We start from the raw sequence: 115343 nt of genomic DNA, 5'->3' as shown, positions 1-115343 counted from the left end.
CTGGAGCAAGGCAGCCCGGCCCTGGCTGAACGACCGACTCCACCAGGTCTGCCGAAATCGACTGGGGATGACCGAGAATGCCGCCATGGATACTTCACGCCACTCACGCTGTCTTGCTGCATACGCGGCCGTCTTGGGAGCTCTGCTGCTCAGTGCCTGCGCTGGCAACCCAGCCATGGCGCCTAAGGTGGCCGACATCACTCCCCAGCCCCAGGCTGACTCCGCCTCGGCTTCCGGAGGCCAAACCGTAAATTGGCCTGCCTGGATCAATGCAGACTGCACACCCCCCGCCCAGCTCGATCGGCAACCGCAGCCACGCCGCCACACCACGCCTTTCATCAGCGCCCACTGGTTTCCGAACGGGCTGGAGACCACGGTGGTCTTCCGCCTGGAAGTCACGGCTCAGGGCGAACTCGGCCGTGTGGCCTACCAGCCTGCCGATGCCGATCCCCGCATCGTGAAGTCCATACTGCGCTCGCTCGAACGCTGGAAGTTCAAGCCCGGCATGCGCCAGGGCCAGCCCGTGACGTCCTGCTTCGAGCAGCCCTACCAACTGGTGTTTCCGCGCCAGGAGATCGATGTTCCTCGAACACCCGCCATGAACACAGAACCGCAGTGAGACCACAAGCTCAATTCCAGCGATCTGTGCTCGAAAACCCCAAAATCCGTCCGATTCGGTGGTGCAAGCCCCTTGCCCACCGCTAGAATCGCCAACGTCAGGAGAGAGTGCCTGCAGCTTGAAGCTGCCTCGCACCGCCGAAGGCGCAGACCCCAACCCGGTGTCAAAACGCTCAGGCAAAAGGACTGACAAGCGCTGCAAGGTGTGCAAACCTGCAGCGTCCCTAGCTGGAGAGAGATGCAGGCCGTCATTTCGTATGTGCGCCAGCATCCACCGAAGGAGCAAACTGCCCGATGCAATGCGTGCAGTGAATCTCTCAGGTAAAGCGGACAGCAGGGCAAGCCCGCCACGCATGGCCCTGTCATGCATGGCCACTCATTTTGGTTTGACCACCGGAGCGCTTGCCTGTGACTGCTGCTGACACCTCTTCCGATCTGCGTTCCACACCGCTGTTTGCACTGCACCAGAAACTGGGTGCCCGCATGGTGCCGTTTGCCGGCTACGCCATGCCCGTGCAATACCCTCAAGGCCTAATGGCCGAGCATCTGCACACGCGCAAGGCCGCCGGCCTGTTCGATGTCTCGCACATGGGCCAGTTGCTGTTGCGCGGCCCCGATGCCGCCGCCGCGCTCGAATCGCTGATGCCCGTCGATGTCATGGCCCTGGGCCTGCACAAGCAGCGCTACGGTCTGCTGCTCGATGAACAAGGCGGAATTCTCGACGACCTGATGTTCGTCAACCGCGGCGATGATCTGTTCCTCATCGTCAACGGTGCCTGCAAAGAGGCCGATATCGCTCATATCCAGAACCGCATCGGTAGCCGCTGCGAGGTCGTCCCACTGCCCGATCGCGCCCTGCTGGCCCTGCAAGGCCCGCAAGCCGTCACTGCCCTCTCGCGTCTGATTCCCGGTGTGACGCAACTGGTCTTCATGACCGGCAACCACTTCGACTGGCAAGGCCATGCGCTCCACATCACGCGCAGCGGCTATACGGGCGAGGACGGCTTTGAAATCTCCCTGCCCGGCGAAGCTGCCGAAGCCTTTGCCGAAGCTCTGCTGGCACAGCCCGAGGTAGCCCCCATCGGTCTGGGCGCGCGCAACTCGCTGCGCCTAGAAGCCGGACTTTGCCTGTACGGCAACGACATAGACACCAGCACCACCCCGGTGGAAGCTGCGCTGAACTGGGCCATGCAGAAGGTGCGCCGCACCGGCGGCGAGCGCGAAGGCGGCTTTCCCGGTGCGGCCATCGTGCTGGAGCAATTGCAGAACCCTCAGTCGCTGCGCCGCAAGCGCGTGGGCTTGATCGCGCTGGAACGCATTCCCGTGCGCGAGCCCGCCGTGCTGGAAAACATGGACGGACAGCATATCGGCCACATCACCAGCGGCCTGCTCAGCCCCACGCTCAACCAGCCTGTGGCGCTGGCCTATGTCGAGCCCGACTACGCCGCCATCGATACGGAAATCTTCGCCATGGTGCGCGGCAAGCCCGTGCCCATGAAGGTGGTCGCCACGCCCTTCGTCCCCACCCGCTACTACCGCGGCTAGGTCTGCCGCCGCGCATGAGACGGGCCAGTTTGCCAAACAGCTGCCAGAACACCGCTAAAGTGCGAGCTGGACCTTTCTCAAACAACACCCGATTCCCCTGAATCCCCCATCTGGAGCTTTCCATGAGCATCAAGTATTCCAAAGAACACGAATGGATCAACGCCGCTGACACCAATGCCGCCATCGTCGGCATCACCGTACACGCACAGGATGCGCTGGGCGATGTGGTGTTTGTGGACCTGCCTGCCGTGGGCTCCAGCTTCAAGGCCGGCGATGTGGCTGGCGTGGTCGAGTCCGTCAAGGCCGCTGCCGATGTCTACATGCCCGTGACCGGCGAGATCGTCGAAGTCAACGAAGCCCTGCGCGATGACCCGTCGCTCGCCAACAGCGACCCGCTGGCCGCTGGCTGGTTCTTCAAGGTCAAGATGAGCAATGTGGGCGAGCTCGAAGGCCTGATGGAAGAGACCGCCTACAACGACTTCGCCAAGGACAACTAAGCGTATCAACGGCCCTCGCATTGCGAAGGCCGTTTTTGCATGCAGCCATGAGCACCATTCTGTATTTTGACGATCCGCACGTCGGTCTCGCCCGCGAGACCAGCCACCCGACCTTTGCGCGCATCGCGGCCCAGGACTTCTATTACGACTGCGGTGACGACTTCAGCCCCTTCGGCAACGATGACGGCAGCGACACACTGGCCGCTCTTCAAGAGTGGTACCAGGAGCAGACGGGCGGCAAGTCTGCCAAGACTCTGCGCTTTCTGCACCAACAACTGAGCGACTGGGATCTGCCCGTGCCCAAGGACATGCTGGCTCATAACGATGCGGCCAAGGCCCAGTGGCTGGCCAGCGATGACATGAACCAGATCTATCTGCGCTCGGTCTGTCGCGCCCACGTGGCCACCGCCTTTGGTCAGCTCAAGATCACAGGCAGCATCGATGCCGATCTGCAACAGCAAGCCCTGCTTGCCCTGGCCTGCCAGCAATGGCTGAACACCGTGGCACGCAGCAAATATCCCGATTGGGAATATGCAGACCAGGAAAGCGAACGCCTGGCTCTGATGAACACCGCGCTGGAACAAGCCAGCGCTGCTTGAAGCACCGGCCGCATGCCTTCAGGCATACGGCATTCACGCATGCCTGGCATGCAAACCGTCAGTCACAGTATTTGAGAATAGGTCCCTCCCATGCTGATGTCGCCTCCCGCCCCCGTCGCTTCCCTGGAAGCGCTGGAAAACAGTCACGAATTCATCCCCCGTCATATAGGCCCGGACGCCGATGAGCAGCAAAAAATGCTGGCTGCCATCGGCAAGCCCTCGCTGGATGCCTTGATTCGCGATGTGATGCCCGACTCCATCGCACGCGCCAGGCCCATGGATCTTCCGGCGCCGATTACCGAAGCCGCTGCGCTGGCCGAACTCAAGGCCATCGCCAGCAAGAATCAGGTTCTGAAGAGCTTTATCGGCCAGGGCTACTACGGCACGCACACGCCGGGCGTCATCTTGCGCAACATCCTCGAGAATCCAGCCTGGTATACGGCCTATACCCCCTACCAGGCCGAAATCTCGCAAGGCCGCATGGAGGCGCTGGTCAACTTCCAGACCATGGTGACCGACCTGACCGGCATGCCGATTGCCAATGCTTCCATGCTGGACGAGGCCACGGCAGCCGCCGAGGCCATGACGCTGGCCAGGCGCTCTGTCAAATCCAAAAGCCATCGCATCGTGCTGGCCGGCGATCTGCACCCGCAGACGATTGAAGTCATCGAGACCCGCGCCCGGCCGATCGGCATCGAAGTGGTGATCGCCAACAGCCAGCAAGAGTGGGAGGCCGCGCTGGCAGGCGATCTGTTTGCTGCCGTCATCCAGTACCCCGCGTCCAGCGGCTGGATCGTGGACTGGAAGGCCGATGTGCAAGCCATTCACGCCAAGCAGGCCGCCGCCATCGTGGCCACCGACCTGCTGGCTCTGACCCTGCTGACACCGCCCGGCGAATGGGATGCCGATATTGTCGTGGGCAACAGCCAGCGCTTCGGCATGCCCATGGGCGCGGGCGGTCCGCACGCGGCCTTCATGGCCTGTCGCGACGAATACAAGCGCAGCCTGCCCGGCCGTCTGGTGGGTGTCAGCGTCGATGCGCATGGCAAGCCCGCCTACCGCCTCGCTCTGCAGACACGCGAACAGCATATCCGCCGCGAGAAAGCGACATCCAATATCTGTACGGCCCAGGTCCTGCCGGCCGTGATTGCCAGCATGTATGCCGTCTACCACGGCCCCCAGGGGTTGAGGCGCATCGCCCAGCGTGTGGCACGCTTCACAGCGATTCTGAGCCGTGGCCTGGCCCAGTTGGGCTTTGGCGCCCACCACCACGACACAGCCTTCGACACCGTGAGCCTGCACACCCGGGAGGCCACCGACGCCCTGGCGGCTCGCGCCGTATCCAAGGGCGTCAATCTGCGCAAGGCCTGGGATGAATATCTCTGCATCAGCCTGGACGAAACCACGACCCGGACCGATGTCGAGCTGATCTGGAGCATCTTTGCCCAGGAGGGCCAGGCCCTGCCCACCATCGAGGCCATGGACGAAGGCCCGACCTCGCTGATCCCCGAATCCCTGCAGCGCAGCACGGCCTATCTGACCCACCCGGTCTTCAACACCCACCACTCCGAAACCGCCATGCTGCGCTATATACGCAGCCTCAGCGACAAGGACCTGGCGCTGGACCGCAGCATGATCCCGCTGGGCAGTTGCACCATGAAGCTCAATGCCACCAGCGAGATGATTCCCATCACCTGGCCAGAGTTCGCCGACATCCACCCGTTTGCGCCCGCCAACCAGCTGCAAGGCTATGCCGAGCTGGATCAGCAGCTGCGCGACTGGCTGTGCCAGGCCACGGGCTACGCGGGCATCAGCCTGCAGCCCAATGCAGGCAGCCAGGGCGAATACGCCGGTCTGCTGGCCATCAAGGCCTTCCATGAATCACGCGGCGAGGCGCACCGCAATATCTGCCTGATTCCCAGCAGCGCCCACGGAACCAACCCGGCCAGCGCGCAAATGGTGGGCCTGCAGGTCGTGGTCACCAAGTGCGATGACAACGGCAACGTGGACATGGCGGATCTGAAGCTGGCCTGCGAGAAGCACAGCGCCAATCTGGCCTGCATCATGATCACCTACCCCAGCACGCACGGCGTGTTCGAGACCGAGGTCAAGGAGCTGTGCCAACTGGTGCACAGCCATGGCGGCCGCGTCTATGTGGACGGCGCCAATATGAACGCCCTGGTAGGTCTTGCCGCACCCGGCGAGTTCGGCGGCGATGTCAGCCATCTGAACTTGCACAAGACCTTCTGCATTCCTCACGGCGGCGGCGGCCCCGGCGTCGGCCCCGTGTGCGTGGTCGAGGATCTGTTGCCCTTTCTGCCGGGGCATGCCACCGCAGGCGACGTCCGCCGGGTGGGTGCTGTCAGCGCAGCGCCTTTGGGCAATGCAGCCGTTCTTCCGATCAGCTGGATGTATATCCGCATGATGGGAGAGCCGGGCCTGAAGCTGGCGACCGAGACCGCCATCCTCAACGCCAACTACATCAGCGCACGCCTCAAGGAACACTTCCCCACGCTGTACGCGGGCGAGTATGGTCACGTGGCCCATGAGTGCATCGTGGATCTGCGCCACTTCAAGGACAGCTGCGGCGTGATGGCCGAGGACGTGGCCAAGCGCCTGATCGACTACGGCTTCCATGCACCGACGCTGTCCTTTCCCGTGCCCAACACGCTGATGGTGGAGCCGACCGAGAGTGAAAGCCTGTCTGAGCTGGACCGCTTCATCGAAGCCATGATCGCCATCCGCGCCGAGATTGCCGAAGTGGAGGCCGGCAGACTGCCCCGGGACGACAACCCGCTCAAGAACGCGCCCCATACGGCAGAAGCCTTGCTGGCCGCAGACTGGCAGCATGGCTACAGCCGCGAAACCGCCGCCTATCCCGTGCCTGCCCTGCGCCGCGCCAAGTATTGGAGCCCCGTGGGCCGCGTGGACAACGTCTATGGTGACCGCAATCTGTTTTGCAGCTGCGTACCCATGGACGCTTACGAAGACTGATAGCCAGGGTCTCCCCCAAGCCAGTGCGCTCTGCCGCACTGGCTTTTTTATGCTCAATCAATGTCGAACACCAGCCAGCCCATTGCTGTTCGCCGGCAGTGAATGTATTCACGACATCAACGCAATCGGCGTTGCTGCCGCCAAACCGAGCATCGAGTTGCCTGAATACCGGTTGACTGCCCGCCTTTTTAAAGAGCAGGTGCAGGGACCGGCTTACACTGCCGAGGTCTTCTGCCTGTCTCATGAGCTCCTCTGAACCCACTCCCCCTCCCTTGCTGCCAGTCATTGATGGCGGCCTGCCTCTGCATGCCCTGCTGGCCCCCGGTGCTGCGCCGCTGGGCCTGAGCGCCAACACCCAGCCATTGGTGCCGGAGGATGAAGACCCGCTGCAGGCCCTGGTGGCGGAGTTGCGCAACTACCAGCACGAACTGGAGCTGCAAAACGAGGTACTCAATTACAGCCAGGCCGTGGCCGAGAGCGCATCGGAGCGGTTTGAAACGCTGTTTGCAAGCATTCCGCTGCCGCTGCTGGTGGTTGATGAATACGATATGGTGGTCCAGGCCAATGCCATGGCTCACCGCGCATTTCAGCCCACCGAAAAAGACCGGCTGCTGATCAACTTCAAGCCCTTTGTGCATGTCAACGACGCAGAGCGCGTGACTACGGCCTTCGAGCAGGCCAAGGCGATGGGACGCGCCGAGGTACACGAGGTTCTGTTCCAGATCACCGAAGAATTCGAGCTCTGCGGCGACCTGCATGTGGCCGGCGTGGTCGTGCCCCAGCAAAACGGTCCGGCCACCTGGCAGTATTTGTGCGCCGTTGTCAACCAGGGCCCGCTGCTTGCCGAGCGCAAGGCGCTGCAAGAGCGCAACCAGCAGCTTTATGCCAGCGAGAGGCGACTGGAGTCGGTCATCAACTCCGCGCTGGACGCCATCATCTGCGTCGATCAGCATCAGCGCATCACTGTCTTCAACCCCACGGCGGCAGCCCTGTTTCTGTGCTCGCCTCAGGATGCCCTGGGCAGCCCGCTGGAGCGCTTTTTACCCGATGCCGCTCGGGCACTGGCTTTTTCCTCGCTGACCACACAGGCCGTGCTAGGCGAGATGACGGGGCTGACCCTGTCGGGGCGTGAGATTCCCATGGAAATCAGCGTCTCCTTCGAACACCACAGCAGCGGCGACACCACCACCATCTTTGCGCGCGACCTGACCAGCCGCAATCGCGCCGAAGCCCAGCGCAATGCGCTGGAAACCCAGCTGCGCGAATCCCACAAGATGCAGGCCGTAGGTACCATGGCCGGCGGGATTGCCCACGACTTCAACAACATCGTGGGCGCAATCCTGGGCAATGTGGAGCTGGCCAAGGCCGATAGCTGCGGCAACCCGGCTGCCATGGAAAGCCTGCGCGAGATCGAAAAGGCCGGTCGCCGCGCCCGCGATCTGGTGCGCCAGATTCTGACCTTCAGCCGCAATGACCTGCCCGAACGCCGTCCGGTTCAGGTGCAGGAAGTCATGTCCGACACGGCTCGCCTGCTGCGCGTGACTCTGCCTCCCTCCATAGAGCTGCAGGTGCAGGAGTCCAACGATCTGCCGCCGCTGCTGGCCGACCCCACTCAGGTGGAACAGGCGCTGTTCAATCTCTGCAACAACGCCATGCAGGCCATTGGCAGTCAGCGCGGCATCATCCAGATGCGGGCCATGTGCATTGCTCCCGACAGCTACCAATGCGAACGCCTGGGTCTGGCCGTGGCCGAATACCTGGTCTTCATGGTGCAGGACTCCGGCCCAGGCATGGACGTCGCGACTCAGCGACGCATCTTCGAGCCTTTTTTCACCACCAAACCGGTCGGCCAGGGCACAGGCCTGGGCCTCTCGGTCGTACATGGCGTGATGCGCACCCATGGCGGCGCTGTCGATGTGCACAGCGAACTGGGCCAGGGCAGTTGCTTCACGCTGTACTTTCCTCTCAGCGACCCGACTTCCAGCCACTCTGCGCTGCCGCCCATGCGCATGGACAAGCCCGAAGCCCCGCTGCCCGAACCTGTCCTGGCCACGCGCGCCAGCCATGTAATGTATGTGGACGACGATCAGGCTCTGGTCTTCCTGTTTCAGCGCCTGCTGCGCCGTCGCGGCTATGAAGTCTCGGGCTTTACCGATCCCCATGAGGCCATGGCCGCCCTGCATGAGGAGCCACAGCGTTTTGACCTCATAGTCACCGACTACAACATGCCCGGCTTCAGCGGACTGGACCTGCTCAGACAGGCTCTGCAGATCAGCCCTCAACTGCCGGTTGCACTGGCCTCCGGCTATGTGACGGCCGAAATCGAGCAGGCTGCGATTGCAGCCGGAGCCAGAGCCTTGATCCACAAGCCCAACGATGTGCAGGAGTTCTGTGCCACTGTGCATGAACTGCTCAACCCCTGAAGCAATCGATAGCTGTTTGAATGAGTGCGTTGAACTGTGTGTATGAAGACGAGCACCTGCTGGTGCTCGACAAGCCCTCGGGCCTGCTGTGCGTGCCCGGTCGCGGCCCCGACAAGCAAGACTGCCTGAGCCTGCGTGCCCTCCGGCATTTCGGCGATGCACTGGTCGTGCACCGGCTCGATCAGGCCACATCGGGTCTGGTCGTCATGGCTCGCAATCCGGCCGTCCAACGCCAGCTCAGCCAGGCCTTTGCCGAACGCAAGGTCGACAAGCGCTATATCGCCGTAGTGGCCGGCGAGTTGCAGGCACACAGCGAAGCAGCGAATGACAGGGGCTGGCAACTGATAGACCTGCCGATTGCGGCCGACTGGGAGCGTCGGCCGCTGCGTGTCATCAACCACGAAACCGGCAAAAGCAGCCAGACGCTGTGGCAGGTGATCGAGCACACCGTCCAACCAGGAATACCCCGCACCCGGGTTTTGCTGAGCCCGCTGACGGGCCGCACCCATCAATTGCGCCTGCATATGGCGGCCATAGGCCACCCCATGCTGGGCGATGCGCTATATGCCAGCGAAGCCGTGGCCTGCGCCAGCCCACGCCTGTTGCTGCATGCGGCAGCACTGGAGCTGGTGCATCCGGTCACCGGCGGACTGCTGCAGCTAAAAAGTGATCCACTTTTTTAATCCCCCTCAAATCGGCAGCAACCGTCAAACTCTCAAAGTTGCCACGCCGCAACAAAAAACCCTTCAGTACAGTGCTGAGGCAGGACAGGAATCTGCGCAAAAAGACCGCTGATGCAGACACTTGCCGCACAGTTCAGGCATGGACTGCGCATATACATCACAAATGCAGGCTGCGCCATAGCCCTTGCGTACTAGCTGCTATGCACGACATAGCAAAAACCGAAAGCCTGCACCAGCCCCTGCATACCCTGTTGCCTTCGTTGACCACTCGATTAACCTGAGCTTCTTTGCGCGAACTGCTATGGCAGCAATCGCGCTTTTCGAACATCTCTCGAGATTAAGGAAGTCCTCATGAGCATTCCGTTCCGCATGCAAACCGTTGTTGCCGCCCTGGGCCTGGCTGGTGCCGCCCTGGTCTCCACCGCGCATGCCCAAATCAAGATCGCCCTGGTCATCCCCACCACAGGTGCGCTGACCCAGTACGGCGACATGGTCAAGGAAGGCGCCACCACCGCCGTTGAAATGGCCAATGCCGCTGGCGGTGTCAATGGCAAGAAGATCGAGCTGGTACCCGTGGACGATGCCTGCGAACCCAAGCAAGGCCCCGTCGCTGCCAACCGCGTGGTCAACAACAAGATCGGCTATGTGGTCGGCCCCGTCTGCTCGGGTGCCTCGATTGCCGCAGCGCCCATCTACAACAACGAAGGCGTGGTGGTCGTCACTCCTTCTGCCACCTCGCCCGCTCTGACCGACGGCAAGAACTACCACTTCATCTTCCGCACCATTGGCCGTGACGACCAGCAGGGCCCGGCGGCCGCCAAGTTCATTGCCGAGAAGCTCAAGCCCAAAAAGGTTGCCGTGCTGCACGACAAGCAGTCTTACGGCCAGGGCATTGCCTCTTCCGTACGTGACGACCTGAAGAAGGCCAAGATCGACGTGGCACTGTTTGAGGGCATCAACGCAGGCGACAGCGACTACTCCGCCGTCATCACCAAGCTCAAGGGCGCAGGCGTGGACTTTGTCTATTACGGCGGCTACCACCCCGAAATGGGTCTGCTGCTGCGTCAGGCTGCCGAGCAAGGTCTGAAGGTCAAGATGATGGGCCCTGAAGGCGTGGGCAACCCCGAAGTCAACGCCATTGCAGGCCCTGCCGTCGAAGGCATGCTGGTGACTCTGCCCGCCGACTTTGCCGCCAACCCCAAGAACGCCGCCGTGGTCAAGGCCTTCCAGGACAAGAAGCGCAATGCTTCGGGTGCCTTCCAGCTGACTTCGTTTGCCGCAACTCAATCGCTGCTGGCCGCCATCAAGGCCGCTGGCGACAACCCCGCCAAGGTGGCGGACTGGATGCACAAATCCACCGGCGTGGACACCGTGCTGGGCCCCGTGTCCTGGAACAAGCAGGGTGACCTGAACTCCTTCGATTTCCAGGTCTTCCAGTGGCACAAGGACGGCAGCAAATCGCTCGCCAAGTAATTCCACCACTCTCTCCGGAGGCAATGGCAGGGGCCATGCCTCCGGATGTTTGTTATCTGGCCCTCGGGCCTTTTCCTGTTTCAAGGGTGGCGTTACATGTCAGACTTTCTCCCCCAGCTGATACAACAGCTATTCAACGGGCTCTCACTCGGAGCCATTTACGCCCTGATCGCCATTGGCTACACCATGGTCTACGGCATCATCGGCATGATCAATTTCGCACACGGTGACATCTACATGATCGGGGCCTATATAGGCCTCGTGACGCTTTCGGCGATTGGCACGCAAAGTGGTCTGCCCATATGGGCCATCATCGGCCTGATGCTGGTGGTGGCCGTATTCGTAACCGGCGTCTACGGCCTGGTCGTCGAACAGGTGGCCTACAAGCCCGTGCGCCAGAGCCCGCGTCTGGTCGCGCTGATCTCGGCCATCGGCATGTCCATATTCCTGCAGAACTGGGTGGCTCTGGGCCAGGGCGCGCGCGATATGGCCGTGCCTTCGCTGCTGCCGGGCGCCATCAATTTCCACATGGGCAATTTCGAAGTCTTCATCCCCTATACCCGCGTGCTCATCATCGCGGTGACCGTGGTGCTGATGATTGCACTGACCATGTACATCAAGCATTCGCGCATGGGCCGTGCCTCGCGCGCCTGCGCTCAGGATATGCACATGGCCAATCTGCTGGGCATAGATACCAACAAGGTCATCTCCTTCACCTTTGTGCTGGGTGCCGTGCTGGCCGCCGTGGGCGGCGTGCTGATTGCGCTGGCTGTGGGCAAGCTCAACCCCTTCATCGGCTTCCTCGCCGGCATCAAGGCCTTCACGGCCGCCGTGCTGGGCGGCATAGGCTCCATCCCCGGCGCCATGCTGGGCGGTGTGATCCTGGGCGTAGCCGAGACCTTTGCAGCCGCCTACATCTCGTCGGAATACAAGGACATCGTGGCTTTCGGCCTACTGGTGACCATATTGATGTTCCGCCCCTCGGGCCTGCTGGGCAAACCTGAAGTGGAGAAAGTCTGATGAAGTACAGCTTTTCCGCCGCTTTGCGCGATGCGCTGATCGCCACCGTGATGACGGCCATCGTCGTTACCCCCATCTTCAGCCTGCACCTGGAGCGCGCCGGCGTGCGCACCATCATCACCCCCGACTGGAGCATGACCGGCTGGGCTTGCCTTGCCATCTTCGTCGTGCAGATGCTCAAGCCCCTGCTCGCTGGCAAGCTGCCCAAGGTCAATCTGCCGGCAGTCCCGCAGATGAAGTCGGGCACACGCAACGTCGTCATCTTTGTGGTGCTGATGATGGCCGCCTCCTGGCCATTCTTCGCAGGCCGCAATGCCGTCGACATCGCGACTCTGGCCATGATTTACGTCATGCTGGGCCTGGGTCTGAACGTGGTGGTCGGCTTTGCCGGCCTGCTGGACCTGGGCTTTGTGGGCTTCTATGCCGTGGGCGCCTACACCTATGCGCTGCTGTTCCACTGGGCTGGCTGGACGTTCTGGGAAGCGCTGCCGCTGGCCGGCGCAGCCTCGGCTCTGTTCGGCTTCGTGCTGGGCTTTCCCGTGCTGCGCCTGCGCGGAGACTATCTGGCCATCGTGACGCTGGGTTTCGGTGAGATCATCCGCCTGCTGCTGACCAATCTGACCAGCTTCACGGGCGGTCCCGACGGCATCTCCAGCATTCCCAAGCCTACGGTGCTGGGCCTGCCCATGACCCGCTCGCCCCTAACCGAGGACGGCACGACCTTTCATCAGTTCTTCGGTCTGGAGTTCAACTCCATGCACATGGTGATCTTCGTCTATCTGATGGCCCTGCTGCTGGCCATGGTGACGCTGTTCATCAGCAACCGCCTGATCCGCATGCCCATAGGCCGCGCCTGGGAAGCGCTGCGCGAGGATGAAATCGCCTGCCGTTCGTTGGGCCTCAACCCCATGAAGATCAAGCTCTCGGCCTTCACGCTGGGCGCCATGTTCGCGGGTTTCGGCGGCGCCTTCTTCGCCGCTCGCCAGGGCATCGTCAATCCCGAGTCCTTCACCTTCATCGAGTCGGCCCTGATTCTGGCCATTGTGGTGCTGGGTGGCATGGGCTCTCAGCTGGGCGTGATCGTGGCCGCCATCATCCTCACCGTACTGCCCGAGCTGGCACGCGAGTTCTCTGAATACCGCATGCTGATCTTCGGTCTGGTCATGATTTTGATGATGGTCTGGCGTCCCCAGGGCCTGCTGCCCATGAAGCGACACCAAGTGGAGGTGAAGTCATGAAGCTGCACCTGAACGCTATTATTTCAATAACTACAACCACAGGCAGGGCAAACGCATGAGCGAGTATTTGCTGGAAGTCAAAGACCTGTGCATGCGCTTCGGCGGCCTGCTGGCCGTGGACAACGTGGGCTTTAACGTACGCCCTCAGGAAGTGTTTGCCATCATCGGCCCCAACGGCGCGGGCAAGACCACGGTATTCAACTGCATCAGCGGTTTCTACCAGCCCTCGGGCGGCTCGGTCGTTCTGGACGGCCAGAGCATTGCAGGCCACAGCAGCCACCAGGTCGCCAACCACGGTGTGGTGCGCACATTCCAGAACGTGCGCCTGTTCAAGAGCATGACGGCGCTGGAAAACCTGCTGGTCGCACAGCACCGCCAGTCGCGCGCCACGCTGCTCGGCGGCCTGTTCAACACGCCAGGCTATCGCCGTGCCGAACAGGAAAAGATCGACAACGCACTCCAATGGCTGGACGTGATGGGCCTGCGGCAGTTTGCCAACCGCGAGGCCGGCAATCTGGCCTACGGTCACCAGCGCCGGCTGGAGATTGCGCGCTGCATGATCACCAAGCCTCGCGTGCTGATGCTGGACGAGCCCGCCGCCGGCCTGAACCCGCAGGAGAAGAAAGACCTGCAGCATCTGATCGACGATCTGCGCAAACAGTACGGCGTGGCCGTGCTGCTGATCGAGCACGATATGGGCCTGGTCATGGGAGTGTCCGAGCGCATTCTGGTCATGGAATACGGCAAGCCCATCGCCATGGGCCTGCCCGAGGCGATTCGCAATGATGAACGGGTCATCAAGGCCTATCTGGGAGAGGCCTGATGAGCCAGCATATGTTGCAACTGGAGCAGGTCTCCACCCATTACGGCGCGATCTGCGCGGTCAATCATGTCAGCCTGCATGTCGATCAGGGCGAGATCGTCACCCTCATCGGCAGCAATGGTGCTGGCAAGACATCGCTTCTGATGACGGTCTGCGGCAACCCTCGTGCCAGCGGCGGGCGCATTCTGTTCGAGGGCGAGGACATCACCCAGATGTCCACCCATCACATCATGCGCCGCGGCATTGCCGTCTCGCCCGAAGGCCGTCGTGTCTTCAAGGACCTGACGGTGACCGAGAACCTGCAGATGGGCGGCTTTTTCCTGAGCAAGGCCGAGATCGCCGACGGCGTCGAGCATGTGTTCAAGCTCTTTCCTCGTTTGAAGGAGCGCGCAGCGCAACGCTCGGGCACCATGTCGGGCGGCGAGCAGCAGATGCTGGCCATAGGCCGCGCACTGATGAGCAAGCCGCGCCTGCTGTTGCTGGACGAACCCACACTGGGCCTGGCGCCGCTCATCATTGCGCAGATCTTCGAGATCATTCAGACCATCCGCGCAGCGGGTGTGACGGTGTTCCTGGTCGAGCAGAATGCCAACCGCGCCCTGCAGATTGCCGACCGAGGCTATGTGCTGGAAACCGGCAAGGTGGTGCTGGAGGACAGCGGTGTCAACCTGCTGAGCAATGACGAGGTGCGCAAGGCCTATCTGGGTCATTGACAGCTCACTGACCTCATCTGAGGTCATTGCCAGGCCCCGCCGGACGCAAGTCTTGCGGGGCTTGCTCTTTTCAGTCTTCAATCAACCGTAAGATGCTTCGCATGACAAAGCACTTAACGATTCTGACCGGTGGCTCTCGCGGCATGGGCCTGTCCATGGGACAGCAACTGCTGCAGCAAGGCCATCAGTTGCTGAGCATTGCCCGCAAGACCAGCGCCGCCCTAGCCTCCAGCGCCAGCAAGCCTGCACAGCTATTGCAATGGGAGCAAGACCTGGCACAAAGCGCTGCTGCTGCGCAGCGCCTGGCGACCTGGCTAGGCACGATAGATCCGCGTGAATGGGCCAGCATCACCCTGATCAACAATGCGGGCGTCATCCCGCAGATTGCGCCACTGTCCCAGGTGCCTTCAGCCGACATGATCAATGCCCTGCGCGTGGGTCTTGAGGCTCCCATGGCCCTGACCGGAGCCTTTCTCGGAGCAACCGAAAGCTGGCGGATTCCCCGCAAGGTGCTCAATATCTCCTCGGGCCTGGGCCGCCGCGCCATGGCCTCGCAAGCCAGCTATTGCACGGCCAAGGCCGGCATGGACCAGTTCAGCAGCTGCGTGGCGCTGGAAGAGGCGGCCAAGCCCAACGGCGCACGCATTGTGTCTCTGGCGCCAGGCGTCATCGACACCGATATGCAGGTACAACTGCGCAGCGCAGCTTCAACCGACTTCCCTGACGTGGGCCGTTTTGCTGGTCTGCACAGCAACGGGCAGCTGACCTCGGCCGATGACGCCGCAGCCCGCGTGCTGGCCTGGCTGGCACGACCGGACTTCGGCGACCAGGTGGTTGCCGACGTACGCCAGGCTTGAGATAGCACTCAGAGCGGCCGGACTCCAAAACATGGCTGCAACCGCCTTATCCAAACCAATGGCCAAAGGCACCTGCAGCTCTTGTTGCCGTGAACTACCGGACCAAGCAAAAAATCTGGGAACAGACGCGGCCTATTCTCGAACCAAGCCCTGGCAAGTCTTTCATGCGTGGCAGAATGTTTCCACTGGTCTGCAGCAGCCGCCGTGGCTGTGCGCAGATCCACAATCCGCACCCGTGGGCCACATAGACAGCGACACCCGATCGGTACGCTGCCTCCGTGCTAGCAACGGCAGCAACCCTGTCGTGCAGCGCGTGCGGATGGCGATCATGTCCGTACGGCATGGCTCGCGCTCCCCGGTAAAGACAAATACCCATTGATGGCGGAACCACCGTCCCCGATCATCGAAAAGCCCACCTTCCGTGACTCTGGCTGCCGAGCTCAAGGCTCAGGCACCAGCCGCGACTGCGCCGCCCTTGTTTGCGGGCCAGCGCTCCCCCGTTCGTCTCTGGAGCTTCTTTTTCATGATTCGCCAAATTCTCATCAGCACAGCCGTGATCGCAAGCGCGGGCCTGAGCTTTTCAGCCGCTGCACAAGACCCCGCAGCCGACTACCCCAACAAGCCCGTGCGCATGATCGTGCCGTTCCCACCTGGCGGCGGCACCGACATCCTCTCGCGCGTGATTGCCAACAAGCTCACCGAAGTCAGCAAATGGACCGTGGTGCCCGACAACCGTGCGGGTGCAGGCGGCACCATCGGTATCACCGAAGCGGTCAAGGCGGCGCCCACGGGCTATGACATGGTGATGGGCCAGAAGGACAATGTGGTCCTTGGCCCCTACCTCTACAAGAACCTGCCCTGGAACCCCAGCAAGGATCTGACCCCCGTGGCTCATGTGGCCTACACCCCCATCGTGATCGCCACGGCCGCCAACTCGCCGTACAAGACGCTGGCCGACGTGGTGGCTGCAGCCAAGAAGAACCCGTCCAAGATCACCTACGGCTCGCCCGGCAACGGCACCAGCATCCACCTGGCCGGCGTGATGCTGGAAAAGGCCTCGGACATTCATCTGACTCACGTGCCCTATAAAGGCTCCAACCCCGCGATGATGGATGCACTGGCCGGCAATGTGGATCTGCTGGTGTCCTCCGTCCCCTCGGCCATAGCCCAGATCAAGGCCGGCAAGCTGCGCGCCATCGCCGTGACCTCGGCAAAGCGCTCGTCCTCGCTGCCAGACACCCCAACACTGGCCGAGTCCGGTCTCAAGGGCTTTGATGTGAGTACCTGGTACGGCCTGTTCATGCCCAAGGGCACACCCGCAGCCATCGTGACCAAGGTCAATCTCGAAGTGAACAAGCTGCTGGCCATGCCCGAGGTGCGCGAGGCCATTCTGACCCAAGGCGCCGAGCCCCAGTCCATGAGCGCAGCCAGCTTCGACAAGATGTTCCAGGCCGACTTCAAGCAGTCCAAACAGGTCGTCGAATCCTCGGGCGCCAAGATCGAGTGACATCCCGACGCGGCGCGCAGGATTCGCGCCGCCCTGCCTGGCGCGGACAGGCCTGATCTGCATCAATGCGGCATATGACAGGCTCGTGAATACTTCTCCGGAAACCCTTGAATTTCTGGAGAACATCATGGCATTGCTGGTCTGGGTCCCCGAACTGGACACCGGGATTGCGGAGATCGACCGGCAGCACCGCCGCATCGTCGATTACATCAACCGGCTTTACGAGTTGCGCAGCTCGCCAGATCGCGAAGGGCTGGGCGATGTCATCGGCGAGATGATCGACTACACCGTCTCGCACTTCGTCTTCGAGGAAAGCCTGATCGAGAGCGCCGGCTATATGTTCGCAGGGCCGCACAAAAAAGTGCACGAGCTGTTCACGCGCCGCGTGATCGAGATGCAGACCCGCTTCGATGCGGGTGAGGATGTGGCCGCCGAACTGCATGGCATGCTCTCGCGCTGGCTGTTCAACCACATCCGCAACGAAGACCATGGCTATGTGGACTCGGCCAAGGTCTATCTGCGCATGATGTCCAAAGAGAGCGGACACACGGCAGAAAAAGAACGACTCAAGGCGGAAGTGCTACAGGAGCTGGAATTGCAGCGCAAGAAAAAAGGCTGGCTGGCCCGGCTGCTCAGTCGCTGAGCACCCTTGCTCACAAGAAAAACGGCTCCCTGAGGAGCCGTTGCTTCGTGGGCAGCCGCCTCGCGCTCACTCGCGCACGACCAGCACCGGCACACGCACGGCGCCAAGCACGCGCTGCGTGACGCTGCCCAGCATCAGCTTCTCAAGGCCGCGTCGCCCCTGCGAGCCCATGACGACGAGATCGGCACCCACGCTTTCCATGGTGCGCACAATGCCTTCATGCACCGCATGGCCCTCGCCCACCAGCGTCTTCACGGGCACGCCTGCCTCATCCATGATGGCCTTGACCGCATCCAGGGCGGTGTTGGCTTCGGCGGTGGCCGCGCTCAGATACTGTGACTGGCCGTAGGCAAAGTCGGCGCCCACGCCGGTGAAAGGATAGGGATCGACCACATACACCGCCGTCACGGCGCTGCCGAAGACCTTGGAAAGCTCTGCGGCCTTGTGTGCCGCCAGCATGGAGGGCTTGGAGCCGTCGACCGGAACCAGAATGTGATTGAACATGGACATATGTTTCTCCTTTCAGGTTGCAGGCGACAAGGACCTCAAGCCAGAGGCCCGGGGCAGATGCCGCTCTTGAAATAGCGTTGAGTCTGCCTTCATCATGCCTCAGCGTGTTGACATGAATCAACCCTGAAGTTCACGCTGACTGAGGTCTGATTCAGATACAGACATGGGCCGTCTGGTATTCGTAGCATTTGTCCAAAAGAGTGTCGGACTTGTCGGTGATCGTGATGCGAGTGCCGTCTGGGCGCAGCAGGGATACATTCTTGAAGGCTGGCTCATGGGGCTTGCTGGGCGCATCGCGGCGCACGGTCCATTCCTCCCGGACGATGCCGCCCGGCATGTCCAACATCACGACGATCCGCTCGGTATCGTCCGAGAGTCGAATGCACTTGGCATCATTGAGCTCGACCACGGCCCCGGCCGGCGCGGCCAGACCATAAGGGCATTCCTCCACGCCGTGAATCGGTACCGAGGCATCGCCGAGGGTAATCTCAAGGCCATTGCGAAAGTAGATCGTGGGCTCCTTGGTGTAGGCCGCCTGCGCCGGACGATCTTGCGAAGGCTTGCAGGCCGCTACTGTGACAAGAGCGGTCAGCACTGAAATACTAAGGGCGTAAAAACGATTCATATAAAAAACCACGCTCTGCAAGGCGTGGTGTTGGCCAGCTGATCTGGCTTGTTGGATGCAGGGAAGACTCGAAGAGGCGAAAGCTTCGCCGCGACAAGCCTGCATCATGCAGTGTTGATGACGTCACTTTGACGTATTGAGCACGTTACAGTTTTGCTCAAATTTTCCGAACAAAGGCGTCCGGATCAATCAGGCAGCCTGACCCTTCTGCTCCTGAAGCTCGGCACCCTGGAAGTTGCCGCGGCGATAGGTCAGCACCAGGGTGTCGCGCACGCCGCCGTGCTCGACGGGTTGAATCGGCGTGGTCTCATGAATCATGCGCGCATCGTCGAGCAGCATCACCGACCAGGGTTCGGTCAGCGTGAAGCGCTGGCCGTTGGGACCGCTCGCCTCGAAGACGCGGGTCTCGCCCCCTTTGACGCCCTTGCGCCCCACCAGCAGTACGGCAACCAGGTCGACTCCGTCGCGGTGCGCACCTTCGGGCGTGGGCCGGCCGATACCGTCCGTGGTGTCGATGCGGAACTGGTGCGCCTCGACAAACCAGCGTTCATGCAGCTCGTCGGTGCAGAACACCTGATCGGCCAGTTGGCCCAGGGCATTGATCATCGCCAGCCAGGCCGCGCTGGTGGTGGTGCTGTCCTGCATGGGCTCGAACATGCGCTGCATGCCGCCATGCAGAGCGTTGTATTCCACGGGCTGCCAGTGGGCGCGATGAGGCACCTGCTGCACCTGATCGCCTTCGCTGACAAAGCAGGAATGGCGGCGGCGGCGATAGCGGCCTCCATCCTTGAGGAAGGCATCGGGCGGCAGACCCTGCCAGTCCGCATCCATGGCGTGCAGATCGCCCACACTCAGGCCCATCCACTGGGCGAAGTCCTCGGGCTGCAGCACGGCATAGCCGCGCGTGCGCAAGGACTGGGCTGCCTCGGCAGCGGCAATATAGGGAGGGGAAAACATGATGTGCGCCATAAGGTCGGCAAGCTTACTCCTCGCAAGCCCCGCTGGCTTGTGCCTTAGCATCAAAATTTACGCAAGGCAGCATCAACCAAATTGCATGGATGAAAAAATGCCTGCATCGCACACAGCAATGCAGGCAGAACGCGAGGCGCCGTGATCGGGCACCGGGCCTTCATCACCACGGTGACGAAGGCCAGGCAGTCTCGGGCTTAAACCAGGGGCAGACCCACATAGTTCTCGGCCAGCGAGGTCGAGCCGGCTTCGGAGTGGACGATGTAGTCCAGCTCGGCTTCCTGTACCTTGGTGTTGAACTCGCCCTCGCCGGGGAAGTTGTGCAGCATGGAAGTCATCCACCAGGAGAAGCGCTCGGCCTTCCAGACACGGCGCAGGCACTGCTCGGAGTAGCGGTCGATGCCGGCCTCGGACTGCTCCTTGTAGTACTCGACAAAGGCTTGCGACAGATAACCCACGTCGGAAGCTGCCAGGTTCAGGCCCTTGGCGCCGGTGGGGGGCACGATGTGCGCGGCATCGCCGGCCAGGAACATGCGGCCGAAGCGCATGGGCTCGGTCACAAAGCTACGCAGCGGTGCAATGCTTTTTTCCAGCGATGGGCCGGTCACCAGATTGGCGCGGGCTTCGGGGTCCAGGCGCTTCTTGAGCTCTTCCCAGAACGCTTCGTCGCTCCAGTCCTCGACCTTGTCGGTCAGCGGCACCTGCAGATAGTAGCGGCTGCGCGTGGCGCTGCGCTGGCTGCACAGGGCAAAGCCGCGCTCGGTGTTGGCATAGATCAGCTCGTGCGACACGGGCGGCGTATCCGAGAGCAGGCCCAGCCAGCCGAAGGGATAGACCTTCTCGAAGGTCTTGATCTTGTCCTGAGGAGCGCTGGCGCGGCAGATGCCGTGAAAGCCGTCGCAGCCGGCGATGAAGTCGCACTCGATCTCGTGCACCTGGCCGTCTTTTTCGTAACGCACCCTGGGCTTGTCGCTCTCGAAGTCCACGGGCTGCACATGGCTGGCCTCGTAGACCGTGGTCAGGCCCTCCTGGGCGCGCACTTCCATCAGATCGCGGGTGACTTCGGTCTGGCCATAGACCATCACGCGCTTGCCGCCGGTCAGGTCATGCAGATTGATGCGGTGGCGCTTGCCCTTGAACAGCAGCTCGATGCCGTCATGAGGCAGACCTTCCTCATTCATGCGCTTGTCGGCACCCGCCTGCTTGAGCAGATCCACCGTCACCTGCTCCAGCACGCCGGCGCGGATGCGGCCCAGCACATAGTCGGCGCTGCGCTGCTCGATGATGATGTTGTCGATGCCCGCCTTGTAGAGCAACTGCCCCAGCAGCAGACCCGAGGGACCGGCACCGATGATGGCGACTTGTGTACGCATGAATATGACTCCTTGTTATGGCTCAAAAACCTGTCAACCGACGAGCGTGACGACGCCGGTTGCGCTGTGCAGCAAGACTAAGTTTTGTGCTGCATCAAGACAAAGGAGAGAATCGATGTTTGCGCGATAATCGCACAATGAGAACGATGATCGCGCAAAACAAGAAATGCGGAACCCTCCATGAATGACCATGGCTCACCCTCCATCGCCCCGGCAGACTTCATTGCCGGCCTGGCCAAGGGCCTGGCCGTACTGGAAAGCTTCGACACCGAGCGCCAGCGCCTGAACGCCACCATGGCCGCCGAGCGCGCCGGCATCACGCGCGCCGCAGCCAGGCGCCATCTGCTCACGCTGGCCTATCTCGGCTACCTGGAGTCCGATGGCAGCTATTTCTGGCTGGCTCCCAAGGTGCTGCGCCTGTCGGGCAGCTATCTGGCCTCGGCCCGGCTGCCGCGCATCGTGCAACCCGTGCTGCACAGACTGGCAGCGCAGACCGGACTGTCCTACTCCTGCGTGGTGCGCGAGGGCCGCGAAGTCGTCATCGTCGCTCGCAGCGCCGTTCATGAGAAGGGCGAACGCCTGATGGCCCACGGACTGCACCTGGGCACACGCCTGCCGGCGCATGCCACGTCCACCGGCCGGGTGCTGCTGGCCTCGCTCTCAAGCTCGGAGCTTGACGACTGGCTGGCCGCCTATGACCTGCCCAAGCTGACGGCGCACACGGTCTCCGACGGTGCTGCGCTGAAGACCTTGCTCGACGAGGTGCGCCGCCTCGACTACTGCATGGCGCTTGAGGAGCATGAACTGGCCATTCAGGCCGTGGCCGTGCCGCTGCGCAATATGCGCGGACGCACCGTGGCAGCTCTGAATGTGGTGACATCGGCCAAACGCATGAGCCCGCAAACCATGCAGCAGGAAATACTGCCGCTGCTGCAGGAGGCCGCGAGAACCTTGCGCCCCCAGCTTTGACGCTATTAATATCAAAGCTTATTACGCTTACCCTTCATCGATTTCAGATAAAAATAAGGTTGAAACCCATATTCAACAAGCGCAACCAGCTCCCCTAACAGGAGCATGAACCAGCAGCGGCCATACCCCGGAGCAGGCCAGTCGTTCAGATATGACCGCTCTCCACCGAGCACACCTGCATGCTGAGGCGGCGCAGCAACTCGGCCGTGCGGCGCATCAGCGGCGTGGACTTCTTTTTGGCGGGCTGCACCAGGCACAAGGTGCTGACGATATGCGGCGACTTGATAGGCACTTCCACCAGCGCAGAATCCGTGGCATGACTGTGCATGGCGCTATCGGTCAGCGCCGCATAGCCATAGCCGCCGCGCACCAGATCCAGAATGGCGGGCACGCTGGAAACCTCCCAGACCACATTGAGCTTGACCTGGGACAACGTGGCCTGGGCCTCCATCAGCTTGCGGAAAATCTGCCCGTGCTGAGGCATGATCAACGGGAACTCGGCCAGATGCTCGAACGGAATGCTGGTGCGCCCTGCCAGCGTGCTGGCCGGGCCGATCAGGCACAGGCGCTCTTCGAGCACGGGCGAGACCTCGATCTGCGGGTGCGGCTCCGGCGTGTAGACAAGGCCCAGATCCATGCGCCCCGAAGTCAGCCACTCCGAGATATTCATCGAAAAACCTTCGACCACTGCCAGCCTGGCCTTGGGCATTTCGCGGCTGAAGCCGTCGATCAGGGGCAGGGTCAGGCGCCGCGCCAGGCTCGGCGGCAAGCCGACCGTGATACGCCCCACGGGCTCGTCGCGCTGACTGCCCAGATCCTCCTTGGCCATGGCCACGCGCTGCATGATGGCATGGCCATGCTCGAGCAGCCGGCGCCCCGCATCGGTCAGCGTCACGCCGCGCCCGGTGCGGATCAGCAAGGTCTCGCGCAACTCGGTTTCTAGGGCCCGTACCTGACGGCTGAGCGCCGGCTGGGCGGTGTCCAGCAGTACCGCAGCCTTGCTGAAGCTCCCCACTTCGGCCACCCGAACAAAGGTCTCTATCTGCTGCAGATTCATGCTCACACCTTTCAAAACAAGCTATGCTATTTTGCTATAGCTGCTAGCCTCAGCTAGACCTAGGTGTTTATGACCCAAGTGACACAATGTAATCAACTGGGCCTGAATATCTAAAAATAACAGCCGACGATATCAACAATGCGTGGTCCACACGCAATTCATCATCGACATCCTTCCAGGGAGACAAAATGACCCATAAGCTCAATATGAGCCGTCGCCAAGCTGCATTCGCACTCGGCGCCATTGCCGCAGCCGTGGCAGCCCCCTCTTTCGCCCAGGGCGACAAGTGGCCCACCAAGTCCTCGCGCATCATCAACCCCTTCCCGGTAGGCGGTGGCCCCGATGGCCTGTCGCGCCTGGTGGCCGACAAGCTGGGCCGCGCCTGGGGTCAGCCCGTGGTGGTGGAAAATCGTCCCGGCGGCAACGGCTTCATCGCCATCAGCGAATTCAAGCGCGGCGCAACCGACGGCACGGACATGATCCAGCTGGACAACGTCCATATCGCCGCCTACCCCCACCTGTTCAAGAAGCTGCCCTACGACCTGAACAAGGACTTCGAAATCCTGATGCCCTTGTTCCGCAACTTCTTCTTTGTCTGCGTGCCCGTCAACAGCCCTTACAAGACCATCGGCGACCTGATTGCCGACGCCAAGGCGCACCCCGGCAAGCTGAACTACGGCTCCTGGTCCGTGGGCAACCCTGTTCACCTGGGCTCGGCCCTGCTGGAAAACCAGACCGGCACCAAGATGGAGCATGTGATCTACAAGGAAACCAGCCAGCTGTACCAGGGCGTTGCCAATGGCGAGCTGACTTTTGCCCTGGGCTCCCTGGGCACTGCAGGCCCTCTGGTGCGTGGCGGCAAGCTGCGCTTCCTGGCCGTGGCAGCTCCCAGCCGCATTGCCGGCTTCGAGAACGTGCCCACGGTGTCCGAATCGGGCGGCCCCAAGGACTTCACTGCCATCGGCTGGAATGCCCTGGCTGTGCGTCCCGGCACACCCCCCGCCGTGATCGAAAAGATCCGCACCGATGTGCGCCAGGCCCTGACAGGCCAGGACGTCAAGGACAAGTTCGCAGCCTTCGGCTACGAATCCTTCAATCCCACGCCTGCCGAGTTCAAGGCCTTCATGGCCTCCGAGAGCAAGCGTTTCGGTGATGTCATCAAGAAGGCCGGTCTGGCACTGGACTGATCCGTCTTTCAGTCGATAAAAAGCCGCCTCTTGCAGGCGGCTTTTTCATGTCCCCTGGCATCAAGAAAAACGCCCGATGCAAGCACCGGGCGTTTTGCAGGGAAGTTCACTGACTTCTTATTGGTCGCGCGCCTCGATGGCACGGTTGATGCCCAGGGCCGCCAGCGTGCACAAGGCGCCCGACAGCAGATAGATACCCAGAGCCACCAGACCGAACTTTGCCGAGACACCCAAGGCCACCAGAGGCGCAAACGCCGCACCGATGAGCCAGGCCATGTCCGTGGACAGGGCCGCACCGGTGTAACGGTAGCGCGACGAGAAGTTGGATGTCACCGTGCCCGATGCCTGGCCGTAGGACAGGCCCAGCAGCACAAAGCCCACCAGGATGAACACATTGTTGCCGGTGCTGCCGCTGCCCAGCAACCAGGGCGCGAGAAAGCTGAAGATGCCGATCAGGCAGGCCATGGTGCCCAGGGTGTTGCGACGCCCCACTCGGTCCGCCAGCCAGCCCGACAGCATGATGGCCGCGCCTGCCAGCAGTGCACCGATGATCTGCACCACCAGCACTTCGGTCATGGACTGGTCGGAGTACATGGAAATCCACGACAGCGGGAACACGGTCACCAGATGGAACAGCGCAAAGCTGGCCAGTGCGGCAAAAGCACCGATCATCACATTGCGGCCTTCGTTGGCCATGAGACTGGTCACGCTGATGGGCTCCAGCTCACGCTCCTGCAGAAGCTGGGTATAGGACTGACCCACGACCAGACGCAGGCGCGCAAACAGCGCCACCACGTTGATGGCGAAGGCCACGCAGAAGGGGTAGCGCCAGCCATAGCTCATGAACTCGTCGGCCGTCAGGCTGGAGTACAGATAGGCAAACAGCGCCGCCGCAATGATGAAACCCAGCGGCGCCCCGAGCTGACCGATCATCGAATACCAGCCGCGCTTGTTCGGCGGCGCGGACATGGCCAGCAGCGAAGGCAAGCCGTCCCAGGAGCCCCCGAGCGCCAGGCCCTGGCCGATGCGCAGGATCACCAGCGCCCAGACGGCCTTCATGCCGGCTGTCTCATAGCTCGGCAGGAAGGTCATGCCCACCGTGCACACGCCCAGCAGAAGCAGCGCCAGAGTCAGCTTGGTGGCACGCCCCCAGACCCGCTGCACGGCCATGGACAGCGCCGTGCCCACGGGGCGGGCCACAAAGGCCAACGAGAAGATGGCAAACGCGGCCAGCGTGCCATCGAGCTTGGATAGATAGGGAAACAGCAGCGAGGGAAACACCAGCACGCAGGCGATGCCGAACACGAAGAAGTCAAAGTACTCGGAAGAGCGCCCGATGATCACCCCCACGGCAATCTCGCCGGGAGTCACATCCTCGTCGGTATGCGCATAGGCCAGGGTTTCCGAGTTCTCATAGTCTTGCTGAGTAAGACCAACGGACGGGTTCATGCTTGTCATAAAGGTACAACTCCTTGTCTTACTTTTCAGTCCCGGGGACGCTTTCCGTTCTACGCCCAAGCATGTGCAGCTGCAATAGAGTTTTTGCCCTGAACACTGTCAGCCCAGCCCCGTGCAGGCCCCGTTTCTGAGGGCTGATTTGACAATTTCAAGCCCTGTCAGCTCAAAGTTTGTCCACGCGCCAAAGCCGCTAAACCCTTGTCGCATAGCGCATTTCCAATCCCGAGCTGTTGACCTTGGACAAAATGTCCAATGGACAAGCCACTGTTTGGTATTACATTTGCCGAGATCCAGTAATCCGCGTTTACACCTAAGCGCGACTTTGTCACGCCCAAAGCATGTTAAAAATCAAGGAAATCCGTGGGCCCGCGTGGCTCTCAGCGGCCGCTTTGACCGCAACCCTCGCAGGTTGCAGCAAGGCCGTCGTCCTCAACCCAGCTGGCGATGTCGCCAAGCAGCAAGGCGATCTGGTCATTACGGCCACTTTGCTGATGTTGCTCATCATCGTCCCCGTCATCTTTTTGACGCTGCTGTTTGCCTGGAAATACCGCCAGTCCAACACCGAAGCCAAGTACGACCCCGAATGGCACCACTCCACTGCGCTGGAACTGGTGATCTGGACGGTTCCCCTGCTCATCATCATCGCTTTGGGCGCCATTACCTGGATCAGCACCCACAAGCTCGACCCTTATCGTCCCCTGGACCGCATCTCCGCCACCAAGGCTCTGGACCCCAACGTCAAGCCTCTGGAGATCCAGGTCGTGTCTCTGGACTGGAAATGGCTGTTCTTCTACCCTGAGCAAGGCATTGCCACCGTCAACGAAGTGGCTGCCCCGGTGGATCGCCCCATTCACTTCAAGCTGACCTCCACCCACACCATGAACGCGTTCTACGTTCCTGATCTGGCCGGCATGATCTACACCATGCCCGGCATGCAGACCGAGCTGAACGCCGTGATCAACAAGCCAGGTGTCTATGGCGGCAAGTCCTCTCACTACAGCGGCGCTGGTTTTGCAGGCATGACCTTCAAGTTCCACGGCCTGGAAAACGAGCAGTTCGACCAGTGGGTTGCCAAGGCCAAGACTGAAGGCAAGGCCCTGACACGCGATGCCTATATCGATCTGGCCAAGCCCAGCGAGCGCAACCCCGTTGAACGCTTCGCCAGCGTGGACGAAGGCCTGTACCACAAGGTCCTCAACCGCTGCGTGGAAGACGGCAAGATGTGCATGAACGAGATGATGGCCATCGACGCCGCCGGCGGCAAGGCACCTGCACACCACAGCAAGACCTCCAGCGTGGCCCTGCCCCTGGATGTCTGCACTTCCAAAGACGCTGACCGCGTTGTCGCCCTGCTCGACGAAGTCGCCGCCTCCGGAGCTGTCGCACAGCAATAAGTAGTTCACGGTGCGGATGCGCTCACCGCCCAGCCGCTCCAATACGACAAAAGAGACTCAACATGTCTGAAACAACAACCCCGGCCTCCCACTGGCTGTTGGGCCGTATCACATGGGACCAGATTCCCATGACGCATGAGCCCATCGTGCTCTTGACCTTTATTGCCGTGGTGCTTGGCGGCCTCGTCGTGGTCGGCGGCATCACCAAGTTCCGCCTCTGGGCTCCGCTGTGGAACGACTGGATCACCTCCATTGACCACAAGAAGATCGGCATCATGTACATGATCCTCGGTCTGGTCATGTTCCTGCGCGGCTTTGCCGATGCCGTGATGATGCGTCTGCAGCAGTCCATGGCCTTCGGCGACAACATGGGCTACCTGCCTCCTCACCACTACGACCAGATCTTCACGGCCCACGGCGTGATCATGATCTTCTTCGTGGCGATGCCCTTCGTGACCGGCCTGATGAACTACCTGGTTCCTCTGCAGATCGGCGCACGTGACGTGTCCTTCCCGTTCCTGAACAACTTCAGCTTCTGGATGACCACCGGCGGCGCCGTGCTGGTGATGATCTCCCTGTTCCTGGGCGAGTTCTCCACCTCCGGCTGGCTGGCTCTGTCCAATCTGGGGCATCAGAGCGGCAGCACGGGTCTTGATTACTACATCTGGGGCCTGCAGGTCGCCGGTGTGGGCACGACCTTGTCAGGTATCAACCTGATCGTGACCATCATCAAGATGCGCGCTCCCGGCATGAACCTGATGAAGATGCCCGTCTTCACCTGGACTGCCCTGTGCACCAACGCCCTGATCGTGGCCTCCTTCCCCGTGCTGACCGCAGCCCTGGTGCTGATGTCGCTGGACCGCTACGTCGGCACCAACTTCTTCACGAACGAGCTGGGCGGCAACCCCATGCTGTACGTGAACCTGATCTGGATCTGGGGCCACCCCGAGGTCTACATCCTGATCCTGCCCTGCTTCGGCGTGTTCTCCGAAATCGTGGCAACGTTCAGCCGCAAGCGTCTGTTCGGCTACACCTCGATGGTTTACGCCACCGTGTGTATCACCATCCTGTCCTACCTGGTGTGGCTGCACCACTTCTTCACCATGGGCTCGGGTGCCAGCGTGAATACCTTCTTCGGTATCACCACGATGATCATCTCCATCCCCACGGGCGCGAAGATCTTCAACTGGCTGTTCACCATGTACCGCGGCCGCATCCGCTTCTCGGTGCCCATGCTGTGGACTGTGGGCTTCATGGTCACCTTCGCCATCGGCGGCATGACCGGTGTGCTGCTGGCCGTGCCTCCCGCAGACTTCGTGCTGCACAACTCGCTATTCCTGATTGCTCACTTCCACAACGTGATCATCGGCGGCGTGGTGTTTGCCGTGTTTGCCGGCATCAACTACTGGTTCCCCAAGGCTTTCGGCTTCCGACTCAATGAGTTCTGGGGCAAGGCTTCGTTCTGGTTCTGGCTGGTCGGCTTCTGGGTTGCCTTCACTCCCCTGTACATCCTGGGTCTGATGGGCGTGACTCGCCGTGCCAACCACTTCGACGATCCCTCGCTGCAGATCTGGTTCATCATCGCTGCCTGCGGTGCTGCCCTGATCGCTGCCGGTATCGGCTGCTTCTTCATCCAGCTGGCCGTGTCCATCTGGAAGCGCGACGAGCTGCGTGACGTGACCGGCGACCCATGGGAAGGCCGTACCCTGGAGTGGGCTACTTCCTCGCCCCCTCCCCAGTACAACTTCGCCTTCACCCCCGTGGTGCACGACATCGACGCCTGGACCGACATGAAGAAGCATGGCTATCAGCGTCCGCTGAGCGGCTTCGAGCCCATCCACATGCCCGCCAATACCGGCGCCGGCGTGGTGATTGCCGGCCTGTCCACCGTTCTGGGCTTTGCTCTGATCTGGCATATGTGGCCTCTGACGATCGCTTCGTTCGTCGCAACCATCCTGGCTTCGATCATTCATACCTTCAACTACAAGCGTGACTACTACATCCCTGCGGCCGAAGTGGCCACATCGGAAGAAGCACGTACCAAGCAGCTTGCAGCAGCCCATGTCTAATACACATATCAACGCTGGCGGCGCAACCGCCCTGGCTACTCGCGAGTACCACCTCGCGCACGAGCCTCATCCGGAAAACGGTACCTCGCTGGGCTTCTGGCTCTACCTGATGAGCGACTGCCTGATCTTTGCCGCACTGTTCGCCACCTATGGCGTGCTGGGCCGCAGCTATGCAGGCGGCCCCTCGGGCAAGGATCTGTTCGATCTGTCGCTGGTGGCCGTCAACACGGCCTTCCTGCTGATGTCGTCCATCACCTTCGGCTTTGCCATGCTGCAAAAGCAGAAGAAGAACGTGAACGGCACTCTGCTGTGGCTGGCCATCACCGGCCTGCTGGGCGCAGCCTTCCTGGCCGTGGAACTCTATGAGTTCCACCACCTGATCCATCAAGGTGCAACGCCTCAGAGCAGCGCCTTCCTGTCGTCCTTCTTCACACTGGTGGGCACGCACGGTATCCACGTGACCTTCGGTCTGGTCTGGCTGATCACCCTGATGATTCAGATCAAGAAGCACGGCCTGATCAACGAGAACGTGCGCCGTATCAACTGCCTGTCCATGTTCTGGCACTTCTTGGACGTGGTCTGGATCGGTGTGTTCACCTTTGTGTATCTGATGGGGGTGCTGTAAATGAGCGCACACGATATCCACGCCGGTCATGACGATCACCACGATCACGACGACCTGCACGTCACCATGGGTGACTATGTAAAGGGCTTCATCCTGGCCGTCATCCTGACCGCCATCCCCTTCTACCTGGTCATGAACAACGTCATCACCGACCGCACCACGGCCGTGGCCGTGCTGGGCCTGTTCGCAGTAATCCAGGTGGTCGTGCACATGGTGTACTTCCTGCACATGAACGGCAAGATCCAGGGCGGCTGGACCATGCTGTCCACCATCTTCACGGTGATCTTCCTGGCGATTGCGATCTCCGGCACGCTTTGGGTCATGTTCCACATGAACACCAACATGATGCCCGGCCATGAAATGCACCAGGCCGCAGGCCATGCAGATCACGCAGGTCACACGGCTCCCGCAGCTGTCACACCTTGACTGACCTCATGAAGAACCAGAGCGCTGCGCGGCAGCGCTCTCCCTTCGCCAAGGCGATGCTCGCGTTTGTGGGCATCGCCTTGTTTTTAGGCTTCATGGCTCTGGGCACCTGGCAGGTGCAGCGCCGCGCCTGGAAGCTCGATCTCATCGAGCGCGTGGAGCAGCGCGTGCACAGCGCCCCCGTGGCTTTGCCCGAGCCCGGCCAATGGCCGCAGATCAATGCCGCCAGCCACGAGTACCTGCCCGTCAAGGCGCAAGGCCGATGGCTGGACAAGCAAAGCGTGCTGGCCAAGGCCTTGACCGAGGCCGGCGCGGGCTTCTGGCTCATGACGCCGCTGCAGCTGGGCGATGGCACACAGGTTCTGGTCAACCGCGGCTTCACGCCCGAGAAGCTGCGCGGCCAGTGGCTCAGGCAGATTGCCGAAGCCGGGCCATCCGCCGAGACCGTCACCGTCATCGGCCTGATGCGCATGAGCGAGCCCGGCGGCGGCTTTCTGCGCAAGAACGACCCGGCCAACGGCCAGTGGTACTCGCGCGATGTCGCCACCATTGCCCAGGCCCAGGGCCTGGACAGGCCCGCCCCCTACTTCATAGACCAGGGCGTGCCCGCCAGCAACCCGGCCTATGCCCAGGCAGAGGCCGGCACCGAAGTCCTGCGCCCCGGCATGACGGTCATCCGCTTCCCGAACAGCCATCTGGTCTATGCGCTTACCTGGTATGGGCTGGCCATCATGGTGATCGGAGCGGCCTGGCTGGTACGCCGGCACGACAAGGCGGTTGCCAAAAGCTGATGCCTCCCCCCTGAAAAGCGCTCCCCGGAGCGCTTTTTTTCGGCCCTTTAAGGCGGTGCCTACATCAGGAACGCATAGCCCCAGAGGCGTCCGTGGCAGCCCCGCTCGGTGACAATTGCGCGGTGAGCCAAATTTCCGATTCCCTGTTTCGCGTACAGCGCCTGACCGAGCGGCAGAACATGCAGCTGCTGATTCAGCTGCGCTGGATTGCCGTGGTCGGCCAGGTCGTCACCATCTCGCTGGTGCACTACGGCTTTCAGATTGCACTGCCCTTGCTGCCCATGGCGCTGGTGCTGGTGGCCCTGGTGGCCACCAACCTGGCCTATATCTACTGGAGCCAGGGCCTGCACCGCCCCGTGACCTCGCGCAGCGTCTTCTATGCGCTGCTGGCCGATGTGCTGGCCCTGACCATTCAGCTGTACCTGAGCGGCGGCGCCAGCAACCCCTTTATCTATCTGTATCTGCTGCAGGGCATTCTGAGCGCCGTTCTGCTGCCCGCCCACTACACCTGGTGCGTGGTCGCGGCCTCTTTTGTCGGAGTCCTGGGCCTGACCCTGTTTCACCAGCCTCTGCATGTGCAGTTCGTGAGTCAGGAAGGCCTGCCCAGCCTCTATGTGGTGGGCGTGCTCATCAGCTTTGCGCTGACCAGCATCCTGACCATCGTCTTTCTGACGCGCATCGTCGAGAACACGCGCCGCCGCGACAAGCGCATCTCCAATATGCGCCAGCGCGCCAGCGAGGAAGAACATATCGTGCGCCTGGGCCTGCTGGCCACCGGCGCGGCCCACGAACTGGGCACACCCATGGCCACCATGTCCGTGATCCTGGGCGACTGGCAGCATATGCCGGCACTCATGCAGGACGAGGATCTGCGCGAGGACCTGCAGGAAATGCAGCGCCAGCTGCTGCGCTGCAAGTCCATCGTCTCGGGCGTGCTGCTGTCCGCCGGCGAGACCCGGGCCGAAGGCACGGAAAGCACCACCTTTGCGAGCTTTGTGCAAGGCGTGGTCAGCCACTGGCAGACCCATAACAGCCTGCAGCACTTTGCGCTGCACCAGCAGGGCGTGAAGGACTTCGCCATGCTCTCGGATACTGCATTGCAGCAAATGATTTGCAATTTGCTGGACAATGCCCTCGAAGCCTCGCCCGACTGGGTGGAGCTGACCCTGAGCAGCGATCACGACCAGATACGCATCCAGGTGCGTGACCATGGTCCGGGCTTCGATGCCGCCGTGCTGCAGCAGCTGGGCCAGTGCCATGTCTCCACCAAGCAAGAGCGCCCCGGTCGCGGCCTGGGCCTGTTTCTGGTGACCAACGTGGCCCGCGCCCTGGGCGGCCGCGTTCACGCCGGCAATCTGCCGGCTCAGCAAGGCGGAGGTGCTCTGGTGGAGGTCAGCCTGCCCCAGTCCGCTCTCGCGATTTAAGACATTGTGGTTTGCATGGAAGAAGACCGTTTACTGCTGCTGGTTGAAGATGACGCGGCATTTGCACGCACCCTCAAGCGCTCGTTCGAGCGCCGGGGCTACCGTGTGCTGCATGCCACCAGCGGCGAGGAAGTGCAGCTGCTGCTGACTCAGCAGCGGCCGCAATATGCGGTCATGGACCTGAAGCTGGCCGGCAATGCCTCGGGCCTGAACTGCGTGCAGATGCTGCATCTGCACAACCCCGATGCGCTGATTGTCGTGCTCACCGGCTATGCCAGCATTGCCACGGCGGTGGAAGCCGTCAAGCTCGGAGCCTGCCACTACCTGGCCAAGCCCTCGAATACCGACGATATCGAAGCCGCCTTCGGGCGGGTCGAAGGCCGCACCGACGTGGAGGTCAGCAGCCAGACCACCTCCATCAAGACGCTGGAATGGGAGCATATTCACGAGACCCTGGCCGAGTCCGGCTTCAATATCTCCGAGGCCGCACGCCGCCTGGGCATGCACCGGCGCACGCTGGCGCGCAAGCTGGAAAAGCGCCAGGTCAAGTGACTGGCGTCAGGCTTAAATAGCAATGTTGATAGCTGGCACCGCTTCTCCGCATTGCCTTTCAAATACAAAAGTATCTGAAATCGTCATGCAGCAAGCGATAACAGCTCCTTTTTTCATTGGTTTCGCGGCCTCGTTCCAGCGCACCGGCAGACGTCCATGAAGCAGCAGCAACAGCGGCAACCCCGACTCATAGGAACCACCGGCCTCGGCCTGCTGGTTCTGTCCTATGCGACGGCCCTGCCCTGGCTGCTACGGGGCGAAGCCGTGGACCTGGTGCCTTTTCTCTGCGCCCTGGTCTTTGGCTGTTGCCTCATCCGTCCTGTCACGCTCGCCTTCGAGCGCGCATCCAAGGGTGCCAAGGCCCTGGCCGTCACGCTGCTGGCCCTGCTTGCCGCAGCCATCGCGACCGCCGTGGCCGGCGGCCATGTTCAAAGCTGGCTCGCACATCTGCGCACCATGCCGCTGTGGCAGGCCAACCACCTCTTCTTTTTGTTCTTCGCCTTGCTGCCTCTGACCAAGGGCATCATCGTCGCTGCGCTCAACTTCATCAGCCAGGTCGCACGCGGCACAGCAGGCAGGCCCTAGGCATGCTCCAAAGCCGTTTTCTTGCGGCAGTCCGGCTCAGCAACCTCGGCCGGCCATCACGACAGGGCAGCGCACCGGGTCCGGTCCGAGTCGGCCGCGAAGCCCCGCATTCACGGCTGAGCCATCTATAGTTGCCGCGGAGATGCACGATATGAAAACCCTGGGCCGACTTGTTCTCTCCGCCTTTCTGGCACTGCTTGCCAGCCTGGTCGTGGCAGCGCTTTTTCTGCCGTTTCACAGCATCTTTCTGCCGCCCGACGGGGTCAGCTGCCTGAATGAGGGCATCTCGGGGTGCATGCGCGCCCTGGAGATAAGTCTGCTTGTTTACGGCCCCTTGTTCTGCATCATCGGCGTTCTGATCGGCACGCCGATCTTCATGCTGCTTCTGTACCTGCGCGATTGATCAGGCAGCTCTGCCCCGGCATTGTGGAGCGGCTCCATCGTATCCGCGACCTGATCGTCGTCCGCAGGACACAACATTCCGCCAAAGCCTGCGCCCATTCAGGCTGCAAACACCGAAACGACCGCAATGGCGGCTGCTGCATCCGCCAGGGCCAGTCCATAGGAACTGATGGGCGAATCATCATTCATAGCTGGCTTCGCCCGCTACCAGCAGTACTCAGGCATAAAAGCACCTGAATTACATGCCAAACAAGCGATAAAAGCTCTCATAAAAAGAGCAAACACAGGCCAGGCGGACAACAAAAAACCGGCAGTGTCGCCACTGCCGGTCTCTGGTTTCAGCACCCCATACGGGCGCTGACGAAGGCCTTATTCGGCCACGGCCTGCTCGGGCTCGGCCTTGGGTGCGTCCTTGGGCAGCTCGGTAATGGTGAGCTTGACATCACCCTTGCCTTCGTTGCCCGCTTCGTCCCAGTCCACTTCCAGGCGTCCGCCATTGGTCAAACGACCGAACAGCAGCTCATCGGCCAGCGAGCGGCGGATGGTGTCCTGGATCAGGCGCTGCATGGGGCGTGCACCCATGAGCGGATCGAAGCCCTTCTTGGCCAGATGCTTGCGCAGGTTGTCGCTGAAGGTGACCTCCACCTTCTTCTCGGCCAGTTGCTGCTCGAGCTGCAGCAGGAACTTGTCGACCACGCGCAAGATGATCTGCTCGTCCAGCGGCTTGAAGCTGACGATGGCATCCAGACGGTTGCGGAACTCGGGCGTGAACAGGCGCTTGATATCGCCCATTTCGTCACCGGCTTCACGCGGGTTCGTGAAACCGATGGTGGCCTTGTTCATGGTCTCGGCACCCGCATTCGTGGTCATGATGATGATCACGTTGCGGAAGTCGGCCTTGCGCCCGTTGTTGTCGGTCAGCGTGCCGTGATCCATGACCTGCAGCAGCACGTTGAAGATGTCCGGATGCGCTTTTTCGATTTCATCGAGCAGCAGCACCGAATGCGGCTTCTTGGTCACGGCCTCGGTCAGCAGACCTCCCTGATCAAAACCCACATAGCCGGGAGGAGCGCCGATCAGTCGGCTGACCGCATGACGCTCCATGTACTCGGACATGTCGAAGCGGATCAGGTCCACGCCCAGGATATAGGCCAGTTGCTTGGCGGCTTCCGTCTTGCCGACGCCCGTGGGGCCGGAGAACAGGAAGGAGCCGATCGGCTTGTCCGGCTTGCCCAGACCCGAACGCGCCATCTTCACGGCAGACGACAGCACTTCCAGTGCCTTGTCCTGACCGAAAACCACGCTCTTCAAGTCACGCTCCAGCGTCTGCAGCTTGCTGCGGTCGTCGTTGCTGACGTTGGCCGGCGGGATGCGGGCTATTTTTGCAACGATGGCTTCGATCTCGGCCTTGCCGATGGTCTGCTTGCGCTGGGCTTCGGGCGCGATACGCTGGGCAGCACCGGCCTCATCGATCACGTCGATGGCCTTGTCTGGCAGGTGACGGTCGTTGATGTACTTGGCCGACAGCTCGGCAGCAGCCTGCAGGGCTTCCTGCGCATAGGTGATGCTGTGGTGTTCCTCGAAGCGCGACTTCAGGCCCTTGAGGATGTCCACGGTCTCGGCCACTGTAGGCTCGACCACATCCACCTTCTGGAAACGGCGCGACAGGGCCGCGTCTTTTTCGAAGATGCCACGGTATTCCGTGAACGTGGTCGCACCGATGCAGCGCAGCTGGCCGCTGGACAGCGCAGGCTTGAGCAGATTGGACGCATCCAGCGTGCCGCCCGAGGCCGCACCGGCGCCGATCAGCGTGTGGATCTCGTCGATGAACAGGATGGCATGCGGCTTGTCCTTGAGCGACTTGAGCACGCCCTTGAGGCGCTGCTCGAAATCGCCGCGGTACTTGGTGCCGGCCAGCAGCGCGCCCATGTCCAGCGAGTAGACCACGCCTTCCTTGAGCACCTCGGGCACCGTGCCCTCGGTGATGCGCCAGGCCAGACCTTCGGCAATCGCGGTCTTGCCCACACCGGCCTCGCCCACCAGCAGCGGGTTGTTCTTGCGGCGGCGGCAGAGGATCTGGATGGTGCGCTCGACCTCGTACTCGCGCCCGATCAGCGGATCGATCTTGCCTTCCTTGGCGGCCTGGTTCAGGTTCAGCGTGAACTGCTCCAGCGGCGAGGCCTTTTCATTGCGCTCGCCAGCCGCGCCTTCTTCGCTCTCCGAGGGAGACTCGGCCTTGGCAGGCTCGGGCGGCTCGCCCTTTTTGATGCCATGAGCAATGTAGTTGACCACGTCCAGGCGTGTGACGCCCTGCTGGTGCAGGTAGTACACGGCATGCGAGTCCTTTTCGCCGAAGATGGCCACGAGCACATTGGCGCCCGTCACCTCCTTCTTGCCATTGCCTGTGGACTGCACATGCATGATGGCGCGCTGAATCACACGCTGGAATCCCAGCGTGGGCTGCGTATCCACCTCTTCGGTGCCGTCCACCTGCGGTGTGTTGTCCTTGATGAAGTTGGACAGCGATGAACGCAGGTCGTCGATATTGGCCGCGCATGCGCGCAGCACTTCAGCTGCACTGGGGTTGTCCAGCAGGGCGAGCAGCAGATGCTCCACGGTGATGAACTCGTGACGCTGCTGACGGGCCTCGACAAACGCCATGTGCAAGCTGACTTCCAGTTCTTGAGCGATCATGTGCGACTCCTTTCGGCTTGCTTGGTTGACTCTCTGCTAACTAATCTGAGGGCGGACTGCGCTTATTCAACAGGCTCGAATGTGGCCTGCAACGGATGGCCCGCTTTCTGGGCCGCCTGCAGTACCTGCTCGACCTTGGTCGCCGCCACATCCTGGCTGTAGACGCCGCAGACACCACGGCCGTCCAAATGAATCTTGAGCATGATCTGCGTGGCCGATTCGCGGTCCTTGCCGAACAGCTCCTGCAGCACGGCAATCACGAATTCCATAGGTGTGAAGTCGTCGTTGAGCATCACCACCTGATACATGCGTGGCGGCTGCAGCCGCTGGCGGCGCCGTTCAAGCACCAAGGAATCTCCATCGTCAGGCGTTCTGATCGCTGGCGAGACCGGGGGAATTGATGGGAGTTGGGTAGCCATGAAATCCATTCTAGCGAGCCGTTGCAATGTTTTTGCGCTGGCATATGCATAGCATTGTTAGGGATTTCAAGGCGGCTGAAAGCAAATTTGGCAAAACCAAGGGAAATCCATGGAGATCCCTTACCCAGCAAGCGCCCTGCGCTATCAAAAATTCAGGCGCTTATCCGACATTCGAGTGCAGGCAGCTCGCAAGGCCAGCCATGCTGCCTATTCATAAACCACTTTGACCTGACCCGCAGCTGCCGAGCCATACCAGGCGGCCAGTGCGGCATCCGAGGGATAGAAGCGGCTGCTCTCGCCCAGCGCCAGCTCGCAACTGGCCGAGCCGCGCTCGTCGCGGCATATCAGGTCCAGACGTACCTTGACGCCATGGTTGATATTACCGCTCTCGGTTTCCTCGACCTTGGCCGGGAACTGGCGCAGCAGCGCCGGCACATCGGGCATCTTCTCCCCGACGCTGACCTGCAGATAGCGCGCAAAACGGCAGCGCGCATCGGCCAGGCTCCACATCTGCTGCACCTTCATTCGCAGGCCGCCGCTGAAGCGGTCGGGCTGGAGACGGCCCGAAACCACGACAAACTCGTCCTCCTTGAGCACTTCGGCGCAAGCTGCCATGGTTTTTTCGTCAACCGAGGCCTCGATCACCGCCGATTTGTCGTCCAGCGTGAAGATGCTCAGCCTGCCGCGCTGGCCGTTGATGGTGCGCAGACCGCCGATGATGCCGGCCATGGTCTGCGGCTCGCGGCTGTCGCGCATCTCGCCGATCGGGGTGCGCACGAAGCGGCGCACTTCGGCCTCGACCTCGTCGAACAGATGGCCTGTCAGATAGAAGCCGATGGCCGTTTTTTCCAGCGTCAGCTTTTCCTTGACGCCCCAGGGCAGCACATCGGCCATGGGTGGCTCCGCCGTGCTCGAGCCCAGCGCATCATCGCCCATCATGTCGAACAGACCGCCCTGATCGGCATTGGCAATCGAGGTCGCCGCAAAGCCGAAGGCCGTGTCCAGCGTCGCCATCAGCGAGGCGCGGTTCATGTCTATCGTGTCAAAGGCGCCGCCTTTGATCAAGGCTTCCACGGTGCGCTTGTTGATGCGGCTGCGATCCACGCGCAGGCAGAAGTCGAACAGGCTCTTGAACGGGCCTTTCTCGTGGCCGTTGGGGCCTGTGCCCTCGCCGTTGCGCGCAGCCACAATGGCTTCGATGGCAGCCTGCCCCGTTCCCTTGATGGCTCCGAGGCCGTAGCGTATGACCTTGTCGGTCACCGGCTCGAAGCGGTGCACGCCGCGGTTCACATCGGGCATCTCGAAAGTGATGCCCATCTTGAGCGCGTCCTCGTACAACACCTTGAGCTTGTCGGTGTTGTCCATTTCCACGGTCATATTGCCGCAGTAGAACTCGGCCGTGTAGTGCACCTTGAGCCAGCCCGTGTGATAGGCCAGCAGGGAGTAGGCTGCCGCGTGCGACTTGTTGAAGCCGTAGCCCGCGAACTTCTCCATCAGATCGAAGACCTCGTCGGCCTTTTCCTCGGACAGTCCGTTCTTGGCCGCACCCTCGCGGAAGATGCCCCGGTGCTTGACCATCTCCTCGACTTTTTTCTTGCCCATGGCCCGGCGCAGCAAGTCGGCGCCGCCCAGCGAGTAGCCGCCCAGCACCTGGGCGGTCTGCATCACCTGCTCCTGGTAGACCATGATGCCGTAGGTTTCGGCCAGCACCGACTCGACCAGCGGATGCGGGTACTCCACGACTTCCTGCCCGTGCTTGCGGGCAATGAAGGTGGGGATCAGGTCCATGGGACCGGGGCGGTAAAGAGCGTTCAGCGCAATCAGGTCTTCCAGACGCGAGGGCTTGGCCTCCTTGAGCATCTGCTGCATGCCGCGCGATTCAAACTGGAAGACGGCTTCGGTCTTGCCATCCGAGAACAGCTTGTAGGTCGGATAGTCGTCCAGCGGAATGTTCTCGAACTGGAAGTTCTCCTGACCCTTGTGGCGCTTCATGATGAATTCGCGCGCAATCTCCAGGATCGTCAGCGTGGCCAGACCCAAAAAGTCGAACTTCACCAGGCCCACGGCTTCCACGTCGTCCTTGTCGTACATGGCCACGGCCGAGGTACTGCCGGGCTGCTGGTACAGCGGACAAAAATCGGCCAGCCTGCCCGGCGCAATCACCACGCCGCCGGCGTGCATGCCGATGTTTCGCGTCATGCCCTCCAGGCTCTGCGCCATCTCGATCAGGGTCTTGACGTCCTCCTCGCGCTCGATGCGCTCGGCCAGAATCGGCTCCTCCTTGATGGCATAGGTGTATTTGTCGCCTTCCTTGGGCGGATTGGGCGGATACTTGAGCGTGACATGCAGGCCGGGCTTGTTCGGGATCAGCTTGGAGATGCCGTCGCAGAAGGTGTAGCTCATGTCCAGCACGCGGCCCACGTCGCGGATGGCCGCACGTGCGGCCATGGTGCCGAAGGTGGCGATCTGGCTCACAGCATCGCGGCCGTAGCGATCCTTGACATAGTCGATCACGCGGTCGCGGTTCTGCTGGCAGAAGTCCACGTCAAAGTCGGGCATGGACACGCGCTCGGGGTTCAGGAAACGCTCGAACAGCAGGTTGTATTCCAGCGGATCCAGGTCGGTCACCTTGAGCACATAGGCCACCAGCGAGCCGGCACCCGAGCCACGGCCCGGCCCCACTGGGCAGCCATTGGCCTTGGCCCACTTGATAAAGTCCGACACGATAAGAAAGTAGCCCGGAAAGCCCATCTTCATGATGGTGCCCAGCTCGAACTCCAGCCGCTCCACATAGCGCGAACGCTGGGCGTCGCGCTTGGCCGCATCGGGATAGAGGTGGACCAGGCGCTCCTCCAGCCCCTGGTAGGACTCGTGGCGGAAGAACTCGTCCATGCTCATGCCGGACGGCACGGGGAAATTGGGCAACTGCGGGTTGCCCAACTCCAGCGTCAGGCTGCAGCGGCGGGCAATTTCGATTGTGTTCTCGATCGCGCTCGGAATGTCGGCAAACAGCTGCTCCATTTCGGCAGCGGTCTTGAAATACTGGTCGCGGGTGAACTTGCGCACCCGCTTGGCATTGCCCAGGATCTCGCCTTCGGCAATGCAAACGCGGGCCTCGTGGGCCTCGTAATCGTCGGGCTTGGCATACTGGATCGGGTGCGTCGCCACCACCGGCAGATTCAAGCGGCTGGCCAGCTTCACGGCCGCCAGCACATGTGACTCGTCATCGGCACGGCCCGCGCGCTGCAGCTCGATATAGAAGCGGTGCGGGAACATGGTGGCCAGGCGCTGGGCAATCTCGGCCGCCCCTTTTTCATCACCACGGGTGAGAGCAATGCCCACGGGGCCGGCTTGCGCACCGGACAGCACGATCAGTCCCTCGCCCAGTTCCTGCAGCCATTCCCACTTGTGCTGCGCCTGATCACGCACTACATTGCGCGTCCAGCCACGTGCCAGCAGCTCGGCAATATTGTGGTAGCCCTGCTTGCTCTGCACAAGAACGATGATCCGCGAAGGCGGCGCATCGCCCAGCCCTTCGAGCATGATCTCGGCGCCCAGCAGAGGCTTGACGCCCTTGCCACGGCCTTCGCGATAGAACTTGATGCCGCCAAACAGATTGTTGAAGTCGGTAATGGCCATCGCCACCTGCCCGTCTTCGGCAGCGGCCTTGATCATGGCATTGACGCGGGTGGTTCCGTCGACGACGGAGAATTCGGTGTGCAGGCGCAGATGGACAAACATGGCCGCTATTGTAGGAAGAGCGCTTCGTCCCTGCGGACTCAATGCCTCTAGATTCGCTGCGGCCGTAGCGTAAAGACGCCAGCAACTCGCGAGCGCGATCCGGCGGCCCATTACAATGCGTCGATCCTTTTTCAGGAAGGTCCGGTCCTGGTGGTGTATGGTGTAGGTTTTGCGCCTTGCCGCCAGATGCGACGGGCCTGCCTCCTATTACCGCTAATGATTGTCAGAAAACTGTCCACCATGCCGCGTATTTCACTGACTCTAGTCCCTGCCGTGTTAATCGCCGCCACGCTGGCGGGATGCTCCAGCACCAAGGACGACCCGACGGCCAAGTGGACACCCGAGCGCATCTATACCGAAGCGCGCGATGAATCTTCCTCCGGCGCCTATGACAAGGCCGTGCCGCTGTTTGAAAAGCTCGAAGGCCGTGCCGCCGGCACGCCACTGGCCCAGCAGGCTCAGCTGGAAAAAGCCTATGCCCAGTACAAGGCCGGCGAAAAAGTGCAGGCTCTGGCCACGCTGGACCGTTTCACCAAGCTGCATCCTGCCAGCCCTGCCATGGACTATGCCCTCTACCTCAAGGGCCTGGTCAACTTCAATGACAACCTGGGCATGTTCGGCTGGCTGACCCGCCAGGATCTGTCCGAGCGCGACCAGAAAGCCGCCAAGGACTCCTTCGAGTCCTTCCGCGAACTGGTGACCCGCTTTCCAGATTCCAAGTACTCCGATGATGCCCGCCAGCGCATGCAGTACATCGTGAACTCGCTGGCCCAGTACGAAGTCCATGTCGCCAAGTACTACTACAGCCGAGGCGCCTATGTGGCGGCCATTGCCCGTGCGCAGGCTGCCATCAAGGACTACCAGAACGTGCCCGCGGTGCGCGAAGCCATGGTGATCCTCGTTAAATCCTATGACGCCCTGGGCATGACTCAGCTGCGTGACGACGCCCAGCGCGTGCTGGAGAGCAGCTATGGCGCCAACACCGAGCAAAGCGTAGAGAAGAAAAAAGAATCCTGGTGGAAGCTCTGGTAAGCAGCGTTTGCCGCCCAAGGGACAAAAGGATGCGTCAAGCGCATCCTTTTTCATTTCTACGCCTCTGAATCCTGCGCCGGCGTCTGCTCGCCGTCGCGCCTGGCATGTTGCGCCGACAACTGCTCCAGCGCCGCCTCGAACTCCGGCTGACTGCCCAGCACGCGCATGGGAGGCAGCGCCGACATCAACTCCGCACCATAGCCCATAGTCATCAAGCGGCTGTCGCAGATGACCAGCACGCCACGATCGGCTTCACTGCGGATCAAACGTCCGGCCCCTTGCTTGAGGGCCAGTGCCGCCTCGGGCAGCATGTAATCATGAAACGCCCCTCGCCCCACGCTCTCCAGCAGTCGCGAACGGGCTTCGACCAGCGGGTCGTCAGGTGGCGGAAACGGAAGCTTGTCGATCACCACCAGCTGCAACATGTCGCCGGGCAGGTCCACCCCCTCCCAGAAAGTGGCGGAAGCCACCAGAACAGCTCCTCGTCCGTCGGCTGCCCCGGCGGCCATAAAGCGCTGAATCAAGGCCAGCTTGGGCGCCTCGCCCTGCACCAGCACATCGAGATCAGCAAACAGGCCCAGGCTGGTGCGCAGCGATGCGCTGATCGCATGCAAGGCCTTGAGGGTGGTAGTCAGCACCAGGGTGCGGCCGCCTATGCGCTGCGCCGCATCCAGCACCAACTGGGCAACCTGCTGGCTGTGCTGTGCGCTGCCGGCCGCAGCAAAGGGCTGGGGCACATAGACACCGGCTTGCCGATGGTAGTCGAACGGGCTTTCCACCTGCAGCACCTGTGCTCCGCGCAGGCCGCAGGACTCGACAAACCAGCTCAGCTGGGCGTCATTGCCCAACGTGGCCGAGGTGAAAATCCAGGCCTTCTTCCTTGAAGAATCGGGCTCCTCGCCCTGGTCCGTGCCGGCATCCTCCAGCGAGCGCTGAAGCAGCCTCTGCTGCATGACGCGGGCAATCGACAGCGGCGACTCCAGCATGCGCAGATACTGCGCTCCGACCTCCAGCCAGCGCACGCATTCATCATCTGCAGGAGCAGCAAAGCGTGCCAGTCGCGCGAGCAACTCTGCGCCGCGCTCATACAGACGCTGCAGCTCTGCCCCTGCCCCCTCCAGGCTGGAGAGTGGAATCAACAGGGCACGCAGGCTCTGCCCCAGCCGCACCAGTGCCGCACGCCATTTCACCGCATCCAGTCCCTGCGGGGTCACCGCTTGCCACGCAAGCCGCCCTCCGACCGGAGGCTTGCCGGCCTGCAGGCGCAGCTCACGCATGGCCTGCTCCAGCGTGGCACAGAGAACCAGCCAGTCGGCCATGCCGCGCGCATGTTCCTGCGTCAGCCTGAGGGCATCACGTGCATACCCCACCAACTGCTGACTGGACAGAGCCTCTCCGGCAAACTGCACGCCGATGTCGTTAAGCCGATGGGCTTCATCGATCACCACCACGCCGGTGTTGGGCAAAAGATGAGCCATGCCGCTGTCACGTACATCGAGATCGGCAAACAGCAGGTGATGGTTGACCACCACCACGTCGGCCTCCAACGCCTGCTGACGCGCCTGGTTGACATGACAGCCCTGCCAGTGCGGGCAGTCAGACCCCATGCAATTGTCCTTGGTGGAGCTCACCAAGGGCATCACAGGGGAGCGCTCATCCAGCGCCGTCAGCTCGGCAAGATCGCCGGTACGCGTGACCCTGGCCCAGCGCTCCACATCGGCCACGGCGCGCAGCACCTGGGGATCCTGGGGAGCCGTGCGACCCTGGCGCACACGCTCCAGCCGCTCCGTACATAGATAGGAAGAACGCCCCTTGAGCCTGGCCATGCGCAGAGGCAGGCCCAGACCATGAACCAGGCGCGGAAGATCACGGGCAAACAACTGGTCCTGCAGCGCCTTGGTGGCCGTGGACACCAGCACGCGCTGACCGCTGAGCAAGGCAGGCACCAGATAAGCGTAGGTCTTGCCAACACCCGTGCCCGCCTCCACCACCAGCACCCCGCCCGTCTCTATGGCCTGAGCCACCGCCAGGGCCATGCGGGTCTGGCCTGGGCGCGGCGTGAATGCGGGCTCAGCCAGCGAGAGCGCACCTTGCTGTGCAAACACCTGCGCGACCGCCTCCTGCAAATGAGTCAAAACCGTTTCACCTTCCAACAAGCCAAGTCAGCGCAAGCTCACATAAGATCGCAAATGTTCGCCGAGGCCCAGCCTCTGGCCGATAAAATGTAACGCAACGTTAAATCTCGCTCCGCGAGCGCACTCGCACACACTCATGTCATCCAGCTACCGCATTCAGGCGGCCACCGGCATTCATCGCGGTGACCGAGAATACCAGCAGGACCAGGTTCTGCTCATGGCGCATCCCTATGCCAAGGGCTGCATTCTCGGCGTGGTAGCCGATGGCATGGGCGGGCGCAGCGGTGGGAGAAAGGCATCCGATCAGGTCATGCTGACGGCCCGCCAGGTTTTCGAGCGCTTTGAGCCCGCCAAGGAAGACTGCACACGCATGCTGCGCACCATTGTGCAGGATGCCCACACCGTCATTCGCCTTACCGCCATAGCAGCGGAACAGGAGCCCCACAGCACCATCGCGGTCTTTGTGGTCCTGCCCGACAGTCGCTGCCACTTCATGCACTCAGGCGATTCACGGCTCTACCATTTTCGCGGCTCTTCCCTCATGCACCGTTCGCTTGATCACTCCTATGTACAGGCACTGGTCGACCGCGGCGAGCTCACCGAAACCGAGGCTCAGCACCACCCACAGTCCAATATCTTGCTGGGCTGCCTGGGTGCCGAGCCGCCGCCGCCCATGAGCCACCACATGATTGAGAAACTGCTGCCGGGCGACAGCTTGATGGCCTGCTCGGACGGCTTGTGGCATTACTTCACCGCACAGGAGCTGGGCACTGTGCTTGACGGACTCTCTCCACGCGAAGCCTCGCAATTTCTGATTGAAAAAGCCAGGCGGCGCGCGGCAGGGGGTGGTGACAACCTCTCGCTGGCAATACTCAAGCTGGATACCTCAGCCGCAGCAGCAAACGCTTGAAGAGCCATTCAGTCCGGACAATCCAGACAAGACTGCTTGAGCGCCTTTGGAAACGGGCGCTTGCAGCAATGCTTTCGGTAGCACCCTGCTAGTAGAGCACTGTCTATCCTCAAATGCATCAGGGAGCAGGTGCTGGCAGCGGCGCTGCCGTCTGACCGCGCTCCTTGGCCTGCTGCATAGCCCTGGCTTTGTGCTCGGCTGCAGCCTTCAGCTTGGCCTCATGATCTGCCCGGGCCTTGGCCTCACGCTCGGCTCGCCCCTGATCGGCCTGGACACGGTTTTGCTCGTGGCGGCGCACATAGTCGGCCTGCTTGCTGGCACGCTGCTGAGCCTCGGTCTGGCGCTGGGCCTGCGCCGCCTGCTCGTCAACCGCAGGTTTGGCACCCGGGCCGGTGGGCTGAGGCTGGCTCCTGCCGTTCTTCTCGCGTTGCTGCGACTTCATGGGAACGGCAGCGTTTTCGGCTTTTTTCTCTTCAATGGCCTTCAGCTTGGCCGCCGCCTTTTCCTTGCGCTCCGCGTCGTTGATTTCCAGTTCGCGCGCACGCAGGGGCGCATCTTTTTCACGTGCCGCCCTACGGGCATCGGCCAAACAGCCCTCCACGGCAAACTTCTGGTAGCAGAGCTTTTCATCAGCCACGCGCTGCTGCTCGATGACGGCGCGTTTGCTGAGAATCTCGTCGCGCTCGGCTGCACGCTGCTGGTGCAGTTGCTGACGCGCCTTGTCGGCAACCTCCTTCTGCGCCTGCTGGTCGGTCTGCTGCGCCGAATCCACCTTTACCTGGGCCATGGCCGGCACACAAGCCAGCCAGATGGCGGCCAGAGGCGCCAGTGCAAAGCCTGCAATGCGGCGGCGGATCAGCTGGGCAAGGATAGTGGGCATCGTCATCAACTCAGAACTCGAAGTACAGGCTGGCATCTTAAAGCCGCAGGCAGTTGCCCGCAGGCGATCAGGTCAAGCTGGTGTCCACCACGCGGCGCTCAAGCGCCAGATATTCCTTGGAGCGCATCTCATTCAGACGCGAGACGGTGCGCGGGAACTCGTGGGACAGAGGACCTTCGGTATAGATCTTCTCGGGCGGCACTGCAGCCGACAGGATGAGCTTGACATGGCGATCGTAGAGCACGTCCACCAGCAGCGTAAAGCGCCGCGCGGCCGAAGCCATGTTCACATGCAGCTCTGGCACATCGGACAGCAAGATGGTGTGAAACTGCGTGGCAATTTCCAGATAGTCATTTTGCGAGCGCGGGCCGCCGCAGAGTTCGCGGAAGTCAAACCACACGACGCCACCGGCACGGCGCTTGGCTGCAATCTTGCGGGTTTCGATCTGCATCACCGGCTCTTCGTCATGGGCTTCGGCCAGGCGATCGAAGGTCTCCTGCATTGCAGCATCGGCGTCCGGGCCCAACGGGCAATGATAGAGCTTGGCGTCTTCGAGAGTGCGGCGGCGATAGTCGGTGCCGTTGTCCACGTTCACCACTTCCATGCGCTCCTTGAGCAGGGCAATCGCAGGCAGGATCCGGTCGCGGTGCAAGCCACCGGGATAGAGACCGTCGGGCTCGAAGTTGGAGGTCGTCACAAAGCCCACGCCGTTGGCAAACAGCGACTCGAGCAGCTTGTAGAGAATCATGGCATCGGTGATGTCGGCGACATGAAACTCGTCAAAACAGATCAGCTTGTACTTCTTGGCGATCTTGGCGCCAAGGGCATCGAGCGGATTCTGCGTGCCTTGCATGAGATGCATCTCGCGGTGCACCTCGCGCATGAATTCGTGAAAGTGCAGTCGCACCTTGCGCTTGAGGGGCACGGCATTGAAGAAGCATTCCATCAGAAAGCTCTTGCCGCGCCCCACCCCACCGTACATATAGACGCCCTTGGGCAGATCGGGGTGATTGATCAGTTTCTTGAGAGCATTGGAGCGCTTTCCCTTGTACACGGCCCACTCGTCGGCACAGCGCTGCAACGCATCGACTGCACGCAACTGCGCGGGATCGCTTTTGAAACCCTTGGCGGCCAGTTCCGCCTCGTAGGCTTGTCTTACATTCACCGTCTTGTCTCCAGATGCTCAAAAAACAATAGCTGCCACCGCTTATGCACTAAGCGTTAGCAGCTATTTTGTTCTGAATTCTAAAAGAAACTCAGCCTGCGCGCGGGCACTTCACAGCCATGTCAAAACCTGCGCGCAAGACTGAAAAACTTAGAAGTTCAGGGTACGCTTGTCCACAGCCAGAGCCGCTTCCTTGGTGGATTCGGACAGCGAGGGGTGAGCGTGGCAGATACGGGCGATGTCTTCGCTCGATGCCTTGAACTCCATGGCCACCACGGCTTCGGAAATCAGCTCGGACACCATGGGACCCACCATGTGCACGCCCAGGATTTCGTCAGTCTCGGCATCGGCCAGGAACTTGACCATGCCGGTCGTGTCGCCCAGTGCACGCGCGCGGCCGTTGGCCAGGAAGGGGAAGGAGCCAGCCTTGTACTTGACGCCTTCGGCCTTGAGCTGCTGCTCGGTACGACCCACCCATGCCACTTCGGGGCTGGTGTAGATCACCGAAGGCAGAGTGGCGAAGTTCACATGGCCGTGCTGGCCGGCAATGCGCTCGGCCACGGCCACGGCCTCTTCCTCGGCCTTGTGCGCCAGCATGGGGCCGCGCACCACGTCGCCCACAGCCCACACGCCAGGCAGATTGGTCTTGCACAGATCGTCCACCACGATGGCGCCGCGCTCGTCCAGAGCCAGGCCCACGGCTTCTGCGTTCAGGCCGATGGTGTTGGCGGTACGGCCGATCGACACGATCAGCTTGTCCACTTCCAGGGTCTGGGCTTCGCCCTTGGCGCTGGTGTAGGCAACGGTCACGCCCTTCTTGCCGGACTTGACTTCACCGATCTTCACGCCCAACTCGATCTTCAGACCTTGCTTGTCGAAAGCCTTCTTGGCTTCCTTGGCGATCTGCTCATCCACCACGGGCAGGAAATTGTCCATGCCTTCGAGCACGGTCACTTCCGTGCCCAGACGGCGCCAGACCGAGCCCATTTCCAGGCCGATCACGCCAGCGCCGATCAGGCCCAGCTTCTTGGGAGCCTTGCCCAGGCTCAGAGCGCCGTCGTTGGACAGGATGTTTTCTTCGTCGAAAGCCACGCCGGGCAGGGCACGGGCGTTGGAGCCAGTGGCCACCACGATCTGCTTGCCGGTAATGACTTCCTCTTCCTTGCCGGCAACCTTGATCTCGTAGCCGCCTTCGACAGCCTTGACGAAGGAGCCGCGGCCGTGGAAGAAGGTGACCTTGTTCTTCTTGAACAGGTACAGGATGCCGTCGTTGTTCTGCTTCACGATCGCTTCCTTGCGGGCGATCATTTTGGCCACGTCCATCTCGACCTTGCCGGTGGAGATGCCGTGGTCCGCAAAGTGCAGCTTGGCATGCTCGAAATGCTCGGAAGACTGCAGCAGCGCCTTGGAGGGAATGCAGCCCACGTTGGTGCAGGTGCCGCCGGGGGCAGCGCCGCCAGCGGCGTTCTTCCACTCGTCGATACAGGCGACGTTGAAACCCAGTTGTGCAGCGCGAATGGCAGCGATGTAGCCGCCGGGGCCTGCGCCGATCACGACGACGTCAAATTGCTTGCTCATGATTTGAATCTTTTCTCTGTTTAACTCGAAAAAAGCCCACCGCTTTTGGTGGTGGGCTTTGTAGAAGCTCGATCTGCTGAATTACAGATCAAACAGGAGGCGAGAAGGATCTTCCAGCGCGTCCTTCATGGCCACCAGGCTCAGCACGGCTTCGCGGCCGTCGATGATGCGGTGGTCATAGGACATGGCCAGGTAGTTCATGGGACGGATCACGATCTGACCGTTCTCGACCACGGCGCGATCCTTGGTGGCATGCACGCCCAGAATGGCGGACTGAGGGGGGTTAATGATGGGGGTGGACATCATCGAACCGAAGGTACCGCCATTGGAGATGGAGAAGGTACCGCCGGTCATTTCTTCAATGCCCAGCTTGCCTTCCTTGGCCTTCTGACCGAATTCGACAATCTTCTTTTCGATGTCGGCGAAGCTCATCTGGTCTGCATTGCGCAGGATGGGCACCACCAGGCCGCGAGGCGAGCTCACAGCGATACCGATGTCGAAGTAGCCGTGGTAGACGATGTCGTTGCCGTCGATGGAGGCATTGACTGCGGGGAACTTCTTCAGGGCGTGCACTGCAGCCTTGACGAAGAAGGACATGAAGCCCAGCTTCACGCCATGTTCCTTGGTGAACTGGTCCTGGAACTTCTTGCGCAGTTCCATCACGGGAGCCATGTTCACTTCGTTGAACGTGGTCAGGATAGCGTTGGTAGCCTGGGATTGCAGCAGACGCTCGGCGATACGGGCGCGCAGACGTGTCATGGGCACGCGCTGCTCGGGACGGTCGCCCAGGTTTTCCTTGGTCACGGGAGCTGCAACCTGAGGCAGAGCCGCCTTGGGAGCGCCGGTGGGGATGGCTGCGCCAGCCTTGATGGCACCCAGGGCGTCACCCTTGGTCACGCGGCCGTCCTTGCCTGTGCCGGCCACGTTGGCAGCGGACAGGTTGTTGTCGGCCAGGATCTTGGCAGCAGCAGGCATGGCCACGCCGCTCTTGTCGGCGCCGGCAGGAGCGGCGGCCACGGGGGCAGCAGCAGGAGTCGCAGCAGCAGCGGGGGCGGCAGCAGGAGCAGCGGCACCGGCGACGGCTTCGGAGTCGATCTTGGCGATCACTTGCTCGGCAGCCACGGTTGCGCCGTCGCCTTGCAGGATTTCAGTGATCACGCCAGCCGAAGGAGCAGGCACTTCCAGCACGACCTTGTCGGTTTCGATTTCGATGAGGATTTCATCGACGGCCACGGCCTCGCCGACCTTTTTCTTCCAGGTCAGCATGGTGGCTTCAGTGATGGATTCGGACAGCTGGGGGACTTTAACTTCAACGATTGCCATTTTGAATTCTTTCCAAAGATGTTTCTTGTGCCCCCTGTCCTCGGACAGGGGGTGTCGCCTGTATTACTTGGTCAGGACAAAGCCCTTGAGCTTGGCGAATGCGCCTTCCACCAGTGCCTTTTGTTGCTCTTGGTGCAGATGTGCGTAGCCAACGGCGGGCGAAGCGGACGCAGCGCGACCGGAGTAGCCCAGCTTCTGGCCTTCACGCATGTTCTCGTGGATGTTGTGCTGGATGAAGAACCAGGCACCCTGGTTCTGAGGCTCATCCTGGCACCACACGATGTCAGTAGCGTTGGCGTACTTCTTCACTTCGGCGGCGAACGCCTTGTGGGGGAAGGGATACAACTGCTCGACGCGGATGATGGCGACGTCCTTGGATTCCTTCTCGGCACGCTTCTTGACCAGATCGTAGTACACCTTGCCCGAGCAGGCGATGATGCGCTTGACCTTGGCAGCGTTCTTGACGATGGTTTCGTCCTGCTCGGGGATCACGGTCTGGAAACCACCAGAGGTGAATTCGGACAGGGGCGACGTGGCGTCCTTGTTACGCAGCAGCGACTTGGGAGTCATGATGACCAGCGGCTTGCGCAGGCCACGAACCATCTGGCGACGCAGCACGTGGAAGATCTGGCTGGCCGTTGTCGGCTGCACGATCTGCATATTGGTGTCAGCAGCCAGCTGCATGAAGCGCTCCAGACGCGCCGAGCTGTGCTCGGGACCCTGGCCTTCATAGCCGTGAGGCAGCATCAGTGTCAGGCCGTTGACACGACCCCACTTCACTTCACCGGATGCGATGAACTGGTCGATCACCACCTGGGCGCCGTTGGCGAAGTCGCCGAACTGGGCTTCCCACACCACCAGGGTGTTGGGATCGTTCGATGCATAGCCGTATTCAAAGCCCAGCACCGCCTCTTCGGACAGGATGGAGTCGATCACGACGAACGGAGCCTGATTCTCGGCAGCGTTCTGCAAAGGAATATATGTGCCCTCGTCCCACTTTTCACGCTTCTGGTCATGAACCACGGCGTGACGGTGCGTGAAGGTGCCGCGACCCGAGTCTTCACCCGACAGACGCACGGGATAGCCCGAAGCGACCAGGGAGCCGAAGGCCATGGTTTCACCCATGCCCCAGTCCACGTTCACATCGCCGCGACCCATGGCTGCGCGATCGTCGTACACCTTCTTGACCAGGGCGTGAGGGTTCACGCTGGCAGGCAGAGTCGTGATCTTCTCGGCCAGGCGCTTCCACTCGGTCAAGGGAATAGCTGTGTCGCCAGCGTCGGTCCAGGTCTTGCCCACGAAGGGGCTCCAGTCCACAGCGTACTTGCTCTTGAAGTTGGTCAGTACCACGTCCTGGGTGTGACGGCCTTCGTCCATGGCGGCGCGATAGGCCTTGACCATGTCGTCGCCCAGCGTGTCGCCCAGGCCTTGAGTGGCCAGCTTGTCTGCGTACAGCTTGCGAGTGCCGGGGTGGGCAGCAATCTTCTTGTACATCAGAGGCTGTGTCAGTGCAGGAGTGTCCTGCTCGTTGTGACCCAGCTTGCGGAAGCAGATGATGTCGACCACCACGTCCTTGGAGAATTCCATACGGAATTCCAGGGCCAGCTGCATGGCCAGGCACACGGCTTCGGGATCATCGCCGTTCACGTGCAGCACGGGCGACTCGATCATCTTGACGATGTCGGTGCAATACAGCGTGGAGCGCAGGTCGCGAGGGTCAGAGGTCGTGAAACCGATCTGGTTGTTGATGATGATGTGAACCGTACCGCCGGTGGTATAGCCACGGGTTTCGGACAGCGCCAGGGTTTCCTGGTTCACGCCCTGGCCGGCGAAGGCTGCGTCACCGTGCACCAGCACGGGCAGCACTTGTTTGCCCATGGGGTCGTCGCGGCGGTCCATGCGCGAGCGCACCGAGCCTTCCACCACGGGGTTGACGATTTCCAGGTGCGAGGGGTTGAAGGCGAGCGACAGGTGAACGGGACCGCCCTTGGCAGACACGTCGGAGCTGAAGCCCTGGTGATACTTCACGTCACCGGCTGGCAGATCTTCGGGAGCAGTGTGGTCGAACTCGGCGAACAGATCCTTGGGCGCCTTGCCCAGGGTGTTGACCAGCACGTTCAGACGGCCACGGTGAGCCATGCCGATCACGACTTCCTGCACGCCCTTGGCGCTGGCAGAGTTGATCAGCTCGTCCATGGCGGCGATGAAGGACTCACCACCTTCCAGCGAGAAGCGCTTCTGACCCACATACTTGGTATGCAGATAGCGCTCCAGACCTTCGGCAGCGGTCAGGCGGTCCAGGATGCGCTTTTTCTCGTCGGCGTTGAAGACGGGCTTGGAACGGATGGATTCCAGGCGTTGCTGCCACCAGCGCTTCTGATTTTGATTGGTGGCATACATGTACTCGGCGCCCAGGGTGCCGCAGTAGGTTTCGCGCAGAGCATTCATCAGCTCGCGCAAAGTCATGCTTTCCTTGCCGAAGAAAGTGTTGCTGGTGTTGAACACCACTTCCTGGTCGGCGTCGGTGAAGCCGTAGAAGGAAGGCTCCAGCTCGGGAATTTCGGGGCGCTCGGTGCGCTTCAGAGGATCCAGGTCGGCCCAGCGCTGACCCACGTTGCGGTAGGCTGCAATCAGCTGCTGCACGGCCGTGCGTTTACGACCCAGCTCGGAGTCAGCGCCCGAGGCCACCACCACCTTGGTGCCGCCCTGCTTTGCGCGCTCTGCGAAAGCATTGATCACGGGCAGGTGGGGAACGTCCTTGTTGTCGGTGCCGTCGACTGCAGGCACATGCTGCAGGGCATCGAAGTATTCACGCCAGGAATCGGGAACGCTGCCGGGGTTGGCCAGGTAGTTCTCGTACATCTCTTCGACATAGGGCGCATTGCCGCCGAACAGATAGGTGTTGCCTTGATAGGCTTGATAGATCGTTGACTGATCGCTCATATCTCGCTGACCTCCGCTTTCCTTCGGAAAGCATTAGCTGGTTTGTAGAACCTCCCGCGACACGGCTGTACCGATTGGCGGATGCGACTGTGGCTGGGGAAGGGCCTTGAGTTGCGGCAGCCATTGTGCCACTGTTCAAAGTCTTGGTCTTATAAAAGACAAGATGTTTACACCCCTGGGAGTCGCTTACATTGCGGGAACTCCATAAACAAGGATTCGCATGCCGCTTTTGCCGCTTCACAAACGTGCATTCATTCTTCTTTTAATAGCAGTAACCGCAGGATTCGGCTTGGTTCTAGAGGAATATGCCGTAGCCATCTTCTGGGGTGTGGTGTTTGCCATCGTCTTCGCCCCCCTGCACCGCAAGCTGCTGATGCGCATGCCCAACAAGCCCACGCTGGCCGCGCTGGCAACCTTGCTAATTAGTCTGGTAATGGTCATTTTGCCGCTGTCTCTGATAGGCCTCTCGCTCATCAAGGAGACTGCCGCCATCTACGATCGAATCAGCAGCGGCAACCTGTCCGCCGGCAGCTACGTGGAGCAAGTCTTCAATGCCCTTCCCTCCTGGCTGACGCCGTGGATGGAAAAACTGCACCTGGGCACTCTGGAGGAAATCCAGACCAAGCTCTCCAACATCGCCCTGCAGGCCAGCAAGCTCGCCGCCACCAAAGCTGTGGGGCTGGGTCAGAACACCCTGGGCTTTGTGGTGGGCTTTGGCGTCATGCTCTACCTGATCTTTTTTCTGCTGCGTGACGGCAAGGAGTTGGTCGCACGCATCTGGGCAGCCACACCGCTCGCACCCGAACACAAGCGCGAACTGGCCATCAAGTTCATTACCGTCATCCGGGCCACAGTCAAGGGCAATCTGGCCGTTGCAGCCGCCCAGGGCGCGCTGGGGGGGCTGATTTTCTGGATTCTGGGCATTCAGGGTGCAGTACTCTGGGCCGTGGTCATGGCATTTCTGTCGCTGCTGCCAGCAGTGGGAGCAGGCCTGGTCTGGGGGCCGGTGGCCATCTACTTTCTGGCAACGGGCGCCGTCACCAAAGGCCTGATCCTTGCCGCTTATGGCGTACTGGTCATCGGCCTGGTGGACAACGTGTTGCGCCCCCTGCTGGTCGGCAAGGACACCAAAATGCCCGACTATGTGGTTCTGATCTCCACCCTGGGGGGCATGGCCTTGTTCGGTCTTTCGGGCTTTGTGCTCGGTCCGGCCATCGCCGCCCTGTTCATGGCGGCCTGGGAGTTGTTTGCCACCATGCAGGAGCAGGAGGAGAAGTTGCTGAACCAGGAAATCGCGCAAAAGCGCACATCAGCCGATCCGCAACAGCCTGTAGAAGGCCCTGCCCCCACCGTCGCGCCCCTTCCTGCCGAAACACGCAAAAGCGACACAGATTAGGGATTTCCTGTTCAACCCGGCCTGCTGACCGATGGCTTTTCGAGCTGAAAGTTGATAGGTTTAGAGGTGTAGGTTGAAAACTATCGCCATCATTAAGAAAAACAAAAACGAAACATAAAACTCAAAGTCGCTCAACGTTACTCAAGAATTAAGGGTTTGTAACTGCTATCAAAAATGGGGGGGGTCGTAAAATTTGCTTTCACATAAGCGTTCATACGAAAAGGTACCCCACAATGGACCAATTCTCCAGACGCCAGTTCATGAAAGTGACTGGTTCGACTCTGGCGGGTTCAAGCTTGGCGCTGATGGGCTTCTCACCCACAGCCGCCCTTGCTGAGGTGCGACAGTACAAACTGTCAGCCACCACCGTAACCCGTCAAACCTGCACCTACTGCTCCGTAGGCTGCGGCATCCTCATGTACTCCCTGGGCGACGGCGGGAAAAACTCCCGTCTGTCCGTGATGCACGTGGAAGGCGACCCGGATCATCCGGTCAATCGCGGCACGCTGTGCCCCAAGGGTGCATCGCTGCTGGACTTTGTCCACAGCCCCAGCCGCCTCAAGTACCCCGAATACCGCGCCCCCGGCTCGTCCGAGTGGAAGCGCATGTCCTGGGACGAGGCACTGAACCGCATCGCCAAGCTGCTCAAGGAAGACCGCGACGCCAATTTCGTTGAAACCAACGAAAAAGGCCAGAAGGTCAACCGCTGGCTGACCACCGGCATGCTGGCCGCTTCGGCCTCCAGCAACGAAGCCGGCTACATCACGCACAAAGTGGCCCGATCCTGGGGCCTTCTTGCACTCGATAACCAAGCACGTGTCTGACACGGCCCGACGGTGGCAGGTCTTGCCCCGACGTTTGGCCGTGGAGCGATGACGAACCATTGGGTCGACATCAAGAACGCGGACGTTATTTTGATCATGGGCGGCAATGCCGCCGAAGCACACCCCTGCGGCTTCAAGTGGGTGACCGAAGCGAAGGAGCACAACAAGGCTCACTTCATGGTGGTCGATCCGCGCTTCAACCGCTCGGCATCCGTGGCTGACTTCTATGCGCCGATCCGCTCCGGCTCGGACATCGTCTTCCTCGGTGGCGTGATCAATTACCTGCTGACAAACGACAGGATTCACCACGAGTATGTGAAGAACTACACGGACTTCTCATTCATCGTGCGCGAGGACTTTGCGTTCGACGAAGGCATTTTCTCCGGCTACAACCCTGAAAAGCGTACCTATGACAAGGCGTCGTGGGACTACGAACTGGGTGAAGACGGCTTCGTGAAGGTCGATCCCACTCTGGAACACCCTCGCTGCGTCTATCAGTGGCTCAAGAAGCACTACGCCGGCTATACCCCCGAGAAGGTGGAATCCATCTGCGGCACACCCAAGGAAAAATTCCTGCACGTGTGCGAGAAGCTTGCTTCGACCGCCGAAGCCGGCCGTGTTGCCACCATCCTGTACGCACTGGGCTGGACCCAGCACACCACGGGTGCGCAGATCCTGCGTACCGGCGCCATGATCCAGCTGCTGCTGGGCAATATCGGTATCGCTGGCGGCGGCATGAACGCGCTGCGCGGCCACTCCAACATCCAGGGCCTGACGGACCTGGGCATCCTGTCTGCTTCGCTTCCCGGGTACCTGACGCTGCCAAACGAAGCCGAACAGGACTACAACCAGTACATCGCCACTCGCACGCCCAAGCTGCTGCGTCCCGGCCAGATGAATTACTGGTCGAACACGCCCAAGTTCCATGTCAGCCTGATGAAGGCGTGGTGGGGCGCGGCCGCAACTGCTGAAAACAACTGGGCGTTCGACTATCTGCCCAAGTTGGACAAGCAGTACGACATGCTGCAGATCTTCGAGATGATGACGCAGGGCAAGGTCAACGGCTATATCGCTCAAGGCTTCAACCCCTTGGCGGCTCTGGCCAATAGCAACAGCGTGCGCGAAGGTCTCAAGAAGCTGAAGTTCCTGGTCATCATGGATCCGCTGGTTACGGAAACTTCGGAATTCTGGAAGAACCACGGCGAATTCAACGACGTGGACTCGGCTTCGATTCAAACCGAGGTGTTCCGCCTGCCTACCACTTGCTTCGCCGAAGAAGACGGTGCCGTGGTCAGCTCCTCGCGCGTGCTGCAGTGGCACTGGAAGGCTGCCGAGCCCCCAGGAGAGGCCAAGACCGACATTGCCATCATGTCTGGTCTGCACCTGCGCCTGAAGGCTCTCTATCAGAAGGAAGGCGGCAAGTTCTCCGAGCCCATCACCAACCTGTACTGGCCTTACGCTGAAGCCGATCACCCCTCTTCCGAGGAAGTGGCCAAGGAATACAACGGCCGTGCGTTGGTGGATCTGTTCGATCCCAAGGACCCCACCAAGCTCATCCGCAAGGCCGGCGAGCAGTTGGCGGGCTTTGGCGAAATGCGCGATGACGGCACCACCCTGGGTGGCTGCTGGATCTGGGCTGGCAGTTGGACCTCTTCCGGCAACCAGATGGCTCGTCGTGACAACAGCGATCCAACAGGCATCGGCAACACGCTGAACTGGGCCTGGGCCTGGCCTGCGAATCGCCGCGTGCTTTACAACCGCGCGTCTTGCGACCGCCAGGGCAAGCCCTTCAACCCAGAGCGCGTGCTGATCAAATGGAACGGCAAGCAGTGGGGTGGAGCGGACGTGCCGGACGTGGCCGTGGGCCTGGATCCCGAGGTGATCAATCCCTTCATCATGAACCCCGAAGGGGTGGCCCGTCTGTTTGCTCGCAAGGGCATGGCAGAAGGTCCGTTCCCCACGCACTACGAGGCGTTTGACAACCCGCTGGGCTACAACCCCATGTACCCCAACAACAAGCAGGCCGTCATCAGCCCCGTGATGCGCATCCTGGCAACTGCCAAGGACACGCAGGGCGACCCCAAGGACTACCCGCATGTAGGCACGACCTACCGCCTGACCGAGCACTTCCATTACTGGACCAAGCATGTTCAGCTGAACAACATCGTTCAGCCCGAACAGTTTGTGGAAATCGGCGAGGCACTGGGCAAGGAACTGGGCATAGAGACCGGCCAGAAGGTCAAGGTTTCGTCCAAGCGCGGTTTCGTGAAGGCGGTTGCCGTGGTGACCAAGCGCATCAAGCCCATGAAGATCGATGGCAAGACCATCCATCACGTGGGTGTGCCGATTCACTGGGGCTTCTCCACGACGGGACGCAAGGGCTATCTGGCGAACAACCTGACAGCCTCCGTGGGTGACGGTAACAGCTTGACCCCTGAATCCAAGACCTTCCTCGTGAAGGTGGAAAAGATCTAAGGAGCCACGCTGATGTCCTCAACCATGTCTCTCGATATCAAACGCCGTTCGGCCACGACAACCCCCTCACCGAGCGCACGCGGTGCGCACGCGGGGGAAGTCGCCAAGCTGATCGACGTCTCCAAATGCATTGGCTGCAAGGCTTGCCAGACCGCCTGCATGGAGTGGAACGACCTTCGCGACGAAATCGGCACGGTTGCCGCAGGCGTCTACGACAACCCGACGGATCTGACGTCGGAGTCTTGGACCGTGATGCGCTTTGCCGAGTACGAAAACGAAGCCACAGGCAATCTGGAGTGGCTGATCCGCAAGGACGGCTGCATGCACTGCGAAGACCCGGGCTGCCTGAAGGCCTGCCCCTCGCCTGGCGCCATCGTCCAATATGCCAACGGCATCGTGGACTTCCAGCAAGACCAGTGCGTGGGCTGCGGCTACTGCGTCACGGGCTGCCCGTTCAACATTCCGCGCATCTCCAAGAAGGACAACAAGGCGTACAAGTGCACCTTGTGTTCGGATCGCGTGGCTGTTGGTCAGGAGCCCGCCTGCGTCAAGACCTGCCCCACGGGCGCCATCCAGTTTGGCACCAAGGAAGCCATGCAGGAACAAGCGTCCCGCCGTGTCGTGGACCTCAAGGAACGCGGCTACGAAAAGGCAGGCCTCTACGACCCGCAAGGCGTGGGCGGCACGCACGTGATGTACGTTCTGCATCACGCGGACAAACCTTCGCTGTACAAGGGCCTGCCGGACGATCCGTCCATCAGCCCCATGGTGTCGCTGTGGAAGGGTGTAGCCAAGCCTCTGGCCATGGCCGCACTGGGCGCAGCCGCAATCGGCAGCCTGTTCCACTACATCACCAAGGGACCCAACGACGTGTCCAAGGACCTTGAGGATGAAATGGAACGCAAGGACGCCGAAGCGCTGAACAAGGAGAACGGCAAATGAAACGCAATCCTCGCGACCTCGTGCGCTACAACGCATCGGAGCGCGCCAACCACTGGGTGGTAGGCATTTGCTTCATCTTGCTGGCCCTGTCCGGTCTGGCGTTCTTTCACCCGGCCTTCTTCTGGTTGACCAATCTGTTCGGTGGCGGTCCCTGGACCCGCATCCTGCACCCCTACATCGGGGTTGTCATGGGCGCATTCTTCGTCATCATGGCCTGCCGTTTTGCCAAGCTCAACATCGTTGAGCCGCGCGACATCGAATGGCTCAAGAACGTCAACAAGATGATCGATGGCGACGACCACGACATGCCCGAACAGGGCAAGTACAACGGCGGTCAGAAGCTGTTGTTCTGGGGCCTGGTAATCGGCATGCTGCTGATCGTGATCACCGGCTTTCTGATGTGGCGCGCTTGGTGGACATTGCCGGTCAACGTGGTGCGAGCGGCTTCGGTGGTTCACGCCATCGCTGCCGTGTGGATGATCGGTCTGATCATCATGCACGTGTATGCAGCCATCTGGACTCGCGGCACCATTCGCGCCATGCTTTATGGCACAGTAACGCGAGCCTGGGCCAAGCAACACCACCGCGGCTGGTACCGCAAGATGACGGGTGACAACGACTAAGGTTTTTAGTCCTCTCCCCTAACAACCCAGCCGCCAAGCGTTTATCGGCGCTCGGCGGCTGATTCATTTGGAAACCCTGTCAATGCAACGCATTCTTCAACCCGGTGAAATCGAAGCACTGGATCACACCAGCTTTCCCCGCATCTTGCTGCCCCAGGTAAGCAGTCTGTTCGCCGAACGCGCTGCACGCCTGCGCCAGCTGGCCAACGGCAATCCCATTGCAGACTATCTGCTGTTTGTGGCCCAGATCATGGATGCGCAGCACAAGGCTGCCGCCACTATCGAGATATCTGCACCCGATGCCGAACTCATGGCGCGTGCTCAGGAGCACTCCATGCCCCTGCTGCCCGCAGTGGACACCATCGATCCCGCCTGGCAGGCCGTACTGGACAATATGCTCGACACGCTGCAGGGCAGCGAAGGCCTGCCTGCACCGCTGCAGCCCCTGCTCAAGGAGCTGCGTGCACTGACTCCCGAGACCCGTGCAGACATTGCCAAAAAGCTGCTGCAAAAGGAAGTCGCCGCCCGCCACGTGGGCATGGCACCCTTCATCATGGCTGCGCTGCAAGTGACCTTTGCCAAGCGTTCGGCCAGTCTCAGTGCCCGCGACGTTCCCTACACCGACCCCGCCAGCATCTGCCCCGTCTGCGCCAGCGAGCCTGTGGCCAGCGTCATCCGCATTGGCGGCAAAGTGGCCGGTCACCGTTACGCTCATTGCGGCACCTGCGCCTGCGAATGGCATATGGTTCGCGTCAAGTGCACGCACTGCGAATCGACCAAGGGCATCCACTACCAGGGCATTGACGGTTCGGGCGAAGAAGTTCTGGCCGAGACCTGCGACGAATGCGGCAGCTATCGCAAGATCGTGAATCAGGAAAAGAACCCCATGGTCGAACCTCTCGTCGACGATCTGGCCAGCCTGATGCTGGATCTGCTGATGAGCGAGACCCAGTTCCAGCGCGCCAGCGCCAATCCTTTGCTGTTTGTGGCCGTAGCCGAAGAGCAGCAAGGCGAAGCCGATCACGAACTAGTGGACCCTGCTGCGTAAACCTGCCGGCTCCAACCGCCACCATAATGAAGGCGGCAGGAACTCCTGCCGCCTTTTTCATTTTTTTGAAGACCCGATACACCTTGGCCATGAGCAACATCGCAGCGACCGCCCCTGAAATTTCGCACCCATCCCAGCTTCCCGCCGTGGACAAGGTCTTGCTCGCGAACGAGATGCAGGTGCTACGCGAGTCCTATGGCCTCGATGCCTGCACCAAGGCAGTCCGCGATGTGCTGACGGGGCTGCGCCAGCAGCTACTGGGTTTTGCCGATCAGCCCGGCCAGAGCGTGCAGGCCGACATCGGCAGCATCGTACAGGCCGCACAACGCCAGCTTCAGACCCGGTTTGCGCCACGCCTGCAAGCCGTCTTCAATCTCACCGGCACGGTGCTGCACACCAACCTGGGCCGCGCATTGCTGCCGCAGGCCGCGATCGATGCCGTGGTACAGGCCATGAACTCCCCGGCCAACCTGGAATATGACCTTGAAGACGGCGGCCGCGGCGATCGCGACGACCTGGTCGAGTCGCTGATCTGCGAGCTGACTGGGGCCGAGGCCGCCACCGTTGTCAACAACAACGCCGCAGCCGTACTGCTGGTGCTGTCCACCATGGCCACGGGCAAGGAAGTTCTGGTCTCGCGCGGCGAGCTGGTGGAAATCGGCGGCGCCTTCCGCATTCCCGATGTCATGACCCGCGCCGGCGCCCGGCTCGTCGAGGTCGGCACCACCAACCGCACGCATGAGAAAGACTATGCAGAGGCCATAGGCGAGAACACGGCCGCGCTCATGAAGGTTCACTGCAGCAACTACGCCATCACCGGCTTTACCAAGGCGGTGAGCGATGCCGATGTTGCCCGCATTGCGCACGACAGCAATCTGCCGATGATTGTCGACCTGGGCAGCGGCACGCTGATCGACATGCGCGACTGGGGCCTGCCCTATGAAGTCACGGTGCGCGAGACGGTCGAGTCCGGTGCCGACATCGTCACCTTCAGCGGCGACAAGCTCCTGGGCGGCCCGCAGGCCGGCATCATCGTCGGCAAAAAGGAGCTGATCACCCAGATCAAGAAGAACCCGCTCAAGCGCGCGCTGCGCGTGGGCAAGATCACGCTGGCAGCACTGGAGCCCACGCTGCGCCTGTATCTGAACCCCGAAAAGCTCGCCCATGAGTTGACCACGCTGCGCCTGTTCACGCGCCAGGCCAGCGACATGCAGATCCAGGCCGAGCAGCTGCAGCCTCTGCTGCAGCAGGCACTGGGCCAGGACTATGTGGTGGAGATGGCGGCCATGAACAGCCAGATCGGCAGCGGCGCCCTGCCCGTGGAAAATCTGCCCAGCTTCGGCCTCAGGATTTATCCGGCCAGCGGCAAGCATGCGGGTCGCCAGCTGACCCGGCTCGAAGCGCGCTTTCGCGCCCTGCCCCGGCCCGTGATCGGGCGGCTGCATGACGATGCGCTGTGGCTGGATCTGCGCTGCCTCGAACACCCGGCGCAGGCCCTGTTTGCCGCGCAACTGCCGCAGCTGGCCTGAGGCAGTCCCATGGCCCCGGCCCCCGGAATTCATACAAAAACACCTTGCATCGCTTGATACACAAGCGCCAGCAGCCAACAAAACTACAAGCACACCATGATCATCGGAACCGCAGGCCATATCGACCACGGCAAAACCACGCTGGTGCGTGCGCTCACGGGCGTGGAAACCGACCGTCTCAAGGAAGAGAAAGCCCGCGGCATCTCCATAGAACTCGGTTATGCCTACAGCCCGTTGCCCAACGGCGATGTGCTGGGCATCATCGACGTGCCGGGCCACGAGAAATTCGTCCACACCATGGCCGCCGGAGCCGTGGGCATTGACCACGCCCTGCTGGTCGTGGCTGCCGACGACGGCGTCATGCCCCAGACCCTGGAGCACCTTGAAATTCTGCAGCTGCTGGGTGTCAGGCGTGGCAGCGTGGCGCTGACCAAGGTCGATCGCGTGCTGCCGCAGCGCATTGCCGACGTGCACCGCGAAATCAACGCCATTCTCGGCGTCACTGCGCTGGCGGACAGCCCCATCTTCGAGACCAATGCTGCAGAACCCGGCAATGCCGGCGTAAAGGCCCTGCGCGAACATCTGCAGGTGCAGGCCCAGATGATGCAGGCGCGTCCCCGAGACGGATTGTTCCGGCTCGCCGTGGACCGCGTCTTCACGCTGCCGGGCCAGGGCACGGTGGTCACGGGCACGGTCTTCAATGGCCAGGTGCGGGTGGGCGACACGCTGGCGCACTCGGCCAGTGGTCAGGCCGTGCGTGTGCGCAGCATTCATGCACAGAACCAGAGCAGCGACAGCGGCGTCGCCGGCCAGCGCTGCGCACTCAATCTGGCGGGCATAGGCAAGGACGAGATCGAACGCGGCGACTGGATCATGGACCAACGCCTGCTGCAGGCCACGGACCGCTTCGACATTCATCTGCATCTGCTCAGCGAAGCGCCCTTGCTGGCCCAGTGGACGCCAGTCCATGTGCACCTGGGCACCAAGCGCACCACGGGCCATGTGGCGCTGCTACAGGACGAGGCCATAGAGCCCGGTACCGAAGCCCGCGTGCAGCTGGTGCTCGATGCGCCGGTCTTTGCCCTGCCCGGCGACCGCCTGATTCTGCGCAACGCCCAGGCCAGCCGCACCATCGCCGGCGGCATGGTGCTCGACCCCTATGCCCCGAGCCGCAAGCGCCGCAGCGCGGAGCGCATGGCCTACCTCGACGCCATGGAGCAGCTAATCGCCCGCAACGACTTCAGACCGCTGATCGTACAGGCCCCGCACGGCATTGCACATTCGCAGCTGGTGCGTCTGAGCGGCCATGCCTTCCCCGAGGCCAGCCTTGCCGACACCATCCAGTTGCCCATCGCCGGCGGCGATGCCCTGGTGCTTGGCCTGCAGCGCTGGCAGCAGCTGCAGACCCAGGTCATCGACAGCCTGGCGCGCTTTCATGAAAAATCGCCCGACGAGCCCGGCGTCAACGCGGCCAGACTGAGGCGCATGGCCTTGCCCGGCCTGCAGCAAGGCAGCTACGACGCGCTCTATCAGGGCCTGGTCGATGCCCTGCTCAACAGCCAGTTGCTAGCCAGCACCGGCGCCTGGCTGCATTTGCCGCAGCACAGCGTGCAGCTTAGCAGCGCCGAGCAGACGCTGGCCGAAAAACTGCTGCCCGCCATTGCTGCAGGCCGCTATGACCCGCCCTGGGTGCGCGATCTGGCGCGCGACCATGCTGCAGGCGAAGAGCTGGTGCGCCAGTTGCTCAAAAAGCTTTCGCGCCAGGGCCAGCTGTTCCAGGTCGTCAAGGACTTGTTCTATGCACCGTCGCGCATGGACGAACTCGCCGCCCTGGTTGCCGACATCGCCAGCCAGCACGCCAGGGGTGAAGTGGAAGCCAGCGCATTTCGCGACGCCACTGGTCTGGGCCGCAAGCGCGCCATCCAGATTCTCGAATTCTTCGACCGCACCGGCTACACACGCCGCGTGCGCGACGCCCATCTGCTGCGCCCTGACGTGCAGTGGAATAGCACGTCACGCTGATCCTGCAAGGAAAACCAGCGGAAATCAGTCCAGATTCCTTATCCCGCTTACGCAACAAGCTATCAAATCAGAGTAGAGCCGGATATGCGGCCTTGACGTGCTGTTTGTCATCAGCTGCCGGATTGCTGGCTACAATCACCGACTTATCTTCTACAAGAGTGGCAGCTGCCACTCTTGACTCAAAGGAAGGCAATCGTGCCCGGTGGCGCGGCCGGGCTTCAAACCCGGTGGGGGGCGTCAGCCGCTCCCGGGTTGGTTCGACTCCAGCTGCTTTCCGCCACTCCCCCTCTTTGCATTCAGACTGCAGCTTCCTGCTCCTGAAGCATTCGCCACATCACCTTGCCGCTGCCACTCTTGGGCAAAGCCGTCACGAACTGCACCAGACGTGGGGCCTTGTAGACTGCCATATTGTCGTGGCACCACTGGATGATCTGCTCTGCCGTCGTTGCCTCATGGCCGGCACGCAGCACCACCACGGCCTTGACGGTCTCGCCGCGATAGGCATCCTTGGCGGAGATCACGCAGGCCTCCTGAATCGCAGGATGGCGGAACATCAGCGACTCCACCTCGGCGGGCCATACCTTGAAGCCGCTGGCATTGATCATGCGCTTGAGCCGGTCGGTGATGAAAAAGTAGCCATCCTCATCCACGCGCCCCAGGTCCCCGGTGCGGAAAAAGCGTTTGCCATCGAGCTCCATAAAGCTTTGCTCGGTCGCCTCGGGACGCTGCCAGTAGCCTTCAAACACTTCGGGGCCTTGGACCACGATCTCGCCCTGTTCTCCCTGCGCCACCTCTTCCAGTGTGTCGGGGCTGATCACGCGTGCATCGGTGCTCATGAAGGGGATGCCCAGACATTGCTGCTTGGGATGGTCGGGCGGATTGCTGTGCGAGGGTGCGGCGGTTTCGGTCAGTCCATAGCCCTCGCAAAAACGCAGCCCGTACTGTTCCAGCAGTCGCTGGGCCACGGCCTGGGGCATGGCGGCGCCGCCGCCGCCGATGTATTTGAGGCTGGAGAGATCAAAGGACGCGAAGTTGGGGCTGGCCAGCAGATCGATCACCATGGTCGGGATATTGGTCCAGCTAGTGACCTGATAGTGCGAGATCAGGCGCCCTGCCAGTTCGCGCTCCCAGCGCGGCATGATGATCAGCGTCGCCCCCATGTAGATGGCACTGTGCAGCACGGAAACCATGCCTGTGATGTGAAACATGGGCACGACGGCGAGCACCACGTTCTCGCTGCTGCCCGTGCCCCACATCGCGCCGGAAACGGCGTTGTGGTTGATGCTGCGGTGCAGGTGCATGCAGCCCTTGGGCTGGCCCGTGGTGCCGCTGGTATAGGGCAGCAATGCCAGGTCGTCACGACCCGCGGTATGCGGCGGCGGCAGCTCGCTGCAGGCCAGTGCCTGCATCCAGGCATGGACCTTGCCATGGCTCAGGCTTGCGGGTTCGCGCTCGCCCAGCAGCCAGTTGCGCCACGCTTCGGGCGGTGCATCCGGCCCCTGCACATCGGCATCAAAACCGTCGGTGAATCGGGTGACCAGCAAGTGCTGCAATGCTTCGGACTGCGGCAAGGCATTGCTGGCCTTGGCCAGCTCTTGCGCCAGATCAGCCGTGGTAATGGCCACCTTGGCGCCCGAATCCGTGATGTAGTGCTTGAGTTCCTCAGCCGTATTCATGGGGTTGACCGGCACCACCACCGCATTGGCTCGAAAGATGGCGTAATGCGCCAGCACCAGTTGCGAGCTGTTTTGCATCAGCACGATGACGCGGTCGCCTTTTTGCACGCCCAGACCATGCAGATAGGCGGCCATGCGCTCTGTTCCCTCGCACAACTGCCGATAGGTCGTGGTGCGTCCCAGAAACACCAGCGCGGCCTTGTCCGGATAACGCCTGGCATTGATAGCAAGGTTTTCCCAGACACTGGTCACGGGAACGGTGATGGAATGTGGCAGCCGATTGGGCCAAAACTTGTGGTGATCGGGCATGAGTCAGGCAGTCAGAAAAGCGTATACATAGTCCGGGTGGACTAATCAGTCCGCAAGACTAGGCCTGCAACCTCGGCCCGGCATCCGGGATGGCCCCAACAGTCGGTCACGCAGGTGACGCTCGACGCGGCCTGGCGCGGCTCAAGCTGGTCCGGCCCCGCGCTCTGGCTTACCATGCGCAAATGCCTCATGAATCACGCTTGCAGCAGTCGCTGCGCCAGCTACTCGCCAGTCAGCGTACTGCCGCCCTGGCCGTTCAGCCACAGGCTGGTTCTTCAGCGCCCGGTTATCTCCCCGCCCCGGGCCTGTCGCTGGTGCCCTGGGCCTGGAGTGGCGAATTCAGCTGTCTGATACTGCATGTCAGTGCGCTGGCCAGCCACACACAGGCCATGGAGCAGCATCCTGCCGTCAGCCTGCTGATGAGCAGGCCAGAGTCCGCTGGCGAAGCCGTGCATGCGCTGGAGCGCATCAGCATTCAGGGCGTGGCCTCCACTCCCCCACGCGACAGCGGCCTGTGGCAAGGCGCCCGTGCCAGCTATCTGGCGCGCTTTCCCGAAGCCGAGCCCATGACGGCGCTGGGCGACTTTCGTTTTGTCTGCATCACGCCGCAAAGCGGCAGGCATGTCGCAGGCTTCGGCGCGGCGCGCGATGTGGACGAGCACGATCTCATCGCCGCACTCAACCCCGCTGCCTAGCCTTTGCTGGCTCGGCCCGACCTGGATTGGCCAGCTTGAGCCTTGAGCACATGCTCGGCAATCAGGCACATGCAGGCCAGCGGCTGGCCCTGCACCAGGGCCTGAACATAGTCCTGCCAGATCTGACCCTGCTGCTCCACGTTTGCGTCCAGAAAGCACTGCAGCATCTGCTGCGGATCTGCACAGGCCTGATAGTGGTAGGGATTGCGCCGCAGGCATGCCGCGCGCAAATGCAGGCCCAACGCCTCCCAGGTCACCGCCCTGCCTTGCAGGCGCTGCCACTGATGCAGCAGCTCATGGGCGAAGACGCCAGCCACCACAGGGTGGGCAAGCCGCAGCGGCTTATGCGGGTCCCGGTGCTCAAAAAAGCTGCGCGGCAGATAGATGCGCCCGCCGCCCAGGGACAGCGCGCGCCTGGTATCACCCAGACGCCGCACATGCAGACGTATGCCGGGCAGCAGTTCATCCAGCGTAGTGCCGAAAAGCCGCTGCGCGAAACCGGCCTCGACCGGCATCATGCTTCGCCGCCAGAACATCATGCAACAGGCCGTGCGCAAGACGGATTCAGCATCTCGGAGACTTCCGGCACGCTCTAGAACTCGAAGACCTGAGCCGGCTGCGGAACCTGCACCGTGAAATGCAGGCGCTCGTGCAGCAGCGTGGCCAGGGCCAGGGAGGCATGCGACTCCCCATGCACCACAAAGGTCTGCTGCGGCGCGCGGCTAAAAGCGGCAGCCCAGTCCAGCAAGGCTTGCTGGTCCGCATGGGCCGAAAAGCCGCCCAGGGTATGGATACCGGCACGGACCTCGACGTCATCTCCAAACAGGCGCACCTGCCTGGCACCGTCGACCAGCCTGCGGCCCAGCGAACCTTCAGCCTGAAAGCCGCAGATCACCACCGCACACTCGGGCCTGGGCAGATTGTTCTTCAGATGATGCAGCACCCGTCCCGCATCGCACATGCCGCTGGCCGAGATGATGACAGCGCCGCTCTTGATGCGGTTGAGCTTGATGGAGTCCTCCACATCGCTGATGAAGTGAATGTGCGGCGACTCCTTGAGTCTCCTGACGCTGCCCAGCAACTGCCTGGCCTCCTCGTCGAACACGCCGAAGTGCCGCAGCGTGATATCGGTGGCCGCCACCGCCATCGGCGAATCCACAAATATCTCTACCGGCGGCAGGCGCTGCTGCTGGATCAGCTGCAGAAAGTGATAGAGCAGCTCCTGCGTGCGCCCCACGGCAAATGCCGGGATGACCACATTGCCATGGGGAGCCGTGCGCGTGACCACCTCGACCAGCTCTTCCAGGGTATCGCCCGTGCTCTTGTGCTGCCGGTCGCCATAGGTGGACTCGATGAGCAGCAGATCGGCCTCCATGATCGGCGTGGGATCGCGCAGAATCACCCGCCCCGGCTGGCCCAGATCGCCGCTGGCCACCAGCTTGCGCGTGCCGCCATGGCCATCTGCCAGCCACAGCTCCACAATGGCCGATCCCAGAATATGCCCGGCATCCTGAAAACGCACCATCACCGCAGGATGGGGTTCGAAGCTGTGGCCATAAGGCACGGCCTGGACCTGCTCCAGCGTGCTCGCCACATGGGCCAGCGAATACAGAGGAACCGTCGGCTCGCGCTCGTGCCCCCGGCCTTCACGCCGGCGCCGCGCCGCCCGCTCGGCATCCATCATCTGGATATGGGCGCTGTCCTTGAGCAAGACCTCGAGCAAGTCCTTGGTGGCCAGCGTGGCATAGATAGGGCCCTTGAAGCCCTGGGCCACGAGCTTGGGCAGCAGGCCGCTGTGATCGATGTGCGCGTGGGTCAGAACGACGAAATCCAGACCTGCGGCATCAAAGGCAAAGGCTTGCTGGTTGTGCTCGTCAGCCTCGCGGCCGCCCTGAGCCATGCCGCAGTCGATCAGAAATCGGCAGCCATGCGCCTCGACCAGAAAACAGGACCCCGTGACCGACTGCGCCGCACCGTGAAAAGTGATGTTCATGAAGCATCCATTGACGATCCATATGTTCCTCACCCCACCGTGAAAAACATAGTTAATAGGTTTTAAGCGGGTTACTACCCGAAGTCGCCTCTGAGTATCTACGACCTGCCGCAATTCTTGTGCGGCCAGACAATCCCACGCGGATTCATAGATTAAAAGACCTACTGCGTCTCGGCATAAGGTCATGGCTGAACCGCCCCGGTTTTGAACTGACTCCCAGGAGTTGTACCCTCGCGGAGGATTGAGTAGCAATTTACTTAAGGCGCATGACAGGAGTGACTTGCTTCGGGTCGGTTACTAACTCAATGAGCGCAAAGCCCTTAGCGGCGCGAGCGCGCGCGAACGCTGCCGGGAATTCTTCCGCCGTGCGCACTTGCTCCGCATGAGCTGCTCCCAAGGAGTTCGCCAATGCGACGTAGTTCGGACCAGCAAGCTGAGTGCCACTAATACGTCCCGGGTAGCGGTTCTCCTGGTGCATACGGATGGTTCCGTACATGCCGTTGTTGACCACAATGGTGATGAGGCGCACGTTGTGTGCGGCAGCAGTCGCCAGCTCCTGCGGATACATCAGGAAGCAGCCGTCGCCCGCTACACAGAGGACTTCACGGTCACGGTAACGAAGCGCTGCAGCAACTGCCGCAGGAACACCATAGCCCATTGCTCCACAGGTCGTTGCGAGTTGGGTTCGGGCGCTACGGTACTTGTAAAACCGATGCAGCCACACAGCGTAGTTCCCTGCCCCATTCGTTACGAGGGTATCGTCAGGAAGCACTTCCGCTGCGTGCTGCATTACTACTCCCAGGTCGACGCCTATTGCCTCGGACACCCTCGTTGGAGGCAGGCTGAAGGCTTCATGGGCGGCACGCGCACGCTTAGTCCAGCCTGCCCATGCAATCTCAGCAGGTGCAGCAACGTTAGCCAGGGCAGAAATTGTTGCCAAGATATCGGCATTTACTCCCACCGAGGGGCGATAAACACGGCCTATCTCTGTGGCGTCGACGTGCACGTGAACAAGATCCTGCTGTGGGACGGGAACTTCGAGAAGCGTATAGCCACCTGTAGCCACGTCTCCCAAGCGAGTTCCCAGAGCAAGTATTACGTCTGCTTTGACAACTGCATCTTTGAGCGCAGGATTCATCCCAAGGCTCATGTGGCCAACATACTGCGGATTACGGTTGTCCAACACATCCTGGCGACGGAATGAACATGCAACAGGGAGACTCCATGCCTTCGCAAATATCGCCAGTTGCGCCGAAGCCTCTTGGCACCAGCCGCTGCCGCCAACAATGACAAGGGGACGCTGTGCATTTGCTAGCTTCTCGCGAATCTTTGCGATGGCGCTACCGGAAGGAACTTTCGGCTCAATGGCAGAGGTCCGAAATGCAAGCTTATCGGTAACATCAACGAGCATGTCCTCAGGAAGCGAAACGACCACTGGACCAGGTCGTCCCGATACTGCGGTGTGAAATGCCCTGGCTACGATTTCAGCCATACGCGATGCATCGGTTACTTCAACAACCCACTTCGCCAGTTTGCCGAACATCGCATAGAAATCGACCTCTTGGAAGGCGTCTCTGCCCACCTGCTCTCGTGCAATCTGACCGACAAACAAAATCATGGGCGTCGAGTCTTGCTGCGCGATATGCACGCCAATACTGGCGTGGGTCGCACCAGGACCGCGTGTAACCATGCATATGCCTGGGCGGCCCGTCATCTTGCCGTCGGCCTCCGCCATATTGGCGGCGCCACCCTCGTGCTTGGCCACAATGAGTTCAATGTCATCAGAAGCATCATGGAGGGCATCAAGCACTTCAAGATAGCTCTCGCCAGGGACACAGAAGACTCGGTCAACGCCATGTTGGCGCAGAGAGTCGACAAGCACACGGCCTGCAGTCTGTTTTGTAGGGGGTGTTGCTGGAGATGTGGACATAAGTTGCGAATCTGAGGATGCGAATCGGGCTCTCGGAGCATTTGCAGTTTATGAATAGCCATGCTTAAGGTACCCAAAATCTCACATGGCAGCTACGTAACTATTTCATTGCTCGTCTGTAGGGGCACTTCCAGTATTGGTCAAAGAGCAACGTCGGCCCCGTACATAGAAATCGACTGAACCTACGGCTCTCATTTCGTTAAGTCGACCATAGCGCTGACTCTTTCGCAACAAGCTGCGACGACGACAATTTCATCGCGCCAATCGGGCCTCTACCGTTTCTCTGGGAGCGCTTAGGGCTCTGCAACACAACGACTGTTTGAGATAGTCGCTTACTGGCAAACCTGGGGCCGAACAACACACCCATGCAACCAATTTACCCAGGAGTGCTCTTCTCAACATAATTGATAACACATTATCATTATCAATTAAACATTGAGGTCCACGATGGCTAACCCGCTTCCAGTGACCGTTCTCTCAGGCTTCCTGGGGGCGGGCAAAACAACCCTTCTGAACCACATACTCAACAACCGCGAAGGCCGCCGTGTTGCAGTCATAGTCAATGACATGTCCGAGGTGAACATCGATGCTGCTCTGGTGCGCGATGGCGGCAGCAAGCTCTCCCGGACCGAGGAGAAGCTGGTTGAAATGAGCAACGGCTGCATCTGCTGCACCTTGCGCGAAGACCTCTTGGTGGAGGTCCGCAGGCTCGCCAAAGAACGGCGCTTCGACCATCTCGTCATCGAATCCACCGGCATTTCGGAGCCACTGCCTGTGGCCGAAACGTTCACCTTCACCGACGAAGCAGGAGCAAGTCTTTCCGATATTGCGGCTCTGGACACCATGGTCACGGTTGTCGATGGCTTCAATTTCCTCAAGGACTATGAATCCAGGGATAGCCTCAAGAGCCGTGGCGAATCGCTTGGACAAGAGGACCAACGGTGTGTTGTCGACTTGCTCATCGAGCAAATTGAGTTTTGCGATGTGCTCGTTCTGAACAAGACCGACCTCATCTCCGACGCCGAGCAATTGCGTCTGCGGGCCATTCTGGCGAGCTTGAACCCTCGCGCCAAAATCGTTGACGCGACCTTCGGCAAGGTCCCTCTCTCGTCCGTGCTTTCAACCAGGCTCTTCAACTTTGAAGAGGCGGCAAAGGCCCCTGGCTGGCTCAAGGAGCTTCGTGGTGAACACAAGCCTGAGACCGATGAATATGGGATTGGCAGCTTTGTCTATCGCTCACGCCGCCCCTTCCACCCCGAGCGCTTTCACAGGCTGGTAGAGACCGAATGGCCCGGAGTCATTCGTTCCAAAGGCTTCTTCTGGCTGGCCAGTCGCCCCGCCAAGGTCGGCGACTGGTCTCAGGCAGGTGCCGTGTGCCGGAACGGCCTCGCTGGTCGATGGTGGGCCACCGTGCCTCAAGAGCACTGGCCAAAGGATTCAGAGGCCATTGCTGCCATCAAGAAGAACTGGGACGAAGAGGTTGGAGACGCACGCCAAGAGTTGGTCGTCATCGGAATTGATATGGACGAACCAACACTCCGACGCATGTTCGACGCATGCCTATTAACAGACCGGGAAATGGCTCTAGGCCCTCGGGCGTGGAGAACTTTCAAGGACCCTTTCCCGACCTGGGCATAAGCAAAGGAGCAAAACAACATGACGAAACATTGCATGCATACCGGTGCCTACCAGGCAATCATTGGCGAGCCTTTCATCGTGACCTTTTGCACAGGCATGAAGCTGCACTTCAAGGAGCCAATCGCATTCGGTGAGTTATCGACAATGGTGATGCCAAGCGCCTCCGAGGCAGCTACGGGCACTTTCAACGGCCTGCACTTGGGCCCAGACGAGCTCATTGTTCACGGGGGTCATGTCCAGTTCGACATCACCCCAGAGACCTGCACTTCAACTCAAGACGGTGTGGCTTAGCGCTAGCCCAGGAAAGCAAGGCGATGGATACGGGAGCGCTATGCCTGAGGTCGGTTGCCTAAAAAGTCGACTCACCACAGGCCGGTCAGGCCTGTCCGCAACCGCTTAATGCAGCAGCACCGGCTCGGCCTCAACCGCTTGCCGCCACAGGCTCTCCGCTGTCCCAGCCGCCGCCCAACGCACGGATCAGCGCCACCGTGGCCGTGTACTGCGCGGTACGCACCTGCAAGGCCTGACGCCGGTTGCGCAGCTCGTTGCGGCGCGCATCGAGCAGCTCCAGCTGGCTCACCAGACCGTTGCGATAGCGCACGTCCGAGAGGTGCGTGGCACGCTCCGAGGATTGCACGGCCTGCCCCAGCACATGGGCCTGGCCCGAGAGCAGGCGCAAGGCACTGAGCTGATCCTCGACCTCCCTAAAGGCCGCGAGCACCTGACCGCGCTGGGCTGCCACGGCGGCCTCCAGGCGCGCACGGGCGCCCTCTTCCTGCGCGGCGCGCTGGCCGCCGTCGAAGATGGGCAGGGACAGCAAGGCGCCTATGCCCCAGGAGCGCGCCGACCACTTGAACAGATCGCCCAGCTCCGGCGAGGCATAGCCGCCATTGCCCGTGAGCGTGATGGCTGGAAACCATGCGGCCTGGGCCACGCCCACGCGCGCCTGGGCCGCCAGCACCGATGCCTGGGCCGCCGACACATCGGGGCGGCGTGCCAGCACCGTGGCGGGCACGCCTGCCGGAATCACGGGCAGTGTTGCCAGCTCCGGCTGCGTAGCCAGCGTGAAGCCAGTGGCGACATCGCCGACCAGCACGGCCAGCGCATGCGTGAGGGCTGCCTGCTGGCGCTCCAGCGCCAGCGTCTCGGCCTCGGTGGCCGAAACCTCGGTCTGCATGCGCGCCACGTCCAGCTCGGCCGCATCGCCGGCCCGGAAGCGCTTCTCGATCAGCGTCAGAGTCTCACGATAGGCCACCAGACTCTGCTCGACCAGTTGGCGCTCGGTCTGCAGCGAACGCAGTTGCAGATAGGTCTGGGCCACATCGGCCTGCACCATCAGGCGCGTGCTCTGCAGCAGGGCCTCACGTGCACTGGCATCCTCGCGCGCAGCATCGCTGGCCCGCGACAGGCGGCCGAACAGATCTGCTTCATAGGAGAAGCTCAGGCCGGCCGTGACCAGGGTTGCGGGCTGCATACCGCTCGCAGTGTTCAGCCCGGCCTGTCGCACGGCGCCGCCCGAGACCCCGATCTGCGGCTGCCGCTGGGCATCGGCCGAGCGCAGCAGCGCGCGGGCTTCGGCCAAACGTGCCGCAGCAGTCTGCACATCGGTATTGGCTTCACCCGCACGCTCCACGAGAGCGCTGAGTTCGGCGTCGGCAAATGCCAGCCACCAGGCCCCGCGCGACTGGGCCTCGGCCGGGGCAGCCTGCGTCCAGCCCGCGGCTGCGGCCTGGGCGCTGAAGCTTGCTGGCACGGCCACGCCGGCATGCTCGGCCACCGTGGGCGGTGCACTGGCGCAACCCGCCAGCACCAGGGCTGCCGTCAGCGCGCTCAGGGACGGCATCAGGGATCGAATGCCTTGCATCGTTTTCATATCGGAATCCATGGTTGATTGGGGCTTATTCGTCATGGCCGCGTGGCGCAGCAGGCATGGGCAGGGCCGAGGCGCCGTGACCCGGCTCGCTGATCGGCGCCACATGACTGCCATGCTGCTGCAGCGGACGGTTGCCGGCCAGGCGGCGCAGCACCACATAGAACACTGGCGTGAGGAACAGGCCAAAGGCCGTCACACCGATCATGCCGGCGAACACCGCCACGCCCATGGCGCTGCGCATCTCGGCTCCAGCGCCCGTGGACAGCACCAGTGGCAGCACGCCCATGACAAAGGCCAGCGAGGTCATGAGGATGGGACGCAGACGCAGGCGGCTGGCCTCGATGGCGGCTTGCACGGGCGTGCGGCCGGCAAATTCCAGCTCGCGGGCAAACTCCACGATCAGGATGGCGTTCTTGGCCGACAACCCCACAAGCACGATGAGCCCGATCTGCGTGAACACATTGTTGTCGCCACCGCTCAGCCACACGCCCGTCATGGCAGCCAGCAGGCCCATGGGCACGATGAGGATGATGGCAATCGGCAGGGTCAGGCTTTCGTACTGCGCCGCCAGCACCAGAAAGACAAGCAGGATGGCGATGGGGAACACCAGCACGGCGGAATTGCCGGCCAGGATTTCCTGGTAGGTCAGTTCGGTCCACTCGAAGCCTATGCCGGGCGGCAGGGTTTCGGCGGCAATGCGCTCCACGGCGGCCTGGGCCTGGCCCGAGGAGAAGCCGGGCGCAGGACCGCCATTCACGTCGGCGGCCAGAAAGCCGTTGTAGCGCATGGCGCGTTCGGGCCCGAAGCTGGGTTCGAGCTTCATCAGCGCCGACAGCGGCACCATCTCGCCTGTGGTGGAACGCACCTTGAGCAGGCCCACGTCTTCGGCGCGCGCCCGGTAGGCTGCGTCAGCCTGCACGCGCACGCTGTAGGTGCGGCCGAACTGGTTGAAGTCGTTGGCATACAGGCTACCCAGGTAGATCTGCAGCGTCTCGAAGATATCCGTCACCGGCACGCCGAGCTGGCGCGCCTTGGTGCGGTCGATGGCGGCATAGAGCTGGGGCACGTTGACCTGCCAGCTGGTGAACAGGCCGGCCAGCTCTGGCGTCTGATAGGCCTTGGCCATGAAGGCCTTCACGGCCGCGTCCATGGCGTCGTAGCCCAGCGAGGCTCGGTCCTCGATCTGCAGCTTGAAGCCGCCGGTCGTTCCGAGGCCGGCCACGGGCGGTGGCGGGAACATGGCGATAAAGGCTTCCTGGATGCTGCCAAAGGCCTGGTTGAGCTGGCCCGCCACGGCGCCGCCGCTCTGGTCGGCATGCGTGCGCTCGGCAAAAGGCTTGAGCGTGACAAAGACGATGCCCGAGTTGGAGCTGTTGGTGAAGCCGTTGATGGACAGGCCTGGGAAGGCTATGGCGTCTTCCACATTGGGATTTTTCTTGACGATCTCGCCCATGCGGCGGATCACGTCTTCGGTACGGTCCAGCGTGGCACCATCGGGAAGCTGGGCAAAGCCGACCAGATACTGCTTGTCCTGGGCCGGCACAAAACCGCCGGGCACCAGCTTGAACAGCCCCCAGGTCGCGCCCACCAGCACGGCGTAGATCACCAGCATCAGCGCCTTGCGGCCGATGACGCGCTGCACGCCGCCGCTATAGGCCTCAGAGCCGCGGCGGAACAAGGCGTTGAAGCGGCGGAAGAAGCCGCCCAGCACGCGTTCCATCCCGCGCGTCAGCGCGTCCTTGGGAGCATCGTGGCCGCGCAACAGCAGCGCGGAAAGCGCAGGCGACAGAGTCAGCGAGTTGATGGCCGAGATCACCGTCGATATGGCGATGGTCACCGCGAACTGGCGATAGAACTGGCCCGTGAGGCCGCTGATGAAGGCCAGCGGCACAAACACGGCCACCAGCACCAGGGCGATGGCGATGATGGGCCCGCTGACCTCCTGCATGGCGCGGTAGGTGGCCTGGCGCGGCGACAGACCGGCCTCGATGTTGCGCTCCACGTTCTCCACCACCACGATGGCGTCGTCCACCACGATGCCGATGGCCAGCACCAGGCCGAACAGGCTCAGGGCATTGATGGAAAAGCCCAGCAGGTGCAGCACGGCGAAGGTACCCACCACAGACACCGGCACGGCCAGCAGCGGAATGATGGAGGCGCGCCAGGTCTGCAGGAACAGGATCACCACCACCACCACCAGAGCCACGGCTTCCAGCAGGGTCTGAATCACGGACTTGATCGAAGCCCGCACGAACTGGGTGGGGTCGTAGGCGATGCGGAACTCCACACCTTCAGGCATGTGCTTTTGCAGTTCGGCCATGGTCGAGCGCACATTGGCCGAGATCTCCAGGGCATTCGAGCCCGGAGCCTGGAACACGCCCATGCCCACGGCGGGGTCGTTGTTGAGCAGGGAGCGCAGCGAATAATCGGCCGCGCCCAGCTCCAGCCTCGCCACGTCGCGCAAGCGCGTCACGGCGCCGTCGGAGCCTGTCTTGACGATGATGTTGCCGAACTCTTCCTCGGTCTGCAAGCGGCCTTGCGCATTGATGGACAGCTGCATGTCAACGCCGGGCAGGCCGGGCGAAGCGCCGACCACTCCGGCCGCGGCCTGCACGTTCTGGCCGCGGATGGCTGCCACCACATCGGCGGCAGAGAGACCGCGCTGCGCCACCTTCTGCGGGTCCAGCCAGGCGCGCATGGAATAGTCGCCGCCGCCGAAGATCTGCACCTGGCCCACACCCTGGATGCGTGCCAGACGGTCCTTCACATTGAGCACGGCATAGTTGCGCAGATAGTCGATGTCATAGCGGCCGTTGGGCGAGACCATGTGCACGACCATGGTCAGGTCGGGCGCGCTCTTGACCGTGGTGATGCCCAGGCGGCGTACTTCCTCGGGCAGGCGCGGCTCGGCCTGGGAGACGCGGTTCTGCACCAGCTGCTGAGCCTTGTCGGGGTCGGTACCCAGGGCGAAGGTCACGGTCAGCGTCATCACGCCGTCGGTCGTGGCCTGGCTGCCCATATAGAGCATGCCTTCCACGCCATTGATGGATTCCTCCAGCGGCGTGGCCACGGTTTCGGCAATCACCTTGGGGTTGGCGCCCGGGTACTGAGCGCGCACCACCACCGAGGGGGGAGCGACCTCGGGGTATTCCGAGATCGGCAGCGTTCGCATGGCGATCAGGCCTGCGAGAAAAATAAGCACCGACAGCACACCCGCAAAGATCGGGCGGTCGATGAAAAATCGGGAAAGGTTCATGGTGTCGGAGGATTAAGGGTTCTCAGACCGTGGGTTGCTTGGCGGCGCCGCGGCCATCGGCCAGCTCGGCCTTGGCATCCATGGGCACGTCCTGGGGCGCGACCACCACGCCGGGGCGCACACGCTGCAGTCCGTTGACGACGATGCGCTCGCCGGCCTTGAGGCCCGAAGTGACCACGCGCAGGCCGTCCACCGGTGCGCCCAGTTGCACCTCTCGGTACTCGGCCTTGTTGTCCGCGCCAATCACCAGCACGAATTTCTTGCTCTGGTCCGTGCCCACGGCGCGCTCGTTGATAAGCACGGCCTGGGTGGTCTGGGGCTGGCCCATGCGGATGCGCGCGAACTGGCCGGCCATGAGCGTGCCGTCCACATTGCCGAACACGGCCCGCACGCGCACCGTGCCGCTCTTGGCATCGACTTGGTTGTCTATGAGCTGCAGATGACCGGCATAGGGCGTGCCGCCGCTGGTGCCCACCCCCATCTGAACGGGAATGGTTTCAATCAGCGCACGCGTGCTGCGTCCCTGGCTTGCGCTCTGCAGACCCTGCAGCGCCTGGGCCACGATCTGCTCGTCCGCGTCAAAGCTGGCGTACATGGGGTCCACCGATACCAGGGTGGTCAGCACCGGAGCACCGGCTCCCGAGCTCACGAGATTGCCCACCGTGACCTCGATGCGGCCCACGCGTCCGCTCACCGGCGCCTTGACCTGGGTGTAGCCCAGGTTCAGCTTGGCGGTCTGCAGCGCAGCCTGCGCGGCGCGCAGATTCGCATCGGCCTCGCGCCGGGCATTCACGCGCTCGTCGTATTCCTTTTGCGCGATCGCCCGCTCATCCCACAGACGCGTGGCGCGCTCGGACTCGCTCTGGGTATAGGCCATGCGCGCCTTGGCGGCAACGACCTGGGCTTCGGCGCGATCGACTTCTGCCACATAGGGCGCAGGGTCCACGGTGAACAGCAGATCACCGGCCCTGACCAGCGCGCCTTCCTTGAAATGCACGGCCTGCACCGCTCCCGAGACGCGCGGCTGCACATCCACGCGCTGCACGGCTTCGAGGCGGCCGGAGAATTCATTCCACAGCGTCACGTCCTGCTGCAGGACCTGGGCTGCCGAAACCGGCACGGCCGGCGCGGCGGCTTGCGCAGCGGGCGCTTCGGCATGCGATGACAGGCCCAGCATGGCGGCAGTCGTGGCGATCACGGCAGCGGCGACGCCGGCGGCGGCCCACCGGCGGCGGTTGGAGAGTTTGGAGTGCTCGTTCATGGCAATGTCTTTGTTCAAGGGTTGAAAGCGGTAGCGGCTCTTTCGGCGGCAGGCAAGACTCATCCCTTCCGGCGCTCAGGCCAGGAATCGAATGAGAAAGAGAAGAAAAAGGCGCAGCCGTGCTGCGTCCGGCCCGCGGGGCCGGATCAGGTCAGCTGTCTCAGCAGGGCAAAATCAGCTCAGAGCCGACATCGGGTGGTTTCGAAAAACTGGCGTAGCTGCTCCTGCAGCTGCGCGGCGCAAGGGCAGGACTCGGGCGGCTGCTCCAGCAGCGCCTGCGGCCATTGCCCGGCTTCGGCAAACACATGGCGATGCACGCTCAGGCCGGCAGCTTCCAGGCGCGCGCCATAGTTCAGTGCCTCGTCACGCATGGGGTCGGCCTCGCCGACCAGAATCAGCGTCGGCGGCAGTCCCGCGAGACGGCGGGCTCGCGCCGGCACCGCATAGGGGTGCTCCGCATCATGCGGCTCGCCCAGGTACTGGCACCAGCCCGAAGCCCATTTGCATTCGACGGACTCGCCCTGAGCGGCACGCTGCGAAGGCGTGGCCGAGCAGGGGTCCAGCATGGGAGAGATCAGAATCTGCCCGGCCAGCGGCGGCTGCTGCTGATCGCGCGCCATCATGCAGACGCCTGCCGCCAGATTGGCTCCGGCCTCTTCACCGGCCAGATAGAGCGGAGCGCCCTTTCCGGCCAGCTTGCTGCGTTGCTTGTAGGCCCACAGCAGCACCTCGTAGCCCAACTCCAGCGGACGCGGAAACGGATGCTCGGGTGCCAGCGGATAGGCCAGCGACACCACGCAGGCCCCGGCCGCCGCCAGCGAGCTGCCGACGGTGCAGCCGTTGTCCAGATCGCCGGCCACAAAGGCGCCGCCATGGAAATGCAGCACCAGCGGGACGACTTCGCCGCGCCGCTTGCCGCCGTATATGCGCACATCGGCCTGCACACCGTCGGCCACGGAGATCGTGGTGTCGGTATGAGGAATCGGCTGCGATGCGGTGGCTTTGGTGTTTGACATGGATTTTCCGGACAGGACCGGGTGATGGAACAGAAATGTAGCAACAGCAAGTGACGGTATAAACCCCGCAAACGCGGCCACACTGTTTCCAATTCTCGAACAATGACGGTGTGAGCTGTGTGTGAGAATCCCGCATCCTCGGCGAGTCCGGGTTTTCGCGAGGACAAGGAGATCCCATGGATCAGATACAGGCCATGCGTATTTTCGCGCGGGTCGTGGAAGCCGGCACTTTCACGCGTGCAGCCGATTCGCTGCAAATGCCAAAAGCCAGTGTGACCAAGAACGTTCAGGCGCTGGAAGAGCGCCTGCGCGTGAAGCTGCTCAACCGTACCACGCGCCGTGTCACCGTGACCGCCGATGGTGCGGCCTATTACGACCGCGCCGTGCGCCTGCTCGCCGACTTCGACGATCTCGAGGCCAGCGTCAGCCAGGCCCGCACCACGCCGCGCGGGCGCCTGCGCGTGGATGTGGGAACCACCGTGGCGCGGCTACTCATCATTCCCCATCTGAGCGAGTTCCAGTCTCGCTATCCCGAAATACAGATCGATCTGGGCGTGAGCGACCGCACCGTGGACCTGATCAGCGACAACGTGGACTGCGTAATCCGCGGCGGCGAGCTGGCCGACCAGTCCCTGGTGGCGCGCCGAATCGGCAATCTGGAATTCATCACCGTTGCCGCACCCGAATATCTGCAGCGCCACGGCGTGCCACAGCATCCGCGCGACCTGGAGTCCGGCCATCGCAACGTGATCTATTTCTCCCCGGTCTCGGCGCGGCGCTATCCGCTGGAGTTCCACAAGGGCGGCGAAGTGATAGAGATCGCCAGTCCCGCCCACCTGGGCATCAACGAAGGCAATGCCTATATCAGCGCCATCCTCGCTGGCCAGGGCATAGGGCAGCTCAGCCGCTTCCAGATTCACAAGTACCTGGAAAACGGCCAGCTGCAGCGGGTGCTAGAGGACTGGAAACACCCTCTGCTGCCGATCTATGTGGTCTATCCGCCAAACTCCCACCTCAGCGCCAAGGTGCGCGCCTTTGTGGACTGGGTGGTGGAGCTGTTTTCGCGCAATCCGCTGCTGCAGGGCGAAAGCCGGCCCGCCTAGTCAGGCAGAGCCCCATTCGTCAGGCCGGCATCACTGCTGCAGCTGCGCCCAGACCTTGTCCAGCCGCTTGGCACTGACCGGATACGGCGTGCGCAGCTCCTGGGCAAAAAAGCTCACGCGAAGCTCCTCCAGCATCCAGCGGTACTCCTGCATGCGGGCATCGATCTGCCCCTTGCGCTCGGCCACCAGCCGCCAGTAGCGCTGCTCCAGCGGCAGCAGCTCCTTGAGCTTGGCGGCATCGCGCGCCGGGTCGGCCCGGTACTTGTCCAGACGCGAGGTAATGGCCTTGAGGTAGCGCGCGTAATGGCCGAGCTGCGCCCAGGGGGCCACGGCGATGAAGTTCTTGGGCATCAGCTTTTGCAGCTGTTCGCTCGCGTCCTTGGTGGCCTCGGGCGCGTTCTTCGTGTCCTTGATCTTGCGCGCGGCGGCCGCATACTCGGCAAGGATGACGGTCGACATGCGAGCCACTTCGTTGGCAATCAGCGTCAGGCGCCCACGGCCGTCCTGAACGCGCTGCTTGAAGTCGGCCTCGTTGCTCGGCAACGGCTCCTGCAAAAAGGCACGGTCTATGGCCACGTCTATGATCTGTCCGCGCAACTCTTCCTGCGTGCCCAGCGGCATATAGGCCACGGCCATCTTCTGCAGATCGGGAATATTCTTTTCCAGATACTTGAGCGCATCGCGAATCTGCAGCGCGAACAGCCGGCGCAGGCCCACACGGTGCTTTGCGGCGGCGGCTTCGGGTTCGTCAAAGACTTCGATGCCGACGGCGTCGCCATGATCGATCAGGGCCGGAAAGCCGATCAGCGTGGTGCCGCCCTTCTTGATCTCCATGAGCTCGGGCAGCTCGCCAAAGCTCCAGTCCTTGTAGCGCGCATCATGCGACTGGGCCGGCTTGCCCGCCGCAGCCTTATCATTTTTAGGAGCTTCTTGCGCCTTATCCTTCTCATTTTCAGATACTTTCGACTCTGAAATGCTTGTATCACTTGCGCTAGCAGCTACCTTTAATGAAGCAAGCGCCTGAAAAGCGCCGCGAGCCTTGGCGCCCCACTCGGCCTTGAGCGCCCCCAGATTGCGGCCCTGGCCCAGCTGTCGGCCATGCTCGTCGGTGATGCGGAAGTTCATGAACAGATGCGGGCTCAGCATGTCCAGCTTGAAGTCTGCGCGCTTCACATCCAGCGAAGTCTCGTCGCGAACCTGCTTGAGCAAGGCGTCGATCAGCCCCCCTTGGGCCCAGCGCTCGCTCTCGGTGAACAGCTCGGCCAGCCGCGCAGTGCTCTCGGGCAGCGGCACGAAACGGCTGCGCGGGCGCTGGGGCAGGCTCTTCAAGAGCGCCTGGATCTTGTCCTTGAGCATGCCCGGCACCAGCCACTCGGCGCGCTCCTCCGACACCTGGTTGAGCACGAACAGCGGCACGGTGACCGTGATGCCGTCGCGCGCGTCGCCGGGGCTGTGCAGATAGCTGGCGCTGCAATCGGCACCGCCCAGCTTCACGGTCTTGGGAAATTTGTCCGTGGTGATGCCGGCGGCCTCGTGCCGCATCAGCTCGTCCTTGGACAGGCGCAGCAGCTCGGGCTGGTTCCTGCTCTCGGCGCGGAACCACTTGTCGAAGCTCGCGCCGCTGTACACATCCTTGGGCAGATGCTGGTCGTAGAAGGCAAAGATCAGCTCGTCGTCGACCAGCACGTCCTGGCGACGGCTCTTGTGCTCCAGCTCCTCGACCTTGCGCATGAGCTTGAGGTTGGCGGGCAGGAAATGCCACTTCGTTTCCCACTCGCCCTCCACCAGCGCCTGGCGGATGAAGAGATTGCGCGCCTCGTACGGATCGACGCGGCCGTAGCTCACGCGGCGGCCGTTGTAGACCACCAGACCGTAGAGCGTGGCGCGCTCCAGCGCCACCACATCGGCCTGCTTCTTGCTCCAGTGCGGGTCCAGCAGCTGCTTCTTGAGCAGATGGCCGCCCACCTCCTCCAGCCACTGCGGCTCTATGGCCGCAATGCCGCGGCCGTAGAGCCGCGAGGTCTCGACCTGCTCGGCCGCCACGATCCAGCGACCGGGCTTCTTGCTCAGGTGAGCGCCGGGATGCGGGTGGAACTTGATGCCGTGCGCGCCCAGATAGCTCTCGCTTTCCTCTGCACGATAGCCAATATTGCCGAGCAGCCCCGACAGCATGGACAGGTGCACGGCCTCATAGCCCGCCGCCTCGTTGTTGAGCAGCCATTTCTGCTCCTTGACCACGGTCAGCAGCTGAGAGTGGATGTCGCGCCACTCACGCACGCGGCGGATATTGATGAAGTTCTGGCGCAGCAACTGCTCCCACTGGCGGTTGCTGATCTTGTGCGTGGCCTCGTCGGCATGTTGGGCCTGATCGGCAGGGTTGAACAGCGCCAGCCGCTCCTCCACCGTGCCTTCGATCTGCGCGCCGCTGGCACGCTGGCTGACGGGCAGGAAGGCCTGGTTGCGCGCATTCGGCTTGGCCGCAGGCGCGTGCTGGGCCGCCATCTCCTTGCGGCTCTTGGCCACGACCTTGCCGCCGCGCGCATCCGACAGCCACTTCCACAGGCGCAGATAGCCGCTGAATTCGCTTTTCTCCTCGTCGAACTTGGCATGTGCCTGGTCGGCCTGCTGCTGCGCTTCCATGGGCCGGTCGCGCACGTCCTGCACGCTGAGGGCCGAGGCAATGATCAGCACCTCGGCCAGGGCGCGGCGCTCGCGCGCTTCCAGAATCATGCGGCCCACGCGCGGGTCCAGCGGCAGGCGCGACAGCTCCTTGCCCATGGGCAGCAGATGGCCGTGATCGTCCACCGCGCCCAGCTCGGCCAGCAGTTGATAGCCGTCGGCAATGGCGCGGCCCGAAGGCGCTTCGAGGAAGGGGAAATGCACCACATCGCCCAGCCCCAGCGACTTCATGCGCAGGATCACGCCGGCCAGCGAGGAACGCAGGATTTCGGGGTCGGTGAAGCGGTCGCGGCTGACAAAGCTCTCTTCGTCGTACAGGCGAATGCAGATGCCGTTGGCCACACGGCCGCAACGGCCCGCGCGCTGGTTGGCTGCGGCCTGCGAGATCGGCTCGACCAGCAACTGCTCCACCTTGCTGCGGAAGGAGTAGCGCTTCACGCGCGCCGTACCGGCGTCAATCACATAGCGTATGCCCGGCACCGTGAGCGAGGTTTCGGCCACATTGGTGGCCAGAACGATGCGTCGGCCCGTATGGCCGTCAAAAATCCGGTCCTGCTCGGCCTGGGACAGGCGCGAGAACAGCGGCAGCACCTCGGCGCTGCGCAGCGTGGGCGAGTGCTGCAAATGCTTGCGCAGATGGTCGGCAGCTTCGCGAATCTCGCGCTCGCCCGGCAGGAAGATCAGGATATCGCCGCCCTTGCCGCCGGCCCAGAGTTCATCCACGCCATCGGCGATGGCGTCGTTCAGGTCCTTGTCCTTTTCACCCTCGAACGGGCGATAGCGCATCTCCACCGGATAGGTGCGGCCCGAAACCATGATCACGGGCGCAGGACCGCTCTTCGATTCGAAGTGCTTGGCAAAGCGGTCCGCATCGATGGTTGCCGAGGTCACCACCACCTTGAGATCGGGGCGCTTGGGCAGGATCTGCTTGAGATAGCCGAGCAGAAAGTCGATGTTCAGGCTGCGCTCGTGCGCCTCGTCGATGATCAACGTGTCGTAGGCCTTGAGCAGCGGATCGGTCTGGGTCTCGGCCAGCAAGATGCCGTCTGTCATCAGCTTGACGGAGGCGTTCTTCTGCAGCGTGTCCTGAAAACGCACCTTGTAGCCCACCACTTCGCCCAGCGGCGTGTTCAGCTCCTCGGCAATGCGCTTGGCCACCGAGCTGGCGGCAATGCGGCGCGGCTGGGTGTGGCCGATCAGATGGCCGCGCACCTGGCCGTTGGCATCGGGCGCGGCATTGAGCCTGCCCCGGCCCAGCGCCAGAGCGATCTTGGGCAGCTGCGTGGTCTTGCCCGAACCGGTCTCGCCGCAGACGATGATGACCTGATGGCGATCCATGGCCTCCATGATTTCCTGGCGACGGCTGGATACGGGGAGCGACTCGGGAAAGTTGATCTTCAAAGACATAAGGGCTGGGATTATCCCCGTCCTTGGCCGGTCTTGCGCAGTGATGACAAAAGCAGCCGTGCCGCGCCATTTTCAACGCCCTGCGTTGTACCAGCGATAGCGGCTGCAGCAGCGTTCATCGCGGGGACGCCAACGCTTGCTATGCTCGCGGCAATTTTCGGTTTCCCTCCTGCCCATGGTTTCGACTGCTGCTTTCGTCATCCCTCTTCTGGCACTCTGGCTCTGGTGGCCTGTCTCCAGCCTCAACGGTACCTCTCGCCTTGCCCGCCTGCTGGCCGCGCTGATCACGGCCTTGCTGGGCATTGCGCCGGCCTTGCTGCTCAAGGCCGTGCAGACGAATGCCCTGCCCTACGCCGTGGTGGCGCGCCTGCAGGTTCCCGGCGGCTGGATTCTGGCCATGCTGCTGATGCTGGCGCTGTTCGTGCTGCTGCGCGATCTGCTGTGGCTGATCGCCCGACTCATGGGGCGAACCAGCCTGGCGCAGCTGCTGCACCTTCCCGCACTCACCGCAGCCGCCGTGGTGGCGACCGGCTGCCTGAGCGCCATCGGTGTCTTCAACGCCCTGCAACCGCCCAGGGTGCATGAGCAGCAGATCGCGGTCAGAAACCTGCCCACCGCCCTGCAGGGCCTGCGCATTGCCGTGCTGGCCGATATCCACGCCAGCCCGGTCAATGATGCAAGCTATGTGCAGACCATCGTGCAGCGCACCCTGGCCACCACGCCCGACCTGATCGTGCTGCCCGGCGACATGGTGGACGGCGATGTCGCCACCAGCCGCGCCCATGTGGCGCCGCTGGCCGCCTTGAGCGCGCGCTACGGCGTCTGGGCGGCGCCGGGCAACCACGAGTACTACAGCGGCTACAACGCCTGGATGGCCGAGTTCCGCCGCCTGGGCCTGAATCTGCTGGAAAACCGCATGCAGCTGCTGAACATCAAGGGCAGCAAGCTGGCCCTGTCCGGCATCGGCGACCCGGTGTTCGGCCGGACCTCGCCCAACAACGCCGACCCCGAGGTCGCAGAAGGTGTCCCCCCCGATGTGGATGCGGTTGCCGCCCAGGCCCGCAAGGCCGGCGCACAGTTTCATATCCTGCTCGCACACCAGCCCAAATTCGCGCGCGACAACGCGGACAAGGGCGTGAACCTGCAGATATCGGGCCATACCCACGGCGGACTGATCCTGGGCATGGACCGCTGGCTGGTGGTTCCCGTCAACAACGGTTTTGTGCGCGGCGAATATGACGTCGGCAATATGAAGCTGCTGGTCAGCAGCGGAGCAGGCCTGTGGGCCGGTTTTGCCGTACGCCTTGGCGTGGCGCCGCGAATCGAGCTGCTGACGCTGGTTGCGCAGCAGTGATTACCGGCCTTGCTGACTCCCGGGGTTCAGCAAGGCCTGTATTTCGTTGAAATCTTTACAGCGCAAAACACTCTCAACCATTTGAAGCATTTGCAAAAATCAAACAGATTTCGAGATCCGAGCTTTTCCCGGCAATCCCGGCTTCCATAAAGCACCTGATTTACTGCCTTCTTTTCAAATCAGTCACTTACGCCATAAGTCCCTTGAAACTCCGCGCAGCTTCATTAATCCAAACCCCATTCATGGATCGCCATGTCTGACAAAAAGCTGTCAAAACCGAACGTGCTTACATTCCCGTAAAGCGATCCGACAGGCTGCGGCAAATGCGCCGCTAAGATACAAATCATTTTTCAGGGTCCGTACCGGTTCATGCCAATGCGCAAAAACCGGCCCATATTCCACGCATTGCCAAGGCAGCAATGCCGCCGAACGGCCATTCCCGCGGACTCTTTTCTCGATTGCAGACCATGAATTGTTCCCAATGCGGCAATCCGCTCTCTCCGAATGCCAAGTTCTGCAAGAACTGCGGCGCCAGACAAGCACCGGAAGCGGCAATCACTGCTGTTGAAAAAATCTGCAGCCAATGCCAGGCTGTCTGCAAACCCGAGGCCCGCTTCTGCACACGATGCGGCCTGGTGTTCGAGCGCCCCGGCGATAGCCATGCCGCAGTGGCAACTGCGCCGCACATGCCTTCAGGTGCCTCGCAGACCATTGACAACGCAAGCCTGGCCCCTCCCCTGATCGAGCCCATGGATACACCCGCGCCAAGGCCACCACAGCCGGAGCCTGCCGCAAGCTTTGCGCAGCGCAATGACCGCACGCCGGCCTTTCCCCAGGAACCGGTGCGCGGCAGCAATGCCTGGATCAAATGGGTGGCGCTGGCACTGCTGGTCGCAGCCATTGCGGGTGGTGTGATGATGGCAAGCAATATGAAGGGCCTGACCAGCTCGGGCAATAGCGCATCCAGTTCGTCCCAAGCCGGCAAGGATGGTATTTCGCCCGAAGACAAGGCCAAGGCCGACGCCCTGGTCGGCCCGCTGGGCGGCAGTACCGCAGCGCAAACGACACCTGCCGAAAATGCCCCGATTGCCGGCGCCGTTGACAACGCGCCCGCCACTGCAGTCACCCCCGCAGCGACGACAGCAAACACTGCCAGCGACGCACCCGCGCCTGCGGCCAGCCCGGAGCCGTCCTCAGCCCCGGCATCTGGCAAACCGCCCGTGCCGGCCCCTGCAAGAACACCTCCAGTCAAGAAGAATGCCGCGCCATCCCTGGATGACCTGCTGGATTGAAAGCCATGAAAAAACTCAAACTCACTGTGCTCGCCTGCGCCGCAACCCTGCTCGGCGGCTGCGCCAGCTTGCAAGATGCCTCCACATCGCTGAGCTGCATGCTCTCGCGCGTCACCAATTCCGCAGACCCCAGCTGCGGCCCTGGCGGCGGCACGCCCGCAACCGCTGTTTCGGGCGGGCAGAACGAGCGCTTTGCCCGTTTGCAGGCCGCTCTGGATCAGGAGACGCAGCATGCGCAGAGCATGCAGGCCCAGGCCGTGCAAGCCATGCAGAAGCTGCCGACCAAACAACGCGCAGTGGCAGGGCCGGTACAGACCAGGACCGTCAGCATTGCCGATGGGCAGTCGGGACAGACACACCAGATGCGCAGTTTCTCAGCACTGACCGTGGAGATGCCGCTGGCCGCCAAAGGTCGCAAGGAATATACCCAGGCCATGAATGTGCTCAAGGAACTGGCCAATGAACTGGCCGACAACCGCGGCTCGTCGAGCATCGTTGTCGATCAGTCCGACGAGGATGTCAGGGCAGGGCGTGTGAATACCGCCACTGGCACAACCCAGTCCAAAGGCGGCAAACCCGTGACTGTCATCAAGAAGATCGATACTGGTCTGCCCGCCGGTGTGGAGCGCTACACCATCGAAGCCGGCGAGATCCGCGGCAAGCTTTGACCCCTGGCCAGCCAGCGGCTCATCGCGCCACACCAGCCAGCCTCAACCACCAGACAGGACGAAAAATGAGAGAGCAACCCCTGGGAGAAATACGTTTTGCCACCCTCGCCAGAGCCGCCGAAGGACTGACTCAGTGGCGACCGCTGCTGCTGTGCTTTCTGACACTGCTGCTGACCGGTGCACTGATAGCAGGCGCGGCCTGGATGCTGGTCAAGGCCGGCTTCTTCATGTACCTGATCTTCATGCTGGCGGCCGTGGTCGCGCTGCTGGCTGGCTCTTCGGGCGTCGGCATCATGCTCATGGACAAGGCCAGGAACGAGCCCGTACGCTCCTTCTCGGCTGCGGCATCGGCCGGTCTGCTGTGCCTGCCCAAATTCCTGCTGGTCGGACTCGCGATATTTGTTGCCACGCTGGCCTACTACCTGCTGGCTGCCGTCATTTACTTCATCTGCAAGATTCCCGTGCTCGGCGGCATTCTGGCCTTTGTGGCCCACCCGATTCTGGTGCTGGTCGCCGCAGCCTTGCTGATCGCCATGATTTGGGTCGTCGGCCCGCTGATGGGTCCTGCGCTGTGGAGCGGCCTGTCCGTCAAGGCTGCGCTGGCCAATGTGCTGAGCATCGCGCGCAAGCGCCTGGTCGAAGTGGTGCTGATGGAAGTCGTGCTCTATGTCATTTTGGGCCTGGTCTGCTTCATGCTGTTTGCAGGACTGGTGCCTGCAACCGTCTCCCTGACCGGGATGGCCATGAGCATTACCGGAGATGGCTCCATGGCCGGCATGTTCATGGGCGGCGGCTACGGCCGTGGCTACGGTGGTGGCTTCAACCCCATGGGCATGATGGGTGGCGGCAGCACCGGCCTCATCGCCGGCCTGGGCGTTCTCTATTGCGTGGTGGGCGCACTGCTGGCCCAGGTGGCCATCATGGGCATGAATCTGATCTATCTGCAGGCCCGTGAAAGCGTGGACCCTGCCGAGGCCGAGGGTGCGCTGGACAGCCTGATTGGCGATGTGCGCAAAAAAGCCGAGGAAGCCAAGGCCCAGACCATGGCTGCCGCAGAACGCACCATGGCCGCGGCCGAGCGTGCCAAGCAGGCTGCCAGCGAGCGCCTGCAGGAAGCCACAGCCAAGCCCTCCGCCACCGACACCCCGCCCGGCACCGACAGCAATGCCAGCGCTGGCGCAGCAACGGCTGCCGCAGGCCTGACTGCCGCCACAGCAGCATCCACCGAGCAGGCGTTTGCCGAGCAGCAGGCGCGCGAGCGTGCTGCCGCCGATGCGGCGGAAAAAGCACATCAAAGCGCTGAAGAGGCAGCCGCCCGCCAGCGTAGCGAAGCCGAGGCGGCACGCCTGCGTGCCGAGGCCGAAGCAGCCCGTCTGAAGGCTGAAGCCGAGGCCGCCGAGCAAGCTGCACGGGAACGTGCGATACGCGAACGTGCGGCTGCCGAAGCTCAGGAACTGGCCGCACGCCAGCGGGCCGAAGCCCAGGCCGCAGAGCGCGCAGCACAGCAAAAGGCCGCTGAGGAGCGCGCCGCAGCCCAGGCTGCCGAAGAAGCACGTCAGCAAGCAGAAGCAGAGCGCCTGAACACCCAGGCCGAGCAACTGGCCAGGCAGCAGGCTGCCGAGCGTGAAGCAGCCCGCGCCCGCGCCGAAGCAGAGGCCGCCGAGAAAGCCCGCCAGGCTCAGGCTGCGCCGAGCTGCCCCGCCTGCGGCGCCCCGGTAGCCGCCAATGACCTGTTCTGCGGCGAATGCGGCAACAAGCTCAAGTAGAAGCTGGCAGCGCTTGCGAACGAGCGCTGCAGGCCAAAAGCAAAAAAGGGGCTTGCAGCCCCTTTTTTTGTGCTCCCCGGACTCAGAGCCCGCAAGCCTGTGCGACCTGCTCCTTGAGTCCCTCGGTCGATGGTTCGCGACCCGCCAGCGCCAGCAGCCCGCAGGCCAGCGAACCCTGCCAGTGCACATAGTCATGACCAGTGCTGTGTACACGTTGCACGACCTTGTTGCCCTTGGCACGCAGCACATCACCCAGCTCCTGGCTGGTTTCGCGTATGCCTGCCTGACCACCGCGAGCCCCTTCGTATAGGCCGGCATCAAAGTAAAAGCGAATGGGCAGTTGCGGTGCTTGCTCATACTGGCGAGCCAGCCAATTGGGCGACTCGCCCTTGGGGGCCCACCAGTAGGAGCCCGAAAGACTGAGCACATTGCCAAACCACTGCGGATAGCGCAGCGCCACATAGCTTGAGGCCAGGCCGCCATAGCTCGATCCTGCGATCACCGTGCGCTCAGGTCCGGCCGCTATGCCCTGAGCCTTGAGCCAGGGCATGAGCTGCTCGCCCATGAAGTCGGCAAACACCGGGTTGGGCGGCAGCTCGCGGCTGCGCGCGTCGCCTGCGCCATTGGCCACCAGCACGACGGCTGTTGCAGGCAGCAGGCCGTCGGCCATGAGGTTGTCGATGATGGCGGGCGTGGGAACCTGGCGCAGATAGGCCTGGGCGTCGAACAGCACCAGCAGGGAACGCCCAGCCGCATCGGCCTGCTGCCAGCCCTGCGGCTTGTAGATCCAGATGTCGCGCCCGTTGCCCAGCGCCTGGCTGTCCAGCCAGTGACGCTGCAACTGGCCGGCAGCCACGCCGGCACGGGGCTGGCTCCAGGGCTGGGGCGGCGCCTTGGCCAGCGTCAGCACGGAGCGTCCGTCGTAGCGATCCTGCGTTGCCTGCAAATCCGCAGACCGCCCCCAGCTCTGGCGATTGAGAGGGTCGCGCTGCAAAGTGGACAGAATGGCTCGACGCTGAATCATGGCGTCGGCCGAGACCGGAGGCACATCGGGAGCAAAGCCATAGCTGAGCCGCGCATCCCTGGGCATGACGAAACTGGCCCACCAGACATCGCTTCTTCCGAGGCGCTGCAGAGGCTCATGGTTGCCCGATGGACTTCCGAACAGCCGCACGGACTGCCCGGCGCCGCGCCAGACAAAGCTCACCAGCTGGTGCTCGGCATCCCAGGGCTCGATCAGCGGCGTGCCCTGGCGTTCCATTTCCTGCCAGAAGCTGCGGCTGTCGCCGCCCTGCGCCAGCCGCTCCTGCAAGGCCTTGAGCCTGGGGCTGCGCAGCGGCTCGGGTTCGATCTCTGGCGCAGGCGCATGGACGGCCGCCAACGGCGCCAGCACCTGGGTGATCGTCAGCTCGTAGGCGCCAGGACTGGGCGCAGCATGGGTCGGTGCATCGCTGTGCCCGCCCTGCGCCGCCGACGTGCCGTTTGCTGCCGACGCATAAGGCTGAACCTTCTCTGCGCGCAGCACCAGACGCTCCTTCGCCATGCCGCGGCTTTGCCAGGTGAATGCGTGATCGACGCCTGCGCCCTGGCTCAGCCGACGCAGATGGCGCCCGTCAGGCGTTTCCACATCCAGCACAACGCCCAGCGCCTGCAGATTGCCTCGCACCACGGCACCGGCCGGAGCCTCCAGCTGCAGGCTCAGCTTCTGTCCCGGCGCCAGCCTGCCGGAGAACGGCTCCCGCACCGAAAGCAATGAGGCCGCCTTGGCCGCGCTCTGAACAGAGCCGCCAGGCAAGGGCCGGGCCGCACCGGCCGCGCTGGCGACGCCGACGCTGGCCGCAAGCAGACCAGGAACAAGCAAGGAGCGCAGCCCTTTTCCGGATGGCCTGTGGCCCGTCACCGGCAAACACAAACCTTGAAGATCTTCATGCATTGATGCGTCCCTCGCCTCAGAAGTCCACGGCGGCGCTCATGCGCACGGTGCGCGGTGCACCCACGGTCAGGAAGTTGTCGGCAAAGGCTCCAGCCCAGTAAGTGCGACCAAAGACGTTGTCCACCGTACCGCGCAACACCACCTTCTTGTCGGCAACGCGCGTGGTGTAGCGGGCGCCGACATCAAAGCGCGTCCAGCTCGGTGCACGCAAGGTGTTGGCAGAGTTGACCCACTGCTTGCCCGTATGCACCAGGCGTGCGTTCAGCGCCAGACCGGCCACGCCCGGCACATCCCAGTCTGCCGCCAGATTGGCCGCCCAGCGCGCCGCGCCGAAAGCATCATGGCCGTCGTTGTTGCCGCCCTGGGTGCTGGTCAGCTTGGGCTGCAGATAGGTGATGCCGCCCAGCACGCGCAAGCGGGGGCTCAGCGCACCAAAGGTATTCCACTCCACGCCGCGATTGCGCTGCTCTCCATTGAGCTTGAGGGTATTGGCCGCCGTATCGATGGTGGTCGAAGGCTTCTCGATCTGAAACAGCGACAGCGTATTCGTCCAGCCTGCGCGGCGCCACTTCACGCCCGCCTCCATCTGCTTGGATTTGTAGGGAGCGAATGTCTCGCCTGCATTGGCATAGGTGGAGCCCACCTCGAGACCGGGGCTCAGCCCCTCGATGTAGTTGGCGTAGAAGGACAGATCCTCGCCCCAGGGCTTGGCCACCAGCCCCAACATGGGAGTGACGGCGCTCTCGTCATAGCCCTTCATCTTCTGATTCACGCGCTGGTGGCGTGCGCCCAGCGTCAGCTGCAGCCTGTCCTGCAGCAGGCTCAGGGTATCGGCCACGGCGAAACTGCGAATCACATTGTCGTTTTCCTGGCGCACGGCATTGCGCGGGCCTGCCAGAACCGGCAGCACCGGGTCGTAGATATTGGTGGTGTAGCTGCTGCTGACCACGATGGGCAGCGCGCGTCCGCTTTGCTGCTGCAGCTCGTTGAACGAGAACACCAGCTGATGGCCCACATCGCCGGTTCTGAAGCGGCCTCGCAAACCCGCATCCAGCGCCGTGCTGTTGGTATAGCCCTGCAGGTTATAGGTCTGACCCACGGCAGAGCCGTCGCCCACGGCATTGAGCACCACGCGTGTGCCCGTGGGCTGGCCAGCATAGTCATGCCAGGCCTTGCCCAGGCTGCCGTAGAGCTGCCAGCTGTCGCTGAGCTCGAAGCTGCCGCGCAGCGCCACCGATTTGTTCTCCACTTCGGTGTTGACGCCGCGGAACAGATTGTTGCTGGCATCCGGCGCGCCGATCAGATTCTTCATCTTGCCAAAGCTCACCATCACCGGGCTGCCGTTGTCCAGGTTCACCTTGTAGTGATAGGTATCCAGCCCCAGCGTGAAGCGATCGCCCTGATAGTCCAGCGCCACGGCGCCCAGACGGCGGCGGCGCTTCTGGTCGTCGACCTCGGTCTCCCCGCTGGACAGCGCGCCGTTAAAGCGTATGCCCAGACGGCGCTCGGGGCCGAAGCGCCGCGATACATCCACATGCTCCTGCAGCTGCGAACCCGAGGTGAAGATGGTGGTCAGCCGCGTCAGATCATCGGCCAGCGGCTTCTTGCTGACCACATTCACCACGCCGCCCACCGCTCCATTGGGAGCCATGCCGCCGAGCAGCGCACCCGGGCCCTTGAGCAGTTCCACGCGCTCTATCATCTCGGTCGGTACATGGCTGTCAGGCGCCAGGCCATACAGGCCATTGAACGCCACTTCGCTGGCGTTGACGTCGAAGCCCCGAATCACATAGTTCTCGTTGACATGGCCGGTATTGGTGGTGAAGCGCACCGAAGAGTCGTTTTCCAGCACGGCAGCCACCGTGGCCGCATTCTGGTCGCGGATCAGCTCTTCGGAATAGGCCGTGATGTTGAAGGCGGCATCCATCACATCCACATTGCCCAGCAGCCCCAGGCCTGCGCCCTTGGCGACCTGAGCACCAGAGGCCAGCGCAGGCAGAGCGTTGCCGTCCTGCTTGCCGGAAACCGTGACTTCGCTCAGGCGTTTTTCCTGCTGGTCCGGTATCTGGGTCTGTGCCTGGGCGCCGGCACTCAAAACCACCAACACAGCCAGCCCTACGGCTGAGCGGGGGCTGCAGCACACAGCAGAAGACAGCCAATGCGCGAATGGAGCGAACTGCGTGGATGCGAGCGCTGAAGCCGACGGCGCCTTGCCTGCGCCGCCACGAACTGGGGTTGCCATGTAGACCTCGTTTTTGATCGATCTCCTATGGCTAAAACGAAGTGCGTGGCTAAGGCTTGTTGAGAATGAATCTCAATTATTTAAATTGTATAACAAGCAAACCTTCTCAAAACGATAGCAGCAAGCGATTTCCATGCATAACGATAAACCGCTTTCAGGGCTGCCCCCTTGCGGGATTTTCCGTTTCGCAGTTCTGCTCGGCGTTCTCACTCATCAGCACACGCACCACCTTGTGGGCATCGGCATCGAAGACTGCGATATCGGGGCAGTAACGGGCACCTTTGGGCGTATCGACCTTGCGGTAGCTTGCGCCATAGGCCTTGATGATCTGGGGTGGCTGTCCGGGTCTGGGCTCGGCCAGCACCGTCACCTGGTTCTGGCCCATGCTCGCAGCAGGATCGGCATCGCACCAGTCGGCAGCGGGCTCCTGTCCCAGACTCAGCTCGCCGCCCCGCTGGTAGAGGCCGGCAGGCCAGCGCACATGGCCTTGCGCATAGTCCGGCACCTGATAGCAGGCCATGAGCTTGCCGCCCTTGCGCACTGGCAGCATATAGCTTTCAGCCTGCTCGACCAGTTCCAGCCCTGCGGGCTTCCAGGCATAGATGTTTACACCATGGCTGCAACAGCTGGCACGCCATTCGCTGTAGATGCGCCTGGCCTTGCCATCGAAGGCGGGCGAGCTGATGTCCTGCAGGGCCTGCGGCCCCAGCACCAGCTTCTGCCTGCCCGGGTCGTAAAGCCAGGTGCGGTGCTGAATATTCGGCCCCGCAGGTAGATCCAGCGGCTGGGTCAGGTCAGGCCAGCCATCAAAATTCGCATCCACCCAGCGCGGCTGCACCAGCCAGCAACTGCCCACGGCAGCGGTTGGCAGGCTTTGCTTAAGACGCCCCTGCTCATAGACCTGAATGGCGGAAACCAGGAGATCCGTATGTTCGCCGCAGTCAGCCAGAGAGCGCAGCTTCTGATCCATCAGCAGACGCAACTCGTAATGCACTGCATGGGAGAAATCCGGGGACTGGCGCAGCAGATTGACCGGCCAGCGCTTTTTGCCGTCCGCGGACTGCCACTGGCCCTGCAGACGCGGTGGCGCCATGCCCGGCAAGGCCGCTAGCGACCAGCGGCCCGAAGGCTTGGGATCGCTTGCACCCGCCATCGGTGTCTCCGTCAGCTGTCCGCTTGCCGAGCCTTTCAGATCAAGTGTTGCGCCGGGCCGATTGCAGGGCTCGTAGCAATAGCTGCCTCCGACAGCGCCGTCGAGCCGCCACAGCTCCAGCTTGACCGCCTTGCCGGCGATCTCACCGCGATAGCTCGCCGACCAGACCACCGCTTCATGCGGGGCGTCTGCCGTCTCGGCATGCGCCATCGGCGCCCAGCTCATGAGCGCCAAAGCAATGCTCAGGCCTGCAGCCCGGCCAATAAGGCATTTCAGCGTCATATCACTCCTATTCACTTCGATCTCCAGGCTCGCGACTGCACCATGCCCACAGCAAACCTTTTAATGTGCGGCCAATATGAATGCTGCAAGATGTGACAAATCTGCGTACAAGCATGGACAGCCGAAGCGATTTATGCAATCAGACAACAACACACAACAAAGCCGCAATATGGGCCTGCTGGTCGCAGCCCAGTCCCTGGGAGGTGCCTCTCCGCCTATCATCATCTCACTGGGCGGTCTGGTCGGGCAGCAACTGTCGTCCAACCCCGCTGCGTCCACCTTGCCGGTCAGCATCTACCAGCTCGGGCTGGCGCTATCCACACTGCCGGCCGCCTGGATCATGAACCGCATGGGCCGCCGCACGGCCTATGTGCTGGGCGCCGTTCTGGGCGTGATCTCCGGCGTGGTCGCCGCGCAAGGCATTGCCCACAGCGACTTCGTCACCTTCTGCATCGGCACGGCGCTGGCCGGCTTTTATGCGGCCTGCGTGCAGAGCTACCGCTTCGCCGCCACCGATATGGTGAGCGAGCCAGCGCAACAGGCCAAGGCCATTTCGCGCGTGATGATCGGGGGGCTGATTGCCGCCATCATCGGGCCGCAGGTGGTGATCTGGACGCGCGACGCCCTGCCCGCCACACCGTTTGCCGGCAGCTTCTACAGCCAGGCGGTGCTGGCCCTGCTGGCCCTGCCCTTGCTCATGGGCCTGCGCCTACAGCCGCCTCAGACCAAAACCGCCGTGGCTGGCGACGCAAGGCCTCTGGGCGAAATTGCCCGCACGCCCCAGTTCGTCGTGGCCTGCGCTGCCGGTGTGGTCAGCTACGGACTGATGGCGTTCCTGATGACTGCCGCCCCCATGGCCATGGTGGGCTGTGGCCATAGCGTGGGCGAAGCCGCCATGGGCATTCAATGGCATGTGCTGGCCATGTTCGTGCCCAGCTTCTTTACCGGCAAGCTGATTGCACGTTATGGCAAGCGGCCCGTGACCGCTCTGGGCCTGCTGATGATAGGCGCGGCCGGCGTGCTGGCCTTGATGGGGCTGGATATCTTCCACTTCTGGGGCTCGCTGATTTTGCTGGGCGTGGGCTGGAACTTCGGCTTCATCGGTGCCACGGCGCTGCTGACCGAGTGCTACCGCCCCTCGGAACGCGCCAAGGTGCAGGCACTCAACGATTTCCTGGTCTTCGGCACGGTGGCCGTGGCCTCGTTCGGATCAGGGCAGTTGCTGCACAGCGCTGGCTGGAACGGCATCAATATCGGCATGCTGCCCCTGGTAGCCGTCGTGCTGGTGCTGCTGGGCCTGCACAGCCAGCGCAGGGCAAACGCCTGAAGCCGGCAAGACGATTGCTATCAACATCAGAGCTACTGGCGATTGCTGGATGAGCGTATCCGGGTCTTTCCGCATCGAAGTCATTGCATATCAGTCGCAAGGAGCTATTTTTTTGATAAACCCGTATCCGATGCGAATGCGCTCATCCGGCATCGGATGGATTGAGCCTGCCCCCACAGCAGACAGGCAGCCAGACTGCCGCCTTGGCGCCTGGCGAACAAACTGCCTCGGCACATGACTGCGGGCTGTCGAGGATTACCTCAGCCCCATCCCTCAAAGCGGCTACTCAACCCTGGCTCCGACCCTGTCCAAAGTCACGGACCCAACATACCGAAGCAGCCAGGCCAGACACCGATAGGCACTGCAAGCTTCTAAAAATGGGTAACGCTCGGGGCACAGTTCAGCGCGCCCCCAAGCCTGCGCCGAGAGCAGCGGCCAGGCAGGAAGCAGGCCTTCGCAGGCCTGCGCGACTTGCTCAGAAGCTATCAAAGAGCCCAGACACTCAGGCTCCGAGCCCCGAGCCCACGCCTTACAGGTCTCTCGCTCACAACCCAAGACCCACCATGCGGCGTGAACCGATCTGCGTCAGCCAGCGCATGAGACCAATGCTTACGCAACCTACAACGGCGTCACATTTGCATCTCATGCGGATTAGAAAAATCCTTACGAACCGAGATATTGATAAGCGATTTCTATAGGAATAGTATTTCCACAAAATTAAACAAAAGAATGAAGTTGATAGAAAAATTGTATTTAGTCACATATCGCCCGAATCCTCTCGACATCAGTCAGATGAGCTGAACGCAGCAGACCGCCAGCGTCAACTCTGAGGCCCGAACAGGATTCGCTGAACACAGGACTGGAGATTGACCATGACATCTTCCGAACTAAGCGCAGCATCCGAACTCGTGGCCGCCGTTTTCACCGAGCCGCGTTCGCTGATCCTGTTGCTGCTTTTGCTGGCAGCCAGCATCAGTGACCTGCGCACACGGCGCATCCCCAATCGCTTGACCTTCGGTGGCATCACCCTGGCCCTGCTCTATGGTCTGCTGGCCCACCACCCCCATGGCGGCGGCTTTTTCTCGGCGCTGGGCGGCATGGCAGTAGGCCTGGCATTGATGCTGCCTCTCTATCTGCTGCATGCCATGGGAGCCGGCGACGTGAAGCTGATGGCCATGGTCGGCAGCTTTCTAGGTCCCGCCGCCACCTGCCAGGTTGTGATCTTTGTCTTTATCACCGGCGGCTTGGCAGCCATCAGCTACGCACTCTGGCATCGCATGGCCGGCAAGCTGCTGCGCAACTCGGCCGAGGCAGTGCAGTTGCTCTACGTCAATGTCGCTGCGGGGATCCGTCCCGATGCCCGCTCCAACTCGGCGCATTCGGTAGGCACCTTGCCTTACGGCGTCAGCATCGCCCTGGGAACCCTGGCGTTCCTGGTCGCTCGGCAGTTCACCTGGGTCTAGTCACTTACATCACGGCATAGCGGGAGCCTCCCATGAAAAACCTCAAAGCTTTGGGTCTGTTTATCCTCGCAGCGCTGGCCAGTCTGGCAGCGGCTGTCTACGCCGCCAACTGGGTGGCCCAACGCGGCAGCCTGGACGCCGACAAGGTGGTTGTCGCTGCCACCGACATTCCACTGGGCGGCAAGATTTTGCCGAACATGCTGAACACGGTGGACTGGCCGCGGGGCTCCATACCCGATGGCGCATTCCATGACATGCAACAGCTGCAGGATCGCGTCGTCAAGGTCGGAGTGCTGCGCGGCGAAGCCGTGCTCGAAGGCAAGCTGGCCCCCGTAGGCACCAAAGGCGGACTGGCTGCCGTCATCGCTCCGGGCAAGCGGGCCATGACGGTACGCGTCAACGATGTGGTCGGTGTTGCGGGCTTCGCCCTGCCCGGCAACTACGTGGATGTGGTGGTCAATGCCCAGCAGGAGCAGAACGGCAAGACAGAAGAGTCGCGCCAGATCAGCAAAACCGTGTTGGAGAACGTGCTGGTTCTGGCCGTGGCCCAGGAAGCCGATCGTGACGAGACCAAACCCAAGGTGGTGAGCGCCGTCACCCTCGAGCTGAGCCCGGAAGATGCCGAGAAACTCGATCTTGCACGCAGCGTGGGCAATCTTTCACTGGTGCTGCGCAACCAGATTGACAAAGATCCCACCAGCACTGCAGGCATCACCAAGCACCAGCTGTTTGGAACACCAGAGGCAGCCCCTGCACCGGTCAAGGTCGCAGCTCCTGCCAAACCCGTGATGCAGCGAGCCAGGCCCGCACCCCAGGCGTCGACAGCCACCTGTGTCGAAGTGATCCAGGGCGGCGCTCGAACTCTCAACTGCTTCTGATCTTCTACTCGCAACAACTCAGAGAGGTCGGCCGTGCAACACCATCACCTATACATAGCAGCTAGCATGCTACTCGCCAGCTCAGCGCCTGTGCTGGCCCAATCTGCGGGCACGCCTGCTCAGCCCGGCCCTGTGGCTGCGGCGGCTCCCGCAGCTCCTCGCACCACCCTGCCCGCCAGGAATTGCACGGCCATCCGCACGGAGGATCCGACCACGGTCACTCTGGGAAAATCCGTGGTCATTCCGCTGAGCTCGCCCATGGCGCGCATCCTGGTCAGCGGCCAGACGCCCGGAGCGGGCCAGGCAGCAGCCCCCATGGCCGCTAATGCTCAGCCGCAAATGCAGAACGGCATGGGTGATATCGAGGTCCAATTGCTCAGCCCGCGAGACCTGTTCTTTCGCGGCCGCAAGTCGGGCTCCATGAACGTCATCCTGCAAAACGCCCAGGGTGCCTGCTTCATCAAGGACGTGATCGTCACCATGGACCCGGGGCCGCTGCAGGCCAAGCTCAGCGAGCTCATGCCCGAGGAACGCAGCATCCGCGTCCAGGGCGCCGACAATGCCCTGGTCCTGAGCGGAGAGATCAGCAATCCGCTGCGCCTGGACGATGTGGTGACGCTCGCCGGCGCCTACAGCGACAGCAAGAAAATCGTCAACCTGCTGCGCACCACTTCGCCTCACCAGGTGATGCTGGAGGTCAAGATTGCCGAGGTCAGCAAGACATTGCTCGACAAGCTCGGTGCCAGTCTTGCGGGCCAGCGCATCACCAGCAATGGCATGAATACATTCTCCATCGCCTCCAACTTCCTGAGTGGCGGCGGCGGGCTGCTGAGCGCCATGCGCATAGGCAAAGGCTCGATCAGCATTGACGGCCAAAAAGACGACGGCCTGGTGCGTATTCTGGCCGAGCCCAACATCATGGCCATCAGCGGCCAGCAGGCCAGCTTTCTCTCGGGCGGCAAGATCTTTATTCCCGTGGCACAGAGCAATACCACTGGCGTGCCAGTGATGACGCTGGAGGAAAAAGAGTTCGGCATCGGCGTCAAGTTCACACCCACCGTGCTGGGTGGCTCGCGCGTGAACCTCAAGCTGGTCTCAGAAGTGTCCGACCTGTCTCAGACAGGCTCACCCTTCACCGCCATCAACGGCGTCACCTCCGTCATTCCCTCGCTTTCGGTGCGACGCGCAGACACCACGGTGCAACTCAATGACGGGCAAAGTCTGGTCATTGCCGGTCTCATCAAAAACAACATCACCGAGGCCGTCAAACGCTTTCCGGGACTGGGGGAAATACCGGTTCTCGGCGCACTGGCCCGCAGCACCGAGTTCCAGACCGATCAGACCGAGTTGATGTTCATCATCACTCCGCGCCTGGTGCAGGCACTCGCAGAAGCACCCAGAGTGCCCACCGACAACCATGTCCCGCCCTCACGCGCCGAAGTCTATCTCAACGGTGCGCTGGAGAGCTCCAAGCCCGCGTCAGCCGCGAAGACTGCGCCCGCCGCAGCCATGCCGTCCGGCACTGCAACCCCAGCTCCGGCACCTGCCCCGGTAGCAGCACCTCAGGAGCTGCAACCGCAAGCACCGGCCGAGCCCTCGGTTGACCGTCCCGCCCCCCTGAACCCGCCCACCTGAACCGGAGGCAAGCCATGATCGAACGCAGCATCCTATTTCCCGTGGCCCTCGCCGCCCTGCTGGCGGGCTGCGGCAGCACAACCCCTCACTACGACGCTCGTTTTGGCGAGGCTGTGCGCACCGCCCGCATGCAGATGACCCTCAACCCTGAAGCCGGCAAGACTCCTGGCGTCGGTGTTGATGGAGCCACCGGCATGGACGGTCGAGCCGCAGCGCACACCATGGAGCGCTACGAGCGCAGCTTCAAAACGCCACCGCAGGCAGTCAATGTCATCAATATTGGCGGCTCGCTGACCGGCAACCAAAGCGGCGGCGCAGGAGGAGGCAGCGGCGGTACGCCCTAGTCCCTGGAATCTCCAGATCTCAGTTCATCAGTTCATCAGTTCCACACCATTGAATTTGAAAGGAGAGCAGATCGCATCGCGGCCTTGCACGCCACTTGCCGCCGGCCCTGCAAACCGGCCTCCAACCCGTGTAGATGTTTTCGATCCGTTACTCACTTTAGAGGTATCACCATGAACAGCATCGCTCAGCAATTTGGCCATTCCCTGCAAGCCTTTGTCCAGGATGAAGAAGGTGCGCAGATCATCGAATACGCGCTCGTCGTAGCCGTAGTTTCCATCGGACTGATTGTTCTGATGAAGTCTTCGATCAGCAACACCCTCTTCTCTGCTTGGCTCACCAAGGTCAAGGACTGCCTGATCAACGCGGCTACCTGCACCTGACTTTATCTATGGGTAAGCCATGACGGCCAAATTGGCTGTCATGGCCATTAGCAAAGAACCGATCAAGACGCATTGCACCATGCACAACAACCCGCACTACTGGACCACCACCCGGCACATGCGTGGTTCTGGCGCCGCGCTATAGCGCCAGCATGGAGCCGTTGACTCAACTTTGAGGTATCACCATGAACAGCATCACTCAGCAATTTGGCCATTCCCTGCAAGCCTTTGTCCAGGATGAAGAAGGCGCGCAGATCATCGAATACGCGCTCGTCGTAGCCGTGGTTTCCATCGGACTGATTGTTCTGATGAAGTCTTCAATCAGCAACACCCTCTTCTCTGCTTGGCTCACCAAGGTCAAGGACTGCCTGATCAACGCGGCTACCTGCACCTGACTTTATCTATGGGTAAGCCATGACGGCCACATTGGCTGTCATGGTCATTAGCAAAGAACCGATCAAGACGCATTGCACCATGCACAACAACCCGCACTACTGGACCACCACCCGGCACATGCGTGGTTCTGGCGCCGCGCTACAGCGCCAGCATGGAGTCGTTGACCCAACTTTGAGGTATCACCATGAACAGCATCGCTCAGCAATTTGGCCATTCCCTGCAAGCCTTTATCCAGGATGAAGAAGGCGCGCAAATCATCGAATACGCGCTCGTCGTAGCCGTAGTTTCCATTGGACTGATTGTTCTGATGAAGTCTTCAATCAGCAACACCCTTTTCAATGATTGGCTCACCAAAGTCAAAGATTGCCTGACCAACGCGGCTACCTGCACCTAACTCTATCCACAGACAAGCCATGGCGGTCATCTCGTCCGTCATGGCTCTCCAGCCAACCACTCCATTCAAAACACATCATGAGAAACCACCCACAACTCAGGTCCAAAGCCCGGCCCATGCGTGGTTCTGCCGCACAGCGGCGGCAGCATGGTGCCTTTCTGATTACCTTTGCCCTGTTCATGCTGTTCCTGCTGGGCTTTATGGGCATTGCATTGGATTTTGGCCGGCTGTTTATCGTCAAGACCGAACTGCAGACGGCCGTGGACAGCTGCGCGCTGGCAGCGGCACGAGAACTCAATGGTCAATCTGACGCCATCACACGTGCCCAGAGCGCAGGCATGGCGGCAGGTAACAGCAACAACGCCAATCTGCAATCCGCAAGCTGGAACGGCGTTGGCAAGATCACCGCCAGCGATATAGGGATCTTTCGCGACAAGACATATGCACAGACTACCCTCGCCAAAGATGCACGGTACGTCGAATGCAAATACACCATGAACAGCATCAAGCTCTGGCTGCTGCAAGCCATGGGAGCCTTTACCGGCGATAGCACCACCTGGCCCAATACAGGCACCGTAGGTGCGAGGGCTGTAGCAACTCGCGCGCCTTCACAGAGTGCTTGCCCAATTCCCGTGCAACTGAAAAAGGCAAAGTTCGATGCACTGAACGGTTTGCCCAATAAAGGCAAAGGCACCTGGATCGTCGCCATGACCAAATCGGGTGGCGGCAGCGACTTCGGCTGGTCCAATCTGGATGGATCCACCAGTGCCACTGAAACTTGGTCTGAGCTGGAAGGGAAATACTGCAGCACCGAGTTCCCCCAACTCCCCATTGATACCAACGGCTTGAAAACCTCGGCTTTCGAATACTGGAATCATCGTTTCGGTATTTACAAAAATGCGGCAGACACTCCGGCTCAAAACCCCAGTGCGAGCCGCCCCGACTTCACCGGCTATATCTACACCGACACCAACTGGCCGAGCAAGTTCAATGCCTACGACGGTCCTGCTCAAGGTGGCACCTCCAACTTCATAACGCAGCGCCAATCGTTTACCCCTTGTGGGCCCAGTTGCCCCGCCAAAGGCAATGAAACCGTGATAGGGACCGCCGAGATCAAACTTTTTGGTGCCGACCGCCGCCTGGTACTCGTCCCTGTAGTGAATACCGGTGGCTATGTCGTCAATTTCGCCTGCATGTTGATGCTCCAGCCGCTTCCCAGCCCGATCAAAGATGACATTTATCTTGAATACCGGGGCAATGCCACCGACCTCGACAGTCCCTGCACCACCACCGGTCTGGCAGGCGGTACATACGGCCCATTGGTACCCGTCCTTGTAAGGTGAACATCATGCGTAAATATCAGCATCGACAACAAGGGGCAGCGCTGATTGAGCTGGCGCTAAGCATTCCTTTCATGATCATGCTGAGCATGATCGTCATCGAGTTCGGCCGTGCCCTTTACGAATACAACACGGTGACCAAGTCGGTACGCGATGCCGTGCGCTATCTCTCGGCAAAGACGCCTAACACCTTATGCCCTGACGCCCAGAATCTGGTGGTCTACGGCACAACGACAGCGGGCAGCCAACCCCTCGCCCCCGGACTCAAGACCAGCGCCGTGAGCTGCAGCTGGCAGACCACGGGCGCGCTCCCGCTGATCAATACCGTCACCGTCACGGTTACCGGGTATCACTTCACGTCGCCGATATCCAGCGTGTTCGGCCTGCAGCTGTTCACCAACGGCGGCATCAACTTCGGCAATATCACCGCCACGATGAGGACGCTGACATGAAACACCTCACTCAACGCGGCTCCACGCTCATTGAATTTGCACTGGGGCTGCTGATCTTTCTGATGTTCCTGCTGGGCGTGGTGGATTTCAGTCGCCTGCTCTACACCTGGACTGCGGCCAACGAGGCCACACGTGCCGGTGCTCGCTATGCGGTGGTGTGCGATGACCTGAATCAGAAAACTAGCGTGCTGCAATATATGAAAAATCGGCTGCCGCAGATCACCGCTGTGGACGTGAAATGGAAACCCGACAGCTGCACGACTGCCACCTGCCAGAGCGTCACGGTAAGCATCCCTCAAGACGGTCTGAAGTTCCAATGGATCGCGCCCATCGTGGGTTCGGCAGCGCAGACCGTCATCGGCATGCCGGGATTTAGCACCACCCTGCCGCGTGAAATCATGTATCAGGATCCAAACGTCCGCTCGGACTGCACCCCTTGACCAGGGAGAATTCGTATGAAAATCGCCATCATCTCCCCCAGCACGGCCCATCTCCGCGAGATGGCCCATGTGCTGCAAGAGCAATCCCATCAGGTGCAGACCTTCGAGGGTGGCAAGACCCGCATGCCCACAATCGCCGAGCAGGAGCTGCCGGATCTGATGATCGTCGATGGTATGTGCTGCGACCCCGCAGACCTGGCCCCGGTGGAACAGGTAACCACCCATCACCCACGCATGGCCGTGGTGCTGCTGTGCGCCCAGCAGACACCAGAGTTTCTGCTGCAATCCATGCGGGCGGGCGTGCGCGAGGTTCTGCCATCGCCACCGCCGCCGCAGGCGCTGGCCGATGCCGTTCAGCGCCTTGCCGGCAAACTGCAGGACAGCCCCCCCAACCGTGCACAAGGGCAAGTCATGGCCTTTCTGCCCTGCAAGGGCGGTGCCGGCGCCACTTTCCTGGCCACCAATCTGGGCTGGGCGCTGGCGCAAAAGCACTCCGTGCTGTTGATCGACCTGAATCTGCAGTTTGGCGATGCGCTTCCCTATCTGCATGAAGGCAAGCCAAGCTCGACATTGGCGGATGTGGCACGTGACCTTCACCGCCTTGACGCCTCTTTTCTCACGGCCAGCACGGTAAAGATCACACCGCGTCTGCATGTGCTGGCGGCCCCCGAAGATGTCATGCATGCCATGGAAGTGGAGCCCGGGCATATTGAGGCCATCGTGCAACTGGCTGCCACGCACTACGACTTCGTGCTGCTGGACATGGGGCGCGTGCTGGACCCATTGGCTCTGCGCGTGCTCGACAAAGCGCAGTGCATTGTTCCTGTGCTGCTGCCCAACGTACCCGCCGTGCGCAATGCGCAAAAGCTGCTGCGCATGTTCCACGATCTGGGCTACCCGGAAAGCCGCCTGCATCCGGTGCTGAACAGGGTGGACAGGCGCAGCGAAATCGGTCTGTCTGAAGTGCGCAAGACCCTGGGCCTGGAGCAGCAATGGCGCAGCATTCCCGACTCTGCCCAGGAAGTACAAGCAGCCATCAACGCTGGAGCACCGCTGGCCGAATCCGCTCGCAGTAGCAGCGTGGTGCGCGAGCTGACGGCCTGGGCCGATGCACTGTCACCTCGAACTCATGAAGAAAACGGTAATTTTTTGAACCGGCTCTTTCGCCGGGCGTAGGCATCCGTATTGCAGAAGGAGACTGTCATGTCACTACGAGATTTCTTGACCGCGCCATCGACACGCACGCCCAAGCCTCTGCTTCAGGTCGTGTCTGAGTCCACAGATATGTCGGCCATGCCCGCAGCAGAGCCTCCTCCGCCATCCACCCCCATCTATGGTCACTCTGCGGCCTATCTGGCACTCAGAAGCCGCATTCATGCCAAGCTGCTGGAGCGGTTTGATCTTGCTGCCCTGGATGCAGTATCCGTGCAGACACTGCAGCAAGAAATTGCGACCATGACCGAGCGCCTACTGACCGAGGACTCCGCGGCCATCAACGATCTTGAAAGAAAAATGCTGATCCGAGATATCCAGCACGAGATGCTGGGTTTCGGTCCACTCGAGCTGCTGATGGCCGACCCTTCGGTATCGGACATCCTCGTCAATCGCTACGATCAGATCTATGTGGAGCGCCAGGGCCGACTGGAGTTGACGCCCGTTGTCTTTACCGATGAAAAGCATTTGCTGCGCATCATTGACAAGATCGTTTCACGCATAGGCCGGCGCATCGACGAATCCAGCCCCATGGTCGATGCCCGCCTGCCAGATGGTTCGCGCGTGAATGCGGTCATCCCGCCCGTGGCCCTTGATGGACCCATGATGTCGATCCGGCGCTTTGCACGCATCCCTTTGCGCATGGAAAATCTGATCAACGATCTCAAAAGCCTGACACCTGGCATGGCCCTGGTTCTTGAGGCTCTGGCCAAGGCCAAGGTGAACATGATCATCTCTGGCGGCACCGGGGCCGGCAAGACAACGCTGCTCAACATTCTCTCTAGCTATATTCCAGCAGCGGAACGCGTGGTCACCATCGAGGATGCGGCCGAGCTGCAACTGCAGCAGCCTCATGTGGTGCGCATGGAAACGCGCCCGCCCAATATAGAGGGCCGTGGCGAAATCACGCAGCGATCCCTTGTCCGTAACGCACTGCGCATGCGCCCTGACCGCATCATCATCGGCGAAGTCCGGGGCGCCGAAGCGGTAGACATGCTGCAGGCCATGAACACCGGCCACGAAGGATCATTGACGACCATCCATGCCAATACGCCACGCGACTCCTTGGCACGGCTCGAGAACATGGTCGGCATGGCAGGCCTCAATCTGCCGCACCAGGCCGCACGTCAACAGATTGCATCGGCCATAACGGTAGTCGTGCAGGCACTCCGGCTCACGGATGGCAAACGCAAGATCACCAGCATCCAGGAGATCACGGGCATGGAGGGGGATGTGGTGACCATGCAGGAGATCTTTGCCTTCACCCAGACCGGGGTCGGCGCCAACGGCGAAGTCCAGGGGTACTTCCACGCCACGGGTGTCAGACCCAAATTCGCCGATCGGCTAAAAGGCTTCGGCATTGCGTTGCCCGACAGCATCTTCGCTCCAGAACGCCACTATCAATGAACTCCGCAAAAAGGTGCCGCCATGCCGTCCTTTTTTTCTTCCCACTCGATCCTGGTAATCATCGGTCTGGTGTTTGTAGCAGTACTCCTGCTACTGGAAGCACTGCACACGATCTGGAAGAAGTACAAGAGTCCTGAGGCAAAGCGGCTTGAGCGCCGGCTCAGAGCCTTGTCAGCAGCCGATGACAACAGCAATCCGACCAAGCTGGTCAAGGAGCGCGTACTTAGCGATATGCCCAGAATGCAGCGTGTGCTGCAAACCATGCCGCGCGCACATCAGCTAGACCGCTTCATTGTTCAATCAGGCCTGGACTGGACGGTTTCGGGCTTGATGCTAGGCAGTGCGATGCTGTTTGCGCTAGGTATGCTGACGACCATGATGCTTCGCCAGTCTATGGAGCTGGGCGTGCTTTCGAGTTTGGTGCTGGGTTCCCTTCCATGGCTGTTTCTGCAACGCAAAAGACTGCAGCGCCTGAAACGTATGGAGCACCAACTCCCAGAAGCGCTGGACCTTATAGCGCGCGCATTGCGCGCAGGCCATGCATTTTCCGCAAGCCTGCAAATGGCTGGAGAGGAACTGACCGAACCTATCGCCGACGAGTTCCGCCTGGTGCATGACGAGATCAACTATGGCACATCGCTACAGCAGGCCTTGACCAATCTGGGTGAGCGGGTACCGATCACAGATCTGCGCTACTTCATCGTCGCCGTACTCATACAGCGCGAATCTGGCGGCAACCTCACCGAGATGCTCAGCAACCTGAGTCGCCTGATCCGCGAGCGGCTCAAGCTCCATGCCAAGGTCCGCGTGCTCTCCGCAGACGGGCGAATGTCGGCCTGGTTCCTGGGTTTGATGCCATTTGGACTGGCCGCTCTGCTCAATCTAATGAATCCGGAATTCATGCATCCGCTCTGGACTGACCCTATTGGCATCACCATTTTGAAATGGTTGGCCGCACTGATGGTCATAGGCCTGTTGCTGCTGCGCCGCATCGCCCGTATCAGGGTATGAGTCCATCTGAAACGCAAGGAGTCCTCCATGTTGATCGTCGCCCTGCTCACTTTCACCGCCGTCATGCTGGCTGCTGGAGCCTTGTTCTTCTGGGCAACACCAACAGTCGCCGAGCGACGCTTACAGTCACTTACCCCCACCTCTCAAGACAAGGGGTGGACAGAAACAGTCGTCAAGCTGGTCGGCCCATTTGCACACCTGTCGTCACCCACCAAAGACAGTGATGCAACGCCATTGCGGCTGCGCTTTCTGAATGCCGGCATCCGCCACGAGAGTGCACCACTGCTGTACTTTGGAGTCAAAACGCTGCTGCCTATTGCTTTGGGGCTGGCGGTGTACTCGCTCATGCGGGCAACCAGCAAGGCAGATAGCACCCAGCTATTGTTCTTCCCCTTGGTGACCGCTCTTGTGGCCTGCTACCTGCCGAATCTGGTTCTGCGCTGGATGGCCTCGCGCCGCAAGCGCGAGATCTTTGAAAACTTTCCCGATGCCGCTGATTTGATGCTGGTCTGCGTAGAAGCGGGCATGGGCCTGGATGCCGCTCTGGGCAAGGTAACCGATGAAATTCGCATCAAAAGTGAAGCCCTCGCAGAGGAGCTCCACTGGACCAACCTGGAAATGCGAGCTGGCAGCACTCGCGAAAAATCCTTGCGAAATCTGGCGGCCCGCACCGGTGTAGATGAGATTCACACTTTTACGGCCATGCTGACGCAGGCAGACCGATTTGGTACCAGCATAGGCGAATCGCTCCGGGTTTTCTCGGATGATCTACGCCACAAACGGCAGATGCGCGCCGAAGAGCTCGCTGCCAAGATCCCCACCAAGATGCTGCTGCCGCTGGTGACCTGCATCTTCCCGGCCATCATCATGGTGGTTCTGGGTCCGGCCATCATTCGAATCGTGCGCATGATCCTGCCCATGATGGGCGGCAGCATGTGAGGGCTTCAACAGGGGTTCGGATTCGCCTCTCCGGCGAGATATCCTGAAAGTAGTCTCGACATCTTTGATCTAATCCACGGGGACGGCAATGACCTGCAGAGGGCATGTGCCCTCCCCATGATGCTTAGATTGACAATCTTGAGCTGGCCCCTTCTCGACGTGGTCGAGAGATGCGCCATGAAATGAGCCGTACGGAAAGATCTGCGCAAACGGCAACCGGACGATTGACCGAGTGTCCAGCTTTGCCTCACATGGGTTCGACGCTGACTGCCACCAGGAGCTCTGCTCAAATACAAGCCGTCTTTTTTTGAAAACTTCACGCCACAAAAGCCACAAACTGCGCGATCAGCGCGCACAAAACCCTGCAACAACCAGCTAAGGCAAGCGAGTAACCGCTACACTTTGCGCCTCAGGCCTGCGTAATACCCGACGCAGGCCTTTTTTCCCGCTTTTCGAGGTTTTCGCGCACTGCCATGTCCACCGTCTTCAATTTCACCTTTGTTCCCTGGTTCCGGTCTGTGGCCCCCTATATCCACAAGTTCCGACACCAGACCTTTGTGGTGGGCCTGACCGGTGAAGCCATTGATGCGGGCAAGCTCAGCTCCATCGTCCAGGATCTGGCCATGATCCAGGCCATGGGCGTCAAGATCGTGCTGGTGCACGGCTTCCGCCCCCAGGTCAACGAGCAGTTGCGCCTCAAGGGCCAGGAGCCGCGCTATTACAACGGCATGCGAGTCACCGACTCCATCGCGCTGGACTGTGCCCAGGAAGCGGCCGGCCAGCTGCGCTACGAGATCGAAGCCGCCTTCAGCCAGGGTCTTCCCAACACGCCCATGGCCGGCGCGCGCGTGCGCGTGATTTCGGGCAACTTCCTCACGGCCCGCCCCGTGGGCATCGTCGACGGTGTGGATTTCATGCACTCCGGTCTGGTGCGCAAGGTCGACGTGGAAGGCATTCGCAGCGCCCTCGACTCAGAAGCCATGGTGCTGGTCTCGCCCTTCGGTTTCTCGCCCACGGGCGAGGCCTTCAATCTCAGCATGGAAGAAGTGGCCACCCGCGTAGCCATCGAGCTCAAGGCCGACAAGCTGCTGTTCCTGACCGAAGTGCCTGGCGTTCGCATGGACCCCAACGGCCCGGCCGACGAGAACAACCCCATCGATACCGAGCTGCCGCTGGACGCCGCGCGCCGCCTGCTGGCCCAGCTCCCGCCTGCACAGCAACCTACCGATGTGGGCTTTTATCTGCAGCACTGCGTACGCGCCTGCGAGCATGGCGTGGAGCGCAGCCATATTCTGCCCTTTTCGACCGACGGAGCGCTGCTGCTGGAGATCTATGTGCACGACGGCATCGGCACCATGGTCATTGACGAAAAGCTCGAAGAACTGCGCGAGGCCACGATCGACGACGTGGGCGGCATCATTCAGCTTATCGAACCCTTCGAGCGCGACGGCACGCTGGTCAAGCGCGACCGCACCGAGATCGAACGCGACATCGCCAGTTACACCGTCATCGAACACGATGGCGTGATCTTCGGCTGTGCTGCCCTGCACCCCTATCTCGAAGCCAAGACCGCCGAAATGGCCGCCGTCACCGTCTCGCCCAAGAGCCAGGGCACGGGCGATGGCGAGAAGCTGCTCAAACGCATCGAACAGCGCGCACGCGCCCTGGGCTGCGAAACCATGTTTGTGCTGACCACGCGAACCATGCACTGGTTCATCAAGCGCGGCTTTCAGCCCGTGGAGCCCGAATGGCTGCCGGAGGCCCGCAAGGCCAAATACAACTGGGGCCGCAAGAGCCAGGTACTGGTGAAGAAGCTCTAATTCGCCTTCATCATTAAAAATGGCTTTCAGCGCTTGATGAACAAGCGTTGGAAGCTATTTTTTTGGGTGGAGCAAAAGATGCGTGCAGCAGGCACAGGCGGAGCAAGCCGCGGCTCTGGGTGCAGCAAGGCCGGCTAACGTGGCACCGCTCTGTCTGCCGCAGCCGCAAATTCCGACGGCGGGCGGCCGAACTGTTTGCGGAAAGCAGCCGTGTATGCACTATGGCTTTCATAGCCGCTTTCCAGCGCCACGGTGGTGATGGGCATGCCCTGCAGCAACTGGGGGATGGAAGCCATCAGCCGCATCTGCTGATACCACCGGCCCCAGTTCATCCCGGTGCTTTTCAGAAATCGACGGTGCAGCGTCTTGGGCGTCAGCGCGTGCTGCTGGGCCAGGGCTTCCACCGTGGTGCGCTGCGCCGGTGCATCCAGCATGCTCTCGCAGATGCGTCGCATCAGCGCATCTTCAGGCCAGGGCAGGTAATACGGCAGCGGCGCCAGAGCCTGCAACTCCTCCAGCAGCAGATCACCCAGCAGCGCATCGCGCGGGCGATGCGGTCCCTGATGGGGCAAGTCGACAAGCGCCGCCATCAGCTCCCTGACCAGCGGCGAGACATGGAGCACGCAGTCCCGGGCCGGCAGGCGTGCCGACCATGCCTCCTCAATGAACAGGCCAAAGGCTCGCACCGCCGTGGTCGCCGTGATTCTGTGCAGCATGCCCGGGCGCAGCCACACCGCCGTGGTGGGTGGAACCAGCCATTGCCCGCAGGGGGACTCGACCAGCAACACGCCTTCCGAGGCATAAATGAGATGGCCGCGCGCGTGGCTGTGCTGCGGCACCACATGACCGGGCGGATAGCGCTGTTCCACGCCCGTGACAGGCAGTGGAGAGGCCTGGGCATGCTGCAAATCCAGCGCATGCGCGCCATGTTCGGGGGAGGCAAAACCCATGAGATGTCCAAATCTCTACAACAAATGAATATCTATCGATAGAAGTCTATACCGTTGACGACATAAAGTAGCCCCACTGTCTGCATCAACCCGCACTTTTGCCGTGAAACACTGCCACCCGCTTTCGCTACGCCTACTGGCTCTGACATCTGGTCGGGGTCTGCATGCACGCGTTCGCGCATGGTCCCATCCTGGTCTTCCCAGACCCCGGCCTTAGCCAGCTCCATCCGGGCAGGGAGACCAGGTGATTGTTGCAACCCATTCCAAGGTCTCTATGCTGGCTGATCCCTCTAACAAATACCGCGCATTTCCCGTTGTGGACTTGCCCACCCGCCAATGGCCTGCCCGTACGTTGACGCAAGCGCCCGTATGGCTTTCGACCGATTTGCGCGACGGCAACCAGGCGCTGTTCGAACCCATGAACCGCGAGCGCAAGCTGCGACTGTTCGAGGAACTGGTCGCCATCGGTTTCAAGGAAATTGAAATCGGCTTCCCCTCCGCTTCCCAGACCGACTTCGACATCGTGCGCCACCTCATCGAAGCGCAACTGATTCCGCACGACGTCACACCCATGGTCATCACCCAACTGCGTGAGGACCTGATTGCCACCACGGTGCGCAGCGTGGCCGGCGCACGCCGCGTGATCGTGCATCTGTACAACGCCGTGGCACCAGCCTTCCGCGAAATCGTCTTTGGCATGGAAGTGCCGCAGATCATTGCCATGGTGGAGCACCATGTACGCTACCTCAGGCAACTGACCGGGCAGCACCCCGAAACCGAATGGGTGCTGCAGTACTCCCCGGAAACCTTTTGCATGGCCGAGCTGGACGTTTCCCTGGCCGTGTGCAATGTCGCCATTGCAGCCTGGGATGCCGGTCCTAAGCGCCCCATGATCATCAACCTGCCGACCACGGTGGAGGTTTCCACCGCCAATGTGTTTGCCGACCAGATCGAATGGATGGACCGGCGTCTGGCACGGCGCGAGCACATCACGCTTTCGGTACACCCCCACAACGACAGAGGCACCGGCGTGGCCTGTGCCGAGCAGGCCCTGCTGGCCGGCGCCCAGCGTGTGGAAGGCTGTTTGTTCGGCAACGGCGAGCGCAGCGGCAATGTGGATCTGGTGACGCTGGCTCTGAACCTATACACCCAGGGCATTGTTCCGGGCCTGGATTTCTCCGACATCGCTGCCGTGGCTCGCATCGCCGAAGCCTCTACAGCCCTGCCCATACATCCGCGCCACCCCTATGTGGGCGATCTGGTGTTCACGGCTTTTTCGGGCTCGCACCAGGATGCGATTGCCAAGGGCTTTGCGGCGCAACAACCCGACGCCCCATGGCGCGTACCCTATTTACCCATAGACCCGCAGGACCTGGGACGTACCTATGACAGCATCGTGCGCGTCAACAGCCAGTCCGGAAAGGGCGGTATTGCCTTCCTGCTGCAGAAGGACAGGGGCATCATCATGCCGCGGCGCATGCAGATCGAGTTCAGCGCCATCGTCCAGGCCTGGGCCGACAGCAGCGAAACCGAGCTTAGCAGCGCACAGATCTGGGAGCTGTTCGAAGCCACCTACCTGCATGCCCAAGCCGGGTCCCGGTCACTGCGTTATGAAAGCCACCGCCTGTTCGACAGCCCGCAAGGCCAGGGTATCGAACTGCACTGGCACGATGCCGACGGGCAACCCAGGCTGCACAAAGGCATCGGCAACGGCCCTATTGCAGCCACCGTCGCTGCACTGGAGTTGCCGCTGCGCATCGACAGCTACGAAGAGCGCAGCCTGGGCAACGGCGCCGACGCCTGTGCCGTTGCCATCATCGAAGCCGCATGGCCTGGCGTGCCCGGCTCACGGTTTGGCGTAGGCATGCACGCGAACATCGTCACCGCATCGGTGATGGCGGTCGTGAATGCCGCTGCGCGCTTTGAGGGGGACATGATTCAGACCCGCGCATAGCCTTCGATAGATCGTCGCGTCTCCCTCTTGTCGGCCGATACCGTTTGAAGCTCGGCCTGCGCGGTGCCCTCCCTCATACGCCGACTCGGTCTTTTCCGTCTATTTTCAGCGGGTCTGTCACAATTTTGGGGGCAGGCCCGTTGTGCCGATGGAGGCTTCTGGGCACTTGGTGCATCGTCGATGTTGCGCTGCGTCACAGCACCACCAAGCAGTCTGCGCTACAAAGTCGACATCCGATTAGCATGAGGCATGCCATGAATACACTCCCTCCTCAGGCCATCAGCCAGGATGTGCTGGCCGAGAAATATCTGGCCGACGGCGAGCAATCCGAGCAAGAGCTGTTTGCCCGCGTGGCACGAGCCCTGGCAGCTGTTGAACAGCCTGAGCTTCAGACGCATTGGGAGCAGCAATTTCTGGTCAATCTGCAGCGCGGTGCCATCGGTGCTGGCCGCATCATGGCAGCGGCGGGGCTGGACACCAAGGCCACGTTGATCAACTGCTTTGTGCAGCCCGTCGCCGACGCCACCAATGGTTTCGACACCCAGGGAAACCCCGGCATCTACACAGCGCTTTCTCAGGCAGCCGAGACCATGCGCCGCGGTGGCGGCGTGGGTTATGACTTCTCCAATCTGCGACCACGCGGTGCGCTGGTGCGCGGCACCAACTCCTTTGCGTCGGGCCCCTGCTCCTTCATCGATGTCTTCGATGCATCCTGTACCACGGTGGAGTCGGCCGGTGCGCGCCGCGGAGCCCAGATGGGTGTGCTGCGCATTGACCACCCCGATGTACTGGAATTCATCACCGCTAAGCGACAAAAAGGCCGCTGGAACAATTTCAATGTGTCTGTGGGAGTGAGCAGCGCATTCATGCAGGCGGTCAGGGACGATGCCCAATGGGAGCTGGTGCATGTCGCCAGTCCCAGCGAGGCACAGATACAGGCCGGCGCCCATCGCCGCGACGATGGCCTCTGGGTCTATAAAAGCCAGCCCGCGCGCGCGCTGTGGGATGCCATCATGCGCTCGGCCTACGACTTCGCCGAGCCCGGCATTCTTTTTCTCGACAACATCAACGCCGACAACAACCTCTGGTATGCCGAGCAGATTGCCGCCACCAATCCCTGCGGCGAGCAGCCCCTGCCGCCCTATGGCTGCTGCGATCTGGGCCCGGTCATACTCACGCGCTTTGTGCGCGAGGCGTTCACACCTCAGGCTTTCTTCGATATGGAGGCCTTTCGCGCCGCCGTCGCGGTTCAGGTGCGCATGCTGGACAATGTGCTGGACGCCACCGTCTGGCCCTTGCCCGAGCAGCAGCGCGAGGCACAGCAAAAGCGCCGCATCGGCGTGGGCTTCACTGGGCTGGGCGACGCCTTGATTCTGCTGGGCCTGCATTACGCCAGCGATGCAGGCCTGCAGCAGGCCGCATCAATAGCTCGCGCCATGCGCGATGCGGCTTATGCCGCGTCGGTGGAGCTGGCACGGGAAAAAGGTGTCTTCCCGCTGTTCAACGCCAAGCAGTATCTGAAAAGCGGCTTTGCCAAACGCTTGCCCAAGGAGTTGCGCGCTGCCATCAAAAAACATGGGCTGCGTAACAGCCATCTGCTGTCCATCGCCCCCACGGGCACGGTATCACTGGCCTTTGCCGACAATGCGTCCAACGGCATCGAGCCCGCTTTTTCCTGGACCTATACGCGCAAAAAGCGCACGACCGATGGCGGCGAGCAGTTCTACACCGTACAGGACCATGCCT

The 115343-nt window shown here is 61.8% G+C and carries 90 protein-coding genes, 1 tRNA gene and 2 riboswitches (1 of these 93 only partly in view); of the genes, 63 read left to right on the top strand and 28 right to left on the bottom strand.

Annotated elements, in window-relative coordinates:
- Window positions 1–85 precede the first annotated feature (85 nt).
- The 16 genes from AAIL66_RS04630 (at window position 86) to AAIL66_RS04555 (ending at window position 17633) form a co-directional block, all read left to right on the top strand.
- Window positions 86–619, top strand: a complete 534-nt coding sequence (locus AAIL66_RS04630) for an energy transducer TonB (protein ID WP_343496116.1) — start codon at window positions 86–88, stop codon at window positions 617–619.
- Between the two features lie 88 nt (window positions 620–707).
- A riboswitch (glycine riboswitch) is annotated at window positions 708–817 on the top strand.
- A 19-nt stretch (window positions 818–836) separates the two neighbouring features.
- A riboswitch (glycine riboswitch) is annotated at window positions 837–962 on the top strand.
- A gap of 64 nt (window positions 963–1026) precedes the next feature.
- Entirely contained in the window at window positions 1027–2163 is a 1137-nt protein-coding gene (gcvT, locus tag AAIL66_RS04625; protein ID WP_343496115.1) for a glycine cleavage system aminomethyltransferase GcvT, read from the top strand.
- A 122-nt stretch (window positions 2164–2285) separates the two neighbouring features.
- A complete protein-coding gene (gene gcvH / locus AAIL66_RS04620) occupies window positions 2286–2660 on the top strand; it encodes a glycine cleavage system protein GcvH (protein ID WP_034352415.1) in 375 nt (124 codons plus the stop codon).
- A gap of 47 nt (window positions 2661–2707) precedes the next feature.
- Window positions 2708–3259: a MolR family transcriptional regulator gene (locus AAIL66_RS04615; RefSeq protein ID WP_343496114.1), complete on the top strand. Its 552-nt coding sequence runs from the start codon at window positions 2708–2710 to the stop codon at window positions 3257–3259.
- A gap of 90 nt (window positions 3260–3349) precedes the next feature.
- Window positions 3350–6253: an aminomethyl-transferring glycine dehydrogenase gene (gene gcvP / locus AAIL66_RS04610; RefSeq protein ID WP_343496113.1), complete on the top strand. Its 2904-nt coding sequence runs from the start codon at window positions 3350–3352 to the stop codon at window positions 6251–6253.
- On the top strand, window positions 6198–6509 hold the full coding sequence (locus AAIL66_RS04605; protein WP_343496187.1) for a hypothetical protein: 312 nt from the start codon (window positions 6198–6200) through the stop codon (window positions 6507–6509). The genes gcvP and AAIL66_RS04605 overlap by 56 nt, the downstream gene beginning before the upstream one ends.
- The gene (locus tag AAIL66_RS04600; protein ID WP_343496112.1) at window positions 6496–8676 is read left to right on the top strand and encodes an ATP-binding protein; all 2181 of its coding nucleotides are present in this window, start codon (window positions 6496–6498) and stop codon (window positions 8674–8676) included. The genes AAIL66_RS04605 and AAIL66_RS04600 overlap by 14 nt, the downstream gene beginning before the upstream one ends.
- A 20-nt stretch (window positions 8677–8696) precedes the next feature.
- Window positions 8697–9359, top strand: a complete 663-nt coding sequence (locus AAIL66_RS04595; protein ID WP_343496111.1) for an RluA family pseudouridine synthase — start codon at window positions 8697–8699, stop codon at window positions 9357–9359.
- A 351-nt stretch (window positions 9360–9710) separates the two neighbouring features.
- On the top strand, window positions 9711–10832 hold the full coding sequence (locus tag AAIL66_RS04590) for a branched-chain amino acid ABC transporter substrate-binding protein (protein WP_034352399.1): 1122 nt from the start codon (window positions 9711–9713) through the stop codon (window positions 10830–10832).
- Window positions 10833–10928: 96 nt separating this feature from the next.
- Window positions 10929–11852: a high-affinity branched-chain amino acid ABC transporter permease LivH gene (livH, locus tag AAIL66_RS04585; protein ID WP_004340658.1), complete on the top strand. Its 924-nt coding sequence runs from the start codon at window positions 10929–10931 to the stop codon at window positions 11850–11852.
- A complete protein-coding gene (locus AAIL66_RS04580; RefSeq protein ID WP_003079484.1) occupies window positions 11852–13090 on the top strand; it encodes a high-affinity branched-chain amino acid ABC transporter permease LivM in 1239 nt (412 codons plus the stop codon). Before livH ends, AAIL66_RS04580 begins: the two co-directional genes overlap by 1 nt.
- 55 nt (window positions 13091–13145) lie before the next feature.
- Window positions 13146–13913: a high-affinity branched-chain amino acid ABC transporter ATP-binding protein LivG gene (gene livG, locus AAIL66_RS04575; protein ID WP_003079486.1), complete on the top strand. Its 768-nt coding sequence runs from the start codon at window positions 13146–13148 to the stop codon at window positions 13911–13913.
- On the top strand, window positions 13913–14626 hold the full coding sequence (locus tag AAIL66_RS04570; RefSeq protein ID WP_034395239.1) for an ABC transporter ATP-binding protein: 714 nt from the start codon (window positions 13913–13915) through the stop codon (window positions 14624–14626). Before livG ends, AAIL66_RS04570 begins: the two co-directional genes overlap by 1 nt.
- A gap of 92 nt (window positions 14627–14718) precedes the next feature.
- Window positions 14719–15483, top strand: coding sequence for an SDR family NAD(P)-dependent oxidoreductase (locus AAIL66_RS04565; RefSeq protein WP_080771240.1), 765 nt, complete (start codon window positions 14719–14721; stop codon window positions 15481–15483).
- A 523-nt stretch (window positions 15484–16006) separates the two neighbouring features.
- Window positions 16007–16990 (top strand): tripartite tricarboxylate transporter substrate binding protein, encoded by a 984-nt coding sequence (locus AAIL66_RS04560; RefSeq protein ID WP_343496110.1) that lies wholly within the window; start codon window positions 16007–16009, stop codon window positions 16988–16990.
- 85 nt (window positions 16991–17075) lie between these two features.
- Window positions 17076–17633 (top strand): bacteriohemerythrin, encoded by a 558-nt coding sequence (locus AAIL66_RS04555; protein WP_224650880.1) that lies wholly within the window; start codon window positions 17076–17078, stop codon window positions 17631–17633.
- 66 nt (window positions 17634–17699) lie between these two features.
- Here the strand turns inward: AAIL66_RS04555 and AAIL66_RS04550 are convergent, their stop codons facing one another.
- The 4 genes from AAIL66_RS04550 to pobA form a co-directional block, all read right to left on the bottom strand.
- Window positions 17700–18137, bottom strand: coding sequence for a universal stress protein (locus AAIL66_RS04550; protein WP_034352575.1), 438 nt, complete (start codon window positions 18135–18137; stop codon window positions 17700–17702).
- Window positions 18138–18294: 157 nt separating this feature from the next.
- Window positions 18295–18768, bottom strand: coding sequence for a hypothetical protein (locus AAIL66_RS04545; protein ID WP_034352390.1), 474 nt, complete (start codon window positions 18766–18768; stop codon window positions 18295–18297).
- Between the two features lie 189 nt (window positions 18769–18957).
- Window positions 18958–19737 carry a 2OG-Fe dioxygenase family protein gene (locus AAIL66_RS04540; protein WP_343496109.1) on the bottom strand — a complete coding sequence of 260 codons (780 nt, stop codon included), beginning with the start codon at window positions 19735–19737 and terminating at the stop codon, window positions 18958–18960.
- 197 nt (window positions 19738–19934) lie between these two features.
- Complete coding sequence (gene pobA, locus AAIL66_RS04535; protein ID WP_343496108.1) at window positions 19935–21110, bottom strand: 4-hydroxybenzoate 3-monooxygenase; 1176 nt, start codon at window positions 21108–21110, stop codon at window positions 19935–19937.
- Between the two features lie 180 nt (window positions 21111–21290).
- Between pobA and AAIL66_RS04530 the strand changes: the two genes are divergently transcribed.
- Entirely contained in the window at window positions 21291–22079 is a 789-nt protein-coding gene (locus AAIL66_RS04530) for an IclR family transcriptional regulator C-terminal domain-containing protein (protein ID WP_343496107.1), read from the top strand.
- 145 nt (window positions 22080–22224) lie between these two features.
- Here AAIL66_RS04530 and AAIL66_RS04525 read toward each other — a convergent pair whose 3' ends face one another.
- A complete protein-coding gene (locus tag AAIL66_RS04525) occupies window positions 22225–23136 on the bottom strand; it encodes a LysR family transcriptional regulator (protein ID WP_343496106.1) in 912 nt (303 codons plus the stop codon).
- A 188-nt stretch (window positions 23137–23324) separates the two neighbouring features.
- Here AAIL66_RS04525 and AAIL66_RS04520 point away from each other — a divergent pair, with 188 nt between their 5' ends.
- Complete coding sequence (locus AAIL66_RS04520) at window positions 23325–24323, top strand: tripartite tricarboxylate transporter substrate binding protein (protein ID WP_034352378.1); 999 nt, start codon at window positions 23325–23327, stop codon at window positions 24321–24323.
- A gap of 117 nt (window positions 24324–24440) precedes the next feature.
- Here the strand turns inward: AAIL66_RS04520 and AAIL66_RS04515 are convergent, their stop codons facing one another.
- On the bottom strand, window positions 24441–25781 hold the full coding sequence (locus AAIL66_RS04515; RefSeq protein WP_034352375.1) for an MFS transporter: 1341 nt from the start codon (window positions 25779–25781) through the stop codon (window positions 24441–24443).
- A gap of 338 nt (window positions 25782–26119) precedes the next feature.
- Here AAIL66_RS04515 and cyoA point away from each other — a divergent pair, with 338 nt between their 5' ends.
- From cyoA to AAIL66_RS04470, 9 genes are all read left to right on the top strand, one after another.
- Window positions 26120–27175 (top strand): ubiquinol oxidase subunit II, encoded by a 1056-nt coding sequence (gene cyoA, locus AAIL66_RS04510; protein ID WP_034352372.1) that lies wholly within the window; start codon window positions 26120–26122, stop codon window positions 27173–27175.
- A gap of 62 nt (window positions 27176–27237) precedes the next feature.
- Window positions 27238–29244: a cytochrome o ubiquinol oxidase subunit I gene (cyoB, locus tag AAIL66_RS04505; RefSeq protein ID WP_034352370.1), complete on the top strand. Its 2007-nt coding sequence runs from the start codon at window positions 27238–27240 to the stop codon at window positions 29242–29244.
- Window positions 29237–29869 carry a cytochrome o ubiquinol oxidase subunit III gene (gene cyoC / locus AAIL66_RS04500; protein WP_343496105.1) on the top strand — a complete coding sequence of 211 codons (633 nt, stop codon included), beginning with the start codon at window positions 29237–29239 and terminating at the stop codon, window positions 29867–29869. Before cyoB ends, cyoC begins: the two co-directional genes overlap by 8 nt.
- Window positions 29870–30295, top strand: a complete 426-nt coding sequence (gene cyoD, locus AAIL66_RS04495; RefSeq protein ID WP_034379645.1) for a cytochrome o ubiquinol oxidase subunit IV — start codon at window positions 29870–29872, stop codon at window positions 30293–30295.
- Window positions 30296–30303: 8 nt separating this feature from the next.
- Window positions 30304–31086, top strand: a complete 783-nt coding sequence (locus AAIL66_RS04490; protein WP_343496104.1) for an SURF1 family protein — start codon at window positions 30304–30306, stop codon at window positions 31084–31086.
- A gap of 122 nt (window positions 31087–31208) precedes the next feature.
- The gene (locus AAIL66_RS04485) at window positions 31209–32510 is read left to right on the top strand and encodes an ATP-binding protein (protein WP_012838221.1); all 1302 of its coding nucleotides are present in this window, start codon (window positions 31209–31211) and stop codon (window positions 32508–32510) included.
- Between the two features lie 15 nt (window positions 32511–32525).
- Window positions 32526–33062, top strand: a complete 537-nt coding sequence (locus AAIL66_RS04480) for a response regulator transcription factor (protein ID WP_034352364.1) — start codon at window positions 32526–32528, stop codon at window positions 33060–33062.
- Between the two features lie 156 nt (window positions 33063–33218).
- The gene (locus AAIL66_RS04475; protein ID WP_343496103.1) at window positions 33219–33647 is read left to right on the top strand and encodes a polymerase; all 429 of its coding nucleotides are present in this window, start codon (window positions 33219–33221) and stop codon (window positions 33645–33647) included.
- A gap of 151 nt (window positions 33648–33798) precedes the next feature.
- Window positions 33799–34050 carry a hypothetical protein gene (locus tag AAIL66_RS04470; protein WP_343496102.1) on the top strand — a complete coding sequence of 84 codons (252 nt, stop codon included), beginning with the start codon at window positions 33799–33801 and terminating at the stop codon, window positions 34048–34050.
- 368 nt (window positions 34051–34418) lie between these two features.
- Here the strand turns inward: AAIL66_RS04470 and clpA are convergent, their stop codons facing one another.
- The 3 genes from clpA to dnaE form a co-directional block, all read right to left on the bottom strand.
- Window positions 34419–36743, bottom strand: coding sequence for an ATP-dependent Clp protease ATP-binding subunit ClpA (gene clpA / locus AAIL66_RS04465; RefSeq protein WP_034352360.1), 2325 nt, complete (start codon window positions 36741–36743; stop codon window positions 34419–34421).
- A 62-nt stretch (window positions 36744–36805) separates the two neighbouring features.
- Window positions 36806–37171: an ATP-dependent Clp protease adapter ClpS gene (gene clpS, locus AAIL66_RS04460; RefSeq protein WP_034349666.1), complete on the bottom strand. Its 366-nt coding sequence runs from the start codon at window positions 37169–37171 to the stop codon at window positions 36806–36808.
- A 198-nt stretch (window positions 37172–37369) separates the two neighbouring features.
- Window positions 37370–40903: a DNA polymerase III subunit alpha gene (gene dnaE / locus AAIL66_RS04455; protein WP_034405409.1), complete on the bottom strand. Its 3534-nt coding sequence runs from the start codon at window positions 40901–40903 to the stop codon at window positions 37370–37372.
- Between the two features lie 240 nt (window positions 40904–41143).
- Here dnaE and AAIL66_RS04450 point away from each other — a divergent pair, with 240 nt between their 5' ends.
- Window positions 41144–41935, top strand: a complete 792-nt coding sequence (locus AAIL66_RS04450; protein WP_003069900.1) for an outer membrane protein assembly factor BamD — start codon at window positions 41144–41146, stop codon at window positions 41933–41935.
- Window positions 41936–41991: 56 nt separating this feature from the next.
- Here AAIL66_RS04450 and AAIL66_RS04445 read toward each other — a convergent pair whose 3' ends face one another.
- Window positions 41992–44070: an ATP-dependent DNA helicase gene (locus AAIL66_RS04445; protein WP_343496101.1), complete on the bottom strand. Its 2079-nt coding sequence runs from the start codon at window positions 44068–44070 to the stop codon at window positions 41992–41994.
- Between the two features lie 136 nt (window positions 44071–44206).
- On the opposite strand from AAIL66_RS04445, the gene AAIL66_RS04440 reads away from it, so the two are divergent.
- Window positions 44207–44980 carry a protein phosphatase 2C domain-containing protein gene (locus AAIL66_RS04440; protein ID WP_034395207.1) on the top strand — a complete coding sequence of 258 codons (774 nt, stop codon included), beginning with the start codon at window positions 44207–44209 and terminating at the stop codon, window positions 44978–44980.
- A gap of 118 nt (window positions 44981–45098) precedes the next feature.
- Here the strand turns inward: AAIL66_RS04440 and AAIL66_RS04435 are convergent, their stop codons facing one another.
- The 5 genes from AAIL66_RS04435 to AAIL66_RS04415 form a co-directional block, all read right to left on the bottom strand.
- Window positions 45099–45860 (bottom strand): hypothetical protein, encoded by a 762-nt coding sequence (locus AAIL66_RS04435; protein ID WP_343496100.1) that lies wholly within the window; start codon window positions 45858–45860, stop codon window positions 45099–45101.
- 67 nt (window positions 45861–45927) lie between these two features.
- On the bottom strand, window positions 45928–47025 hold the full coding sequence (gene zapE / locus AAIL66_RS04430) for a cell division protein ZapE (RefSeq protein WP_003069887.1): 1098 nt from the start codon (window positions 47023–47025) through the stop codon (window positions 45928–45930).
- Window positions 47026–47175: 150 nt separating this feature from the next.
- Window positions 47176–48603 (bottom strand): dihydrolipoyl dehydrogenase, encoded by a 1428-nt coding sequence (gene lpdA, locus AAIL66_RS04425; protein WP_343496099.1) that lies wholly within the window; start codon window positions 48601–48603, stop codon window positions 47176–47178.
- Between the two features lie 81 nt (window positions 48604–48684).
- Window positions 48685–49926 carry a 2-oxoglutarate dehydrogenase complex dihydrolipoyllysine-residue succinyltransferase gene (gene odhB, locus AAIL66_RS04420; protein WP_034352343.1) on the bottom strand — a complete coding sequence of 414 codons (1242 nt, stop codon included), beginning with the start codon at window positions 49924–49926 and terminating at the stop codon, window positions 48685–48687.
- A gap of 63 nt (window positions 49927–49989) precedes the next feature.
- Window positions 49990–52869, bottom strand: coding sequence for a 2-oxoglutarate dehydrogenase E1 component (locus tag AAIL66_RS04415; RefSeq protein ID WP_003055529.1), 2880 nt, complete (start codon window positions 52867–52869; stop codon window positions 49990–49992).
- Between the two features lie 220 nt (window positions 52870–53089).
- On the opposite strand from AAIL66_RS04415, the gene AAIL66_RS04410 reads away from it, so the two are divergent.
- From AAIL66_RS04410 to AAIL66_RS04375, 8 genes are all read left to right on the top strand, one after another.
- Window positions 53090–54265, top strand: coding sequence for an AI-2E family transporter (locus AAIL66_RS04410; RefSeq protein ID WP_034379630.1), 1176 nt, complete (start codon window positions 53090–53092; stop codon window positions 54263–54265).
- 233 nt (window positions 54266–54498) lie between these two features.
- On the top strand, window positions 54499–57564 hold the full coding sequence (gene fdnG, locus AAIL66_RS04405; RefSeq protein WP_139032061.1) for a formate dehydrogenase-N subunit alpha: 3066 nt from the start codon (window positions 54499–54501) through the stop codon (window positions 57562–57564).
- A 12-nt stretch (window positions 57565–57576) separates the two neighbouring features.
- A complete protein-coding gene (fdxH, locus tag AAIL66_RS04400; RefSeq protein WP_034352334.1) occupies window positions 57577–58506 on the top strand; it encodes a formate dehydrogenase subunit beta in 930 nt (309 codons plus the stop codon).
- Window positions 58503–59129, top strand: a complete 627-nt coding sequence (locus AAIL66_RS04395) for a formate dehydrogenase subunit gamma (RefSeq protein ID WP_003066500.1) — start codon at window positions 58503–58505, stop codon at window positions 59127–59129. Before fdxH ends, AAIL66_RS04395 begins: the two co-directional genes overlap by 4 nt.
- A gap of 82 nt (window positions 59130–59211) precedes the next feature.
- Window positions 59212–60177, top strand: a complete 966-nt coding sequence (fdhE, locus tag AAIL66_RS04390) for a formate dehydrogenase accessory protein FdhE (RefSeq protein WP_034395201.1) — start codon at window positions 59212–59214, stop codon at window positions 60175–60177.
- Between the two features lie 89 nt (window positions 60178–60266).
- Window positions 60267–61706, top strand: a complete 1440-nt coding sequence (gene selA, locus AAIL66_RS04385) for an L-seryl-tRNA(Sec) selenium transferase (protein WP_343496098.1) — start codon at window positions 60267–60269, stop codon at window positions 61704–61706.
- A gap of 96 nt (window positions 61707–61802) precedes the next feature.
- Window positions 61803–63728, top strand: a complete 1926-nt coding sequence (selB, locus tag AAIL66_RS04380) for a selenocysteine-specific translation elongation factor (protein ID WP_343496097.1) — start codon at window positions 61803–61805, stop codon at window positions 63726–63728.
- A 184-nt stretch (window positions 63729–63912) separates the two neighbouring features.
- Window positions 63913–64008, top strand: a tRNA-Sec gene (locus AAIL66_RS04375).
- Window positions 64009–64024: 16 nt separating this feature from the next.
- Here AAIL66_RS04375 and AAIL66_RS04370 read toward each other — a convergent pair.
- On the bottom strand, window positions 64025–65713 hold the full coding sequence (locus AAIL66_RS04370; protein ID WP_343496096.1) for a long-chain fatty acid--CoA ligase: 1689 nt from the start codon (window positions 65711–65713) through the stop codon (window positions 64025–64027).
- Between the two features lie 182 nt (window positions 65714–65895).
- Here AAIL66_RS04370 and AAIL66_RS04365 point away from each other — a divergent pair, with 182 nt between their 5' ends.
- Window positions 65896–66408 carry a pyridoxamine 5'-phosphate oxidase gene (locus AAIL66_RS04365; RefSeq protein ID WP_343496095.1) on the top strand — a complete coding sequence of 171 codons (513 nt, stop codon included), beginning with the start codon at window positions 65896–65898 and terminating at the stop codon, window positions 66406–66408.
- On the opposite strand, the gene AAIL66_RS04360 is transcribed toward AAIL66_RS04365, so the two are convergent.
- The 3 genes from AAIL66_RS04360 to AAIL66_RS04350 all read right to left on the bottom strand — a co-directional run bounded on the left by AAIL66_RS04360 (window position 66405) and on the right by AAIL66_RS04350 (window position 70331).
- Window positions 66405–66923, bottom strand: coding sequence for a hypothetical protein (locus AAIL66_RS04360; RefSeq protein ID WP_343496184.1), 519 nt, complete (start codon window positions 66921–66923; stop codon window positions 66405–66407). The two genes, AAIL66_RS04365 and AAIL66_RS04360, sit on opposite strands and share 4 nt — an antisense overlap.
- Window positions 66924–67000: 77 nt before the next feature.
- On the bottom strand, window positions 67001–68401 hold the full coding sequence (locus tag AAIL66_RS04355; RefSeq protein WP_343496094.1) for an MBL fold metallo-hydrolase: 1401 nt from the start codon (window positions 68399–68401) through the stop codon (window positions 67001–67003).
- Between the two features lie 253 nt (window positions 68402–68654).
- Window positions 68655–70331, bottom strand: coding sequence for a thiamine pyrophosphate-binding protein (locus AAIL66_RS04350; protein ID WP_343496093.1), 1677 nt, complete (start codon window positions 70329–70331; stop codon window positions 68655–68657).
- A gap of 447 nt (window positions 70332–70778) precedes the next feature.
- Between AAIL66_RS04350 and zigA the strand changes: the two genes are divergently transcribed.
- Window positions 70779–71969 carry a zinc metallochaperone GTPase ZigA gene (gene zigA / locus AAIL66_RS04345; protein ID WP_343496092.1) on the top strand — a complete coding sequence of 397 codons (1191 nt, stop codon included), beginning with the start codon at window positions 70779–70781 and terminating at the stop codon, window positions 71967–71969.
- 18 nt (window positions 71970–71987) lie between these two features.
- On the top strand, window positions 71988–72260 hold the full coding sequence (locus AAIL66_RS04340) for a hypothetical protein (protein ID WP_034352184.1): 273 nt from the start codon (window positions 71988–71990) through the stop codon (window positions 72258–72260).
- 130 nt (window positions 72261–72390) lie between these two features.
- On the opposite strand, the gene AAIL66_RS04335 is transcribed toward AAIL66_RS04340, so the two are convergent.
- The 4 genes from AAIL66_RS04335 to AAIL66_RS04320 all read right to left on the bottom strand — a co-directional run bounded on the left by AAIL66_RS04335 (window position 72391) and on the right by AAIL66_RS04320 (window position 79375).
- Window positions 72391–73854, bottom strand: coding sequence for an efflux transporter outer membrane subunit (locus AAIL66_RS04335; protein WP_343496091.1), 1464 nt, complete (start codon window positions 73852–73854; stop codon window positions 72391–72393).
- 13 nt (window positions 73855–73867) lie between these two features.
- A complete protein-coding gene (locus tag AAIL66_RS04330) occupies window positions 73868–77098 on the bottom strand; it encodes an efflux RND transporter permease subunit (RefSeq protein ID WP_343496090.1) in 3231 nt (1076 codons plus the stop codon).
- A 22-nt stretch (window positions 77099–77120) separates the two neighbouring features.
- Complete coding sequence (locus AAIL66_RS04325) at window positions 77121–78359, bottom strand: efflux RND transporter periplasmic adaptor subunit (protein ID WP_034408170.1); 1239 nt, start codon at window positions 78357–78359, stop codon at window positions 77121–77123.
- A gap of 179 nt (window positions 78360–78538) precedes the next feature.
- Window positions 78539–79375, bottom strand: a complete 837-nt coding sequence (locus AAIL66_RS04320; RefSeq protein ID WP_003066465.1) for an alpha/beta hydrolase — start codon at window positions 79373–79375, stop codon at window positions 78539–78541.
- Between the two features lie 176 nt (window positions 79376–79551).
- Here AAIL66_RS04320 and AAIL66_RS04315 point away from each other — a divergent pair, with 176 nt between their 5' ends.
- Entirely contained in the window at window positions 79552–80478 is a 927-nt protein-coding gene (locus AAIL66_RS04315) for a LysR family transcriptional regulator (RefSeq protein WP_034352167.1), read from the top strand.
- Window positions 80479–80508: 30 nt separating this feature from the next.
- On the opposite strand, the gene hrpA is transcribed toward AAIL66_RS04315, so the two are convergent.
- Complete coding sequence (gene hrpA, locus AAIL66_RS04310; RefSeq protein WP_343496089.1) at window positions 80509–84564, bottom strand: ATP-dependent RNA helicase HrpA; 4056 nt, start codon at window positions 84562–84564, stop codon at window positions 80509–80511.
- 175 nt (window positions 84565–84739) lie between these two features.
- Here hrpA and AAIL66_RS04305 point away from each other — a divergent pair, with 175 nt between their 5' ends.
- The 4 genes from AAIL66_RS04305 to AAIL66_RS04290 all read left to right on the top strand — a co-directional run bounded on the left by AAIL66_RS04305 (window position 84740) and on the right by AAIL66_RS04290 (window position 89644).
- Window positions 84740–85918, top strand: a complete 1179-nt coding sequence (locus AAIL66_RS04305) for a metallophosphoesterase (protein ID WP_343496088.1) — start codon at window positions 84740–84742, stop codon at window positions 85916–85918.
- 467 nt (window positions 85919–86385) lie between these two features.
- Entirely contained in the window at window positions 86386–87210 is an 825-nt protein-coding gene (locus tag AAIL66_RS04300; RefSeq protein WP_343496087.1) for a zinc ribbon domain-containing protein, read from the top strand.
- 5 nt (window positions 87211–87215) lie between these two features.
- Window positions 87216–87878, top strand: coding sequence for a hypothetical protein (locus tag AAIL66_RS04295; protein ID WP_343496086.1), 663 nt, complete (start codon window positions 87216–87218; stop codon window positions 87876–87878).
- Between the two features lie 65 nt (window positions 87879–87943).
- Window positions 87944–89644 (top strand): zinc ribbon domain-containing protein, encoded by a 1701-nt coding sequence (locus tag AAIL66_RS04290; protein ID WP_343496085.1) that lies wholly within the window; start codon window positions 87944–87946, stop codon window positions 89642–89644.
- An 82-nt stretch (window positions 89645–89726) separates the two neighbouring features.
- On the opposite strand, the gene AAIL66_RS04285 is transcribed toward AAIL66_RS04290, so the two are convergent.
- From AAIL66_RS04285 to AAIL66_RS04275, 3 genes are all read right to left on the bottom strand, one after another.
- Window positions 89727–91577, bottom strand: a complete 1851-nt coding sequence (locus AAIL66_RS04285) for an enterochelin esterase domain-containing protein (RefSeq protein ID WP_343496084.1) — start codon at window positions 91575–91577, stop codon at window positions 89727–89729.
- 16 nt (window positions 91578–91593) lie between these two features.
- Window positions 91594–93819 carry a TonB-dependent siderophore receptor gene (locus tag AAIL66_RS04280; RefSeq protein WP_343496083.1) on the bottom strand — a complete coding sequence of 742 codons (2226 nt, stop codon included), beginning with the start codon at window positions 93817–93819 and terminating at the stop codon, window positions 91594–91596.
- Window positions 93820–93973: 154 nt separating this feature from the next.
- On the bottom strand, window positions 93974–95254 hold the full coding sequence (locus AAIL66_RS04275) for a hypothetical protein (protein WP_343496082.1): 1281 nt from the start codon (window positions 95252–95254) through the stop codon (window positions 93974–93976).
- 133 nt (window positions 95255–95387) lie between these two features.
- Between AAIL66_RS04275 and AAIL66_RS04270 the strand changes: the two genes are divergently transcribed.
- The 16 genes from AAIL66_RS04270 (at window position 95388) to argA (ending at window position 110693) form a co-directional block, all read left to right on the top strand.
- Window positions 95388–96581 (top strand): MFS transporter, encoded by a 1194-nt coding sequence (locus tag AAIL66_RS04270; RefSeq protein WP_343496081.1) that lies wholly within the window; start codon window positions 95388–95390, stop codon window positions 96579–96581.
- 872 nt (window positions 96582–97453) lie between these two features.
- Window positions 97454–98044, top strand: coding sequence for an A24 family peptidase (locus AAIL66_RS04265; RefSeq protein ID WP_045838971.1), 591 nt, complete (start codon window positions 97454–97456; stop codon window positions 98042–98044).
- A gap of 32 nt (window positions 98045–98076) precedes the next feature.
- Window positions 98077–98922 carry a Flp pilus assembly protein CpaB gene (gene cpaB, locus AAIL66_RS04260; RefSeq protein WP_003079614.1) on the top strand — a complete coding sequence of 282 codons (846 nt, stop codon included), beginning with the start codon at window positions 98077–98079 and terminating at the stop codon, window positions 98920–98922.
- Between the two features lie 66 nt (window positions 98923–98988).
- On the top strand, window positions 98989–100557 hold the full coding sequence (locus AAIL66_RS04255) for a type II and III secretion system protein (RefSeq protein ID WP_034408055.1): 1569 nt from the start codon (window positions 98989–98991) through the stop codon (window positions 100555–100557).
- A gap of 14 nt (window positions 100558–100571) precedes the next feature.
- Entirely contained in the window at window positions 100572–100901 is a 330-nt protein-coding gene (locus AAIL66_RS04250) for a hypothetical protein (RefSeq protein ID WP_034408052.1), read from the top strand.
- Between the two features lie 171 nt (window positions 100902–101072).
- Complete coding sequence (locus AAIL66_RS04245) at window positions 101073–101282, top strand: Flp family type IVb pilin (protein WP_343496080.1); 210 nt, start codon at window positions 101073–101075, stop codon at window positions 101280–101282.
- A gap of 185 nt (window positions 101283–101467) precedes the next feature.
- Window positions 101468–101677, top strand: coding sequence for a Flp family type IVb pilin (locus AAIL66_RS04240; RefSeq protein WP_343496079.1), 210 nt, complete (start codon window positions 101468–101470; stop codon window positions 101675–101677).
- Window positions 101678–101862: 185 nt separating this feature from the next.
- Window positions 101863–102072 carry a Flp family type IVb pilin gene (locus AAIL66_RS04235; protein WP_343496078.1) on the top strand — a complete coding sequence of 70 codons (210 nt, stop codon included), beginning with the start codon at window positions 101863–101865 and terminating at the stop codon, window positions 102070–102072.
- A 116-nt stretch (window positions 102073–102188) separates the two neighbouring features.
- Entirely contained in the window at window positions 102189–103415 is a 1227-nt protein-coding gene (locus AAIL66_RS04230; protein WP_343496077.1) for a pilus assembly protein TadG-related protein, read from the top strand.
- A gap of 5 nt (window positions 103416–103420) precedes the next feature.
- Window positions 103421–103864, top strand: coding sequence for a TadE/TadG family type IV pilus assembly protein (locus AAIL66_RS04225; RefSeq protein ID WP_343496076.1), 444 nt, complete (start codon window positions 103421–103423; stop codon window positions 103862–103864).
- Window positions 103861–104304 carry a TadE/TadG family type IV pilus assembly protein gene (locus AAIL66_RS04220; RefSeq protein ID WP_343496075.1) on the top strand — a complete coding sequence of 148 codons (444 nt, stop codon included), beginning with the start codon at window positions 103861–103863 and terminating at the stop codon, window positions 104302–104304. The genes AAIL66_RS04225 and AAIL66_RS04220 overlap by 4 nt, the downstream gene beginning before the upstream one ends.
- Window positions 104305–104319: 15 nt before the next feature.
- Window positions 104320–105480: an AAA family ATPase gene (locus AAIL66_RS04215; protein WP_343496074.1), complete on the top strand. Its 1161-nt coding sequence runs from the start codon at window positions 104320–104322 to the stop codon at window positions 105478–105480.
- A gap of 117 nt (window positions 105481–105597) precedes the next feature.
- Window positions 105598–106923 carry a CpaF family protein gene (locus AAIL66_RS04210; RefSeq protein WP_343496183.1) on the top strand — a complete coding sequence of 442 codons (1326 nt, stop codon included), beginning with the start codon at window positions 105598–105600 and terminating at the stop codon, window positions 106921–106923.
- A gap of 21 nt (window positions 106924–106944) precedes the next feature.
- Entirely contained in the window at window positions 106945–107934 is a 990-nt protein-coding gene (locus AAIL66_RS04205; protein WP_343496073.1) for a type II secretion system F family protein, read from the top strand.
- A 27-nt stretch (window positions 107935–107961) separates the two neighbouring features.
- Complete coding sequence (locus AAIL66_RS04200; RefSeq protein ID WP_034408032.1) at window positions 107962–108873, top strand: type II secretion system F family protein; 912 nt, start codon at window positions 107962–107964, stop codon at window positions 108871–108873.
- A 473-nt stretch (window positions 108874–109346) separates the two neighbouring features.
- Entirely contained in the window at window positions 109347–110693 is a 1347-nt protein-coding gene (argA, locus tag AAIL66_RS04195; protein WP_034393853.1) for an amino-acid N-acetyltransferase, read from the top strand.
- Window positions 110694–110827: 134 nt separating this feature from the next.
- On the opposite strand, the gene AAIL66_RS04190 is transcribed toward argA, so the two are convergent.
- Entirely contained in the window at window positions 110828–111643 is an 816-nt protein-coding gene (locus tag AAIL66_RS04190) for a helix-turn-helix transcriptional regulator (RefSeq protein ID WP_045838975.1), read from the bottom strand.
- A gap of 274 nt (window positions 111644–111917) precedes the next feature.
- Between AAIL66_RS04190 and AAIL66_RS04185 the strand changes: the two genes are divergently transcribed.
- Window positions 111918–113597: a 2-isopropylmalate synthase gene (locus tag AAIL66_RS04185; RefSeq protein WP_343496182.1), complete on the top strand. Its 1680-nt coding sequence runs from the start codon at window positions 111918–111920 to the stop codon at window positions 113595–113597.
- A 254-nt stretch (window positions 113598–113851) separates the two neighbouring features.
- Window positions 113852–115343, top strand: the 5' portion of a protein-coding gene (locus AAIL66_RS04180) for an adenosylcobalamin-dependent ribonucleoside-diphosphate reductase (RefSeq protein WP_045838977.1). It continues 902 nt past the right edge of the window; only the first 1492 of its 2394 coding nucleotides appear in the window; the start codon lies at window positions 113852–113854; the stop codon falls past the right edge of the window.

It is taken from the genome of Comamonas sp. F1-6, assembly GCF_039581415.1.
GTDB lineage: Bacteria > Pseudomonadota > Gammaproteobacteria > Burkholderiales > Burkholderiaceae_C > Comamonas > Comamonas thiooxydans.
Note: the sequence above shows the minus strand (reverse complement) of the source record. Positions and strands in the feature narration are given on the sequence as shown.

Coding starts and splice junctions, on each gene's coding strand:
- AAIL66_RS04275 (WP_343496082.1), bottom strand. CDS start 95,254: ATGACGCTGAAATGCCTTATTGGCCGGGCTGCAGGCCTGAGCATTGCT.
- AAIL66_RS04325 (WP_034408170.1), bottom strand. CDS start 78,359: ATGAACGAGCACTCCAAACTCTCCAACCGCCGCCGGTGGGCCGCCGCC.
- fdhE (WP_034395201.1), top strand. CDS start 59,212: ATGCAACGCATTCTTCAACCCGGTGAAATCGAAGCACTGGATCACACC.
- fdxH (WP_034352334.1), top strand. CDS start 57,577: ATGTCCTCAACCATGTCTCTCGATATCAAACGCCGTTCGGCCACGACA.
- gcvH (WP_034352415.1), top strand. CDS start 2,286: ATGAGCATCAAGTATTCCAAAGAACACGAATGGATCAACGCCGCTGAC.
- AAIL66_RS04355 (WP_343496094.1), bottom strand. CDS start 68,401: ATGAACATCACTTTTCACGGTGCGGCGCAGTCGGTCACGGGGTCCTGT.
- AAIL66_RS04435 (WP_343496100.1), bottom strand. CDS start 45,860: ATGCCCACTATCCTTGCCCAGCTGATCCGCCGCCGCATTGCAGGCTTT.
- AAIL66_RS04440 (WP_034395207.1), top strand. CDS start 44,207: ATGTCATCCAGCTACCGCATTCAGGCGGCCACCGGCATTCATCGCGGT.
- AAIL66_RS04630 (WP_343496116.1), top strand. CDS start 86: ATGGATACTTCACGCCACTCACGCTGTCTTGCTGCATACGCGGCCGTC.
- AAIL66_RS04415 (WP_003055529.1), bottom strand. CDS start 52,869: ATGAGCGATCAGTCAACGATCTATCAAGCCTATCAAGGCAACACCTAT.
- AAIL66_RS04330 (WP_343496090.1), bottom strand. CDS start 77,098: ATGAACCTTTCCCGATTTTTCATCGACCGCCCGATCTTTGCGGGTGTG.
- AAIL66_RS04515 (WP_034352375.1), bottom strand. CDS start 25,781: ATGACAAGCATGAACCCGTCCGTTGGTCTTACTCAGCAAGACTATGAG.
- AAIL66_RS04255 (WP_034408055.1), top strand. CDS start 98,989: ATGCTACTCGCCAGCTCAGCGCCTGTGCTGGCCCAATCTGCGGGCACG.
- hrpA (WP_343496089.1), bottom strand. CDS start 84,564: ATGTCTTTGAAGATCAACTTTCCCGAGTCGCTCCCCGTATCCAGCCGT.
- AAIL66_RS04245 (WP_343496080.1), top strand. CDS start 101,073: ATGAACAGCATCGCTCAGCAATTTGGCCATTCCCTGCAAGCCTTTGTC.
- AAIL66_RS04285 (WP_343496084.1), bottom strand. CDS start 91,577: ATGCATGAAGATCTTCAAGGTTTGTGTTTGCCGGTGACGGGCCACAGG.
- odhB (WP_034352343.1), bottom strand. CDS start 49,926: ATGGCAATCGTTGAAGTTAAAGTCCCCCAGCTGTCCGAATCCATCACT.
- AAIL66_RS04270 (WP_343496081.1), top strand. CDS start 95,388: ATGCAATCAGACAACAACACACAACAAAGCCGCAATATGGGCCTGCTG.
- AAIL66_RS04250 (WP_034408052.1), top strand. CDS start 100,572: ATGATCGAACGCAGCATCCTATTTCCCGTGGCCCTCGCCGCCCTGCTG.
- AAIL66_RS04370 (WP_343496096.1), bottom strand. CDS start 65,713: ATGCCCGATCACCACAAGTTTTGGCCCAATCGGCTGCCACATTCCATC.
- AAIL66_RS04410 (WP_034379630.1), top strand. CDS start 53,090: ATGCCGCTTTTGCCGCTTCACAAACGTGCATTCATTCTTCTTTTAATA.
- selA (WP_343496098.1), top strand. CDS start 60,267: ATGAGCAACATCGCAGCGACCGCCCCTGAAATTTCGCACCCATCCCAG.
- AAIL66_RS04185 (WP_343496182.1), top strand. CDS start 111,918: ATGCTGGCTGATCCCTCTAACAAATACCGCGCATTTCCCGTTGTGGAC.
- AAIL66_RS04240 (WP_343496079.1), top strand. CDS start 101,468: ATGAACAGCATCACTCAGCAATTTGGCCATTCCCTGCAAGCCTTTGTC.
- AAIL66_RS04605 (WP_343496187.1), top strand. CDS start 6,198: ATGGTGACCGCAATCTGTTTTGCAGCTGCGTACCCATGGACGCTTACG.
- AAIL66_RS04200 (WP_034408032.1), top strand. CDS start 107,962: ATGTTGATCGTCGCCCTGCTCACTTTCACCGCCGTCATGCTGGCTGCT.
- AAIL66_RS04520 (WP_034352378.1), top strand. CDS start 23,325: ATGACCCATAAGCTCAATATGAGCCGTCGCCAAGCTGCATTCGCACTC.
- AAIL66_RS04560 (WP_343496110.1), top strand. CDS start 16,007: ATGATTCGCCAAATTCTCATCAGCACAGCCGTGATCGCAAGCGCGGGC.
- AAIL66_RS04215 (WP_343496074.1), top strand. CDS start 104,320: ATGAAAATCGCCATCATCTCCCCCAGCACGGCCCATCTCCGCGAGATG.
- AAIL66_RS04220 (WP_343496075.1), top strand. CDS start 103,861: ATGAAACACCTCACTCAACGCGGCTCCACGCTCATTGAATTTGCACTG.
- AAIL66_RS04490 (WP_343496104.1), top strand. CDS start 30,304: ATGAAGAACCAGAGCGCTGCGCGGCAGCGCTCTCCCTTCGCCAAGGCG.
- AAIL66_RS04350 (WP_343496093.1), bottom strand. CDS start 70,331: ATGTCCACATCTCCAGCAACACCCCCTACAAAACAGACTGCAGGCCGT.
- lpdA (WP_343496099.1), bottom strand. CDS start 48,603: ATGAGCAAGCAATTTGACGTCGTCGTGATCGGCGCAGGCCCCGGCGGC.
- AAIL66_RS04480 (WP_034352364.1), top strand. CDS start 32,526: ATGGAAGAAGACCGTTTACTGCTGCTGGTTGAAGATGACGCGGCATTT.
- AAIL66_RS04475 (WP_343496103.1), top strand. CDS start 33,219: ATGAAGCAGCAGCAACAGCGGCAACCCCGACTCATAGGAACCACCGGC.
- AAIL66_RS04335 (WP_343496091.1), bottom strand. CDS start 73,854: ATGGATTCCGATATGAAAACGATGCAAGGCATTCGATCCCTGATGCCG.
- AAIL66_RS04300 (WP_343496087.1), top strand. CDS start 86,386: ATGAATTGTTCCCAATGCGGCAATCCGCTCTCTCCGAATGCCAAGTTC.
- AAIL66_RS04315 (WP_034352167.1), top strand. CDS start 79,552: ATGGATCAGATACAGGCCATGCGTATTTTCGCGCGGGTCGTGGAAGCC.
- clpA (WP_034352360.1), bottom strand. CDS start 36,743: ATGATCGCTCAAGAACTGGAAGTCAGCTTGCACATGGCGTTTGTCGAG.
- AAIL66_RS04210 (WP_343496183.1), top strand. CDS start 105,598: ATGCCCGCAGCAGAGCCTCCTCCGCCATCCACCCCCATCTATGGTCAC.
- livG (WP_003079486.1), top strand. CDS start 13,146: ATGAGCGAGTATTTGCTGGAAGTCAAAGACCTGTGCATGCGCTTCGGC.
- AAIL66_RS04595 (WP_343496111.1), top strand. CDS start 8,697: ATGAGTGCGTTGAACTGTGTGTATGAAGACGAGCACCTGCTGGTGCTC.
- AAIL66_RS04360 (WP_343496184.1), bottom strand. CDS start 66,923: ATGCCGGTCGAGGCCGGTTTCGCGCAGCGGCTTTTCGGCACTACGCTG.
- AAIL66_RS04470 (WP_343496102.1), top strand. CDS start 33,799: ATGAAAACCCTGGGCCGACTTGTTCTCTCCGCCTTTCTGGCACTGCTT.
- AAIL66_RS04545 (WP_034352390.1), bottom strand. CDS start 18,768: ATGAATCGTTTTTACGCCCTTAGTATTTCAGTGCTGACCGCTCTTGTC.
- AAIL66_RS04450 (WP_003069900.1), top strand. CDS start 41,144: ATGCCGCGTATTTCACTGACTCTAGTCCCTGCCGTGTTAATCGCCGCC.
- cyoB (WP_034352370.1), top strand. CDS start 27,238: ATGTCTGAAACAACAACCCCGGCCTCCCACTGGCTGTTGGGCCGTATC.
- clpS (WP_034349666.1), bottom strand. CDS start 37,171: ATGGATTTCATGGCTACCCAACTCCCATCAATTCCCCCGGTCTCGCCA.
- cyoD (WP_034379645.1), top strand. CDS start 29,870: ATGAGCGCACACGATATCCACGCCGGTCATGACGATCACCACGATCAC.
- AAIL66_RS04205 (WP_343496073.1), top strand. CDS start 106,945: ATGCCGTCCTTTTTTTCTTCCCACTCGATCCTGGTAATCATCGGTCTG.
- AAIL66_RS04525 (WP_343496106.1), bottom strand. CDS start 23,136: ATGAATCTGCAGCAGATAGAGACCTTTGTTCGGGTGGCCGAAGTGGGG.
- AAIL66_RS04295 (WP_343496086.1), top strand. CDS start 87,216: ATGAAAAAACTCAAACTCACTGTGCTCGCCTGCGCCGCAACCCTGCTC.
- AAIL66_RS04280 (WP_343496083.1), bottom strand. CDS start 93,819: ATGGCAACCCCAGTTCGTGGCGGCGCAGGCAAGGCGCCGTCGGCTTCA.
- livH (WP_004340658.1), top strand. CDS start 10,929: ATGTCAGACTTTCTCCCCCAGCTGATACAACAGCTATTCAACGGGCTC.
- cyoA (WP_034352372.1), top strand. CDS start 26,120: ATGTTAAAAATCAAGGAAATCCGTGGGCCCGCGTGGCTCTCAGCGGCC.
- AAIL66_RS04395 (WP_003066500.1), top strand. CDS start 58,503: ATGAAACGCAATCCTCGCGACCTCGTGCGCTACAACGCATCGGAGCGC.
- AAIL66_RS04190 (WP_045838975.1), bottom strand. CDS start 111,643: ATGGGTTTTGCCTCCCCCGAACATGGCGCGCATGCGCTGGATTTGCAG.
- gcvP (WP_343496113.1), top strand. CDS start 3,350: ATGCTGATGTCGCCTCCCGCCCCCGTCGCTTCCCTGGAAGCGCTGGAA.
- AAIL66_RS04590 (WP_034352399.1), top strand. CDS start 9,711: ATGAGCATTCCGTTCCGCATGCAAACCGTTGTTGCCGCCCTGGGCCTG.
- selB (WP_343496097.1), top strand. CDS start 61,803: ATGATCATCGGAACCGCAGGCCATATCGACCACGGCAAAACCACGCTG.
- AAIL66_RS04540 (WP_343496109.1), bottom strand. CDS start 19,737: ATGGCGCACATCATGTTTTCCCCTCCCTATATTGCCGCTGCCGAGGCA.
- argA (WP_034393853.1), top strand. CDS start 109,347: ATGTCCACCGTCTTCAATTTCACCTTTGTTCCCTGGTTCCGGTCTGTG.
- AAIL66_RS04565 (WP_080771240.1), top strand. CDS start 14,719: ATGCTTCGCATGACAAAGCACTTAACGATTCTGACCGGTGGCTCTCGC.
- AAIL66_RS04550 (WP_034352575.1), bottom strand. CDS start 18,137: ATGTTCAATCACATTCTGGTTCCGGTCGACGGCTCCAAGCCCTCCATG.
- AAIL66_RS04365 (WP_343496095.1), top strand. CDS start 65,896: ATGCCTCATGAATCACGCTTGCAGCAGTCGCTGCGCCAGCTACTCGCC.
- AAIL66_RS04570 (WP_034395239.1), top strand. CDS start 13,913: ATGAGCCAGCATATGTTGCAACTGGAGCAGGTCTCCACCCATTACGGC.
- dnaE (WP_034405409.1), bottom strand. CDS start 40,903: ATGTTTGTCCATCTGCGCCTGCACACCGAATTCTCCGTCGTCGACGGA.
- AAIL66_RS04305 (WP_343496088.1), top strand. CDS start 84,740: ATGGTTTCGACTGCTGCTTTCGTCATCCCTCTTCTGGCACTCTGGCTC.
- pobA (WP_343496108.1), bottom strand. CDS start 21,110: ATGCGTACACAAGTCGCCATCATCGGTGCCGGTCCCTCGGGTCTGCTG.
- AAIL66_RS04265 (WP_045838971.1), top strand. CDS start 97,454: ATGACATCTTCCGAACTAAGCGCAGCATCCGAACTCGTGGCCGCCGTT.
- AAIL66_RS04230 (WP_343496077.1), top strand. CDS start 102,189: ATGCGTGGTTCTGCCGCACAGCGGCGGCAGCATGGTGCCTTTCTGATT.
- AAIL66_RS04235 (WP_343496078.1), top strand. CDS start 101,863: ATGAACAGCATCGCTCAGCAATTTGGCCATTCCCTGCAAGCCTTTATC.
- AAIL66_RS04530 (WP_343496107.1), top strand. CDS start 21,291: ATGAATGACCATGGCTCACCCTCCATCGCCCCGGCAGACTTCATTGCC.
- AAIL66_RS04600 (WP_343496112.1), top strand. CDS start 6,496: ATGAGCTCCTCTGAACCCACTCCCCCTCCCTTGCTGCCAGTCATTGAT.
- AAIL66_RS04290 (WP_343496085.1), top strand. CDS start 87,944: ATGAGAGAGCAACCCCTGGGAGAAATACGTTTTGCCACCCTCGCCAGA.
- zigA (WP_343496092.1), top strand. CDS start 70,779: ATGGCTAACCCGCTTCCAGTGACCGTTCTCTCAGGCTTCCTGGGGGCG.
- cyoC (WP_343496105.1), top strand. CDS start 29,237: ATGTCTAATACACATATCAACGCTGGCGGCGCAACCGCCCTGGCTACT.
- AAIL66_RS04615 (WP_343496114.1), top strand. CDS start 2,708: ATGAGCACCATTCTGTATTTTGACGATCCGCACGTCGGTCTCGCCCGC.
- AAIL66_RS04340 (WP_034352184.1), top strand. CDS start 71,988: ATGACGAAACATTGCATGCATACCGGTGCCTACCAGGCAATCATTGGC.
- AAIL66_RS04320 (WP_003066465.1), bottom strand. CDS start 79,375: ATGTCAAACACCAAAGCCACCGCATCGCAGCCGATTCCTCATACCGAC.
- AAIL66_RS04225 (WP_343496076.1), top strand. CDS start 103,421: ATGCGTAAATATCAGCATCGACAACAAGGGGCAGCGCTGATTGAGCTG.
- cpaB (WP_003079614.1), top strand. CDS start 98,077: ATGAAAAACCTCAAAGCTTTGGGTCTGTTTATCCTCGCAGCGCTGGCC.
- AAIL66_RS04580 (WP_003079484.1), top strand. CDS start 11,852: ATGAAGTACAGCTTTTCCGCCGCTTTGCGCGATGCGCTGATCGCCACC.